The organism is uncultured Castellaniella sp. (genome assembly GCF_937988725.1).
In the GTDB taxonomy this organism is placed as follows: Bacteria; Pseudomonadota; Gammaproteobacteria; order Burkholderiales; family Burkholderiaceae_B; genus Castellaniella.
The window spans coordinates 56584-171926 of the sequence record NZ_CALKHS010000001.1; the positions used below are offsets into that span (position 1 = coordinate 56584).

Genomic DNA, 115343 nt, shown 5'->3' on the forward strand with positions numbered 1-115343 from the left:
CCATGGCGCAGCAGCCCGCCCTTGGTGGCGATCAGCAGGCCCTTGTAGGGATGCAGGGCTTCCCGGATCAGGTCCTCGCTGACGAACGGCCCGTAGCTGTCGGCCGTATCGATGAAATTCACCCCCAGTTCGGGCAGCCGCCGCAGGGTGGCCAGGGCGGCCGCCGGGTCCTTCGGCGCCCCCCAGATGCCGGGGCCGGTGATGCGCATCGCCCCATAGCCCAGGCGGTGGACGGGAATGTCGCCGCCAATCAGGAACGTGCCGGATGCTGCCGCATTGGGTGTCGTGGACATGGGAACCGCCTGATCATGAATCGTTTGCCGAAAAGATCATGATAGGACGGCGTCCGCGGAGATGCCAGGCCCGCTGGCGCGAGAATCCGCCCGAAACGGCGGGCGGCGCGAAGCCGCCATCCCGGTTCACTGTTCCAGGATCATTTTCACCGATACGACGACGGCCATCGTCACCATCAGGATGCGGATCAGCTGGTGCCCGCGCGTGACCGCCAGCCGGGCGCCGATCGTGCCGCCCACCCATTGCCCGGCCAGGATCGGCAGCCCGAAGGACCAGACGACGCTGCCGTGCAGGGAGAAGAAGACCAAGGCCGCCGAGTTGCTGCACAGGTTCAGCAGTTTGGCGTGGGCCGTGGCCTTGACCAGGTTCATGCCCAGCAGCGTGACCAGGGAAATCGCCAGGAATGTCCCGGTGCCCGGCCCGAAGAAGCCGTCGTAGAGCCCGATCAGCGGCGATAGCGTGGCGGCGTACAGCCCCATGCTGATGCGTTCGCTGCGGTCCTGGGCCCCGACCTTGGGGGACAGCAGGAAGTACAGGGCGAAACCGATCAGCAGGATGGGGATGATCTGCCTGAGCACGCTGCTGTCGATGCCGGTCAGGGCGATGCCGCCCACCAGGGATCCCAGGAACGCCCCCAGCATCATCCAGCGGCTGCGTTTCAGGTCGATCTGCCGCATGCGCAGGAAATGCAGCGTTGCGGCGGCCGCCGCGGCGATCCCGCCGACTTTGTTGGTGGCGATCGCCGCGCCCGGCGGCAGTCCCACGGCCAGCAGCGCCGGAATCGTGATCAGCCCGCCGCCGCCGGCGATGGCGTCGATGGTGCCGGCCAGCATGGCGATGAAGAACAGCAGGACAGCAACGTCGAAGGTGATTTCCATGATGGCCGGAAGAAGAACCCATGATCGGGCGGACACATCATACGCGTCTCTTCCGCCATCGTCCGCGTCGGCCCCGGCAAAATCTCAAGCCGCCGGGGCCGGCTCGGCGCGCATCAGCGCTTCGCGATGTCCGACTGCGCTTGCTTCACCATGTCCGGGCCGATCTGCTTGGCCCACTTGTCGAACACCGGCTGCGTCGCCTTCGCGAACACGCCGATCTGTTCCGGCGACAGCACCGTCACCTTCACCCCGTGGCTCTCGATGTCCTTCAGCAGGGAATCGTCCGTGTTGGTCACGCCTTTGCGGGCGATCACGATTTCCTTCTTGCCGGCTTCGATGGCGGCTTCGCGCACGATCTTCTGGTCTTCCGGCGACCAGGACGCCCAGACGTCCTTGTTCACCACGAACACCAGCGGATCGGCCACGTAGTTCCACAGGCTCAGGTACTTCTGGCCCACGTCGTACAGCTTGGCCCCCGCATAGATCGACAGCGGGTTCTCCTGGCCGTCCACCGCGCCGCTGGCCAGCGCCGGCTGGGCGTCGGCCCAGCTCATCTGCGTCGGGTTCGCGCCCAGCGCCGTGAACGTGTCGATGTACAGCGGGGAACCCACCACGCGCAACTTCATGCCCTTGATGTCGGCCGGCGTCTTGACCTCGCGCACCGAATTGGACAGCTGGCGGTAGCCGTTCTCGCCCCAGGCCAGCGGCACCACGCCCTTCTTCGACAGAATGTCGAACAGCTGCTCGCCGACCTTGCCCTGCGTCAGCGCGTCGATCGCCGGGTAGTCCGGCATCAGGAAGGGCAGGGAGAAGATGTTCAGTTCCTTCACCTGCGGGGACCAGTTGATCGTGGATCCGATGGCCATGTCGATCACGCCCTGGCGGATGGCGGTGAATTCGCGCGTCTGGTCGCCCTGCACCAGCGAAGTGCCCGGATAGACCTTGATGTTGATGCGCCCCTTGGTGCGCTCGCGCACCAGGTCGGACCAGATCACCGCTCCCTGGCCCCAGGGGAAATTCGTGCCCACCACGATGGACAGCTTGTATTCCGATTTGTAGTCGGCCGCCTGGGCCGGCAGCGTCGTGGCCAGGGCCGTGACGGCCAGGGCGGCGGCGCCGATCAGTCGTGTGAAATGCATGGTGTAGTCTCCTCTCCTGAAAAAAACCTGCGGTCCTTTCAGACCCCTCAAAATACAAAATATTCGTTTTTGCCGCGAGGCGGCATCACCCTCTCGCGCATCCCGGCGAGTTCCCGGCAGGCAAGAACAAAAATCAATACCCCAGAGAATGCGGCAACCACAACGCAATCTGCGGGAACAGCACGACCAGCACCAGCGAGCACAGCATGCCCCCCACCAGCCACAGCACCCACGGCACCGTGCTTTCCATCGGAATCCGGGCGATCTTGCTGGACACCATCAGATTGACCGCCACCGGCGGCGTGAACTGTCCCACCGCCACCATCAGCGTCAGCACCACTCCCAGCCAGACCAGATCCCACTGGAAGGCCATGGCCACCGGCTGGATCAGCGGCACGAAAATCAGGAAGATCGAAATGCCGTCCAGGAACATGCCCGCCACGATCAGCAGCAGGATCAGCAGCGTCAGCACCCCGTACTGCCCCAGGCCCGAATGCACGATGGCGTTGGTGATCGGATCGATGATCGACAGCGTCGACAGCGACCAGGCGAAGATCCCGGCCAGCGTCACGATCATCATGATGACGGCCGACAGTTCGCCGGCCTCGCGGAAGATCGGGAACAGATCGCGCCAGCTCATGGCGCGGTGGATGAATATGCCGATGAACAGCCCGTAGAACACGGCGACCACGGCCGCTTCCGTGGGCGTGAAATAGCCCATGCGCATGCCGCCCAGGATGATCACCGGGGCCGCCAGGCCGGGGATGGCCTCGAACAGGCTGCGCCAGAAGGGCGGACGGGGTTCCAGGCGGGCCGCCGCACCCATGTTGTGGCGCCGGGCCAGCCAGACGGAAGGGATGATCAGCCCGATGCCGGCCAGGATCCCGGGCAGCATGCCGGCGGCGAACAGCGCCGGGACCGACGCCTGCGGCACCAGCACCGAATACACGATCATGGCGATGGACGGCGGAATCAGGATGTCCGTCGCGGCGCCGGCCGCGACCACGCTGGCCGAATAGGCGGGCGGATAGCCGGCGCGGTTCATGGCGCCGATCATGATGGCGCCCACGGCGGCGGCGCAGGCCGGGCCGGACCCGGAGATCCCGCCCAGGAACATGGCCACGGTGATGGCCACGATGGCCAGCATGCCGGGGCCGTTGCCGGTGATCGATTGCGCCAGGCGCACCAGGCGAGCGGCCACGCCCGAGCGGTCGAAGATCGAGCCCACCAGCACGAACATGGGGATGGCCAGCAGCGGGTATTTGGCCAGCCCCGCGTAAAAGCTCTGCGAGACGGCCATCAGGCCGAACCAGTGGGTGTCCGGATTGGCCAGCGCGATGGCCAGCGTGCCGGCGCCGCCCAGGGCGATGCCCACCGGCACGCCCACCGCCATCAGCACGACGAACAGCGCGAACAGCAGTGAGGCGATCATCGGACGGCCCCCCAGGCGCGGCGCACCATGCCGGCCAGCCGCAGGGTGATGACGGCCGACAGGATCGGCAGCCACATGGAATACCACCAGGTCGGCACGCCGATGGCCGGCGACGTGTCGCCCCAGTTGAATTCATCCAGGGCCATGCGCCCCAGCAGGACGGTCAGGCCGATGAAGAACAGCAGGCAGATGCTGTCCGTGAGCAGCGCGAAGCGCCGCTGCCGGGCGGGCGAGCCGCCGTCGGCCAGCAGTTCGATGCGGATGTGCAGGCGGCGCACGAAGGCGGAAGACCCCGCGCTCATGGTCAGGACCACCAGCAGGAAGATGGAGATTTCCTCGGTCCAGGCGAAGGATTCGGAGGTCAGGTACCGCACGATCACGTTGGCCATCGTGATGCAGGCCAGGGCGGCCAGGCTGAGCACCGTCAGCCAGTCTTCGAAGCGCAGGGAAATCCGGGTGGTCGGGTCGGCCTGCGGGTTGCCGATCGGAACGGGGGACGGGTCGGGTACGTGATCGTCTGGCATGAAATCAGAGGGTGTGATGAAAGTCGAACAAGCCGCGGCGCTCGGCGGTGCGCCGCCTGGTTGTCTGGATCACAGAAACCTCTGCATCCTACAGCGGAATGGCGGGTTTGCCAGTCCGGGACATCCCGTGGTGCCGGAGTGTCGGAGACGGGGCGGGGCGGAATCGGCCCTGCCGTGCAGGGCCTAGAGTGTACAGAACCTGGGCGGGCGGCGGGAAATCGCATGAAAAGGGATACACTCGAAGATTGTTCCGGATTCTTCGTTCAGGCCCTCTCGTGAATGCCCCAAGCCCTGCGCCCTTGCGCGCCACCGCTCCCGTCCCCCGATCCACTGGCCGCAATGGCGCGGAAGTCCTGCTGGACACGCTGATCGCCCTGGGGGTGGACACGGTATTCGGCTACCCGGGCGGCGCGGTGCTGCCGCTCTACGACGCGTTGTATGCCGAGCCTCGCATCCGCCACGTGCTGGTGCGCCACGAACAGGCGGCCATGCATGCCGCCGAAGGCTATGCGCGGTCCACCGGGCGTCCGGGCGTGGTCTTCGTCACGTCGGGGCCGGGCATGTCCAACACCACCACCGGCCTGCTGGACGCCTTGTGCGATTCCATCCCCGTGTTGTGCATCAGCGGCCAGGTCGCCACCGGCGCCATCGGCACCGACGCCTTCCAGGAATGCGATGCGGTGGGCATTTCGCGCCCGGTCACCAAATGGAACGCCCAGGTGCGACGCATCGAGGACGTGGCCGATCTGGCGGCCAAGGCCTTGCGCCTGACGAAATCGGGGCGGCCGGGGCCGGTGCTGCTGGATTTCCCCAAGGACTTGCAGATGGCCCTGGTGCCGCCGGACAACATGGCGCCGGCGGTGGAACCCGAAGTCGGCGTGGAAACCCTGTCGCCCGCCGCGGAGGCCTCCATCAAGCGCGCCGCCGCTCTGATCGCCAAGGCCCGCCGGCCGGTGTTCTACGGCGGGGGCGGCCTGATCAATTCCGGCGTGGACGCCTGCCATGCTTTCCGGTCCCTGGTGCAGGAAACCGGGGCCCCCTGCACGCTGACCCTGATGGGGCTGGGCGCCTATCCGGCCGGCGATGCGCAGTTCCTGGGCATGCTGGGCATGCACGGCACGCTGCAGGCCAACCTGGCCATGCACCATGCCGACCTCATCATCTGCGTGGGGGCGCGGTTCGATGACCGCATCACCGGCCGCCTGTCCGACTTCTGCCCGCATGCCGACAAGATCCATCTGGACATCGATCCGGCTTCGATCAACAAGGTCGTGCGCGCCGACGTGGCGCTGGTGGGCGACTGCTATCCTTTGCTGCGCGCCCTGCACAAGGAACTGGGCCAGTATCCGCAGGAATCCGGCCGCCTGGACGAATGGTGGAAGCGCATCGGGGTGTGGCAGGCCCGCGACTGCCTGCGCGTCGAGCCGTCCGACGAGGTGATCCTGCCCCAGGACCTGATGCAGCGGGTCAACCGCCTGCTGGCGGGGCGCGACGCGGTCGTGTCCACCGACGTGGGCCAGCACCAGATGTGGGCGGCGCAGTACATCCAGCTGGACCACCCGAACCGCTGGCTGACTTCGGGCGGCGCGGGCACCATGGGCTACGGCCTGCCGGCCGCCATCGGGGCGCAGATCGCCCATCCCGACAAGCCCGTGGTCTGCATCAGCGGGGATGCCTCCGTGCTGATGAACATCCAGGAACTGGCCACCGCCATGCAGCACCATGCGCCGGTGAAGCTGGTCCTGTGCAACAACGGCCACATGGGCATGGTGCGCCAATGGCAGGAACTCATCCACGAGGGGCGCTACAGCCATAGCTACAACGCCTCGATTCCCGACTTCGTCGCCCTGGCCAAAGCCTTCGGCTGGGGCGCCGCGCGGGTGGACCATCCCCGCGACCTGGATGCCGCGCTGGCGGCCTGCATGGCCCACGACGGGCCGTATTTCCTGGATGTCGCCGTCGTGCCGCTGCAGAACTGCTTCCCCATGATGCCGGCCGGCTACGGGCATCAGCAGGTCATGCTGTCCGAAGACACCTGGTACGTCGAAGAATGAAGGCCGCGCCGCCGGCCCTCCGGCCGGCGGCGCCCCGATTCAGTCCGTGACGCCGTGGCGGATGGCGACGGTCTTCAGGGTGGTGAAACCCAGCAGGGCCTCGAAGCCCTTTTCCCGGCCGTAGCCGCTGGACTTGACCCCGCCGAAGGGCAGTTCCACCCCGCCGCCGGCGCCGTAATTGTTGATGAACACCTGGCCGCAGCGCAGTTGCCGCGCCAGCCGCAACTGGCGGGCGCCGTCGCGCGTCCAGACCCCCGCGACCAGGCCGTAGGACGTGCCGTTGGCCAGCGCCAGGGCCTCGGATTCCGTGCGGAAGGATTGCGCGATCAGGATCGGTCCGAAGATTTCTTCCTGCGCCAATGCGCTGTCCCGGGGCACGTCCCGGAACAGCACGGGGGCCTGGTAATAGCCCTGGGCCGGCGCGCCCGGCGCGACCTGGCCCCGGGCGGCCTCGGTCAGGCCCTCCGCCTGGGCGGCGGCCAGGATCTGGCGCACGCGCTCGAACTGCTTCTGGTTCACCAGCGGCCCCAGGTCGGGATCCATGGATGCCGGCCCCGCCCGCAGGCCGCGAAAGCGTTCCGCCAGGCGGGACAGCAGGGTCTCGTAGCAGCCTTCCTGCACCAGCAGGCGGCTGCCGGCGGAACAGGTCTGGCCGCTGTTCTGGATGATGGCGTTGACGATCACGGGCAGCGCGGCGTCCAGGTCCGCGTCGTCGAAGACGATCTGCGGCGATTTGCCGCCCAGTTCCAGAACGGCGGGGCAGTGGTGGCGGGCGGCGGCTTCCGCCACCCGCTGCCCGGTCACGGTGGATCCGGTGAACGAGATGTGGTGGATGCCGGGGTGGGCGCTGAGCGCGGCGCCCGCTTCGTGCCCGTAGCCGGTGACCACGTTCAGCGCCCCGGCCGGGAAGCCGACGCGGGCGGCCAGTTCCGCCAGGTACAGCGTGGACAGGCTGGCGTCTTCGGCGGGCTTCACCACGCAGGCGTTGCCGGCCGCCAGGGACGCCCCGACGCTGCGCCCGAAGATCTGCACGGGGTAGTTCCAGGGGATGATGTGGCCCGTCACGCCGTGGGGTTCGCGCACGGTCATGACCGTGTAGCCGGTCTCATAGGGCAGGGTGTCGCCGTGCAGCTTGTCGCAGGCTCCGGCGTAGAACTCGAAATAGCGGGCCAGGGCCAGCACGTCGTTGCGGGCCGTGTGCAGGGTCTTGCCCGTGTCCCGGGCCTCGATGCCGGCCAGTTCGTCGGCGTGTTCCAGGACGGCGCGGCCCCAGTCGGCCAGCAGCCGCCCCCGGTCGCGGGCGCAGGTGCGCGCCCAGGGGCCGTCCAGGCTGTCGCCCATGGCGGCGTGGGCTGCCTGCACCGCCTGGTCGATGTCGGCGGCCGTGCCGCGCGCAATCTGCTCGTAGGCCAGTCCGTCCGATGGATCGATGACCGGGATGGTTTGCCCGTCGGTGGCGGGAACTTGGCGATTGGCGATGAAGTGGTGGGCGGGCATGCGGTGTTCCGTGAAAGGAGGTTCGGATGCGCCAGCGGCGGCCCGGCGCAGGCCGGCCGACGCTGGCGCGGGGTGTTCAGGCCCCGTCGATGTGATCGGCAATCGCCTGGCCGACGTCGACGGTCTTGGCGTTGCCGCCCATGTCGGGGGTGCGCGGGCCTTCGGCCAGCACGGTTTCGATGGCCCGCATGATGGCCTGCGAGGCATCGCGGCAGGCGGGCTGCCCCTGGGCGAGATGGTCCAGCATCAGGGCGGCCGACCAGATCTGGCCGACGGGGTTGGCGATGCCGCGCCCGGCGATGTCCGGAGCCGAGCCGTGGACGGGTTCGAACAGCGACGGCCAGACGCGGTCGGGGTTCAGGTTGGCCGACGGCGCGATGCCGATGGTGCCGGTGCAGGCGGGGCCCAGATCCGACAGGATGTCGCCGAACAGGTTCGAGGCCACGATCACGTCGAAGCGGTCAGGGTGCTGCACCATGTGGGCGCAGAGGATGTCGATGTGGAATTTGTCCCAGCGGACCTGCGGGTATTCCTGGCCGATGGCGGCGACGCGTTCGTCCCAGAAGGGCATGGTGATGGAAATGCCGTTGGACTTGGTGGCCGCCGTCAGGTGGCGTTCCGGACGCGACGCCGCGAGTTCGAAGGCATAGCGCAGCACCCGGTCGGCGCCGAAGCGGCTGAAGACCGATTCCTGGATGGCGATCTCGCGGTCGGTGCCGGCGTACATGCGCCCGCCGGCATTGGAATATTCGCCTTCGGTGTTTTCGCGCACCACCAGGAAATCGATGTCGCCGGGGGCGCGGTTGGCCAGCGGGCTGGGCACGCCGCGCATCAGCCGGGCCGGCCGCAGATTGACGTACTGGTCGAACTCGCGGCGGATGGTGATGATGGATTCCCAGATGGCGACGTGGTCCGGCACCCGGTCTGGGGCGCCGACCGCGCCGAACAGGATCGCGTCGTGCTTGCCGATCCGGTCCTTCCAGTCGGCGGGCATCATCCGCCCGGTGCGTTCGTAGTGATCGCAGCCCCAGTCGAATGTGTCGAAGTTCAGGTCAAGCCGGAATCGCCGGGCCGCCGCTCGCAGGACTCGCAGGCCCTCGGCCATGACTTCCACCCCGATGCCGTCGCCGGGGATGACCGCGATTGTCTGAGTCATTTTCTGGATCACGAAAATCAACCAGCTTATGACTCTAGCGGATTTTCGGACCGCGCGGTAGTGCGGGGGCGGAGGCCCGGATGCGGCGCGCGCCGCACGGGCCTCCGATGCGAATCCCGCCGCGTTTACAGCTGCACTTGCGCCGAACCGATCCCTTCGAAGGTGACGAGCACGCGCTCGCCCGCCCGGGCTTCCAGGATCCCCACCCAGGTGCCGGTGGTGACGACGGTTCCCGCGGGCACGACCTGGCCGTGACGGGTGGCGTGGCGCAGCCAGGCGGGCAGGCACCAGGCGGGCGCTCCCATCGGGTGGGTGCCGCGCCGTTCGACCGCGGGCCGGTCGCCGATTTCCACGCGGCAGGTCTGTTGCGCCCAGTCGCGCGCCTGCCAGGGGCGCCATTCGCCCAGCACCAGGGCGCCGTGGCACTGCAGATCGGCCAGGCGCATGAGCGCGGGCGCCTGCATGCACTCCTGCCAGCGCGAATCCACGACCTCGATGGAGACGGTCATGGCGTCGATCAGGGCGCTCGCGCTGGTTTCGTCCAGCGTTTCGGCGGCGGCCTGGTCGACGTCCCGGCCCAGGCGCAGCGCCACTTCCGCCTCGATGCCCCGCTGATGGAAGGGGAACGCGCCCGCCGTGGCGGGACTGTTCCAGACGCCGGCCGGCGGCAGCGGCGCGTGCGTGAGAACGGCTTCGCGATTGGGGCCGCCCGATTTCCAGCAGGACGGGGTGTCGGCGCCGAACCAGTCGAGTTCCCGGGCGACGGCGGCCTGCACGGCATAGGCCTCGTCCGCCGTGGAAAGCGCGCCGTCGTATCCGCCGGCGGCGATGGTCCGGCCCTGGCGCCGCGCCAGGACCAGCGCGTCGATGACCGGTTGCAGGGATGCCTGGGAGGGCGTGGAAAGCAGTGTGGAGGACATGGGTGGGAATTCCGGGGTAGAGAAAAAAGGTGGGTTGAGTGACGCGATTCGCGTCTCCGTCAAAGGTCCGGCCAGCGATGCGCCCAGGGGGCGGCCGCTTCGTAGGCTTCGCCTAGATCCAGCAACTGGTCGTCGGCGCCGAAGCGCCCGATCATCTGGATGCCGATGGGCAGGCCGCCGGCCGAGGGCGCCACCGGGACGGCCAGCGCCGGCAGCCCGGCCGCGTTGACCCAGCCCGTGAAGACCGCATGTCCGCGCGGGCCGACCTCCCGGCCGTCGATGACGGGAGGGTAGGCTTCGCGGGCGGGCCAGGGCAGGGCGGCGGCGGCCGGTGTGACCAGTACATCGTACTGCTCGAATGCCCGTACGCAATCGCGCCGCAGCGTTTCGATGTCTTCCAGCACCGACCACAGGCGCGCCGCGCTTTGCCGCGCGCCCTGTTCGGCCAGATCGTGGTATTTCTTCGACGCCTGCGCGCGCCATTGCGGAAAGCGTTCGAACATGCGCGCCACGCCCACCTGTCCGATGATCGGCCAGGCCTGGCTCATGAACGTCAGATCCAGCGGCATGGCGCCTTCCGCGACATCGTGCCCCAGGCCGCCGAGCACGTCCATCGCGCGGCGGCAGTGATCGGCGATTTCCGGATCCACCGGCGCCCCGTCCAGGGTCGGCACGTACAGGACGCGCAGGGTCTTGCGGCGCGCCATCTGGCGGCTTGCCTCGGCGGCGCTCAGGGAGCTTCGGTCCGAGGCTCGCGGTCCGCGCAGCGCCTCGAACAGGGCGCGCGCGTCGGCCACCGTCCGGGCCAGCGGGCCCACGACTTCCAGGTCGAGCAGCAGCGAGGGCAGTCCCCCGCCGCGCGCGATGGAACCAATGGACGGCTTCAGCCCCACCAGTCCGCAGTGGGAGGCGGGCCGGCGGATGGACCCGCCGCCGTCGGTGCCCAGCGCGATCGGCGTCACGCCCGCCGCGACGCTCGCGACCGCGCCGCCGCTGGATCCGCCGGGCGTGAGCGCCGTGTTCCAGGGGTTGACCGTCGCGCCGAACAGCGGATTGTCGGTATAGCCTTCCAGCGCGAATTCCGGCAGGTTGGTCTTGCCGATGATCAGGGCGCCGGCTTCCCGCAGGCGCGCCACGGGCATTTCGTCGGCATCCGACCGGTGGTCCTTCAGCGCGGGAGAACCCCAGGTCGTCGGCTGATCGCCGGTCTGGATGTTGTCCTTGATGCTGACGGGAATGCCGTCCAGCGCCGACAGCGGCCGGCCCGCCGCGTGGCGTTCGGCGGACGCCTGCGCGTCGCGCAGCACGGCCTCGTCGCGGCGGGCGATGACGGCGTTGAGGCGGGGATTCACCGCGTCCAGGCGCTGCAGGCAGGCCCGGGCCGTTTCGGCCGGGGTCAGCGTGCCCTGGCGATATCGCCGGCTGAGCTCCGCCGCCGACAGATGCCAGATTTCGGACGGTTCGGTCATGTTTTCCTCCTGGTTTCTACATGTGCGCCGGCAGCCAGGTGGCCAGCCCCGGGACGGCCATCAGCAGCAGCGTGAACAGAATCATGATGACGGCGTACGGCACCGCGCCCCAGATCGCGTCCTGGATCCCGCCGTTGTCCGGGCGGATGCCATGGACGACGAACAGGTTCATGCCGACCGGCGGCGTGATCATGCCCAGTTCGCAGACCAGCACGATGAAGATGCCGTACCAGATGGGATCGATGCCCAGCGCCATCGCGATCGGATAGGTGATGGGAATCGTGGCCACCTGCATGGACAGCACGTCCATGAACATGCCCAGGATCAGATAGAACACCAGCAGCGCCAGGATCAGGCCGGTGGCGGAAAAGCCCAGGCCGACCACCCACTTGGTCATCGTCTCGGCCACGCCCGTCAGGCTGATGGTCAGGTTCAGGATGAAGGCGGCGACCATGATCAGCAGGATCATGCCGCTGATGCGCGCGCTGGAAATGAAGCAGTTGCGCAGCAGCTCCCAGCTCATCTTGCCCGATTGCCACACGAAGAACAGCGCGGCCATGACGCCGAGCGCGGCGCTTTCGGTGGTCGTGGCGATCCCGAGGTACAGGCTGCCCATGACCACGCCGAACACGATGGCGGGCGGAATGAAGTGTCGCAGCAGGCGGATGCGTTCGCCCAGGGGCACCTTTTCCTCGCGCATGGTTTCCTTGTTCCACAGCGCCGATCCGGCGATGTAGAGCATGAAGCACAAGGTCAGCAGGATGCCGGGGATGATGCCGGCGATGAACAGCTTGCCGATGGAATTGCTGGTGAGCGATCCGTAGACGATCATGTTCAGGCTGGGCGGAATGAGAATGCCCAGCGTGCCGCCGGCGGCCAGCGAGCCCAGCGAGGACCGCATGGAGTAGCCCCGCGCCTGGAGCGAGGGCAGCGCGACTGTGCCCACCGTGGCGGCCGTGGCCACCGAAGACCCCGACGTCGCGGCGAACAGGGCGCTGCTGCCGATGTTGGTGTGCAGCAGGCCGCCGGGCAGGCGGCCCAGCCAGGCCGCCAGCGTGGTGTACATGCGGTCCGCGATCCCGGAGCGCAGCAGCAGTTCGCCCAGCAGCACGAACAGCGGGATGCAGGTGAGCAGGTTGTCGTTCTGGACGCCCCACACCACGGGCGCGATGGAATCCAGGAACGGCGCGCCGTAGGCGGCGATGCCCCCCACGATGCCCACCGCGGCCATGGACGTGACAATGGGCAGGCCCAGCAGCATCATGGCCAGCATGGCGCCGAATCCTAGTGCAATCATGGCAATACTCATGATCAGGCCTCCTGCTGGCGCTTGGCCAGATCGTCCAGTTCTTCTTTCACTTCTTCCTTCACGCTCTTGGGCGAGAACTCGCGCAGCAGATTCGCCTCGTCGCCCGACAGCAGCATCCGGAGCGCGCGCAGGCCGTATGCCGTGGCGATGGCGGCGAACGCCCCCAGCGAGATGAGCCAGACCGTCTGCGGATAGACCAGCGGGGTGGCCCAGGGCGTGGGCGCGGTGCTGCCGTAGGATGTGGTGTCGATCAGCACCTGGATCGCGTTCCAGCCGATGAAAAGGCCGAAGGCGGCCAGGCTGATGATGGAGAAGGCGTTGAGCCAGGCCTGCATGCGCTTGGGAAAGCAGTCCTGGAAGACGTCGACGCGGATGTGGGCGCGGCCGATCAGGGCAAGACTGAAGGCCAGCGTGGAACCGACGGCCAGCGCGTAGCCCCCCAGCTCGTCCGCTCCCTGGAGCGAGAAGTTGAAGACCTTTCTGGAGATGGTCTCGACGGTCACGATCACGGACAGCGCCAGGAAGATGACCCCGAACAGCGTGCCGAGCACGGTCTCGACGCGCTCCATGCGCAGGGCGTGCCGCTGGGGGGCGGCCTGGCCGGCCGGCCGCCCCTCCGCGGGACCGCTGCGGTCCGTGGCCACGAATCGCGGCAGGTTCTTGGAGGGGGCGGCGCTCATCATTTGATCCCCACAACCGGGCCGACGGCCGTTTTCCAGCGTTCGACGCAACCCTTGTTGACCTTGTCGCAGACTTCGGTCCAGGCGGGCAGCGACACCTTGGTGACCGCGTCCTTCAGCAGCGCCCGGTCGGCGTCGGAGATCGGCACGTCAACCAGCTTGTATTTCTTGCCGGTTTCGCAGGCCCGGCCGGCGTTGCAGTTGACCGCGTCCTTGAACAGCGTTTCGGAATAGACCCAGATGTTGTTCGTCAACTCGGTCACCGCCTTTTGCAGCGTCGCCTGCTGGTCCGGAGACAGCTTCTTCCAGGCCTTCAGGGTGATGGCGTAGCCGTTGACGGCCATCTGGAAACCGATCGCCAGCTGGTGCGTGGAGACTTCGGGCCAGCCGGACGAATTGGCGGAACTGGGGCCCGTGATGGCGCAGTCGACGACACCCAGCGACAGGGACTGGTGCGTGTCGGCGAATGAGATCGGCACGGGCGTGCCGCCGATGGTGTCGATGAACTTGGCCAGGTTCTGGTCGTACACGCGGACCTTCAGCCCCTTGATGTCCGCCAGCCCCTTGATGGGCTTGTTGCAGAACAGGATCTGCGGCCCGAAGGGGAAGGCGCCCAGCAGTTTGACGCCGAACTGCTTCTGCAGCCGTTCGTCGGCCTGAGGGAAGAAGGCGTCCACGACCTTGCGCGCAGTGGCGTAGTCGGGGTTCAGGCCCACCAGATCGAATCCCAGCAGCGTCGGCTCGTCGCGCGCGTTCTGGGGAAAGCGCAGCGAGGCGAGCTCGAACAGGCCGGATTTCAGCACCCGCAGCTCTTCGGTGTCTTTGACGCCCAGCGTGTCGATGGGCTTGTAGTCCATCTCGACGGGCAATCCGGTGGTTTTCCCGAAATTCTCAAAGAATGGCTGCTCTTGCTTCGACTGGATCAGGCCGGTGGCCAGCGGCTGGCCGATGACCCGGAACTTCAGGGCTTCCGCGGCGGAGGCCCCCGCGCAAAGCCCGGCCACCAGCGCGGCCGTCACCATGATGCGTGCATGTGCTTTCATTGTTTTGTCTCCTCGAGGGAATGGATTGTGGCGTTTATCGCTGTTTCTGTATATAGGAGGGGTTCAGCGGTGTTACGACGTGCTTTCCAGCGCTTCCTCATGGCGCGGCGCAGCGGCGGGTGTCGGTTCCTGCGGATGTCGAGCCTGGGGCTTGGCGGTCGTTCGCAGGTGCTTGAGCGCGGCGCCCACGCCGTCGCCCTTGAGTTTGACGCCGGCCATTTCCAGGCCCATTTGGCAGCCGCCCAGCGTGGCGACCAGCGACAGGTCGTTGGCTTCGCCCAGGTGGCCGATGCGGAACATCAGGCCCTTGAGCTTGCCCAGGCCGGCGCCCAGCGACATGTTGAAGTGTTCGTAGATCAGGCGGCGGACCTGGTCGGCGTCCACGCCCTGGGGCATCATCACGCCGGTCAGCACGGGGGAATGGCAGGCTTCTTCCACGCACTGGGTTTCCAGGCCCCAGGCGTTGACGGCGGCGCGGCATGCGGCGGCCAGGCGCTGGTGGCGCGCGAACACGTTGTCCAGCCCTTCTTCCTGGATCATGTCCAGCGCTTCGGACAGGCCGTACAGCAGGTTGGTGTTGGGCGTGTAGGGCCAGTAGCCGGTCTTGTTCATTTCCACGATTTCGTCCCAGGCCCAGAACGAGCGGCCGAGGGTGGCCTGTTTGCTGGCGGCCAGGGCTTTGGGCGAGATCGCATTGAAGCTGATGCCGGGCGGCAGCATCAGGCCTTTCTGGGAGCCGCTGACGGTCACGTCCACGCCCCATTCGTCGTGGCGGTAGTCGGCCGATGCCAGCCCCGAGATGGTGTCGACCATGAGCAGCGCCGGGTGGCCGGCCGCGTCGATGGCGCGGCGCACGGAGGCGATGTCCGAAGTCACGCCGGTGGACGTCTCGTTGTGCACGACGCAGACCGCCTTGATGACGTGCTCCGTGTCCTGCTTCAGGCGGGCCTCGATCATGTCGGCCTGCACGCCGCGGCGCCAGCCCTCGATGCCGGGAAGACCCAGGAATTCAGGCTTGAGCCCCAGGCGCTCGGCCATTTTCTTCCACAGGGTGGCGAAGTGGCCGGTTTCGTACATGAGCACGGTGTCGCCCTTGCTCATGGTGTTGCTGAGGGCGGCTTCCCAGGCGCCGGTGCCGGATGCCGGGTAGATGACGACCGGGTGGCGGGTCTTGAAGATTTTCCCGATGTTGCCCAGGACCTTGCGGCCCAGCGCGCCGAACTCCGGACCGCGGTGGTCGATGGTGGGGTAGCTGATGGCCCGCAGGATGCGGTCGGGGACCGGGCTGGGGCCGGGGATCTGGAGGTAGTGGCGACCGGCGGGGTGGAAGTTCAGATTAGGCATTGCGAGCATCTCCTGGCAAGGAATTAGGGGTAAGATTTATGTGTCGTTATACGTTATACAAAATACAATACCAGAAAGATCAGTCGGACAGTTAGTAAGTGATTACCCTATAAATGTATATTCTGAATATATAATTCAAAAAATGAACACACTTTCCATCAGCGACCTGAGCGTGACGCGTGACACGCTCCACCAACGCGTCGCCGCCCGTCTGCGTGAACTGCTGATCCAGGGCACGCTTCAGCCGGGCGCCAAGCTCAATGAACGCGAACTTTGCGAAATCCTCGGGGTGTCGCGCACGCCGCTGCGCGAAGCCATCCGGCTGCTGGCCGCCGAAGGGATGGTCGTGCTGGAAGCGGGGCGGGGGGCGTTCGTGCCCGTCCTGACCCGGGAAGCCATCGTGGGCGCCTTCGACGTCCTGGCCTCGCTCGAAGGCCTGGCGGGCGAACAGGCCGCGCAGCGCATCACGGACGAGGAACTGGCCGAACTGCGCGCGCTCCAGCACGAAATGCAGGCGGCGTTCGAACGCCGCGATCTGCCGACCTATTACGGGCTCAATGCGCGCGCGCACGACCTGTTCAGCCAGGCGGCCCGCAATCCCGTCCTGCGCGAGATCTGGGGCCAGCTGAACAGCCGCATGCATGCGCTGCGGTTTCGCTCCAACCAGGACGAAAAGAAGTGGATGCATGCGCTCAACGAGCACGCGCAGATCCTGGCGGCGTTGCAGAAGCACGACGCCGTGGCCGCGCGGCAATTGCTGGAGCAGCATCTGCACCGCAAGCGCGATGCGGTGCTCGAGCACCTCGCCACGGTCTATCCCAAGACGGCGGCGCAATAGCGCGGCGTCCGACTCGGGATCGAAGCGGCGCCCGGCGCGCCGTGTCGCAGCCTGGCGCCGGGGCTCTGTGATAACCCTGATTCCCGAGAGTTTTCGTTGCGACGCGTCAGGACTTCGTGTTAGAACACCAAGGGCCTGCGCGCTGTCGCGCGCGGCGCGGCTCCGCTTGGTCGCGAGGGCTGGATAACACCGATATCGGATTTGGGAGACGATGCATGGTTCACGGTAAAAAATTCGCTCGGTGGTTCGCGGCCGCCGCCCTGGTCGGCATGACCGCAGCCACCCCCGTCCTGGCTCAGACCACCCTGAAAATGGCTTACGCCCTGTCGGAGAACTCGCACTACGGCGCGGGCGCCGCGGCTTTTGCCAAGACGCTGGAAGCCAGCATGCCGGATTTCAAGATCCAGCAGTTCCCCAACAGCCAGCTGGGCGGCGAACGGGAAGTGATCGAAGGCCTGCAACTGGGCACCATCGACCTGGCCATCGTGTCCACGGGCGCGACGCTGAATTTCGTGCCGCAGACCGGGGTGTTCGACATCCCCTTCCTGTTCCGTGACCTGGCCCACGCCCGCAAGGTGCTGGACGGCAAGATCGGCCAGGACATGCTGGCCGAATTCCCCAAGCGCGGCCTGGTCGCCCTGGCCTGGGGCGAGCAGGGCTTCCGCCACCTGACCAACAACGTCCGTCCGGTCAAAGAGCCCGCCGACATCAAGGGCCTGAAGATCCGCACGACGGAAAACCCCATCCACATCGCCGCTTTCCGCCAGCTGGGCGTGCTGGCCACCCCCATGGCCTGGCCGGAAGTCGCCACGGCCCTGCAGCAGGGCACCATCGACGGCCAGGAAAATCCGCTGTCGGTGATCGTGTCCGTGAAGATGTGGCAGCTGCAGAAATACCTGTCGCTGACCGCTCACGTGTACGGCCCGGCGCTGGTGCTGATGGCGCCTTCGGTCTATGACGGCCTGTCGGATGCGGACAAGGCGAAATTCAAGGCCGCCGGCGTGGCCAGCGCCCAGGCCATGCGTCAGTTCGTCGACAAGGTCGAAACGGACGGCCTGGAAACCCTGAAGGCCAACGGCATGCAGATCAATACCGTGGACCATGCCGCCTTCGTCAAGGCCGTCGAGCCGGTCTATCCGCAGTATTACAAGCAGTTCGGCAAGGATCTTGTCGAATCCATCCGCAATACTCAGTAAGCGATGCGCGGGCTGGGTCTGATTGACCGGGGTCTGTCCCGGCTGGTGTCCTGGGTGGCCCAGGGTTTGTTGTGGTCGGCCGTGGCGGCCGGCTTCTATCAGGTCCTGGCGCGTTTCGTGCTGGAATCCCCATCCGCCTGGTCCGAGGCCTGGACTCGGGCTTCGATCATCTGGGCGGTCATGCTGGGCATGGCCCTGGCCTTTCGCCAGGGCGCCATGCTGGGCGTCGAGCTGCTGCACAACCTGCTGGCCCCGCGCAAGGCGCGGCTGCTGGAACACCTGGTGCTGCTGATCGTGATCTGCTTCCTGGGCTTCCTGGTCTGGATCGGCGCCGACATGACCTGGCGGGTGCGTTTCCAGAGCACGCCCAGCCTGGGGGTGTCGATCTCGTGGATCTACCTGTCCATTCCGGTCGGGGCCACGCTGGCGCTGTTCGGCGCCCTGGCCTATTGGGCCGAGGACGCCCGCGTGCCCTACGTTGAAACCGTCTAGGGGACTGCCATGTCGCAATTGATGGTCGTCTCCATGCTGCTGTTCTTCGGCCTGACGGTGCCGGTCGCGGTGTCCATCGGCCTGGCCACCATGGTCGGCGTGGGCTTCGACGGGCACATGACCTGGCTGGTGATCGCCCAGCAGCTGTACGCCGCTCTGGACAAATACCCGCTGGTCGCCGTGCCGTTCTTCATCCTGGCCGGCAATCTGATGGAAGAAGGCGGCATTTCCGAGCGCATGGTGGAATTCGCCAAGAGCGTGGTCGGCGGGGTGCAGGGCGGCCTGGCCTGCAGCTGCGTGCTCACCTGCATGATCTTCGCTGCGGTGGCGGGCTCCAGTGTGGCCACGACCTTTGCCGTGGGGGCCATCCTGATTCCCGCCATGGTGAAGCACGGCTATCCGGCCCCCTTCGCGGCGTCCCTGCAGGCTTCCGCGGCGGAACTCGGGGTCATCATCCCGCCATCGATTCCCATGATCCTGTACGCCGTGTCCACGGACACGTCCGTGGGCGAGGTCTTCATTTCCGGGATCGGGCCGGGCCTGCTGATCGTGGTGGGCCTGATGTTCTACGTCTGGCTGTACGCGCGGCGCAACGGCCTGGGCAAGCGCGACGGCGAGAATCGCCTGCCGGTCTGGACCTCGTTCAAGAAGGCCTGGTGGGCGCTGCTGATGCCCGTCATCATCCTGGGCGGCATCTACGGCGGCGTCTTCACGCCCACGGAAGCCTCGGCGGTGGCGGTGGTCTATGCCCTGTTCGTGGGCATCTTCATCTATCGCCGCCTGTCCTTCGCCACGTTGGGACGCACCTTCCACCGCTCCGTGGTGTCCACGGCCATCATCATGTTCATCATCGCCAACGCGGGGGTGTTCGGCTTCCTGCTGAACCGGGCGGGGGTGCCGATGGCTCTGGGCGAATGGCTCGGCCATCTGTTCGGCAGCGAGATCACCTTCCTGCTGGGCGTGAACGTGGCCTTGTTCTTCATCGGCATGTTCATCGAGACCTCGGCGTCCATCGTGGTGCTGGCCCCGCTGCTGCTGCCGGTGGCCACCCAGTTCGGGGTGGATCCAGCGCACTTCGGGGTCATCATGGTGGTGAACCTGGCGCTGGGCATGGTGACGCCGCCCTTCGGCGTGAACCTGTTCGCCGCCTGCACGGTGGCCAAGGTCCCCATCGAACGCCTGATCCGGCCGCTGCTGCCTTTCGTGGGCGTGGTGCTGGCCTGCCTGATGGTCATCACTTACTGGCCGGACCTGTCGCTGTATTTCCGCGACCTGGTGTACCGCTGACCGGCTGTTTGCCGGACGGGAACGAAAAACCCCGACGGATTCGATCCGCCGGGGTTTTTGCTGGTGGCGCGTTCCGCGCAGCGCAGGGATTTCTCAGCTTTTTGCGCGGATTTCCTTCAGCTGATCCTGGACGGCCTGCCACAGTTCGGGGCCGACGGCCTGCTTGATCTGCTCGTTGACCGGGGCGATGGTGCCGCGCATCTGCTGGACCTGGTCCGCGCTGACGGTATTGACCTGCATGCCGTCGGCCTTCAGCTGGGCCAGGGCCTTGTCGGCTTCCGCGCGCGTGTCCTTGCGCTCGAAATCGCGGCTGACCTTGGCCGCCTGCATCAGGATGCCGCGTTCGTCGGCGCTCAGGCCGTCCCACCACTTCTTGCTGGCGGTGACGATCCAGGGGCTGTAGACGTGATTGGTGACGCTCAGGTATTTCTGCACTTCATAGAACTTGCTGGACAGGATGGTGTTGTAGGGGTTTTCCTGCCCATCGACGGTTTTGGTTTCCAGGGCGGTGAACAGTTCCGAGAAGGGCAGCGGCACGGCGTTGGCGCCCAGGCGCTGGAACGTGTCCAGGAACACGTTGTTCTGCATGACCCGCAGCTTCAGGCCCTTGAAGTCCTCGGCGCTTTGCACCGGCTTCTTGCTGTTGGTCAGGTTGCGGAAGCCATTTTCCCAATAGACCAGGCCGACCAGGCCCTTGTCGCCCAGCTTGTCCATGATCTGCTGGCCGGTCTTGCCGTCCAGCACCTGGTCGGCCTCGGCCCCGGAGTTGAACAGGAACGGCGTGTCCCACAAGGCCATTTCAGGGGTGATGCCGACCAGCGTGGCGGTGGACCCGACCATCATCTCCTGGGCGCCGCCGATCAGGGCCTGCTGCATCTGGATGTCCGACCCCAGGGCCGCGGCGCCGATGGCGCGGACTTTCATCTTGCCGCCCGACAGCTTGGCGACTTCGTCGGCGAACACCTGGACGGCGCGCCCCTGGTTGGAATCCTGGTTCAGCCCGTAGCCGAAGCGGATCAGACGGGTGTCGGCGGCGTGGGCCGGCAGGCTCAGGGCGCCGGCCGCCAGGGTGGCGGCGAGGAACAGAGCTTTCAGTTTCATGGGGAGTCTCCTTGGTGGGGATGGATTGCCGTTTGGGGGCGGTTTCTATCGTCTCAGCCCAGCCAGCGGACCGGGGCGATGACGATCTGGGGGAATGCGATGAGCAGGACGAGCAGCAGCAGGTAGACCAGCAGGAAGGGAAGAATGCCTTTGACGACGGCTTCCATGCGCACGCCGCCCACGCCGGCGACCACGTTCAGCACGGTGCCCACCGGCGGCGTGATCAGGCCCAGGCAGCCGGTGAAGACGAACATGAAACCGAAATAGATCGGATCGATGTGCGCCTTCATGGCCAGGGGCAGGCAGACCGGTGCGAAGATCAGGATGATCGGCGTCAGATCCATGGAGGTGCCGACCAGCAGCAGGAACACCACCATGCAGGCCATGAACAGCGTGGGATGGGCCAGGATCGGCTGGAACAACTCGGCGAGCTGGTTGGGCAGGTCGGCCAGCGTGATCATGTAGGCGGCGACGGTCGCGGCGCCGCACAGGAACATCACCACGGCCGTCGTGATGCTGGACGCCACCAGGACGTCGTAGGTGGTCTTCCAGGACAGGGCCTTGTAGATGAAGCGGGACACCAGGAAGGCGTAGACCGCGGCGACCACGGCGGCCTCGGTCGGGGTGAAGACCCCGAAGCGGATGCCGCCCAGGATGATCACCGGCATGAAGATGGCCCAGGTGCTGTCGACGATGACCCGGCGGCGCTCGACGGCGGTGGCGCGCGGAGCGGCAGGCAGTTCGCAGCGGCGGGCCACCATCCGCCAGGCGATCAGCAGGGCGCCGCCCATGAGGATGCCCGGCACGACGCCGCTGACGAACAGCTTGCTGATGGAGGTATTGGTGGTGACGCCGTAGATGATGAAGGGCAGCGAGGGCGGAATGATGGGGCCGATGATGCCGCCCGAGGCCAGCAGGCCCGTGCTGTAGCCCATCGGATAGTTCTGCTGGCGCATCATGGGCACCAGGATCGTGGCCAGGGCGGCCGTGTCGGCGATGGCCGATCCGCTCATCGACGCCAGCAGCACGGCGGCGAAGATGGTCACGTAGCCCAGCCCGCCGGGGATGTGGCCGACGAAGGCGCGCGCCATGTCGATGATGCGCTGGCTCAGGCCGCCCGCGTTCATCAGTTCGCCCGCCAGCACGAAGAACGGCACCGCCAGCAGGGGGAAGCTGTCGAATCCGGCCTGCAGGTTCTGCGCCAGCAGTTGCGTGTTGAAGAAGTCCAGTTGCCACATCAGGGCCACGCCGGACACCAGCAGGGCGACCGCGATCGGGATCCCGATCGCCATGGAGGCGAACAGGACGGCAAGGAACAGCAGCGTGGTTTCCATGGGGATCCTCGTTCAGCCGCGCAGGCGGTCCAGCACGGCTTGTTTGAAGAGCAGGACTTCCATGGCGGCAGCCATGAACAGCGTGGCGGCGGCCGCGATCGACAGGGGGTAGCCGATGACCGGGCTGTGGCTGTGCAGGCCGGCGATCACCTGGTCCCAGGCGCCCTTGACGACCATGCCCAGGACGATGGCGCCGATCACGCTGGCCAGCGCGTCCAGGCCGGCGCGCGTGCGCGGGCCGACGCGGTCGACGATCAGGTCGAAGCTCAGGTGCCGTTTGTCGTAGGCGGTGACGACGGTGCCCATGCAGACCAGCCAGACGAACAGCAGGCGGGACAATTCTTCGTAGACCACCAGGCCGGTGCCGAAGGCGTAGCGCAGCACGACGTTGCTGAAGACGGCGAGAACCATCAGGGCCAGCGTGACGGCCATGAAGGCTTCCGCGGCCCTGCGGATGAGGGGTTTGCGGTCAGGAGCGGGCACGAGGCCTCCTTTGCAGCCAGTCGGCGGCGGTATGCAGGATGTCGTCCAGGGGACGTTCGCTGTCCAGGTGCAGCAGGCCGGCCTCGTCGTGCGGAGGTTCCAGCGCGGCGAACTGGCTGTCGATCAGCGTGGCGGGGAAGAAGTGGCTGGCGCCCCGGCCGGCGACCCGCTGCGCCGCCGCTTCCCGCCCGACTTCCAGCCAGATGAAGGTCAGGTCCGGCACGTAGGCGCGCAGCAATTGCCGGTAGGCGCGCTTCAGCGCGGAACAGCTCAGGACCACGCCCCCGGCGGCGTGGCGCGCAAGCTCCCGTCCCAGGGCTTCCAGCCAGGACCGCCGGTCCTCATCGGTCAGGGGAATCCCCGAACGCATCTTGGCGTGGTTCTGATCGCTGTGGAATGCGTCCCCTTCGATGAACGTCCAGCCGTGCCGCCGCGCCAGCAGTTCGCCGACCGTGGACTTGCCGCTGCCCGAGACGCCCATGACGACGACCGCCTGCCCGGGCGAAGCCGAAGCATGCGGCGAGGGGTGAGATAGCGCTATCTTTTCCATTGAAAAAAAAGGGCTCTTCCGTAAAATTGTGTCCGACGATCGGCGCTGAAGGTGATGAAGCGCAAAGATAGCGCTATCTTTATAGCCTCGACATTAGGGAATTCCTGTATGAACGATGATGTGCCTGCCAAGCCTCGCCCAGCGGCGGCGCCTCGCGGCCGCACCCGGGCGACGGGCCGGGTGACGCTGGCCGACGTTGCCGCGCTGGCCGGGGTCAGTCCCATCACCGCCTCGCGGGTCGTGGCGGGCAAGACCTCGGTGCGGGCGGAACTGGCCGAACGTGTGCGGGCGGCGGTGGCGCAGCTGGGCTACCGGCCGGATCCGTCCGCCCGGGCGCTGGCATCGGCCAAGAGCGGCCACGTCGTGGTGCTGATCCCGCTGCTGTCCAACACCCTGTTCACCGAGTTGCTGGAATCCGTCCAGAACGTCATGTGGGACGCGGGATACCCGATCTTCGTCGGCATCACCCAGTACCAGCCGCAGCGGGAAGCCGCGTTGCTGGAAAGCTACCTGTCCCATCGGCCCGCGGGCCTGATCCTGACGGGCTTCGACCGCAGCGAGGCCCAGCGGCGGCTGATCGCGGACAGCCGCACGCCCTGCGTGCACGTGATGGAGCTGAGCGCGGATCCGACCCTGTATTGCGTCGGCATGTCCCAGAAAGAAGCGGCGCGGACCGTCGCCCGGCATCTGCTGGACCGGGGGCGGCGCCGTATCGCCTTCGTGGGCGCCCAGCTGGACCCGCGCACCCTGGAACGCGCCGAGGGCTTTCGCGGCGCCCTGTCGGCGGCGGGCTGTCACGATCCCCGCCTGGAGTTCCTGTATCCCAGGCCGTCGTCGGCGGCGCTGGGGGCCGAGGCGTTCCGGCGCCTGGTGACGGAACACCCCGACCTGGACGGCGTGTTTTTCTGCAATGACGACCTGGCGCACGGCGCCTTGCTGGAAGCCCTGCGGATGGGCATTCCGGTGCCGGAGCGCGTCAGTGTCGTGGGGTTCAACGACCTGCCCGGCAACGAGCAGATGCTGCCCGCGCTGACCAGCTTGCGCACGCCGCGCCGGGAAGTCGGCGAGGCCGCCGCCCGGATGCTGCTGCAGCTGATCCGGGGAGAGCCGGTGGCCGACCCCGTGCTCGATCTGGGGTTCGAACTGAAGGTCCGGGCCAGCAGCTGACGGGGGCGGGCCGGGACGGGATGCCCCGCCCGCGCCCGGCGGCGCTGTCGTCCGCCGGGCGCGGCTCAGAATGCCGGGCCGTCGTCGTCCGGCGCCGTGGCCGCGGTCTTGCGGGCGGGCGTCTTGCCGGCCTTGGCGGTCGATTTCGCCGGAGCCTTTGCCGCCTTGCTTGTCTTTGCGGCTGTTTTTGCGCTCGTCTTGGCAGGCGCCTTCGCGGCGGCCTTGGTCTTGGCCGGGCCGGCCTTGCCGGCCGCCTTTCCCGCCGTGGCGGCTTTTGCGCCCGCCTTGGCCGGGCGCGGCTCGAATTCGAAGCCGATCTTGCCGTCGTCCTGGCGCACCAGATAGGCCTTGAACTTGCGGTTGGTGCGGCTGGACACGAAGCCGTCGAACAGTCTGGTCTTGCCGGTGGACAGCAGCTGCGTCATCTGGTCGGCGGGGATTTCCTGTTGCAGGATCACCTTGCCGCTGCGGAAGGTGCAGGTCTTGTTCGGCCCCACCGAATGTTCGCAGACGTAGTTCATGCCGTGTTCGTAGACGTGGCCGCCGCATTTCGGGCAGGCGCCCAGCGGCGTCTGGCCGGAGAAATCCACGGCCTCGGTGTCTTCGTCTTCCTTCTGGCCGAAATCGAATTCCAGCTTGAATTCGTCGGTGATGCGCAGCACGGCGGCAAAGGGGCGGCCCATCTTGCTGATGAAGCCGGTCAGCGGCCCCAGCGTGCGTTTTTCCAGCAGTTCCTCGACTTCGGAGACCTCGAAGGTGCGCCCGCCGGGGTGCTTGCCGATGGAGAAGTCGCAGGCCGTGCAGGCGTAGCGGCGGTAGTTCTCCTTGACCACGCCGCCGCACTTCGGGCAGGGGGTCTGCAGGGTCGCGTAGTCGCCCGGGACGGTGTCGCGCTCGTATTCCTTGGCGCGCTTGACGATCACCTGCGTCATCTGCGCGATTTCGCGCATGAAGGATTCGCGGTCCAGCTGGCGCTGTTCGATCAGCTTCAACTGGTGCTCCCATTCGCCGGTCAGTTCGGGCGAGGTCAGTTCGTTGACCCCCAGGCCCGAGAGCAGCGTCATCAGCTGGCGTGCCTTGGCGCTGGGAATCAGGTCGCGGCCCTCGCGGCGCAGATAGGTTTCGTTGATCAGGCCTTCGATGATGGATGCCCGGGTGGCCGGAGTGCCCAGGCCGCGTTCGGACATGGCCTCGCGCAGGGCCTCGTCGTCCACCAGCTTGCCGGCGCCTTCCATGGCCGACAGCAGCGTGGCTTCGTTGAAGCGCGCGGGCGGCTTGGTGACCAGGGCGCGGGCCTCGATGTCCTCGGTGCGCACGCGTTCGCCGTCGGCGACGGCCACCAGGGAACCGTCTTCGCCCTGGGATTCGCGGCCGTAGATGGCCAGCCAGCCCGGCGACACCAGGACCTTGCCTTCGGTCTTGAAGCGATGCCCAGAGACCTGGGTGATGCGGGTCGTGACGCGGAATTCGGCGGCAGGGAAGAACACGGCCAGGAAGCGCCGCGTCACCAGCTCGTAGATCTTGAATTCGGCGTCGCTCAGTTCGCGCGGCACCTGCAGCGTCGGGATGATGGCGAAGTGGTCGGAGATCTTCTTGTCGTCGAAGATGCGCCGATTGGGCTTGACCATCTGCTGCGCCACGGCCTGGGCGGCGAAGGGCCGCACGGAACGCGCCACGCCCGATTCGCTGTCGGCCAGCACCTGCATGGTCTGGCGCACGGTGTTGACGTAGTCCTGGGGCAGGTAGCGGGAATCCGTCCGGGGATAGGTCAGGGCCTTGTGGCGTTCGTACAGGGTCTGGGCCAGGGCCAGGGTGGTCTTGGCGGAAAAGCCGAAGCGGGAGTTGGCCTCGCGCTGCAGGCTGGTCAGATCGAACAGGGCCGGCGACAGCTGGGTGCTGGGCTTGGATTCCTCGGTCACGGTGCCGGGTTGTTCGCGGCAGGCGCTGACCACGCTCTGGGCGGCGCTGGCCGACCACAGGCGGGAGTCGCGGGCGTCCGGGTCCTGTTCGTTCTTCTTGAAATCGGGGTCGAACCAGCGGCCTTCGTACAGGCCGGCGGCGGCGACGAAGGTGGCGTGGACTTCCCAGTAGTCGCGGCTGACGAAGCTGCGGATGCGGTCCTCGCGTTCCATGACGATCGCCAGGGTCGGCGTCTGCACGCGGCCCACAGGGGTCTTGAAGAAGCCGCCGTCCTTGCTGTTGAAGGCCGTCATGGCGCGGGTGCCGTTGATGCCCACCAGCCAGTCGGCCTCGGCGCGCGACCGGGCCGCCGCTTCCAGCGGTTTCATGGTCTCGTCGTCGCGCAGGTTGGCGAAGGCGTCGCGGATGGACGCCTGGGTCATGGACCGCAGCCACAGCCGCTGGATGGGCTTCTTCACGCCGGCGTACTGGACGATGTAGCGGAAGATCAGTTCGCCTTCGCGGCCCGCGTCGCAGGCGTTGATCACGGCGCCCACGTCCTTGCGCTTGAGCAGCTTGACCAGCAGCTTCAGGCGCTCGGCGGAACGCTTGTCGGTCGGGCCGAGCTCGAATTGCGGCGGAATCACCGGTAGGTGCGTAAAACTCCATTTGCCGCGGACCGGGTCGTTGGGCGCCACCAGGCTGAGCAGGTGTCCGACGCTGGACGACAGCACGTATTGCTCGCTTTCGAAGTAGTCGCCTTCGCGGGTGAACCCACCCAGCGCCCGGGAGATATCCAGAGCGACCGAAGGTTTTTCAGCAATAATCAGAGTTTTAGTCATGTGGTTCCATTGGCGGCCGTTTTGCGACCACGATAGCGCGGATCATACGAGGGGGCACCGCACCATGCAAGTCACCACACCCTGGCAGGCAGTCGGCAAGCCGCTCTGGTGGCGCCGGAATCTGGCCCTGGGCATCGGCTTGCTGGCCGCCGTGCTGGCCGGATCCGCCCTGGTGTCCTGGGTGGCCGCCAACTGGGTGCGGATGGGGCCGCAGGCGCGGCTGGCGCTGGTCCAGGGGGGGCTGGCGCTGACCGTCGTCCTGGGGGCGGCGCTGGCCTGGCTGGGCAGCCGCTGGGCCGGTGTGCTGACGGGCGTGGCGGCCCTGGCGACCGGGGCCTTGCTGGCTCTCGTCGGTCAAATATATCAAACCGGCGCTGATCGCTGGCAATTGTTCCTGCTGTGGGCGGCCTTGATCACGCCCTGGCTGTTGCTGGTGCGTTCCGTCTTCCTGACGCTGTTGTGGGCGGCCTTGCTGAACCTGGCGGCCTGGCTGTGGGTTGGCGGCGAAGGCCTCTGGTCCTGGCTGGATGGCGGCCCGGCGGCGGGCGTGTGGCTGGTGGGGCTCAACGCCGGCTTGCTGCTGGCCGTCGAGTGCGGGCGGCGGTTTCTGCGGGATCCCTGGCATCTGGCGCGCCGGGTATTGGCGGCGGCCATGCTGGCGTGGGCCTTCAATGTCGTGGCGCTCGGCTCCGTGGGGCAGGGCGATTATCCGCGGTTGACGCAGGACATGCTGCTGGGCCTGCTTCCGGTGGCGGTCCTGTATGCGGTGTACGGTCATTGGCGCCGGGATCTGGCGGTGGTGGCGCTGGCCTTGCTGGTGGGCATCGGGCAGGTCGGCGCCCTGTGGGTCCGGATGCTGGATTCCCTGGATGGCGTCCTGGGTCTGGCGGTGCTGCTGCTCGCGCTGGTCTGGCTGGCGGCTCATCACCTGCTGCACCTGCGGCGAGCCGGCATGGCGGCCGGACCGCTGCCGGCGGATGCGGCGGATGCCTTGGCGACCGGATCCGGGCCCTCCCTCGGCGAGGTCCTGGACGGCCCGGAAACGGCGGCGCCTGACCAGGATGCGTCGCCCCCCTGGTATCTCACGGTGTTGCGGGTGGGGGTGCTGATTCCGGTCCTGCTGTTGCTGGGATTCTGGGTGGCGGCCAGTTTCGAGCTGGATTCCGCCGCCGACGCCCTGGCGGCCGGGGTCATGCTCATGTGCCCGGGCCTGCTCATGGCCCGGCTGGCCCGTCGCGGCGTCTGGCCGGAGGTCGGCGGGGTGCTGGGCGTGCTGGGGCTGTTGCTGTGCGCGAGCGGAGTGCTGTTCCTGATGGGCGACGATGGGGATCGGCTGACCCGCCTGTCGATTCTGGCGGCCGCCGGCGGGGCGGTCTATGTCTTCTCTCCGCAGTTCTCGATCCGACTGGTGGCGGCGGGTCTGGTGCTGGGCATCGGGTTCTGGCTGAGCGCCCCGGAGGCGACGTACTTCGACTGGCAGGCGGGTGCCCGGGGCGCGGGCGCCGGCGCGTCGCAACTGGCCTGGCGTCTGTGGGTATTCCTGGCCGCCGGAACGGCGCTGTGGGTCTGGTCCGTCCAGGCGGCGCATCGCAGCGGCTGGCGGCCCCTGGCCTGGGCCTCGCTGGCCATGGCGGCGGGCGTGGCCCTGCTGCTTGCGTGGTCGATGCGGCTCCCGGCGCGGGAATGGCCCTGGTTCGGCCAACTGGCCATGTTCCTGTGCGCCTTGTTGCCGGGCTTGCTGCTGGCTGCCTGGATGGCGGCGGTCCGTCCTGCCTTGCCGGCCGTGTTGCGCGCCGGCGTGCCGCTGGCCGCCTGCGTCGCGGGCGTGGGCTGGGTGGATATTCCCGCTTTGTCCGTGGCGCTGGTCTGGCTGGCGCTGGGACGGCTGACCGGCGGGCGGGTGCTGCAGGCGCTGGCCGTGCCGCTGGGCCTGCTGGGGCTGCTGGCTTACTACCTGAATGCCGGAAACGGGGCCAGTCTGCTGGACAAGGCCATGATCCTGGGGCTGACGGCAGCCTGGCTGACAGGCGTGACGGCGGTCCTGGCGGCGCCTCTGCGGCGCGGCGGCAGCGGGCCGGCCAGGCGTCCCCGCTGGCTGCCGGCCGGGATTCTGGCCGGGGGCGCGCTGGTGCTGGGACTCGCCCAGGCGCAGGTCCATCAATATGAAACTCTTCTGGCCCAGGGCCGGTCCGTGGTGCTGGCTTTGGCGCCGGTGGATCCCAGGTCCCTGCTGCAGGGGGACTATATGGCGCTGGACTATGTCGTGCGCCGCGCGGCCGATGACTTGTTGCGTGCGAATCCCGAGACTGAAGGCCAGGTGCGTCGCGCAGGGCGCGGTTGGCTGCTGCTGCGACAGGACGGCCAGGGCGTCTGGCAGTTGCAGGGCATCGTGATCGATCAGCCGCCGGCCGCCACGCCCGACACGGTCGCGCTGGCCTTCCACTGGCGGGATGGTTCCCTGGATTTCGGGGCGGACAACTGGTTCTTCCCGGAAGGGCAGGGCGAACGGTTCGCCAACGCCCGGTATGGCGTGCTGCGGGTCGCGCCCGATGGCGACGGCCTGCTGGCAGGTTTGCTGGATGCCCAGCGGCAGCCGCTGTAATTTCCGGGCGCGGTCGCCCGCAAGGCGGCCAGGCCGCGTAGCGGGGCATTCCCGCGGACGGTCGGGTCGTCAGGGAAAGCGCCGCGCCCACTGAGCAGTCGCCAGCGGCCAGAAATCGTCCGTGGCGGCTGCGGGCAGGCGGGTGAAGCCCAGGGCGCCCCAGGCCCGCTGCAGGGCCTCCAGGGGCTGGTTCAGGTCCAGGGCGGGGGCATGATTCTGCTTGGACAGCTTGCGCCCCTGCGCGTCGAGCACCAGCGGCACGTGCAGCGTGCGCGGGCAGGGCAGGTCCAGCGCCCGCGCCAGCTGGCGCTGGCGCGCCGTGGAATCCAGCAAGTCGGCGCCGCGCACCACGTCGGTCACGCCTTGCAGGCCGTCGTCCACGACGACGGCCAGTTGATAGGCCCACAGGCCGTCGGCCCGGCGGATGATGAAGTCGCCCGCTTCCCGGGCGACGTCCTGGCTTTGCTCCCCCAGCCAGCGGTCCTGGAAGACCTCGGTCCCGGGTTCGACCAGGAATCGCCAGGCCGGCAGCGCCCGTCGGGAGGAAGCCGGACGCCGGGCGTCTGCCCGGGAGGGCTGCGAAACGTGCGCTTCATCCCGCGCCGCGCGGGCGGGGGGGGCATTCCGCGGCGCGCCGGGCCCGGGCCGGCAAGTGCCCGGATACGGCCCCGGCGGCAGTTCGCGCCGGGTGCAGCGGCAGGCGTAGACACGCCCCGCCGCCTGCAATCGCCCGAAGGCCTGTTCATACAGGGCGTGGCGCCGGGTCTGCCAGACGGGCTCTTCGTCCCATCGCATGCCCAGGGCCTGCAGCTGGCGCATGATCACCCGGTCGGCGCCGGGCACGGTGCGGGGCTCGTCGATGTCCTCGATGCGCAGCAGCCAGAGCCCTTCATGGGCGCGGGCATCCAGGTAGCTGGCCAGCGCGGCCGCCAGGGACCCCGCATGCAGCGGGCCGCTGGGGCTGGGGGCGAAGCGGCCGACGTAGCCCCGGTGTCCGGCTACGCGCGGGCCGGCCTGGATCGGGCTGGACATCAGCGGCGATGCGGCGTCGCGCCGTCGAGCCTAGTGGGACAGCCGGCCGTCATCGTCGGTCAGCAGTTCCTCGAACACCAGATGGTCCACTTCGGCCTCCTGGCTCCAGAGCACCATCAGCGCCAGGACCTTGATTTCCGCCAGGGACAGCGGAGAGTGATCCGCCGCCTGGGCCGCTTCGATCAGGATTTCCCGCAGGGCGGGCGGCAGGCTGCCGGAGTGTTCCAGGAAGCTGATGAAGCCGACGGCCTCGGTGCCCAGGGTGGCATATTCTTCGTCGGTGTAGATGCGGGCGGCGCTGCGCTGCGCATCGCGCATGATCGCCAGCGGCAGGCAGCGTTCGGTCGTGCTGGCCAGGTCGCGCAGCCAGTTCAGCGCGTCGTCGATGTCTTCGTGTTCGAAACCGACGGCCGCCAGCTTGTTGGCCAGGATCTCGGCGCGCGGGCAGGCCTGGGGCGTGTAGTAGTTCTCAAACAGATAGACTAGGATATCGTACATGGTGATGGGCGAGGCGGTGTTCCCTGATAGTGTACTTGGCTTGGCAGGGAGAACTCCATGGCCTGCGTTGCTTGTCCACCTCACCGCTTGCACGCGGTTCGGATTCGTCAGGCATTGAATAGCCCGCCGGGGCTATTCAATGTCCGGACTCATCCAGCGCGATCAGCGTTACGCCCTCTGTGACCTGGTCCCCCACGGCGTAGAACACTTCCTGCACGGTGCCGTCGTGGGGCGCCTCGATGGTGTGCTCCATCTTCATGGCTTCCATCACCACCAGCGGCTGGCCTTGCTTGACGGTATCGCCGGTCGCCACCGCCACGGACAGGATCTTGCCGGGCATGGGCGCGGTCAGGCCGCCGCCCGCGTCGTCGGCCTGGCCGCTCGCCAGGGCGATCGGGTCCTGCCAGTCCAGAGTGTGGCGCCGGCCGTCGGCGAAGATGTCCAGCCGGGCACCCTGCAGATAGGCTTCGGCGCGGGTTTCCGTGTCGCCCAGGCGGATGCGCAGGCGGCAGGGATGGCGGCCGTCGGCCTGCCAGTGAAAGGGCTGGAAGGCGCCTTCCTTGCCGATGGCCAGTTGCCAGTCGGCGCCCTGGCGTCGCAGCCGCACCGCGCGGCTGCCCAGGGCGTCCTGCAGCGGCAGGGCGCGTTCGTAGGCGTCGCCCACCCGCCAGCCGTCGGCCAGCTGCCAGGGGCTGGACGGCCGAACGGCCGCGCGGGCGTCCGCCGCCCGGCCCGGGACCGGGGCGGGCAGGGGGTCGGAGCCGGACAGCCCGTCCTGGTGCAGCACGACGGCGACCGCCAGGGCCAGGACGGCGTCCGGCGTCGCTGCCGCCGCCGGGAACAGCCGGTGGTGTTCGCGGGGAATCAGCCCCGTATCCAGGTCCGCCGCCACGAAGGCAGGGTCGTCCATCAGCCGGCCCAGGAAGGCGATGTTGGTGTGCAGGCCCGTGGCCCGCACGGCCGCCAGGGCGTGCAGCATGCGACGGCGGGCCTGTTCCCGGTCCTTGCCGTGCACGATCAGCTTGGCGATCATGGGGTCGTAGTAGGGCGTGATGGCGTCGCCCTCGCGCACCCCGCCGTCCACCCGCACGGGTCCCGTCTGGAAGCCGACGTGGGCGGGCCATTGCAGCGCGTCCAGGCGGCCGATGCTGGGCAGGAAGTCCTTGTCCGGATTTTCCGCGTAGACGCGGGCCTCGATGGCGTGGCCCTGTATCCGCAACTGGTCCTGGGACAGGGGCAGGGGCTCGCCCGCCGCCACGCGCAGCTGCCATTCGACCAGATCCTGGCCGGTGATGGCTTCCGTGACGGGGTGCTCCACCTGCAGCCGCGTGTTCATTTCCATGAAGTAGAAACGCCCGTCGGGCTCGGCGATGAATTCCACCGTGCCGGCGCCGACGTAGCCCACGGCCTGGGCGGCGGCCACGGCGGCCTGGCCCATGGCGGCGCGCCGTTCGGGCGTCATGCCGGGTGCGGGGGCTTCCTCGATGACCTTCTGGAAGCGCCGTTGCACCGAGCAGTCGCGCTCGAACAGGTAGACGCATTGCCCGTGCGTGTCGGCGAAGACCTGGATCTCGATGTGGCGCGGCTTTTGCAGGTAACGCTCGACCAGCACCTGCGGGTTGCCGAAGCTGCTGGCGGCCTCGCGCTGGCAGGACGCCAGCGCGGCGGCGAATTCGCCGTCGGATTCGACGATGCGCATGCCCTTGCCGCCGCCGCCGGCGCTGGCCTTGATCAGGACCGGGTAGCCGATGGCGCGGGCCTGTTCCTGCAGGAAATCGGGTTCCTGTCGGTCCCCGTAGTATCCCGGGACCAGGGGCACGTCGGCGCCCGCCATCAGGGTCTTGGCGGCCGATTTGCTGCCCATGGCGGCGATGGACCGGGCCGGCGGCCCGATGAACGCCAGCCCCGCGTCGGCGCAGGCCTGGGCGAATTCGGCGTTTTCCGACAGGAAGCCGTAGCCCGGATGAATGGCCTGGGCGCCCGTGCGCAGGGCCGCGTCCAGGATGGCGTCGGCCCGCAGGTAGCTGGCCTTGGGTTCCGGGCCGCCGATCGGCACGGCGACGTCGCAGGCCTGCACGTGGCGGGCGCGGGCGTCGGCTTCGGAATAGACCGCGACGGTGCGGATGCCCATGCGGCGTGCGGTGGCGGCGATGCGGCAGGCGATCTCGCCCCGGTTGGCAATCAGGATGGTATCGAACATGGCGGCTTCCTTACATTCTGAACACGCCAAAGCGCGTGGCTTCGGCCGGGGCGTGGCGGGCGGCGGCCAGGCCCAGGCCCAGCACCCGCCGCGTGTCGGACGGGGCGATGATGCCGTCGTCCCACAGCCGCGCCGTGGAATAGTAGGGGTGGCCTTCGTGTTCGTACTGCTCGCGGATGGGTGCCTTGAAGGCGGCTTCCTCTTCGGCGGACCAGTGTCCGCCCTTGCGTTCGATGTTGTCGCGGCGCACGGTGGCCAGCACGCTGGCGGCCTGTTCGCCGCCCATGACCGAGATGCGGGCGTTGGGCCACAGGAACAGCAGTCGGGGGCCGAAGGCCCGGCCGCACATGCCGTAGTTGCCGGCGCCGAAGGAGCCGCCGATCAGCACCGTGAACTTCGGCACGGCGGCGGTGGAGACGGCCGTGACCATCTTGGCGCCGTGGCGGGCGATGCCTTCGTTCTCGTATTTGCGCCCCACCATGAAGCCGCTGATGTTCTGCAGGAACACCAGGGGGATGTTGCGCTGGCAGCACAGTTCGATGAAGTGCGTGCCTTTCTGGGCCGCTTCGGAAAACAGGATGCCGTTGTTGGCGATGATGCCCACCGGCATGCCGTAGATCCGGGCGAAGCCCGTGACCAGCGTGGTGCCGAACCGGGCCTTGAATTCCTCGAAATCGGACGCGTCCACGATGCGGGCGATGACTTCGCGCACGTCGTAGGGCTTGCGGGTGTCCTGCGGAATGATGCCGTCCAGTTCCGCCGGGTCGTGCAGCGGTTCGGCCCAGGGACCGCTGTCGGGCAGGGGGGGGCGGTTCAGCCGGGCGACCGCGTCGCGGGCCAGGCGCAGGGCGTGGGTGTCGTCTTCCGCCAGGTGGTCGGCCACGCCCGACAGGCGGGTGTGCACGTCGCCGCCGCCCAGGTCCTCGGCCGAGACCTCTTCCCCGGTGGCGGCCTTGACCAGGGGCGGGCCGCCCAGGAAGATCGTGCCCTGGTTGCGCACGATGATGGATTCGTCGCTCATGGCCGGCACGTAGGCGCCGCCCGCCGTGCAGGACCCCATCACCACGGCCAGCTGGGCGATGCCCATGGACGACATGACGGCCTGGTTGTAGAAGATGCGCCCGAAATGGTCGCGGTCCGGGAAGACTTCGTCCTGATTGGGCAGATTGGCGCCGCCCGAGTCCACCAGGTAGATGCAGGGCAGGTGGTTCTGCTGGGCGATTTCCTGCGCGCGCAGGTGTTTCTTGACGGTCAGGGGGTAGTAGGTGCCGCCCTTGACCGTGGCGTCGTTGCAGACGATGACGCATTCGGTGCCGCCCACGCGGCCGATGCCGGTGATCAGGCCGGCCCCCGGGGAGGCGTTGTCGTAGACGTCATGGGCGGCCAGGGGGGACAGTTCCAGGAAAGGCGTGCCGGGGTCCAGCAGGCGCTCGACCCGTTCGCGCGGCAGCAGCTTGCCGCGCGCCAGATGCCGGGCGCGGGCCGATTCGCTGCCGCCTTGCCCGGTGCGGGCGATCTGCTGGCGCAGGTCGTCGACCAGGGCGCGCATGGCGCGGGCGTTGTCCTGGAATTCCTGTGATCGCGGGTTGATGCGGGATTCGATGACCGGCATGACGTTTCCTGGGGATAGAAATCGGGTCGCGGGCGCCGCGGCGGGATGGCCGGCGCGGCGCCGCGGGCGGACCGGCGGCGGATGGCGGCCGGCCCGCGAGGGGGAATGCTTACAGCATCTCGATGGCCAGGGCCACGGCTTCGCCGCCGCCGATGCACAGGGACGCGACGCCGCGCTTGCCGCCGGTCTTGCGCAGGGCGCCGATCAGCGTGGTCAGCAGGCGGGCGCCGGATGCGCCGATGGGGTGGCCCAGGGCCGTGGCGCCGCCGTGGACGTTGACCCGGTCATGCGGCAGGTTCAGTTCCTTCATGGCGGCCATGGTGACGACGGCGAAGGCCTCGTTGATCTCGTACAGATCGACGTCCTCGGCCTTCCAGCCGGCCTTGGCCAGCACTTTCTGGATGGCGCCGACCGGAGCGGTGGTGAACCACTGGGGCTCTTGCGAGTGCTGGGCGTGGGCCACGATGCGGGCCAGCGGCTTGGCGCCCAGTTCCTGGGCCTTGGAGCCGCGCATCACCACCAGCGCCGAGGCGCCGTCGGAAATGGACGAGGAATTGGCCGCCGTGACCGTGCCGTCCTTCTTGAAGGCGGGCTTCAGGGTCGGGATCTTTTCCGGCATGGCCTTGAACGGAGCCTCGTCGGTGTCCACGACGGTGTCGCCCTTGCGGCCGGCGATCGTGACGGGCGCGATCTCCCATTTGAAGCTGCCGTCTTCGGAAGCCTGGCGGGCGCGTTTCAGGGATTCCAGGGAGAAGGCGTCCTGCTCTTCGCGGGTGAAGTGGTATTTCGAGACGCAATCTTCCGCGAACACGCCCATGGCCGTGCCGCGCTGGTAGGCGTCTTCCAGGCCGTCCAGGGCCATGTGGTCATAGACCGTGGAATGGCCGTAGCGGTAGCCCTGGCGGCCCTTGAGCAGCAGGTAGGGGGCGTTGCTCATGCTTTCCTGGCCGCCGGCCACCACCACGTCGGCCGATTCGGCCTTGATGATGTCGTGCGCCAGCATGACGGCCTTCAGGCCCGAGCCGCAGACCTTGTGCAGCGTGCTGCAGGCCACGCTCTTGGGCAGGCCGGCGCCCAGGGCCGCCTGGCGGGCCGGAGCCTGGCCCTGGCCCGCCTGCAGGACGTTGCCCATGATGACTTCCTGGACGGCTTCGCCCGCGATGCCGGCGCGTTCGACGGCGGCGCGGATGGCGATGGAGCCCAGTTCATGGGCGGACAGGCCGGACAGGCTGCCCATCATGCCCCCCATGGGGGTGCGGGCTGCAGAGACGATGACGATGGAATCGGACATGGTGAACTCCTAGGGCTGCTGGGCCGGATCCGGGTTGGATGCGGCGGGTTTCAGAGACTGCAGGCGCCGGGCAGGGTCGTAGGGAAAGATGTCTTCGATGCGTCCCTGGGAGGCGCGCGTACGGCAATCTTGCCACCATTCTGCCCGCAATAGTTCGGCGTGGTGTTTTAGAAAGGCGGCGCGCACCCGGGGGTCGCCCAGCAAAAATCGTTCGAATTCTTCCGGGAAAACATCGTTGGAGCCCACGGGATACCAGGGTTCTCCGGACATTTCGGCTTCTTCGTTGGGGGCGGGCGGGATGCGGCGAAAGTGCATTTCCGTCATACGCTGTATTTCGTCATAGTCATAGAAGACCACGCGCCCCAGCCGGGTGACGCCGAAGTTCTTGTACAGCATGTCGCCCGGGAAGATGTTGGCGGCCGCCAGTTCGCGAATCGCCTGCCCGTACTGGCGCACGGCCGATTCCAGCGCGGCGTCGGAGGCCCCGGCCAGGAAGATGTTCAGCGGCGTCATGCGCCGTTCGATGTAGACGTGCTTGAGCACCACCAGATCGTCGGTCTCCTCGATCAGGCTGGGCACCTCGGCCCGCAGGCCTTCCAGCAGGCGGGGTGAGAACCGGCTGCGCGGCAGGGCCACCAGGGAATATTCCCAGGTGTCGGCCATGCGGCCCACGCGGTCGTGCTTCTTGACCATCTGGTATTTGCGCCGCACCGTGGCCTCGTCCATGCCGTCCTTGGCGATGCGGTCGCGGATCAGCTTGAAGACGTAGGGGTAGGACGGCTGGTTGAACACCGTCATGACCATGCCCTGGATCCCCGGGGCGTAGTCGAAATCGTCCCGCGAATGCGCCAGGTGATGCAGGAAGTCGCGGTAGAACAGGGTCTTGCCCTGTTTCTGCAGGCCGATGGTGGTGTAGATCTCGGCCTTGGGCTTGCGCGGAAACAAGGTCGACAGGAATTCCACGTAGGCCGCCGGCGCTTCCATGTCCACCAGGAAGTACGCCCGGGTGAAGCTGAAGAGCGTGCTTAGGTCGTCGCTGGTGTGCAGCAGGGCGTCCAGCTGGATGTGGCCCGAGGGCGTGTGCAGCAGGGCGATGGCGAAGGGATGGATGGCCGTCTGGTTGATCAGGCGCCCGACGATGTAGGCCCCCTTGTTGCGGAAGAACAGGGTGTTGAGCACCTGGATCTGGCAGTCGGGCGCCAGGCGCTTGCCCAGGCCGCGCGGCACCGTGCGGCGCAGGTGGCGCAGGCCCATGCGGGCCAGCTTGCGGGCATCGGTCGGCAGGTCCTGATAGGGCGCGGCCAGGCCGAAATCGGCCGCCATCCGCACCAGGCACGGCAGCAGGCCTTCGGTCAGCGGGTAGTAGGACCGGTAGGTGGACAGGGCGCCGTCGATGTATTCGGTCGCCACGGCCGGGCGCACGAACAGGAAGTCGTTGTTGAAGTAATTGCGGTGCAGGATGCGGCAGGACACCGAATTGAAGAACGTTTCCGCGCATTCGGGCTGCAGGTGGCTGGACAGCAGTCCGATGTAGCAGGCCTTGGCGGCCTGCCAGAATTCCAGCTGCTCGGGCGTCAGGGCGGTGTCGGGGGCGGTCTGCGCCGGCGTGGTGCCGCGCAGCGCCTGGCCCAGCGTGGTGGCGCATTCGCGCACCCGCGTGTCGTAGTATTCGATGCGTTCGCGCGACAGCTGCTGGATGCCGTGCCAGTCGCCGGATTCGAACAGCGATTTGGCCCGCTGGGCGCTGTAGCGGAACAGCGAATAGTGCCGATCGAACCCCGCCAGGATGATGCGGGCCACGGCGTCCGGGGATTGGCCCCGGGGCGTGACCGGCTCGATGTGCTGGTGATCGCCGTCGCTGCGCATGATGTCAGGCGGTTTCGTTGAACAGTTCGCGGCCGATCAGCATGCGGCGGATCTCGCTGGTGCCGGCGCCGATTTCGTACAGCTTGGCGTCGCGCCACAGGCGTCCGGTGGGGTTGTCGTTGATGTAGCCGTTGCCCCCCAGGATCTGGATGCCTTCGCCGGCCATCCAGGTGGCTTTCTCGGCGCAGTACAGGATGACGCCGGCGCAGTCCTTGCGCACCTGGCGCGCGTGCTGGGCGCCCAGCCGGTCCAGGTTCTTTCCCACCGTGTAGCAGAACGCGCGGCAGGCCTGCAGCGTGGTGTACAGGTCGGCCAGCTTCCCCTGGATCAGCTGGAATTCGCCGATGGCCTGGCCGAACTGCTGGCGCTCGTGCACGTAGGGCACGACCACGTCCATCACCGCCTGCATGATGCCCAGCGGGCCGCCGGCCAGCACCGCGCGTTCGTAGTCCAGCCCGCTCATCAGCACGCGCACCCCGCCGTTGACCTCGCCCAGCACGTTCTCCGCCGGGACTTCGCAATCCTGGAAGACCAGTTCGCCGGTGTGCGAGCCGCGCATGCCCAGCTTGTCGAGCTTCTGCGCCACGGAGAAGCCGGGGAAGGATTTTTCGACGATGAAGGCGGTGATGCCGCGCTGATGGGCCTGGGGATCGGTCTTGGCGTAGACCACCAGCGTGTCGGCGTCCGGCCCGTTGGTGATCCACATCTTCGTGCCGTTCAGCACATAGCGGTCGCCGCGCTTTTCCGCCCGCAGCCGCATGCTGACCACGTCCGATCCGGCGCCGGGTTCGCTCATGGCCAGGGCGCCGATCTGTTCCCCCGACAGCAGGCCGGGCAGGTACTTGCGTTTCTGGGCTTCGGTCCCGTTGCGATGGATCTGGTTCACGCACAGGTTCGAATGCGCCCCGTAGGACAGGGCGATCGAGGCGCTGGCCCGGGAGATTTCCTCCATCGCGATCATGTGCGCCAGGTAGCCCAGGTTGGCCCCGCCGTAGGTTTCGGACACCGTCACGCCCAGCAGGCCCAGGTCGCCGAATTTGCGCCACAGGTCCATCGGGAACTGGTCGTCGCGGTCGGCGGCGGCGGCGCGCGGGGCGATCTCGGACTGGGCGAAATCGCGCACGGCGTCGCGCAGCATGTCCAGATCGGATCCGAGTTCGAAATTCAGGCCGGGTAGATCCATGGGAAGTCTCCTTGGGGTGGCGGGCTCGCCTTATTTGTTGGCAATCGAGTGAAGGTCGGCGTCGGCCGTGGCGTGCGCCGCGTCCAGGCGGCTGCGCAGCAGGGCGGCGCAGTCGGCCTGCTGGCGGCGCAGTTCCTTCAGGGTTTCATCCAGGTCTCGCCGCTGCTGTTCCAGTTTCTTGCGGTGGGCGTCCAGCACGTCGGCGTAGTGCCGCAATTGCGCCGTGCTGCTGGCGTGGCTGCGGTCGTACAGATTGATGAGGCTGACGATCTCCGCCAACTGCAGCCCCAGGCGGCGTCCGCGCAGCGCCAGTTTCAGGCGGGTGCGGTCGCGCGGCGCGTAGACGCGGTTGCGCCCCGATCGGGCCGGGCTGACGATGCCCTGGTCCTCGTAGAAGCGGATCGTGCGCGGCGTGACGCCGAATTCTCGGGCAAGCTCGGAGATGGTCCAGGTGGCTTGGCTCATGGGTCCATGCGGTGGTCGGGACGAGGCCTCATTATGCTAGCAGTTTACGTTAACGTAAAGTAGAGACTCTGCCATAATACGGGGAACGATCAAGGAGACGCGCATGAACCCGCAGGAACAGGAACTGCAATACCCCTGGGACCAGACGCTGCCCGAGGCCGGCCATGCTCTGGCGGTGGCCGATGGCGTGCGCTGGATCCGCATGCCGCTGCCCTTCGCGCTGGACCACATCAATCTGTGGCTGCTGCGCGATCGCATCGACGGCCGCGATGGCTGGACCGTCGTGGATTGCGGCATCGACCGCGGCGAAGTCCGCGACACCTGGGAGGCCGTCTTCGCCCAGTCTCTGGACGGCCTGCCCGTGCTGCGCGTGATCGTCACCCACATGCACCCCGATCACGTCGGGCTGGCGCACTGGCTGTGCCAGCGCTGGCAGGCGCCGCTGTGGATGTCCATGACCGATTATGCGGTGGCGCGGCAGTGGGCCGGTTCTTCGGTGGTCGATTCCACCCAGGAAGGCAGCGGCCCGGGCGGTGAAGGCGCGGCGCGCCATTTCGCCCGCCACGGCCTGGTGGATCCCGAAGCCCAGGACATGATCCGCCAGCGCCATGACTATTACACCCGACTGGTGCCCGACGTGCCCCGGCGCTTCCATCGCCTGATGCATGGGCAGGACGTGCAGATCGGCGGACGCCCCTGGCGGGTGATCGTCGGCTACGGCCACGCGCCGGAACACGTGTCGCTCTGGTGCCCGACCCTGGGCGTGCTGATTTCCGGCGACATGGTGCTGCCGCGCATTTCCACCAACGTCAGCGTGTTCGACCTGGAACCCGAGGCCAATCCCCTGCCGCTCTATCTGGACTCCCTGAAGGCCTACGACGGCCTGCCGGCCGATGCCCTGGTGCTGCCTTCGCACGGACGCCCCTTCCGGGGCCTGCACCGGCGGATCGCCCAGCAGCAGGCCCACCATGCGGAACGCCTGGCGGAAGTCCTGGCCGCCTGCGTCCGTCCCCAGAGCGCCTATGACCTGCTGCCCGTGCTGTTCCATCGCAAGCTGGACCTGCACCAGCTCAGCTTCGCCATGGGCGAATCCATCGCCCACCTGCACGCCCTATACTTCCAGGGCGCCCTGACGCGCACGGCGGATGCCGACGGCATCTACCGCTTCCGGCAGGCGTGACCGGGTCCGCCCCGCTTGCGGGGCGCGCCCATGCCGACTGACGAATACAGGATCCTGATCACCATGACTCGCGACGCGACTGGCCGTGCCGACGACCGCATCGACACTTTGCTGCAGCATATCGGCCAGGCGCCGCTGGACCCCGTGACGGGTTCCGGACCGGTCGCCCTGCCGTCGATGCGCACCAGCACCGTGCGCTTCGCGTCCATGGACGTGCTGGACCGCGCCCAGGCCGCGAAACAGCGCGGCGAACGCGTCCCCACCTACGGCCGCGTCGGCCTGCAGACCCACGAGGCCCTGGAAACCCTGTTGTGCCGCCTGGAAGACGGCCAGCGGGCCTTCCTGGCGCCGTCGGGCATGGCGGCCATCAGCATGGCCCTGATGGCCTGCCTCAGCCAGGGCGACCATGCCCTGGTCGTGGATTGCGTCTACGGCCCGGTGCGCTACCTGCACAAGACCATCCTGTCGCGCATGGGCATCGCCATGGACTTCGTGCGCGCCGACCTGGACAGCCTGCAGGCCGCGCTGCGGCCCGAAACCCGGGTGCTGTATCTGGAATCCCCGGGATCCCTGCTGATGGAAATGCTGGACCTGCCCGCCCTGTCGCGCTGGGCGCACGATCTCGGCCTGACGGTCGTGGCCGACAACACCTGGGGGTCGGGCTACATCTATCGCCCGCTGGCCCTGGGCGCCGACGTCTCCGTGATCGCGGCCACCAAATACATCGGCGGCCATTCCGACCTGATGCTGGGCGCGGCCGTGGCCCGCGATCCCGCGCGGATCGCCCGGCTGCATGAAACCCACTATGCCCTGGGCAATACCGTCAGCGCCGACGACGCCTGGCTGGCCCTGCGCGGCGCCCGCACCCTGGGCCTGCGCATGCGCGGTTGCGGCGAAAACGCCCTGGCCGTCTGCCAGTGGCTGGCCGACCAGCCGCAGGTGTCCCGCATCTTCTTTCCGGCATGGCCGCAAGACCCCGGCCACGCGCTGTGGCGGCGCGACGCCACCGGTTCCAACGGCCTGCTGGCCGTGGCGGTCGATTTCACCGAACCGCAGGCGCGCCGCGTGATCGACGCTTTGCGCCTGTTCGGCATCGGTTATTCCTGGGGCGGCTACGAAAGCCTGGTGACGCAGGTGGAACCGTCGGCCCTGGCGTCCCACGGCTATTGGGCGTCGACCGCCGACGACCGCATGAAGGCCGGCACGGTCCTGCGCCTGCACATCGGGCTGGAAGACCCGGCCGACCTGATCGAAGACCTGGCGCAGGCGTTTGCTGCGGCGGGGTAATTGTTTTTGGCGGGGGGTGTTCTCTTGCACGGGCGTGGCGTGTCGGCTGCCCGCGCAAGAAAGACGCTGCTTACTTCCCAGCCAGCACCTGCTTCACCAGCTTATCGGTCTCATCGATCGCGCCCTGGTAGCTGCCCGTGTGCGACGGCGAGGTCACGTACTTGCCGCCGATCGCGAACGACGGCGTGCCGTCGATCTTGTAGGCCTTCGCCAGCTCGTCCGCCCGCGTGACCTTCGTCTGCACCCCGAACGAATTGAACGCGTCCGTGAAGGCCTTGCGGTCCACCCCCTGGGCGGCCACCCAGTCGATGATCTCGTCCGCCTTGAACAGCTGCTTGTTGTCCTCGTGGATCGCCTTGAACACCGCGTCGTGCAGATCCAGCCGGCCGACCGCTTCCAGCGCGTAGTACAGCTTCTGCAGATCCTTCATGCTGGCGTTGAACGCCACCGGCACGCCCTTGAACACCACCGTGTCCGGCAGCGTCTTGCGCCATTTCACCACCATCGGCTCGATTTTCGCGCAGTGCGGGCACGTGTAGGCGAAGAATTCCAGGACTTCGACCTTGCCCGGCGTGTCCGAAGGCTGGACCGGATCCAGCGTGTCGAACTGGGCGGCGTGCGCCGGAGACAGGGCCAGTGCGGCCAAACCCAGCAGTACGCCGGAAGCGAAGCGGGAAAACAGGGCTGTCATGATCGTGAAACTCCAAAAAATCCACAGGGACGGTGATCTGTTGGATCACTATAACCAGATCCGGTTCCCTGCTGTGTGAATATGGTCTCTGGCCGGCCGGGGTTCAGGGGCGGACGACGGAAGATTCGATTTTCTCGTCGCCCAGCTTGCTGCGCGCCTTGTTCATCTCGTCGATCCCCTTGAAGGGGCCTACCCGGACCCGGTTGATCGCCGAGCCGTTCGATTCCCCGGCCTCGATGCGCACCGGCAGCCCCAGCAGCACCACGCGGGCCAGCATCGCCTGGGCTTCCGATTTGGAGCGGAAAGCGCCGGTCTGCAGGAAGTACGTCGTTTGCGTATTGGCGGCCGGTTTGTTGGACGGCGGCGCCGGCGGCGGGAACGGCAGACTGGCGGTCGGGCCCGAGGGCTTGGCGACGGCGGCCGCATCGGGCGCCTTGGGCGCGGGTGCCGGTGATTTAGCGCCCGGCTGATCCAGGCCGGCGATGATCTGGCCGATCGCGTCGGACAGCGGGTTTTCCGGCTGACCGGGTTCGGGCGCGGCGCCCGGCGGATTGATGGAACCGCCGCCCTGCGCCGGCGTGCGGGTGCCCGCCGGGCCGTCCTTGCCGTACAGGGCGATGTTCGGATCCGGCGCGTTCTGGACGTCGGGCAGCAGCGTGGTCGGGGCGTCGCGGCTGGCCTTGTCCTTGAAGGGCATCGGCGCCTTGGTGACGAACAGCGCCACCGCCACGGCGGCGGCCACGCCCAGCACCATGCCCAGGACCAGGCCGAACCAGGCGCCGCCCGAGGCTTTTTTCTTGCGAGTGGCCATGCTTTACATCCGTTCGGGGGCGGACACCCCCAGCAAACCCAGGCCGTTGGCGATGACCTGGGCCGTGGCCCGCGCCAGGCGCAGGCGGGCGGCTCCCAATGCGGGATCATCCACCAGAATGCGTTCGGCGTTGTACCAGGCGTGGAAATCGGCGGCGCAGTCCCGCAGCCAGAATGCCAGCTGGTGAGGGGCCAGTTCGTGGGCGGCCTGCGTCAGCACGTTGGGGTATTCCGCCAGGCGCTGCAGCAGGGTGATTTCGGTGGGCGCCGTCAGCAGGGACGGATCGGCGGACTGGGCCTGCTGCGCCGTGTCGTGCTGGCGCAGCAGCGAATGGATGCGGGCGTGCGCGTACTGGATGTAGTAGACGGGGTTTTCTTCGCTGTGCGACAGGGCCAGGTCGATGTCGAAGACGAATTCCGAATCCGCCCGGCGCTGCGCCAGGAAAAAGCGCACCGCGTCGCGCCCCACCCAGTCGATCAGATCGCGCAGGGTGACGTAGCTGCCGGCGCGCTTGGAAATCTTGACTTCGGCGCCGTCGCGCATGACGCGCACCATCTTGTGCAGCACGTAGGCCGGATAATCGGCCGGAATGCCCAGGCCCAGCCCCTGCAGGCCGGCGCGCACCCGCGCGATCGTGCCGTGGTGGTCGGTGCCCTGGATGTTGATGGCGTGGTGGAAGCCGCGTTCCCACTTGGCGACGTGATAGGCGACGTCGGGCACGAAATAGGTGTAGCCGCCTTCGGACTTGCGCATCACGCGGTCCTTGTCGTCGCCCGTGCCCAGTTCGGTGGTGCGCAGCCACAGGGCGCCGTCCTGTTCGTAGGTGTGGCCGGCGTCGATCAGGGCCTGTACGGCGCGGTCCACCCGGCCGCTGGTGTACAGCGAGCTTTCCAGGTAATAGTTGTCGAAGCGCAGATCGAACGCCTGCAGATCCAGATCCTGTTCGCGGCGCAGATAGGCCACCGCGAAGCGGCGGATCGCGTCCAGGTCGTCCAGATCGCCGCTGGCCTGAATGGGGTCGCCGTCGCTGGCCTGCACGGTGGCGCGGGCCCGGTAGTCGCGGGCGATGTCCAGGATGTATTCGCCCTTGTAGCCGTCCGCGGGGAAGTCCGGGCTGTCGGGTTCGATGCCGCGGGCGCGAGCCTGCACGCTGATGGCCAGGTTGTGGATCTGGTTGCCCGCGTCGTTGTAGTAGAACTCGCGCGTGACCTGCGCGCCCTGGGTGGCGAACAGGCGGCAGATCGAATCCCCCAGGGCCGCCTGGCGGGCATGGCCCACGTGCAGCGGCCCGGTCGGGTTGGCGGACACGAATTCCACCAGAATGCGTTCGTCATGCGCGGGGCGGTGACCGTAGAGGGTTCCCTGTTCCTGGATGACGCCCAGCACGGCCTGGTGGGCGGCCGCCGACAGGCGGAAATTGATGAAGCCGGGGCCGGCGACCTCGGCCTGCGCGATGAGTTCGGCGGCGGCCGGTCGGGCCAGGACGGCGTCGACGATGGCCTGAGCCAGTTCGCGCGGATTGCGGCGGGCGCTGCGGGCGGCCTGCATGGCGATGTTGCAGGCCACGTCGCCGTGTGCGGCGACCTTGGGGCGTTCCAGGGTGATGTCCAGCGCGTGGCCGGGGATCAGGGCGTCCAGGGCGTCGCGCAGGAGGGAAATGAGCTGGGTGGTGTGCTGTGGCAGCATGACGGAATGATGAGCGGTGATGGCGGCATTCGGCATGATGAGCGTGCCCTGCCGCCAGAGATATCCCGAAATGATAGCCCGATTTATCAGCGCATGCCCGGCAGGCCCAGCTGCGACTCCAGCCAGGCCCCGTAGCCTTGCATGTCCACCTGGCCCACGACGTTGCCGGCGTTCAGTTCCCAATGGCTGATGCGCTGGATGAAGGTTTCGAAGATCCGGCGCTGGGCGGCGCCCAGCCGGGCGTCGTCCCCTTGCGGGCCCAGCGACCGGGTGCCGGTGTCCTGCAGTTCGCGGTCTCCGGCCAGCAGGCGCTGGGCGGGATTGCGTTCGTCGTGCAGCCGGGCGCGCGATACCTGTTGATCCTCGGCGGCCAGTGCCTTCAGGGGGACCAGGGCCGCCAGCGCCTGCCAGCGCATCCAGTTCAGCGCCACGTCCGACAGGTCGCCGTCCGCCCGCGGCCGGCCCTGCTCGTCCAGCAGCAGCCCGCCGCCGATGTCGGCATGGGCGCCGATGAAGGGGGCTTCCACGGTGTTGGCGGGCGCGCCCGCGCTGGCCGACACCAGGGGGAAGAGGCTGCGCAGTTCGTGCAGCGCCACCGCGTGCGCCACCCAGTTCCAGGCCCCGGCGATGGACAGATCGAAGCCCGCGTTGGCCGCCCCCAGCAGGCCGAACTGGGCCACAGTATCGAACAGGCCCAGGAAGCGCAGGTCCACGCACAGGCCGATCGCGCCGCGCAGGGGGTCGTCGTAGGAGAACCAGCCGTTGCGCGTCTGGCGGGCGATGCGGTTGGCGAAGTCGCGGGCCAGGGCCGCGCCGCGCGAATACCCCAGGATGTCGATGGGCACCGGGGCGGCGGCCCCTTGCGCCCGCTGCAGGGCGTTCATCAGCGACTGCCATTGATTGCGCAGGATCTGGCCGCTGCCGGCGGCGGTCACGGCGTCCCAGTCCGCGTACAGGTTGTTGCCGGGGCCGGCGTGGTAGTAGGCTGGCCCGTCGTCGTAGACCTGGGCCAGCTTCCAGACGTTGCTCTGATTGGCGCGGCCATAGCGGGTGCCGTCGAATGCCAGCAGGATCAGGCCCAGCGGGTCGGCATGGCGCATCGGCTGCTGGGCGGCGTAGCCCAGGGCCTGCTGGCCAGGGACCGGGCCCAGGGGATCGGGTTCCAGATAGTGGCCGCGTTCCGGGAGATAGGTGCGAAAGACGTTGTCGTGCCAGCCGGTGACGGGATCTTCATCCTGTCCGGGGCGGCGCAGCGGCAGGTCCAGGTCCCCTGCCAGCCGGGCAGTCCTGCCCAGCGTGTCGTAGCCGGCCAGCCACCGGACGGCGCGCGTCTCGTCGGTCATCATGACGGGGGCGCCCAGCAGGTCGGCGTGGATGAAGAACAGGCGCGTGTCGTCCCGTTCGTCGGTGCGCAGCAGTCCCACGGGGACGTCCTGCGCGTACAGATAGCGTTCGCTGACGCCGAAGCGCGGCGCCGCGGCCCCGTCCGGCGCGGCGGGCCGGACCCAGCGGGCCGCCAGCCGGTTGTCCAGGTAGTAGCGCTCGATGGTCCGGTGGTCCGACTGCTGGCGGATCTGCTGGCCCCGGGCATTGTAGGTATAGCGGGCCAGCGTCCGGCCGCCCTGGCGCACCTCGGCCAGGCGCTGCTGCGCCTGATAGCGCAGGGCGCGGTCGCCGACCCGCTGCGGCAGGCCTGCGGCATCGCGGCGGATCGGCGGGATCGAGGGCCGCGATGACGTCGGCTCGTGGAATGCCTGGGAGGCCGGGCGCCTCGGGCTGCGTCCGGCCAGCGTGCCATCCGGGGTCCAGGCCAGCCAGCGCCGGTGTCCGGCGTCTTCGGTGTCGCTGATACCGCTGCCGCTTGCCTGGATGCCGATTATGCGCTGCTGTTCATCATAGGCATAGCGGCGCTGCGTCAGGCGGTCCGAGGCTAGCACGGTGTGCCGCAGAACCAGGCCGTCGGGATCGTGTCGGCGGTGTTCCGCCCATAGGATGCGCGGACCGTCGGTGACCGTCAGGCGATCCGCGCGTCCTTGCTCGTCCGTGCCGCTTTGCAGCTGCAGGCCGTTGCCATAGCGGTAGCCGGCCAGACCGGCGACGGTGGCGATCACGGGATGCCGGGATCCGTCGGCCGCTTCCCAGATCAGGCTGTCCAGGCGGCCGTCTGGGGTCCAGGCGGTGTGCAGGGCGCCGCCTTCGGGCAGGCCGTGGCGCAGCAGGCGGCCCGCGCCGTCGTAGGCGAAGGTTTCCCGGTACGTCAGCGGGCCGGACGGATGCGGGCGGCGGATGGATCGGGCGCGCAGCCGGCCGTCCGGGCCGGTCTCCAGGGTCTCGGTTTCCGCCGGGTGGTCCAGGCGCCGCAGATGCCGGCCGTGCCAGTCCAGCGCGACCGCCACCCCGTTCTTGCCGTCCCCCGTGTATAGCAGGCGGCGGGGCCGGCCGGTCGCGTCCCGCTGCAGCTCCAGGCGGTCGCCGTTGGCGTGTGCCAGCGCCAGCAGCCGGCCCCGGGCGTCGTAGCGCAGCCGCGTCCGCCCCGTCAGGGTGCTGGTCCAGGCGCTGCGGCGCCCCTGGGCGTCGTAGTCCATGACCAGGCCGGGCCAGCCGCCTTGCGGCTGCTTCAGGCGGCGCAGGCGGCCGTCCGCAGCGCGCTCGATCCGCAGTCCGCCGATGGCCGTCAGACGCCCTCGGGCATCCCGTCCCACGGCGCCGGGCGCCTCCACGGGATAGCGCAGGTCCAGCCGGCCGTCGGTTTGTTCCGGCGGGCCGGGGATGGCCTGGATGACCCTTCCGTCGGCGTCGTAGGCCCAGCTGCGCATCCGCTGCGCGCGCCCGGCGCGGTCTTGCAGCGTGACGCCGGTGATGGCGGTCGGGCGGCCCGCCTGGCGGTGTGTTTCATAGTGGTAGCGGCGCTGCATGCCGTCCGGGCGCCGGACGCGGATCAGGCGCGGCGCGGCGGGGTGGCCGGGAGCGGATGCCGGGAGGTCGTATTCATAGGTGAAGGCGCCCAGCGGGGTTTCCAGGGACTGCAGCAGCGGATGGTTCCCTTGGAGGCCGTAGCGCGGCGTCAGCTGCTGCGCGCCTGTCCGGATGCGGGCGATGAGGCCCTGGAACGGGCCATCGGCATGGTAATCGATCCGGGTGGCCGGCTGCCCGGGCCTGAGAATGGCCAGCAGGCGACCCTGGGAGTCGAAATCCAGCCGCTGCCCGCTGGAATCCGTCCAGAGCCACGCCGCCCGGCGGCCGGGGGCCGGCTGGCCTTCGGTGGGCAGCCAGACGGCCGGCGCTTCGTCGGAAAGCGCAGGGCGGGGCGAGGGATCCGCGGCGGGGGCCGCCAGGATGCGTCCATTGCCGGGATGCAGGGCGCGGCCTTGGGCGTCGTAGCGCGTGACCCGGCCGTCGGCCAGCCGCAGTTGCCAGCCCTGCGGCGCGCGTGTCAGGGCGACTTCGTAATCGCTGGTCCAGCCCGCGCCCAGGGCGCCGGCCTGGCGAAAGCCGGATCGGTACAGGCGGGCGAAGCCCGGGCGGCTGCCGTCCGGCGGAGCGGGCAGGTCGATGTCCCGCAGGAATTTTTCGCCGGTGATCCGATGGATGGGGTTGCTGATGCCGGTATCCAGGTCCGCGTCGCGAGCGGGCCCCAGGGACGACCCGGCGCCGCAGGGCGGCAGCTTGCCGGGATCCGGCGGCGCCGGACAGGTCAGGGCGGGGGCGGCGTGCGCCGGGCCGGGGCCTGGCAAGGCCAGGGCCGCCAACAGATGGAATCCCAAGGCCGCCAGCGGCGGCCTGATGCGGGGAAAGCGGCGTCGGCCGGGGGTTTCGGGCATGGCTCGGCTCCTGTCAATGTCGGATATTTTCCGACTTGGCAGGGTGCTGAACTTGGGTTAGTGTACGTTTATGTCCATTGCGGAAAACCCACCATGCTCATACTGTTCCAGTCCAAATCGGCGGCCGAAGTCCTGATGTTCGCCCAGCACGCCAAACCGATTCTGCTGGCAGCGGGCAAGAAATTCGATACGCCGGATCTGCCTGAGCGGGGGGTCATCACCCGCGACCAGCTGGATGCGGCCATCGCGGGCATCGAATCGCTGGTGGCCACCGACAGCAGCCACGACGATCATTCCGGCGATCACGATGATTCCACTGAACACCCCATCGCCCAGCACGTGGGCATGCGCCGTCGGGCGTGGCCGCTGCTGGCCATGCTGCGACTGTCCCGCGAAAAGGGCGAAGACGTCACCTGGGGACCCGCCCCCATCTGGTAAGGAAGCCGCGCCATGCAGGGTCACGTGATCATTGTTTTCGATGCGCATCGTTCGCTGGAAGTCGCAGTCGATGCGCCGATCGATGCCTCGCTGGGTCATGCGGCCCGCGACTGGTTCGAACAGCGCTGGGAAGCCCTGGGATGCGAACCTTTGCGGGTCAGCGGCAAAGTACTGCTGCTGGACAAGATCCTGGGGGTGGCGGACGCCCTGGGCTACCGCGCGCTGTCGTCCCAGGCCGACCTGGCCGGGGATTTCGCCCGGCATGCCGTGCAGGCATTGGAAAAGCCCCGGGTCACGGTGGATCTTCCGGGGCTTGCCATCGTGTATTGATGGGCGCCGATCGCGGCGCTCCCGGCCGGATGGACCGGGGCGCCCGCCGGATCGGGCGGCGGGGGGATGTCCCCTGGTGTTTCGACAGGATCAGGCGGCGGCCGACACGCGGGCAGGCAGATCCTTTCCGGAGGCCGCGTAGCGATTGACCGCGCTCAGGATGGCCAGGAAGGACGACGTGACGATGTCCTCGTGGATGCCGACTCCATAGCCGTTGGCTTCGTCGCCGATGCGGATTTCCACATAGGATGCGGCCTTGGTGTCCGTGCCGGTGCCGATGGCGTGTTCCTGGTAATCCATGATGCGGGCCTCGATGCCCAGGGCGTCCACGAAGGCGGAAATCGCGCCGTCGCCCTGGCCCGACAGATGCCGGGTCTGCTTGTCCGCCTGGATCTCGACTTCGATCATGAACTGCTTCTGGCCGGTGGTCTTGGGGCTGCCGGTGATGCGATGGCGCACCAGCTTCCAGGGCGTTTCGCGGTCCAGGTATTCGCTGGAAAAGATGTCGTAGACGTCCTTGGGCGTGACTTCGCGGCCGGTTTCGTCGGTGACGCGCTGAATGGCGCGGCTGAATTCGATCTGCAGGCGGCGCGGCAGGACCAGGCCGTGTTCGTGTTCCAGCAGATAGGCCACGCCGCCCTTGCCGGACTGGCTGTTGACGCGGATGACCGCGTCGTAGCTGCGGCCCAGGTCGGCCGGGTCGATTGGCAGGTACGGGACTTCCCAGACGGCGTCGGCCTTCTGGACGGCGAAGCCCTTTTTGATGGCGTCTTGGTGCGAACCGGAGAAGGCCGTGAACACCAGGTCGCCCACGTAGGGGTGGCGCGGGTGGACGGGCAGCTGGTTGCAGTCTTCCACGCAGCGGCGCACTTCGTCGATGTCGGAAAAATCCAGGCCGGGGTGCACGCCCTGGGTGTACAGGTTCAGGGCCAGCGTGACCAGGTCGACGTTGCCGGTGCGTTCCCCGTTGCCGAACAGGCAGCCTTCGATGCGGTCGGCGCCGGCCATGACGGCGAATTCGGCGGCGGCCACGGCCGTGCCCCGGTCATTGTGCGGGTGCACGCTGAGCACGATCTTGTCGCGCTGGGCCAGATTGCGGTGCATCCATTCGATCTGGTCTGCGTACAGGTTGGGGGTGGTGGCCTCGATGGTGGCGGGCAGGTTCAGGATGATCTTGTCCTGGACGGTGGGCTGCCAGGTATCGACCACGGCATTGCAGACTTCCAGCGCGAATTCCGGTTCGGTGGTGCTGTAGACCTCCGGGGAGTATTCGTAGCGCCAGTGGGTTTCCGGATGCTTGGCGACTTCGGCCTTGACGATCCGGGTGCCTTCGACGGCCACGGCGCGGACTTCGTCGCGGCTCATGTTGAAGACGATCTTGCGGAAGGCCGGCGCGCAGGCGTTGTACATGTGCACGATGGCGTGCTTCGCCCCGGCCAGCGCCTGCACCGTGCGCGGGATCAGATCGCCGCGCGCCTGGGTCAGGCCGATGATGGTGACGTCGTCGGGGATGCGCTTTTCATCGACCAGCTTGCGCACGAAATCGTAGTCGGTCTGCGATGCCGAGGGGAAGCCGACCTCGATTTCCTTGAAGCCGATTTTCACCAGCTGATCGAAGAACCGCAGCTTGCGGTCCACGCTCATGGGTTCGATCAGGGCCTGGTTGCCGTCGCGCAGATCGGTGCTCATCCAGATCGGCGGGGTGGTGGTGCGGCGGCTGGGCCAGGTGCGTTCGGCGTAGTCGCGCGTGAACGGGGCGAACGGAATGTATTTGGAGGCGGGATTCTGGATCATGGCGATACCTGTCTGGGAATGGGGTCCGGATCACGGACGAACAACAATCGCGGGGTCGCGAAGATGTGGCTTGGGGATAGGCTGCCGAACTGCCACGCGGCGCTAGGCCCGGCAACCGATCGCTAGCAGTAGACCCAGTAGGACAGGAGAGAACCGCATCGGAGCGGATGCGGAAGCGCGCGCGACCGCGTCGGCAGGAGCCTGCCGGAGGACGTCGAAAGGTGCGCGCGAGATATTCATAAGCTTAAGTCGAACATATTTCCCGGGCTTTTGCAAGCGCCCGAGGCGCCGGGCCAGGCCATGGGGCGTGGTCCGCCGGCCGGCGCGGGCCGGTTTGCTCGCGTTCGGTCAGCGGGATCAGCCCCGCTGGCGGGCGTTTTCCAGCACGGCCAGTTGCCGGGCCGCGCGCTGCAGGCGCCCGGACCGGCCGGCCGCCAGTTCCTGGTGGGCCAGTTGCAGATCGCCCACACGCAGCGGTTCGTCGCGCGGCTGCCAGGCCCAGAGCAGCACGTCCAGCGCCGGCGCGGAGAGCTGCTCGGACAACTGCTGGAAGGAATGTTCGTCCACCAGCTTCAGGCGGGACCGGGCGAGGATCGCCCGCACTGCCTGGTAGACCAGCCAGGCCACGATGATGGTGCACAGAATGACCAGCGCTCCCCAGAAATACGGGTTGTAGCGCTGCAGCAGGGCGGTGGCTTCCGCCCCCATGATGTGGTTTCCGGCATAATCAATGCCGTTGCCAAACGCCAGCAGGCGGTTCAGCAGGTCGTACCAGACCAGCGCCACCAGCACGACCAGCGTGGCCGATACGATTTTGGCCGTGGCCGTCAGTTTCAGCAGAATCCTGCGCAACAGGGCGGAATCCTGCCGGCTGGGAGTTTGGAATGATTCCTGAGTCATGGCCTTCAATGAGTTGAGTATGCGTTCGCAACCGTCCCTGGAACTGGGTCAGCACCAGCAATTGGCGTTGACCCCGCAACTGCGCCAGGCCCTGAGGCTGCTGCAATGCTCGGCTCTGGAACTGGAGCAGGAAATCGCCCAGGCCGTGGCGGACAATCCCGTGCTGGAACTGGATGAGCCCGCGGCGGACGCGGCTTCGGCTCAGGCCGAAATGCTGGAACGCCACTGGACGCAGCCCGCCAGGCAGGCTGTCACGGATGATATCCCGGAATCACCGGCCTCGCAGAGCCTGGCCGACCATTTATTGCAACAATTGCGCACGACTCGGGCCAGCCTCCGGGACCAGGCCCTGGGCGCCGTGCTGATCGGCGAGCTGGACGAGCGCGGCTACCTGGACTTCGATCCCGCCTCGCATGCCGGCGCGCTGCCGGAGGATTGGGACGTGCAGGACGATGAGTGGCAGGCCGCGCTGTGCTTGCTGCAATCCTTCGATCCGGCCGGCGTGGGGGCCCGCGACCTGCCCGAATGCCTGCGCCTGCAACTGCGGGCGCGGTCGGCGCAATGGCCGCCGGACGTGCTGGACTGCGCGCTGCGCCTGACCGGATGCCTGGAAGACCTGGGCGCCGGACGCTGGGGGCGCCTGTGCGAAACCCTGGGCTGCGGCCGCGCGCTGCTGGATGCCGCCCATCAGGCCCTGCTGCGGCTGGATCCCCGTCCCGCCGGCGCCTGGCGGGAGGAAGCCACCTGCTATGTCGTGCCCGACGTCCTGTTCCATCGGGCCGGCGCCCGCTGGGCGGTGAGCTTGAATCCCGCCCTGGAGCCGCGCCTGCGCGTGGATGCCGGCCTGGCGGCCCGGCTGGAAGAAGGGGATGTTCCCGCCTTGCGCGAACAGGTCCGGGTCGCGCGCCAGCTGATCCAGGGCCTGGGCCAGCGTAGCCAGACCATCCTGCGGGTGGCCGAGTTCCTGGCCGTCCATCAGCGTCCCTTTCTGGAGCAGGGGGAAACCGCCTTGCGTCCTCTGGTGCTGCGCGACGTGGCCCAGGCGCTGGAGCTGCATGAGTCCACCATTTCCCGCGCCACCCGGCTGAAGTATGCCCAGACGCCCTGGGGCGTCTATGAGCTGAAGCATTTCTTCGGCACCGGCGTGCAGACGGAGTCCGGCGAGGACGCCTCCGCGCGGGCCATCCAGGCCGTCATGCGCTCGCTGCTGGACGCCGAACCCCCCGGCAAGCCGCTGTCCGATATGCAGCTGGCCCGCCTGCTGGCGGACCAGGGCCTGGTGATCGCCCGCCGCACCGTGGCCAAATATCGAGAGGCCATGGGCGTGCCGACGGCCAGCCTGAGAAAGGCGCTGGGCTGAAACGCAGAAAGTGCTTGCCATGGCGGAAAAGAAGGATGATAATGATTCGCATGTATATTTGTGTATGCAACGCGATCAGCGAACGCCAGGTCCAGGAAGCCATCGCCCAAGGGGCGGCGGATTTGAGCGACCTGCAGGCCACGCTGGGCATCGCCACCTGCTGCGGCCAGTGCGCCGACACCGCGACCGACTATCTGCCGGGGGGGCGCTATGCCACCGAACTGGCGGCGGTTCCTGCGGTGGCGCCCGATCGCGTGGTGCAGGCCCCTCTGCTGACCAGCACCGAAATCCGGCGCGTCGCCTGATTTTTGCCGCCGGGCCGCCCCAAGGCAAAAAGCGCCCCCTTGGGGGATGAGCCCGGACTTAGGGCAGTCCTGAGGACTGCCCTATGCCTGGCGAATCCGAGCGGCATGCAGGCCGCGAGGTGGACAGCAAGCCGAAGGCGCAGCGTGGGGGCTTTGGATAGCGGCCGCCCCGCGCCCCACAGGGCTCCCCCTGCGGGGCTCTGCGTGTTAGCCTAGTGGCTTGCAGCCCGCACACGCGGGTCGTCTCTCAGGAGAACAGGCCATGAAGGGCGACAAGACCGTCATCAAGTATCTGAATCAGCAGCTGAAAAACGAACTTTCAGCCATCAACCAGTATTTTCTGCATGCCCGCATGCTGCGTCACTGGGGCTACGAAAAACTGGGCCAGCACGAATACGACGAATCGATCGGTGAAATGAAGCACGCGGACATGCTCATCCAGCGCATCTTCATGCTGGACGGCCTGCCCAATCTGCAGGATCTGCACAAGCTGCTGATCGGCGAAACCGTCCCGGAAATCCTGGCCTGTGACCTGAAGCTGGAATCCGCCGCCCAGGTCACCGTGAAAGACGCCATGCAGTATTGCGAATCCGTGCAGGACTACACCTCCCGCGATCTGTTCCAGACCATCCTGAACGATACGGAAGAGCACATCGACTGGCTGGAAACCCAGCTGGGCCTGGTGGAGCAGGTCGGTTTGCAGAATTACCTGCAGTCGCAGGTCTGATCCGTCCGCTGCAGTCTGCGGCATTCATGCAAAAGGCCGCCGCCCATTGAACGGGGCGGCGGCCTTTTGCATGCTGGAGCGGCGTCAGTGCTGGGCGGGGCAGTCCTTGGCCTTGCCCCAGGCCTGGTGGGCTTCGCAGTATTTGTTGCGGGCGGCCCAGGCGCAGGAGGGCCGCGAGAAGAAGCCCATGGATTCGCAGACCTTGAGTTCGGCCTGGAAAGGCACCTGCCAGTTGTTGCCGCCGGCCGCCATGGCGTCCGATGTGTTGGGCGGCGGCGGGGGCGGCGGGACGTCGATGGGCTGCACCGGCTGGTTGGTGACCAGGGTGCCGACGTTGGCGATGCCCTGAAGGCCGCTGTCGTCCTGCTGGCTCTGGGTCGCCAGGGCGATGGCCTCGTCCATGCTGATGGTGGTCGTGGCCAGCGCGATCGGGCGATGTTCGTCCATCAGCGGCGCGGGCTGGACTTTCCAGTCGACCGGAGGCGGCAGGCTGGGCACGCCCTGGCGCCCGTCGGCCAGGGGCTGGGGCGCGGAAGCGATGAATGGCTTGCCGTTGGCGTCCAGCACCGGAGTGTTGGTCAGTTCGACCGGCGGTTCGGTGGTCTTCACCTGCGCCGGACTATGGATGATCAGCCAGTCGCCCAGCCGCAGGCCGCCCCAGGCCGAAACCCCGGCGGCAAGCAGCAAGATGGCAAAAATCAGACGCCAGGACATGGGCGGATTCCTTCGTCGGTAGTGCGGTCAACCGTGCCATTGTATCGAATGCGGCCTGTCCGCCGCATTGGATGCGTCAGCGCTTGTGACAGAATGCGAGACAGTATCAGACCCCCGCGCCGAAGACCCGCCCCGCGTGTTCGCGCATGGCGTGGAACTCGACGTCGGGGTAGCGCTCCTGGGCGACCCGCAACTGCGCGGGCGACGTCGCCAGGAAGGCCACGGCATCGACCACGTCGTGGGCGATGTTGGCGGAATTGGCGTCCATGAACTTCTTCAGCGCCTTGGGGTCCCGGCTGGTGATCCAGCGGGCCATGCTGTAGCGCGAAGGCATCAGGCGGGCATCGACGCCGTATTCGGTCTTCAGGCGGTGGGCGACGACTTCGAATTGCAACTGGCCCACGGCGCCCAGCAGCAGGGCGCCGCCGGCGGCTTCGGGGCGGAACACCTGGATGGCGCCTTCCTCCCCCAGCTGGGTCAGGCCGGTGCGCAGCTGCTTGGTGCGCAGGGGGTCCTTGACCTCGACGGCCTGGAAGAGTTCCGGCGCGAAGAAGGGCAGGCCGGTGAAGGTCAGGGATTCGCCTTCGGTGAGCACGTCGCCCAGTTGCAGGATGCCGTGATTGGGAATCCCGATGATGTCGCCGGCGAAGGCTTCTTCCACGATCTCGCGGCGCTGCGACAGGAAGGACACCACGTTGTTGGGGCGGATTTCCTTGTTGTTGCGGGCGACCTTCAGCCGCATGCCGCGCTGGAAATGGCCAGAACTGACGCGCACGAAGGCGACGCGGTCGCGGTGCGCGGGATCCATGTTGGCCTGCACCTTGAAGACCACGCCGGTGAACTTGGGCTCGTCGGGTTCGACGGGCCGTTCCAGCGCCGCGCGGGAGCCGGGGGCCGGGGCCAGTTCGACCAGGGCGTCCAGCACTTCGCGCACACCGAAATTGTTGATGGCCGAGCCGAAGAACACCGGCGTCTGGCGGCCGGCCAGGAATTCGGCGGCGTCGAATTCGGGCACGGCGCCGGAAATCAGTTCGATTTCTTCGCGCGCCTTGTCGTAGGCGTCGTCGAAGCGCTGCTTCAGGACCGGGTTGTCCAGGCCCTCGATGGTCTCATCGTCGTGCTGGTCGCGTTCGGCGCCCGGGCGGAACACGCGCATGTGGTCGTGGCGGATGTCGAAGACGCCGCCGAAGTGGCGCCCCATGCCCACGGGCCAGGAAAAGGGGATGGCGTCCATGCCCAGGTGGCCTTCGATTTCCGACAGCAGGTCCAGCGGCTCGCGCACTTCGCGGTCCAGCTTGTTGATGAAGGTGATGATGGGCGTGTTGCGGGCGCGGCAGACCTGGAGCAGGCGGATGGTCTGGGGTTCGACCCCGTTGGCCGCGTCGATCACCATCAGGGCGGCGTCCACGGCGGTCAGCACCCGGTAGGTGTCTTCGGAGAAGTCCTGGTGTCCGGGGGTGTCCAGCAGATTGATGACGCAATCGCGGTATTCCATCTGCATGACCGAGGAAGCCACCGAGATGCCGCGCTGCTTTTCGATTTCCATCCAGTCGGACGCCGCATGGCGGCTGGCCTTGCGGGCCTTGACGCTGCCGGCGATCTGGATGGCGCCTGCGAACAGCAGCAGTTTCTCCGTCAGGGTGGTCTTGCCGGCGTCGGGGTGGGAAATGATGGCGAACGTGCGGCGGCGGGCGACTTCAGCGGTCAGGCTCATGGGCAATGATCGGGTGGATTCGGCTCTTGTGGTCAGGATGGACCCGGCTGGAAGCCGGGCCGGGGCGAACGGGGATCAGTCCGCCTTGTGCAGCAGCGCGGCGGGCCGGCCGCCTTGCGGGCGGGCGTCGCGACGCGCCGTGGGGGCGGCGCTGCCGCTGCGGGCGGGGCGGTTGCCCGGTGCGCGGGCATCGCTGCGGCGGCCGTCGCCGCGGCGGTTGTCCTGGCTCTGGCGGGGTTCCGAGGATGGGCGGCGGCGCCCGTCGCGGCTGCCGGACCGGCCGGCGCCCGCGTCCTGGCGGCCGCCGCGCAGGTCGCCTTCCAGGCGGGCCAGCGCGCGCTTTTCACGGGCGTCCGGCGCGGAGTCCGCCGTCACCATGGCGCCCGGGTTCCAGCCTTCGACGGTGATCGGCGCGATGGTCTGCTTGGTCAGGCGCTCGATGGCGCGCAGCAGCTTGATTTCGGACGAATCCACCAGCGACAGGGCCGAGCCGGTGCTGCCCGCGCGGCCGGTGCGGCCGATGCGGTGGACGTAGTCCTCGGGCACGTTGGGCAGTTCGAAATTCACGACCTGGGGCAACTGGTCGATGTCCAGGCCTCGGGCGGCGATGTCGGTGGCGACCAGCACCGCGACCTTGCCGTCCTTGAAGCCCGACAGCGCCTTGGTGCGGGCGGCCTGGCTCTTGTTGCCGTGGATGGCGGCGGCGGTCAGGCCGTCCTTGACCAGCTTTTCGGCCAGGCGGTTGGCGCCGTGCTTGGTGCGGGTGAAGACCAGCACCTGATGCCAGCCGCTTTCGCGGATGATGTGGCTGAGCAGGTCGCGCTTGTGGGATTGTTCGGTCATGACCACCTGCTGGCTGACCAGTTCGGACGTGGTGTTGCGCCGCGCGACCGACACTTCGCCGGGATTGCGCAGGATGCCCTGCGCCAGGCTGCGGATTTCGTCCGAGAAGGTGGCGGAGAACAACAGGTTCTGGCGCTTGGCCGGCAGCAGCCGCAGCACGCGGCGGATGTCGTGGATGAAGCCCATGTCCAGCATGCGGTCGGCTTCGTCCAGCACCAGGATTTCCACGCCCGACAGGTCCAGCGTCTTCTGCTGAGCATGGTCCAGCAGGCGGCCCGGCGTGGCGACCAGGATGTCCAGCGGCTTCTTCAGGGCGGCGATCTGCGGGTTGATGTTGACCCCGCCGAACATCACCATGGACCGGATCTGCGTGTGCTGGCTGTACAGGCGCACCGATTCTTCCACCTGGGCGGTCAGTTCGCGAGTGGGGGTCAGCACCAGCACGCGCGGGCGGCCCGCCTGGCGGCTGGCGGCGGGGTTCTTGATCAGGTAGTGCAGGATGGGCAGCGTGAAGCCGGCCGTCTTGCCGGTGCCGGTCTGCGCCGCCGCCAGCAGGTCGCCGCCTTCCATGACGCGCGGAATGGCCTGCGCCTGGATGGGTGTGGGATGGGTGTAGCCCGCGTCATGAACGGCGCGCAGCAGGGGTTCTGCCAGGCCCAGCGAGGCAAAAGTGATTGAAGTGTCCAACAGTGTGACTCCAGCGACCGCCTATCGCTCGAGTCGAGAGATACCAATCGAGGCCGACGTATGAATAATCTGGAAAGGTGCCGCCGGCCGCGCCTGGGGACCTGTTGAACGGATGCCCTGGATGGGCGGGTTCGGGTCCTGGGAACGAAGGCCGGGGAAGGCCGCGCAGCGACTGGTAGGCTGCGCGAAAGGCTGAATTATAGCGTGCCGGGCGGCGCGTGCGCGCGGATGTGTCGCAATCAGGGGGCGTTGACCGTTATTGACGGGCCGAAGTGTTGCGCGCGGGGTGGAATTTCTACAATATGGCTTTCCATTCTCTGTTCCACGAGGTCCGCATGATCCGACGTTACCTGAATCTGGCTGCCGCGGCGGCCCTGGCGCTGCTGCTGTCGGGCTGCGGCTACAACGAGATCCAGCGCCAGGACGAACAGGTCAAGGCCGCCTGGTCCCAGGTCCTGAACCAGTATGAACGCCGCGCCGATCTGGTGCCCAAGCTGGTGTCCTCGGTCAATGCCTACATGGTCAACGAGCGCACCGTGCTGCAGCAGGTCACGGATGCCCGCGCGCGGGTCGGGCAGATCCGCATCAGCGCCGACGACCTGAGCGATCCGGCGCTGGTCGCGCGCTTCGAACAGGCGCAGGGCGCGCTCAGTTCCAGCCTGTCGCGCCTGCTGGCCGTCTCCGAGAACTATCCCCAGCTGAAAAGCGATGGCCTGTTCCGCGATCTGATGACGCAGCTGGAGGGCACGGAGAACCGCATCACCGTGGCGCGGGAGCGCTACGTGGGGGCCGTGCAGACCTACAACCTGACGATCCGCGAGTTCCCGACCCTGATCACGGCCCGCGTGTTCGGCTATCAACCCAAGGCGCAGTATGGGCTGGACAAGGCCGATGCCGTGATGCGGGATCCCGAGGTGAAGTTCGATCTGCCGGCGCCGGCCGGAGCGAAATGAGCGCGGTCTTCGCTTCCCGGACGTTCCCGCTTGGGGGCGCCGCGTCCTTGCGGTCCGCGATCCTCGCGCTGATCCTGGGCCTGCTGCTGGCCTTGTGCGCTCGACCGGTCCTGGCGCAGAAAGCGGCGCCGGCTTCCGCAGCGCCCGCAGCTGCTGCGGCGCCAAGCGCCGCGGCCGTGCCGGTCTGGAAGGCTCCCGTCATGGATCTCAGCGGCACGCTGGACGCGTCCCAGATCCAGGCCCTGACCGGGCAGGTGAGGGGGGTGGAAACCAGCCAGGGCTCGCAGCTGTTCGTGCTGCTGGTGCCCACGACCGGGACGGACACCATCGAACAATACGCCCGCCGGGTCTTCGACCAGTGGGCCGTCGGGCGCAAGGGCGTGGATGACGGCGTGCTGCTGCTGGTGGCGGTGCGGGACCGCCATGTGCGCATCGAAGTGGGCTACGGGCTGGAAGGCGCCGTCACGGACGTGGCGGCCGGGCGCATCATCCGGGAACAGATCACGCCGCGTTTTGCCCAGGGCGATGTCTTCGGCGGCTTGCAGGCGGGGGTGGGCGCCTTGCGGACGCTGATGCGCGGCGAGGCCCTGCCGCCGCCCGAGGCATCGGACGATGAGGACATCGGACCGTCCGTCATGGCGCTGCCGGTGGCCTTCATGGCGATGGTGACGCCGGTCTGGCTCAGCGTGGCGCTGGTGGGCGGATTCGTCTACCTGGCGACCAACAGCCTGGGCTGGGCGGCGCTGGGGGCGCTGGGCGGCCTGTTGCTGGCGGTGCTGGGCCGCGCCCTGGGAGTGGAAAAGCGCCTGGGCCGCGGCCGTTCGGGACGGCGCGGTGGCGGTGGCGGTTTCGGCGGTGGAGGCGGTTTTGGCGGAGGCGGAGGCTTCGGCGGGGGCGGCTTTGGCGGCGGAGGCGGGGGTGGATCGGGCGGTGGCGGCGGCCGGGGCGGCGGCGGAGGCGCGTCGGGCAGCTGGTGAATCCGGCGGCTGCGTTCAGGCGCCGGACCCATCGGGCGGACGTCCGCGCAAGCCGGCGGATCAGGCTCGCCGTCGCAGGGGCGCCTCAGAGCGCCAGGAACAGGGCGTGGGCCAACTGGCCGATCAGTAGCTCGCGGCGCGGATCCGGGCCGGGCTCCTCGCCGATGGAGGACCAGGACGGATGCGTGCGGGCCTCGTCCAGAATGGCCTGCGCATCCGGCGGCAGCCGATGCAGGGCGGCGCCGGTTTCCGCGGCGGCTTCCGTGTCCGGCGCGTCGTCCGCGGGGGGCGGCGGGTCCTGGTCCGCCGGCGGCGCGGCCAGCGCCATCAGGTCGCTCTCGATGGGGCGCATGGCGGCATGCCCCCGGCATTCCAGGGCGCGCACCAGGGCCAGCTGGCGCAGCCCCAGCAGATGCAGCACCGGGTCGTCCACCGTCATTTCCATATTGCCCGCCAGGCGGCCCATCAGGCGCTTGCCCCATTGATTGGCGCCCTGCCAGACCCCGCCGATGGCGGCGCCCAGCAGCGTGGCGGCGCCCAGGCTCAGCCCGCCGGTCAGCATGTCCAGCGTGGCCCCTGCCATCGCGCCGGTCGCCAGGCCCTTGCTGACCTGGACGCCGAAGCTGCGCAGGGCCTGGGGGCTGAACAGGTCCATCCCCCAGCGTTCGCCTTCCAGAGGCAGGGCGTGATGAGGAAAGGCGGCCTTGCTGAAGCGGTAGCGTTTCAGCAGGGCGTGCACGCAGTCCTGTTCGCGGTCGCGGGTGCGCTTGCGCAACACCAGCGTGATCGTCGCCATGTCGGTGGGGTCCTGGGCGCAGGGCAGGCGCAGCGCGGCGGCGTCCATCAGCAGTTCGGCGATCAGCCGGGTGGCGTCCTGCAGGCGCTTGAGCCTTTGTTCGCCCAGGTCCGTGCGCAGCGCCATCAGGGCGGGGGCGTGCTGGTCCAGCATCAGGGCCAGGCGGTCCAGCATCTGGCTCTCGCCATCCAGCGCCGGCGCGACCGTGTCGAAATCGACGGTGGCATGCAGCCCCAGCCGCGCCAGCGCATCGCGCCAGGCGCCGATGTTGGCCAGGGGGTTGCGGGTGAAGTTCAGGACCGGCAGGATGGGTCGGCCGCAGGCGGCCAGCAGCGTCAGTTCGTCGCGGTGCTTGGGCAGCACCGGGTCGCGGGCGTCGATCACGTACAGGGCGGCGTCGGCCGTCAGCACCGTGGTCAGGACCCGGCATTCCTGCTCGAACCGGCCGGCGGCTTCCGGGCTGTCCAGCAGACGCTGGATGCGGTCCGGGCCGTCCGGCCGTTCCTGGGGGGCGATCAGCTGGTCCAGATAGTCCAGCACGCCCATGGCGTCTTCCAGGCCCGGGGTGTCGCGCAGGATCAGCATGGGCTTGCCGTCGGCGGACAGCAGCTGGGCGCTTTCGACGTGCCGGGTGGTGCCCGGCTGGTCTGCGACTTCTCCGAACAGCTCGTCGCGCAGCAGCGTGCGCAGCAGGGACGTCTTGCCGGTATTGGTATGGCCGACAACGGCCAGGTCGAGGGGAGGGATGACGTCAGTCATGGGAGGCGAGTCCGATGTGTTCGAGCCAGGCGGCCAGGTCGGAGACCTGGCGCAGGTGTTGGCGGGACAGGACCTGCCGCCAGGCCTGCCGGCGCTCCGCCGTGCCGCCCAGGCACAGGATGCGCAGGTCGGGACAGGCGTGGTTCAGTTCATCGAACCAGGCGGCGGTTCCCCGGTCCGGCGTCAGGCGGGCGTCGCAGACCAGCAGCAGATGGGTGGCGTCCAGCTGCGCCCGGATGCGCTGCCGGTCTTCGCGGCTATCGCACCGCCCCAGATCGTGCAGGGTATCGGGCAGGCCGTCGGGCGGCCAGGGCAGGTCCGGCCCCAGTTCGTAGGCCAGCACGGCGGCATGCCGCGTGGCGGCCCGGGCGGATGCGGCGCCCGCCCGGACGGGCCCGTCGGCGGGCGCCGGGCGGTCGATGCCCAGGGTCTGGTGCGTGGGCAGCAGGCGTTCGCGTAATTCCAGCCATCCCGGCAGGTCCGGGTCGATGCTCAGGCGGCGCAGCCGTCGGCGCAGCCAGGCGCCGCAGACCGCCAGGGCCAGCAGCCTGGGCAGCAGGCCCCAGCTGAGCAGGCAGCCGATCAGCCACAGGGACCAGTCGGCCTGGATGGCCGCCGATGCGGCGCCGGCGCCCCCCATGCTCAGCGTCACGGCCAGCCGGTCGGGTGTGGGAAAGCCCAGCAGGCGGGGAAGGCTGCCCAGCCATTCGCTGAAGACGACGAAGGCCTGGGGCGACAGCAGCGTCGTTTCCCAGTGGAAGGAGTAGCTGCGGGTGCTGAGCAGCACGATCAGCGTGGGGATGGCGCCCAGGTAGGCGATGGTCCAGGCCCCATGGCTGAGCAGGCCCACGGCGGGCTTCCAGGCGCGGGCGCGGGCCAGCAGCGACAGGAAGGCCTGGGCCGCCAGGGCGGCGTCGGGGCCGCGCGCGATCTTGCGGGTCAGCCACAGCCACAGCCTCGACAGCGTGGTGGCGGGCTGCAGCACAGGCAGGCAGCCGATCAGCCAGATCAGCAGGGTCAGGGCATGCAGCCCCAGCAGCCCCAGCAGCGCCGTGGCCAGATTGACAGATCCCTGGCTCAGGGCGGCGCCGGCCGCGCCGATGCCTGCCAGGCCGGCGGCCAGCCACAAGGCGGCCAGCGCCCAGCGGGCGCCGTGGGCCCAGCGGTCCAGGCGGTCCTGCAGCGGGCTGTGGCCGGCCAGCCAGGCCGCCCGCGCCAGGATGCGCGGACCCAGCCGGGCCGGCTCGCGCAGCGCCGCCTGGCAGGCGGCCTGGTCCTCGAGCGGCCCCCAGTGGGCTTCGCGCAGGCGCACGGCCTCCGCCCGCCAGTGCTGCAGCAGCGGCGATTCGGAGCGGGCGGCGGGAGGCGCATTCCTCATGGGGTGGAAAGCTCGGTGAAAAGACGATGATACCGAGTTTTACAAAGTCGGGCAGTCCTGGGAACCGAAAGCCCGGGCCGGGGGATTTTCAGGGTTGGCGGCAGGGCTTCAGCAGCGTGACGTCGCCATCGGTGGGCATGACGGCCCGCAGGGGTTCGCAGCGCCCGGCCACGCACCAGTCGTAATCGGCGGTGTAGGGGGACCGGGTCAGCCGCAGGACGTGCAGCGGCGCGGTGTGCGGCTGGTATTCGTACCAGCCGTCGGCGTGGTGCACCGCATCGGGCGGCGGGTCCATGCCGGCCCCCGACCCCAGGATGCGGGCATGGCCGGCGACCAGCACGGGCGCGCCCGCCGTATCGGTCTGCACCCGGTAGTCTTCTTCCCAGCGGATCTTTTCGATGGAGTGCGTCCAGGCCAGGGTGAAGGCCCGGACGGGCACGAAGCGCGGCGGCACCTGCGGCGCCGCCGCCAGGGTCAGGCAGACACCGAGGGCTCCCAGCATCACGTCGCTTGAGCCTGCGTCTGGCGGCGGCTGCGGGCCAGGTGCCAGACCAGGAACGCTGCGGTCGCCGCGAAGCCGATTTCATCGGTCATCGGGATGGCGGCCACCAGCAGGGCCGCTGCCAGCACGATGTAGACGCGTTCGAAGGCGTTCAGGCGCGACTTCAGGAATCCGGCGATGCCGGCCGCCCACAGGGTGATCGCCAGCAGCGCCTTGAACACCACGTAGAGGGTGTCCCAGGCCGTGCCGCCTTGCAGCATCAGGGCGGGCGCATAGACGGCCATGTAGGGCACCACGAAGCCGGCCGCGGCCACCCGCAGGGCCTGGATGCTGATCTTCAGGCCGTTTTCCCGGGCGATCGGGGCGGCGGCGAACGCCGCCAGCGCGACCGGCGGGGTCAGGTCGGCCATGATGCCGAAATAGAACACGAACATGTGCGAGATGATCAGCGGCACGCCGAGCTTCAGCAGGATGGGAGCCGCCAGCGAACTGGTGATGATGTAGTTCGGGATGGTCGGGATGCCCATGCCCAGCACCAGGCAGGTGATCATGGTCAGGAACAGCGCCAGGAACAGGTTGTTTTCGCCGATGGCGATGACCTGCCCGCCGAACTCGGCCGCCACACCGGTCAGGTTGATGATGCCGATGATGACGCCGACCAGGGCGCAGGCCGTGGCGACTGACAGGGCGTTGCGGGCGCCTTCCGCCAGGGAATTGACGGCCAGCTTCAGCGCGTCGCGGCCATGCCGGCGAAACAGCAGGATGACGGCCAGCACCGCGATGATGACGAAGAAGTCGGTGACGCCGAACTTGACGAAACCGGCGCAGGCGATGCCCAGCAGCAGCCAGAACAGGTAGCGCAGCGCCATGGGGCGGGCGCCCTGGATGACGGCGGCGCCGAAGATCAGGATGACGGTCAGGCCCAGGCCGATGGTGCCCGAGAACAGCGGCGTATAGCCCGAGAACAGCAGCGCCACCAGGCCGATGAGCGGAATCAGCAGGTACCAGCTCTTGCGCACGGCGGCCCAGGGATTGGGGCAGTCTTCCTTGGGCAGGCCGTGCAGGCCGCGCCGGCCGGCCTCGAAGTGCACGGTCAGGAAGGCCGTCGTGAAATACAGGATGGCCGGGATGATGGCGGCCTTGACGACTTCGATGTAGGGGATGTTCAGGGTTTCCGCCATGATGAAGGCCACCGCCCCCATCACGGGCGGCATGATCTGCCCGCCCATGCTGGACGTGGCTTCGACCCCGCCGGCGAAGGCGGGGGAATAGCCGAAGCGCTTCATCAGCGGGATGGTGAACTGGCCGGTGGTGACGACGTTGGCGACCCCCGAGCCGTTGATCGTGCCCATCAGGCCGGAACTGACGACCGAGACCTTCGCCGGACCGCCGCGCGTGTGCCCGACCATGCCCATGGAAAAGTCGCTGAACAGCTGGATCATGCCGGCCTGTTCCAGGAATGCGCCGAACAGGATGAACAGGTAGATGTAGGTGGACGACACGTAGGTGGGCGTGCCGTAGATGCCTTCGACCCCGAAGCTCATGGTGCTGACGATCTGGTCCAGCCCGTAGCCCCGGTGCATGAACGGCCCCGGGATGTACTGGCCGAACAGGCCGTAGGCCAGGAAGAGCCCGCAGATGATGGGCAGCGCCCATCCCATCATGCGGCGCGTGGCCTCGAAGACCAGGATGATGGTGATGATGCCGATCACCATGTCGGCGTCGGTCATCTGGCCGGCGCGCGCGGTCAGGTCGGCTTCATAGACCCAGTGGTACAGGCTGATGACGAAGCCCACGATGCCCAGCGTCCAGCCGATGGCCGAGCCCAGCCGCCCGCTGCGGGAATACAGGGCGAACACCATCAGCAGGACGAAGCCCACGTGGATGGCGCGGATGACCTGGCTGGACAGCGGACTGTAGGCGGCCGTCCAGACCTGGAAGCAGGAAAAGATCACGGCGATCCAGAAGACGCCTCGCGACATGGGTTTGTCGATGTGGTCGTGAGCAGAACTCATGTTTTGGGTTCCAGGGAATTGAATGAAGGCCGGAGGGGGAGCCTCGGTTGGAGGATTCCGGGCCGGAATCGTCTGGGGTGGTGTTCCGGGCTTGGGCTTTGATCTGAACAAGCCCCCTCGGGAGAGACGCCGGAGGGGGCTTGGGGAAATGCGGAGCGGGTACCGGCCGATCTTATTTGATCAGGCCGACTTCCTTGTAGTAGCGCTCGGCGCCCGGGTGCACCGGCACGGGCATGCCCTTCAGGGCGTTGGCCAGTTCGATGGTCTTGGCCGCATTGTGCGTCGACTTCAGGGTGTCGAGCTGTTCGTAGAAGACCTTCGTCATCTGATAGACCAGGTCGTCGGGCACGGCTTCGGACGTGATCAGGAAGTTCGGCACCGCCACGGTGGGCGTGTCGCCCGCCATGCCTTCGTAGGTGCTGCCCGGGATGGTGGCCGGCTGATAGGCGGGATTGTTGATCTTCGCCACGACGTCGGCGGGGATGGGCACCACGACGATCTTGACCGAGGTGGCCAGATCGCGGATCGAGGACACGCCCAGGCCGGCGGACTGCAGGGTGACGTCCAGCTGGCGGTTCTTCATCAGTTCGACGGATTCGCCGAAGGGCAGGTATTCGACCTTGGCGAAATCGGCGTAGGTCAGCCCGGCGGCCTTCAGCACGGCGCGGGCGTTCAGTTCGGTGCCCGAGCGGGCGGCGCCCACGGAAATGCGCTTGCCTTTCAGGTCGGCCAGGGTCTTGATGCCGGAATCGGCGTTGGCCACGATCTGGATGTAGTTGTTGTAGGTGGCGGTCATGCCGCGCAGTTTTTTCAGCGGGGCCTTGAAGCCGGCTTCGGTGTTGCCGTTATAGGCATCGGACACCGTGTCGGCCAGGGCGAAGGCCAGTTCGCCGCGGCCGGCCTGGATCAGGTTCATGTTTTCCGCCGAGGCCTTCGTCACCTGGGCGGTGGATTTGGCGTCGGGGATGTTCTTGTTATAGATCTGCGACAGCGCGACGCCCATGGGGTAGTACACGCCGCTCTGGCCGCCCGTCAGGATATTGATGAACTTGGTGTCGGCGTGGGCCGGGACCGAGGCGACGGCTGCGACAGCCATGGCCGCCGTGGCCAGCCATTTTGTCATTTTCATGGTGTGCTTTCCTCTTGTGTTGCAGACAAAGACAGACCGTGAATGGTAGCAGGATCACCCGGGCCTGAAACTGGGGAATCACCCTAGGAAAATAGGGTTATTAAGGGCGTCGGACGGGATCCCGCGATGGATCGGGCGGGGGCGGAGCGGTAAAAGCCTACGCTATACTGCCCAGGATCAGGCCTGCGCCGGCCGGATCAGGGTTGCCCCCGATCCTTTCCTCCCCATGAAACTGCCCTCCACGCCCCGTATCGATCTGCTAGAGCCGGCCATCATGCTGGCGACCGTGCTGCAGTGGCTGGTCCTGGCATCCCTGGTGGGCCTGATCGTCGGCACCGGGGTCAGCCTCTTTCTGCATGCGCTGTTCTTCTCCACGGACCGGACCCTGGACGCGCCGCACTGGGCCTATTGGCTGATGCTGCCGGCCGCCGGGCTGGCCAATGGCCTGATCATGGGGCACGGCTACCGCGTGCTGGGCACGCCGGGCTTGAAGGATTCGATCTTCGCCGCCGTCCACGAACAGGGCGGGCGCCTGCCGTGGCGCACCCTGATGCTCAAGCCCGTCGCCGCCATCATCACCCTGGCCAGCGGCGGCTCCGCCGGCAAGGAAGGTCCCTGCTCCCATCTGGGGGCATCCCTGGCGGCCGTGGTCGGCCAGGCCTTCCGCCTGAACCGGGAATTGCGCCAGCGCATCGTGGCCTGCGGCGTCAGCGCCGGTTTCGCCAGCGTGTTCGGCACGCCGATCGCGGGCGCCATCTACGGCGTGGAAATGCTGATCATCGGCCGCATCCGCCACGATTTCCTGTTCCCCGCCCTGATCGCCGGCATGACGTCCTTCCAGGTCAGCAAGGCCTGGGGCATTCCCTATCAGTCCTACCTGATCCCGGCGCTGCCTGCGTTTTCCGAGTCCCTGTTCCTGCGCACGGTGCTGATCGGCATGCTGTGCGGCGTCGTGGCCCGCATTTTCGTGGACCTGATCTATGCCGTGCGCAATGCCTGCCAGCGCCTGCAGACCCGCTATGCGCTGTGGCCGCCGCTGATGCCCCTGATGGGCGGCCTGCTGCTGGCCGCGCTGGTGACGGTGATTCCCACGGACTACCTGGGGCTGAGCCTGCCGCTGATGGACCATGCCTTGCAGGGCGAGCCCATGCCTTATCTGGGATTCCTGTGGAAATCCCTGCTGGTGGCCGTGACCCTGGGCTCGGGCTTCTATGGCGGCATCGTCACGCCGCAGTTCGTCATCGGCGCGGTGGCCGGCAATGCCTTCGCCCATCTGTTCGGCATCAGCCCTTCGCTGGGGGCGGCCGTGGGGCTGGTGTCCGTGGTGGCGGCGGCGTCCAACACGCCGCTGGCGGCCATCCTGATGGGAGTGGAGCTGTTCGGCGGGGTGGTGGGGACCGTCTACGTGTCCGGCGCCGCCATCGCCGCCTACCTGATCATCGGCCATCGCAGCGTCTATCCCGACCAGCGGCTGGGGCATGCCAAATCGTCCTGGATGCGGGTGAGCGCGGACGTCCCCGTCGGCCAGGAAAAAACCCATTTATCCTATGGCTTGCTGAAAGCCTGGCGGCAGATGCGGGCGCAGGGAGCCCGGGCGTGGCTGCGGACCTGGTGGCATGCCGTGCGTCAAAGAAGGAACGAACGTGACGATCAGCCCTGAATTGTTGCTGGCCAGCATCGGTGTGATCGCCATGGCGGCCCAGTGGCTGGCCTGGAAACTGCGGGTGCCGGCCATCCTGCTGCTGCTCTTGTCCGGCATCGCCGTCGGGCCGGTGGCCGGCTGGCTCAAGCCCGACGAGCTGTTCGGGCCCCTGCTGTTTCCCGTGGTGTCCCTGGCCGTGGCCGTCATCCTGTTCGAGGGCAGCCTGACGCTGGAATTCCACCAGACCCGGGGCCTGAAGCGCGTCGTGCGCCGCCTGGTGTCGGGCGGACTGCTGATCACCTGGGCCGTGGCGGCCTATGCCGTGCACGCTTTCCTGCAGTTTCCCTGGGACCTGGCGGTCCTGTTCGGAGCGATCACCTGCGTGACCGGCCCCACCGTCATCGCGCCGCTCCTGAGAACCGTGAAGCCCGTGGCGCCGGTCGCCCATGCCCTACGCTGGGAAGGCATCCTGATCGATCCGATCGGCGCGATCCTGGCGGTGCTGTCCTACGACCTGATGGTGGCCTTGCGGGCCACGCAGGCCTGGACGCACGCCCTGTGGTCGCTGGGCGCAACCGCCGCGACCGGCCTGTGCTTCGGGGTGGCGGGCGGCTGGCTGCTGGGCGCCTTGCTGCGGCGCGGCTGGGTTCCCGATTCCCTGTTGAACCTGTCGGTGCTGGCCTCGGTCTTCGCCGCGTTCTCACTGTCGAACACGGTGCAGCACGAATCCGGCCTGCTGGCGGTGACCGTCATGGGGATCTGGCTGGCGAACCGCCCCGGCGTTCCGGTGCACGACATTCTGGAATTCAAGGAAACCCTCAGCCAGATCCTGCTGTCCGCCCTGTTCATCCTGCTGGCGGCCCGGGTGGCGCCGGAACAGATCTTCAGTCTGGGATGGCCGGCATTGGCCGTGCTGGTCTGCATGTTGTGGGTGGGCAGGCCGCTGAAAGTCCTGTTCGCCACCTGGGGGTCGCCGCTGAAGTGGCGGGAACGGGCGCTCCTCGCCTGGATCGCGCCGCGCGGCATCGTGGCGGCGGCGGTGTCCGCCCTGTTCGCCCTGCGGCTGGAGTCCCTGGACGTGCCGCAGGCCGACCGCCTGCTGCCCATGACGTTCCTGGTCATCATCGGCACCGTGATCTGGCAGAGCCTGACGGCCAGGCCCATGGCGCGGCTGCTGAAATCCGCCGAACCCGACCGGGTGGGCTTCCTGATTTCCGGCGCCAACCCGGTGGCGCGGGCGATCGGCCTGGCGCTGCATGAGCAGGGCATCCCGGTGCGCCTGTGCGACAGCGACTGGTACAGCCTGTCCAAGGCCCGCATGCTGGGCCTGCCCACCTATCACGGCAGCCTGGTGTCGGAGCACGCCCAGCGCAATCTGGATACCAACGGCCTGGGCCGCCTGCTGGCTCTGAGCACGCGGGATCACGTCAATCAGCTGATCATGGTGCGCGGCCGCGATGAGTTCGGCAAGCAGAAGGTCTTCAGCCTGCCCTTGTCGTCCGACGGCGATCCGGCCGAAAAGCATGCCCTGGACCCGGAATACCGGGGCCGCACGCTGTTCGCGCCCGGAGTCGGGTACTGGAAGCTGTCCGGCCTGCTGGGGGCCGGCGCGCAGATCAAGGCCACCCGCCTGTCGGAGTCTTTCGATTTTGCGCAGTATCGGGCACAGGATCGGGACAAGTCCGTCATCCCGCTGTTTGCGATCAATCCCAAGGGCTATGCCATTCCCTTCACGCTGGATCAGGAACTGGAGCCCGAGGCGGGCTGGACGGTGATCGGCCTGCATGCGGGGACCGACGCGGCCGAGCAGGCCGGCGCCGGGGATCGGGCTTCCGGACAGAGCCCGGGGCCGACGGCCAGCGCGGCCTGATTGCCCGGCGCGGCCGGCGGCCGGCGGGGATGCGGCTGCCGGTCAGCGGCGGCCCGGGCCATGGCCGGCCGCCTGCCGCCCGGGCGTCATTGCTTCGCCGCGCCCGATCGCCACGAGAACACCAGATGCTTCGATTCCTTGCCGGCGATCGTCACGTCGCGGGTCTCGGTCTGCTGCTGATAGGTGGCCTTGACCTGATATCGACCGTCCGGCAGCCTGGCCAGCAGATAGGGACCTTGCGCCGTGGTGTCCAGCACCGGTTTGCCATGGGCGTCGGCGATGGCGACCTTCACGTCGGCCACGTAGTCGCCCTTGCCGCCCTGTTCCGCCTGGTCGAACGTCATGGACAGCGGGAATTTCGCCATCGCCTCTTTGAACGACGTGGATTCGTCGATTCCGATCCCGCCGCTGACGTATTCGACGCTGCCCTGGTGCTGCAGCGCCGGCAGGGCGGCCCAGGCCGGCGTCAGGAAGCCGACGCTCGCCAGCGCCAGTCCGGCCAGCGCCGCCGCGCGGGTCAGGTGAAGATCAGGATGTGTGACAGCATTGAGTTGCATGATGCGCTCCTTGAGTAAGCCCCCGATGGGCGGCCTCAACGGTCGTCCCGGCCTTGGCGAGAATGGCCTTCGCCCCGGCGCTCCGGGCGCTCGGCGCCTTGTCGTTCGTGGCGTGCCGGGGCTTCGGCACGCGGCGGCCTGAATTCCTGCGGCCTGGCGTCCATGCGGGGGCGTTCGGGAGCCGACGGGCGCGCTTCCATGCGCGGGCGCTCGGGCGCTCCCCTGAACGGCTGCGCCGCGCGCGGCGCTTCGGACGGGCGGCCTTGCTGAGGCCGGCCGCCCCGCTCTTCGTTCATCGAGGGGCCGGGATTCGCGGGACGCGGGGCAACCGCTCTATCGGGGGCCGCCTGCGGCCTGCCGGCCGGGCGAGGCGCGGCTTCCTGGCGCGAGGGCGACTCCGTGCGCGACCGCTGTGTGTCCGGCCGTCGCTGTGTGTCCGGCCGCTGGTTCGCAAGCGGCGCATTCGGACGCTGCGCTCCGTGCGAGGGAGCCGCATCGCGCCGTTCGGCCGTCATCGGCGGCAGGGACTGGTGGCGCCGCTCCGCGTAGGCGCGCTGTTCGGTGCTCGGAGCCGCCTGCCGGCCGCCCTTGCCGCCGTTGTAGCTGATGCGGTCGTTTCGCGTGTTGCGGATGACGGTCTTGTCCACGTAGACGTTGCGCACGTTCGTGATGTTCACGTTGGTCACGGCCCGGTTGTAGTAGAAGTGATCGCCGCGCCAGTTGCCGCCGACGTATCCGTCGCCGAAATAGCCGAAACCGTAGTCGATACCGCCATAGAACCCCACCTGAGGCCCCCAGTAGCCGGGGTGCCAGCGGTAGTAGCCGCCCGACCAGCCCCACCAGCCGGGCGTCCACAGCATGCCCACGGCCGGCGGCAGCAGCCAGGCGCCGTCCACCCAATAATAGCCGTCGGGCCCCCAGGCCCAGTAGCCGGGCGTCCAGATGTAGCCGGGCGCGGGCGCGACGGGCTGCGTGTAGACCGGCAGGGCCGGCGGAGCGATGGTGATGCCGATGCCGACGCTGACTTCCGCCAGGGCGGCGGCGGGCACGACCAGAACGGGCGCGCCCAGCAGCGCGGCCAGCATCGCCAGCCGGGCCGCATGTCCCCCGGCGCGGGCATGACGGCGTGTGACGGGGGCGACAAGATTCTTGCTGTTGTCCATGATGTCTCCCGCTGAAAGCGGATATGGGTATGACAAGGATCGTATGGCTTAGTTCGGCACTCAGGATGGAGATAGTCTTTCAATGTGTATGAGTGCCTGCTTTTTGTGTCCGGACCGGCCGAAAACGGCGCATGGAGAACCTGCTGTTGCATCCGTAAGTTCCGCCTGCGGGGCGGCGAGGCGCCTGCGCCGTCCTGGCGGGATGGTCTATGCTGGAATGCGGGATCCTGTGTCGGGGATCAGCGCTCGTGGGGAAATGGATGTCTGAACCGAGGATGGCTGTCCGTCGCCTGTTTTTCGCCCTCTGGCCCGATGCGGGCACGGTGGAGGAACTGGTCGGCTGGACCCGCCTGGCTCATGATGTCTGCGGCGGGCGCAGGATGCGGGCCGACACGCTGCATCTGACGCTGGCGTTCCTGGGCGCGGTCGAGGTCGACCGCGTCCCGGATCTGCTGGAGTTGCTGCGGGCGCCGCGCGGGCCGGGCGGCGCCCTGGCCCTGGACCGCTTCGGGCGGTTCCGGGGGCCGCGCATCGTCTGGGCGGGACCCTCGGCGGCGCCGTCGTGGCTGGCCGCCCTGCATCGATCCCTGTGGCGGGACCTGGCCGGCCTCGGCTTTCGCCGCCCCGAGGAATCGTTCCGCCCCCATGTGTCGCTGCTGCGCAAGGCCGGCGACGGCGAGCTGTCGGCCATCCCGCCGGCGCGGCCGATCATCTGGGATGCTCGCCGCCTGGTGCTGGTGGCTTCCGCCCCGCGCGAGACAGGGTCGTATTACCAGGCGCTGGGGGAATGCCGGCTGGCGGACTGATGCCGCCGGACTTCGCCGGCGGCCGTCCCCGGCCTCGCTGTCACATGCTCGTCACCTGCGTTGGCTAGACTGCGGGCGCCGCTTCGCGAGCCGAGTCGTCCGGATGGCGATAGGCTTGCGCCGCCGAGCGTCGAACAACTGCTGAACAGCCGGTGATGACTATGAAAGCATGCGATCTGGACGATATCCCCGTCAATCCTTCCCGCCAGGAATCCCTGGCCCATCTGCAGGCGCGTCTCGGCCGCCGCCGTTTTCTGGCGGGCGGACTGGGCGCGGGGGCCGTGGGCTTCCTGGGCGGCATGCTGCCGGTCGCCCGGGCGCTGGCCGCCGCAGGCGATGAGCCCGCGGCGCCGATGCTGGGTTTCAAGCCCGTGCCCATGAGCGCGGCCGACACGGTCGTCGTGCCCGAGGGGTATGCCCATGCCGTGATCAATCGCTGGGGGGATCCGCTGCGCGTCGGCGCGCCGGCCTTCAAAGGAGATGCCGGCGAGGGCGCCGCCGCCCAGGAGCAGCAGATCGGCTACAACCACGATGGCATGCATTTTTTCCCCATCGACGGCAAGGACGGGGTCTCGGGCAGCAGCACGGAAGGCCTGCTGGTCACCAACCACGAATATGTCACGCCTCACTACTTCTTCCCGGCTGGTGTGCAGCCCGGCGGCCAGGCCTGGACGCTGGACTGGGTCCGCAAGGCCCAGTATGCGCAGGGCGTGTCCGTCACCCACATCCGCCTGGATGCGCAGGGCCGGTGGCGGCTGGTGGAAGATTCCCCCTACAACCGCAACATCCACGCCGACACGCCCATCGACCTGATCGGCCCTGCGGCGGGGCACGCGCTGCTGCGCACGCGGGCGGATCCCGGCGGCCGGCGGGCGCGGGGCACGTTCGGCAATTGCGGCAATGGCTGGACGCCCTGGAACACCTACCTGACCTGTGAAGAGAACTTCACCGACTACTTCGGCATCGGCGGCCGCGATGCGAAGGCGACGGACTATCCGGACGCGGCTTATCGCGAGCACATGCAGCGCTACAAAGGCGGCGACAAGACCTCCGATCCGGACTACGCCTGGGACCTGCACGACGAGCGCTTCGACTGGACGCGGGAACCCAACGAATACAACCGCCACGGCTGGATCGTCGAGATCGACCCTTTCGACCCTCAGGCCGCGCCGCGCAAGCTGACCGCTCTGGGCCGCTTCAAGCATGAAAATGCCGCCCTGTCGCTGGCTCCCGACGGTCATGTGGTCGTCTACATGGGGGACGACCAGCAGAGCGAATACCTCTATAAGTTTGTGTCGGAGCAGGCCTTTCGTCCAGGCGATTCGTCCCATAACCGGCAGTTGCTGGAACGAGGCGTGCTGTACGTCGCGCGCTTCGATGTCGGCGCCGACGGCCGGGGTGTCGGCCGCTGGATTCCGCTGACGCTGGACACGGCCACGTCCGGCGGCGGCCGCCTGGGCGCCCTGTTCAACGAGGACATGGGTGAATTGCTGATCAGGACCCGCCAGGCGGCGGATGCCGTGGGCGCGACGCCCATGGACCGGCCCGAGTGGGTTGCCGTGCATCCCGACCGGCGCGAGGCCTATGTCACGCTGACCAACAACAGCGCGCGCGGCAGCGGCAAGCCGCGCTGGCCGGGCGGCCCGGCGCACCCCGGCGCCGATGCCGCCAATCCGCGCGACAAGAACATCTATGGGCAGATCGTGCGCTGGCGCGAAACCGGCGAAAAAGCGTCCAACCGGGAATTCACGTGGGACATCTTTCTGCTGGCGGGCAATCCGGGCGTGTACGGCCAGGGCGACCCGCGCCGCGGTTCGCGGCACATCACGCCGGACAACACGTTCAACAGTCCCGACGGCCTGGGCTTCGACCCGCAGGGCCGCCTGTGGATCCAGACGGACGGAAAATACAGCAACAGCGGGGACTATGCCGGGCAGGGCAACAACCAGATGCTGGTGGCGGATCCGGCGTCCGGCGAATTGCGCCGCTTCCTGACCGGCCCCAGGGGCTGCGAAGTGACCGGCATCACCTGGACGCCGGATCAGCGCTTCGTCTTCATCAACATCCAGCATCCCGGGGAAGGGCCGACGCTGGCTGAAGCTCAGGCCAGGCCGCTGTCCGCCTCGCGCTGGCCGGATGGCGACCAGGCGACGCGCCCGCGTCCGGCCACGGTCGTGATCTGGAAGCGGGATGGCGGGGTGGTGGGGTCCTGAGTCTGTGGTGCCGGCTAAAGGAATCGAACCCTCGACCTTCTCATTACAAGTGAGCTGCTCTACCAACTGAGCTAAGCCGGCGAAAGTCCGCCATTTTACAGGAGTGGCGGGCTTATTTGACGATCTTCAGGTGGGAAGGCTTGGAGCCGCCGGGCGGCGTGTCGTCCGGTGTCGGAGTGGATGCCGCCGGCGTCATGTCGGGCGTCGCATCGGCGCCGCCGGGGTAGGGCTGGGACGCCACGACCTCGAAGCCCATGCCGGCGCCGGTTTCCCGCGCGTAGACGGCCGAGACCGCCGCCACGGGGATGAACAGGTGCTCGACCGCGCCGTTGAAGCGGGATTCGAATTCGATGTATTCGTTGCCCAGCGTCAGCCGGTTGGTGGCCAGATGGCTGATGTTCAGCGTGATCTGGCCGTCGTGCACGTGCGCGACCGGCACCACCGTGTTGGCGTCCACCGTGACCACCAGGTAGGGCGTGTAGCCGTTGTCCGTGCACCATTCGTGCAGGGCGCGGATCAGGTACGGTTTGGTCGAGGTTTCCTGCATATCAGCGGCGCATGACCTTTTCGGACGGGGTCAGGGCCTCGATGTAGGCGGGGCGGGAGAACAGGCGTTCGGCGTACTTCTGGATCGGGGCCGCGCTTTTCGGCAGCTCGATGCCGTAGTGGGCCAGGCGCCAGAGCAAGGGGGCCACGGCCACGTCCAGCATGGAGAACTCGTCGCCCAGCATGAACTTGTTCTTCACCAGCAGCGGAGCCAGCTGAGCCAGGCGGTCGCGGATGTTGGCGCGGGCCGCGTCACGCGTCTTCTCGTCCGTGATGCTGCGGTTTTCCAGCGTGGACACGTGGACGAACAGTTCTTTTTCGAAGTTGTACAGGAACAGGCGTGTGCGGGCCCGCATGATGGGGTCGGCCGGCATCAGCTGGGGATGCGGGAAGCGCTCGTCGATGTATTCGTTGATGATGTTCGATTCGTACAGCACCAGGTCGCGTTCGACCAGAATCGGCACCTGACCGTAGGGGTTCATGACCGCGATGTCTTCCGGCTTGTTGTACAGGTCGATATCGCGGATTTCGAAGTCCATGCCTTTTTCGAACAGCACGAAGCGGCAGCGTTGCGAAAAGGGGCAGGTCGTCCCGGAATAGAGCACCATCATGTCGAGGATTCCAATACAGAAAAAGCGGGGGATGCGCCCCGAAGGGCGCACGAATTACCGGACATGCTTCCAGTAGGCGTGGTTCATGCGGATGGCCACGAACATGAACAGGAACAGGAACAGCATCACCCAGACGCCGATCTGCTTGCGCGCCAGCTGGCCCGGCTCGGCCATCCAGCCCAGGAAGTTGCTGAGGTCGGCCACATTGCTTTCGAAGCGGCTGAAGGACTTGGCATCCGCCGAATCGAAGCGGCCGGTTTCGCTGGCTTCGCCAGTGTAGTCGGCCAGTTTCTCGTTCTTGACGGTGGCGAAACCGGCATCGTCATAGACCGTGGTGGTGCGTTCCCAGTGTTCGGCGCCCTTGTCGTCGGCCACTTCGTGCACCTGGACGCGGGTGTAGCTGCGGGGGCCTTCCATTTCCCAGAGCACGTTGGGCATGGCGACGCTGGGGAACACGGTGTTGTCCCAGCCGGTCTTCTTCGTCGTGTCGCGGTAGAAGCTGCGCAGGTACGTGTAGATGTAGTCCACGCCCGAGGGGCCGAAGTTGCTGTTTTTCGCGCGGGCGATCACGGACAGGTCCGGGGGTGCGGCGCCAAACCACTTCTTCGCGTCTTCGTGGGTCATGGAGATCGTCATCAGATCGCCGACCTTGTCGCGCGAGAACAGCAGATTCTTCTTGATGTCGTCTTCCGTCAGGCCCAGGTCCATCAGCTTGTTGTAGCGCATGGAACTGGCGCTGTGGCAGTTCAGGCAGTAGTTGACGAACAGCTTCGCCCCGTTTTGCAGGGCGGACAAGTCCGTGATGCGGTCCGGGGCGCGGTCCAGATGCGCGCCGCCTTCCGCGAAGGCCAGCGTGCAGGTCAGGGACAGGGCCAGGGCACCGAGCAGTTTTTTGATCATGATCTTTCCGTAGCAGTCAGTGTTGGGCCATTAGTGAGCGCGAAAGGTGACGCGGTCGGGGACTGGCTTGAACGTGCCAAGGCGGCTCCAGACGGGCATCAGCAGGAAGAACGCCAGGTAGATCACCGTGCCGATCTGGCCCATCAAGGTGAAGGTCGCGTTCACGGGTTGCGTGCCCAGCCAGCCCAGGATCAGGAAGTTGACGATGAAGATGCCATACAGGACCTTGTGCCACGACGGACGGTAGCGGATCGACTTCACGGGGGAATGATCCAGCCACGGCAGGAAGAACAGGATGACCACGGCGCCGCCCATGGACACCACGCCCCAGAACTTCGCGTCCAGGGTCTTCATCAGGATGGCCACGATGATCAGGATGGCCGGGACGGCCAGGCGCCAGATGCCCGAGAGCTTGCCCTTGGCGAACAGCGCCAGGGCGGCCACGGCGGCGGCGGCCGACAGGACCCAGGTGAAGTCGCTGGTGGTGGCCCGCAGCATGGTGTAGAACGGCGTGAAGTACCAGACCGGCGCGATGTGCGGCGGGGTCTTCAGCGGATCGGCCGGGATGAAGTTGTTGTATTCCAGGAAGTAGCCGCCCATTTCGGGGCCGAAGAAGATGATGGCCGCGAAGACGATCAGGAAGCCCGCCACGCCCACGATGTCGTGCACCGAATAGAAGGGGTGGAAGGGGATGCCGTCGACGGGACGGCCGTACTTGTCCTTCGGGCCTTGCTTGATTTCCACGCCGTCGGGGTTGTTGGAGCCCACTTCGTGCAGGGCGATGATGTGCGCCACGACCAGGCCGATCAGCACCAGCGGAATCGCGATCACGTGGAACGAGAAGAAGCGGTTCAGCGTGGCGTCGGACACCACGTAGTCGCCGCGGATCCACAGCGACAGGTCGGGGCCGATGAAGGGGATGGCGGAGAACAGGTTCACGATCACCTGGGCGCCCCAGTAGGACATCTGGCCCCAGGGCAGCAGGTAGCCGAAGAAGGCCTCGCCCATCAGGCACAGGAAGATTCCCACGCCGAAGATCCAGACCAGTTCTCGCGGCTTGCGGTAGGACCCGTAGAACAGGCCGCGCAGCATGTGCAGGTAGACCACCACGAAGAACATCGACGCGCCGGTGGAGTGCATGTAGCGGATGAACCAGCCGCCCGGGACTTCGCGCATGATGTATTCGACGGATTCGAAGGCGAAGCGCGCGTCGGGCTTGTAGTTCATCACCAGGAAGATCCCGGTGACGACCTGGATCACCAGCACCAGCAGCGCCAGCGACCCGAAGAAATACCAGAAGTTGAAGTTCTTCGGAGCATAGTATTCGGACATATGCTCTTTGAACATTTTCGTCAGGGGGAAGCGGCGGTCTACCCAGCCCATCAACCCGGTCGTCTCGACATTATTTTCGGCCATGAACGGCTCCTATCAGTATCACGAAAAGATGAACAGCGCGTTCATCAGGCCTTGTTGGGGTATTCGTCTACCCCGATCATGACGTGTGACCCGTCGGGAGAAAACGCGTAGGGCGGGACTTCGAGGTTGTCCGGCGCGGGCTTGTTCTTGAACACGCGGCCGGCCAGGTCGAAGGTGGAACCGTGGCAGGGGCACAGCCAGCCGCCCGGCCAGTCGTTGGGCAGGCCCGGCTGGGCGCCCGTCTGGAAGTGCGCCGTGGGCGAGCAGCCCAGGTGAGTGCAGATGCCGATGCAGATGAAGTATTCGGGCTTGCGCGAGCGCCATTCGTTTTCGGCGAACTGGGGCGTGAAGCCCGGGCGCTGGGACTTGGGATCCGCCAGTTCCGCGTCGTGCTTGGGCAGATCTGCCAGTTCGGCCTTCGTGCGGTGCACGATCCAGATCGGCTTGCCGCGCCATTCGACGACCATCATCTGGCCTTCGGGCAGATTGGAGATGTCGGCTTCGACCGGGGCGCCGGCCGCCTTGGCCTTTTCCGACGGGGCAAATGACCCGACGAACGGGACCGCCGTCGCGACGCCAGCCACCCCGCCCAGGGTACAGGCCGAAGCCACCCAGAAGCGTCTCGAAGGATCGGGGGGCAGGTTCGGGTCGACTGCGCCCTGCTCGTCGGACTGTGTCGGATTCTGACTCATTTGTTATCCCTGGTAGCCGCCCTGCGGGCGGAGCGGTTTGACAATAATTTGCATACGCATGGGCGGCGGAGGCTGGAAAAGCCCTGCTGGCGCATCCCACGGGGGTCCTCAACCGCGTATTATAGCGTTACGACCAATGGGGTAAATGCTTAGGAGATACGCAACATGGCCGGAGCACGTGGTTTCATCAAGGAATTCCAAGAATTCGCCGTCAAGGGCAACATGATGGACCTGGCGATCGGGGTCATCATCGGGGGCGCCTTCGGCAAGATCATCGATTCCATCGTCAATGACCTGGTCATGCCGGTCATCAACTTCATCCTGGGCGGACAGGTCAATTTCGACAACCTGTTCTGGGTCCTGCGCCTGCCCGAAGGCTACGCCGGCGCCATGACCGCCGCCGAACTCACCAAGGCCGGCGCCGTCGTCTTCGCCTGGGGGCACTTCCTGACCATCCTGGTGAACTTCATCCTGCTGGCCCTGGTGGTGTTCATCCTGGTGAAGATGGTGAACAACGCCCGCCGCCGCCTCGAAGCCCCGCCGCCGCCCGCTGCGGCCCCCGCCACGCCCGAAGACGTCCTGCTGCTGCGCGAAATCCGCGACTCTCTAAAGAAGTAGGCCCTTCGTCCCAGGGCGCGCTGTCCCTACCGCAACGCCCCATGCCTCCCATCAAGGCGGCGTGGGGCGTTCGCATAACGGCCGCCGTAGCGCCCATCACTGCGGCACCCCCGGGCAAAGCCACACAGGTCAGCGTTACCCAAAAAGCCCCCCACCATCACCGCCACGACCCACGTCAATCGTCGCGTCCCAGGGCTGGGCGGCCCTGTTGGAGCTTACTCGTCCACATCCGGCGAAGCCGCCAAGACGCGACCGGGGCCGCCCAGCCCTGGGACGCGACGATGAGGTCCAGCCCCAGCAGTCTTGCGCCGATGAGACCCACCGTCAGCATCCTAAATCCCCATAACCTCTCACCCCGCAAGGCCAGCCCCTCAAACCGGATTGTCGATATCCACGAACGTGCAGCTCACCCCGAACTGCGCCTCGATCGCCGCCCCCAGCGCCTGCACCCCGTAGCGTTCCGTCGCATGATGCCCCGCGCTGATATACGCGCTGCCCGTCTCCCGCGCCAGATGCACCGTCGGTTCGGAGATCTCTCCGCTGACATAGCAATCCGCTCCCGCAGCCAGCGCCGCGTCCATCATCCCCTGGGCCGCCCCCGTGCACCACGCCAGCCGGCGCACCGCCTGATCGAATTCCCCGATCACCACCGGCTTGCGGCCCAGCCGCTGCGCGATATCGGTGGCCAGCTCGCCCACCGTGCAGTCCCAGGCAGGCGTCCCCAGCCAGATCAGGCCGTCGGGTCCGCAGCGGTGCGGCGTCCCGTCGGGCTGGATGTCCGGCGTCCAGTCCATCACCCGGGCCAGTTGCGCGTTGTTGCCCCATTCGGGGTGGGCGTCCAGCGGCAGGTGGTAGGCGAACAGATTGATTTCCTGGGCCAGCAGGGCCGACAGGCGCCGGTGCTTCGGCCCGCGGATGCAGGGATTTTCATTCTTCCAGAACCAGCCGTGATGCACCAGAATGGCATCCGCGTCGCGGGCGATGGCGGCCTCGATCAGGGCCTGCGACGCCGTCACGCCGGTGACGATGTGGCGGATCTCGGCGCGGCCCTCGACCTGCAGGCCGTTGGGGCAATAATCCTTGAATCGCTCGGGTTGCAGCGTGCCGCTCAGCCAGTTTTCCAGGTCCTGGCGGGAAATATGTGGTTTCATTGGAACTTGTCCTTTTTCGGGGCGCTACCGCCCGGAGTCCGTGTCTATGAGACGATTGTGGCTGATTTTCGCCCAGACCGTAACCGTGTGCCTGGGTGTGCTGTTCCTGGTGTCCACGCTGCGGCCCGACTGGCTGCCCGGCCAGGATGAACCCTCCGGCGGCACGGCGGTCCTGCCCGCGCCGGGCGCGGCGGGGGCGGCTCTCAGCTACGCCCCGGCCGTGGCCCGGGCGGCGCCTTCCGTGGTCAACGTCTATACCCGCAAGCACGTCGACGTGCCGCTGATTCCCCTGCCGCCGGATCCCGGCCTGCAGCAACTGCTGCGCAGCGTGCCGGGCTTCACCCAGCGGCGGGACTCCACCAGCCTGGGGTCGGGCGTGATCGTGCGCGCAGATGGCTACATCCTGACCAACAACCACGTCATCGAATCCGCCGATTCCATCGAAGTCGGCCTGAAGGACGGCCGCCAGGCCGCGGCCAAGCTGGTGGGCGCGGACCCCGAGAGCGACCTGGCGGTGCTGAAGATCGATCTGGACAAGCTGCCCGCCATCGTGTTCGACCCCGAGCAGGCCGTGCGGGTGGGCGACGTGGTGCTGGCGATCGGCAACCCCTTCGGCGTGGGGCAGACCACCACCCAGGGCATCGTGTCCGCCCTGGGGCGCAATCGCCTGGGCATCAACACCTACGAGGACTTCATCCAGACCGATGCGGCCATCAATCCGGGCAATTCCGGCGGGGCGCTGATCGACACCCAGGGACGGCTGGTGGGGATCAACACGGCCATCTATTCGGAAACCGGCGGGTCGCTGGGCATCGGCTTCGCGATTCCCTCCGGGCCGGCGCACCAGATCCTGAATCAGATCATCGAGCACGGCCGGGTGCAGCGCGGCTGGCTGGGTCTGGAGCCGCAGGACATCACGCCCGATCTGGCGCGGGCCTTTCACCTGAAGGATGACCGGGGGGCGATCGTGGCGCGGGTGTTTCCGCGCGGGCCGGCCGCCAGAGCGGGCATCCAGGTGGGCGACATCCTGCAGTCGCTGGACGACCAGCCCGTGCGCGACTCTTTCGATCTGCTGAACCGCCTGGCCCCCATGAAGGCGGGCAGCACGGCGCATCTGCAGGTGTTGCGCAGGGGCAAGACCCTGGCGCTGGACGTCACGGTCGGGCTGCGTCCCGCCGCGCGCCGTCCAGCGCAATAGGCGCGAGGCGTCTGGGATGCCGCGCGGGGCTCCCCGGATGCCGGGCTGGTTCGACTATAGGGCGCGGATGTCTTCCGCCCGACCGATGAGCGTGTCCCTGACCGTGAGCAGATGCTGACGCATCGCCCGCGCGGCGCTTTCGGGGTTGCGGTCCGCGATGGCTGCCAGGATGGCTTCGTGCTGGCGGGTGTAGGTCGCCTGCAGGTCGCTGTTGAGGGACGCCCTCCGTAAATGCCCCCAGGCGGTTTGCGCGCGCGCGGCTTCCAGCATGGCCGAAAACCGGATCAGCATGGCGTTGTAAGTGGATCGGCCGATGGTTTTGTGCAGGGCGCCATCCCAGCGTTCCCAGTCGGCGGCCTGGGTTGCCGCGCGGCTTTTGTCGATGTAGGCCTGAAGGTCTTCCAGATCCTGGGACGAGGCGTTCGTCGCGGCCAGGGCGGCGACGGCCGGTTCCAGCACCAAGCGGGTTTCCATCAGTTCGGCCGGGCTGGTGTACTGCTTCAGGTCGAGTTCTTCCATGGCGGCGGCGTGCGCGGTGGATGTCAGCAGGGTGCCGCGTCCCTGCACGCGCTGGATGCGGCCTTCTGTTTCCAGCGCCGCCAGCGCCTGGCGGATGATGCGCCGGCTGACGCCCAACCGCACGGCCAGCGCGCGTTCGGCCGGGATCATGTCGGCCCCCTGGGTCTCCAGGGTCTTGAGCAACTGCCGCAATTGTTTGAGGGTCGCCTCAGCCAGGCGCCCAGGCGAATTGACGGGAGTCATGGACGCGGATCCTGCCGGAAATATTGAAGGTACCAATAAGATACCATATTTGAACCAATTGACAATGTGGTTCATGGTGGTACGATTTCCCGGGGAGGAGGGAAATCATGGCGCTGGAACTGATTGCGATCCTGGTGATACTGGGTCTGTGCACGGGTTTTGCCGCAGGGCTCCTGGGCATCGGCGGCGGCATGATCATGGTGCCTTTGCTGACGGCCATCTTTTCATCGCAGGGGTTTGTGTCCGACCACGTGGTGCACATGGCGATCGCTACATCGCTGTCCGTCATCTTCTTCACCTCCATGTCCAGCGTCTACGCGCACCACAAGCGAGGCGCCATTCTGTGGCCGGTTGCGCTACTGCTGATACCTGGCGTCATCATCGGGTCCTGGATCGGGCCGGTGATCGCCGCCAGCCTCAATACGCGGTACCTCGCGGCCCTGTTCGGTGTTTTCGTCATTTTTTCCGCCATCAAGATGCTGAAGAAAAAAGCTCCCCGGGCGGATGAAGCGGACAACACACTGCCCAAGGCGCCCGGCATGACGGCGGCCGGCCTGGTCATCGGCGTGCTCTCCGGGCTGGTCGGCGCAGGAGGCGGCTTCATCACCGTGCCGTTCCTGGGGTGGCGCGGCGTGTCCATCCACAACGCGGTGGCCACCTCGGCCGTGATGGGATTTCCCATCGCTCTGTTCGGCACCGTCAGCTACATCCATCAGGGGTGGGACGTTCAGGGCCTGCCGGCGGGCAGCCTGGGATTCATCTATGTGCCGGCCTTGTTGAGCCTGGCGGTCGCCAGCGTGCTCAGCGCCCCGTTCGGCGCGCGGACGGCCCACACCATGAATGTGAAGCAATTGCGCTCCACGTTCGCCTATCTGTTGCTGTTGTTGGCGCTGTACATGTTCTGGAAGGCGGCGTCCGCTTGATCCGCGCCTGAACCACTACACCAATACCAAGGAGACAAGACCATGATGGGGAAATTTGTATGGACGGCCGGAGGGGCGCTGTTGTGCGCGGCCACGGTCTGCAGCGCTGCGCAGAGCTTGCGCATCGGCCTGCAGGAGGATCCGGACACGCTGGATCCGGTGCGGGCGCGCACCTACGTGTCGCGCATCGTGTTCACTTCGTTGTGCGACAAGCTGGTCGATATCGATCAGAAGCTGCAGTTCGTGCCGCAGTTGGCGCAGTCCTGGGCCTGGGGGCCGGATCACAAGACCCTGACCTTCAAGCTGCGCACCGATGTGGTCTTTCACGATGGCACGCCGTTCAACGCCGAGGCGGCCAAGGCCAATCTGGAACGCGCCCTGACGCTGAAGGGCAGCCAGCGGCGCAACGAGATCAAGTCCATCGAGTCGATCGAGACGCCCGACGCCGGTACGCTGGTGCTGCATCTGGCGCAGCCGGACGCGACGCTGCTGGCGCAGTTGTCGGATCGGGCGGGGATGATGCTCTCGCCCAAGAGCTTTGCCGATGGCGATCCATCGACGGTAAGCCGGCATCCGGTATGTTCGGGGCCGTACGAGTTCGTCAAGCGGGTACAGAACGACCGGATCGAGCTGAAGAAGTTCGATCGCTACTACGATGCGAAGGATTTCCATTTCGACCGGGTGGTGTTCCTGCCGATTCCGGACACCACGGTGCGCCTGCAGAACCTGCGCTCGGGGGGCATCGACATTCTGGAACGCCTGAACCCGTCGGACATCAAAGAGGTCAAGGGAGATGCCAGCCTGAAGTTCAATCCGGTCACCGGCCTGGGCTTCCAGGAGGTCATCTTCAACATCGGCAACGGGCCTGCGGCCAAGGACAACCCTTTCGCCAACAAGCTGGTGCGTCAGGCGTTCCAGTTGACGATCGACCGGGATGCGATCAATCAGGTGGTGGGCAATGGCATCTACGAACCGGCGCAGCAGCCGTTCCCGCCGGCCAGTCCTTATCACAATGACAAATACCCGCCCATGAAGCCGGACATCGCCAAGGCCAAGGCGCTGCTCAAGCAGGCGGGATTCACCACGGTCGAGGCGAATTTCTCGTTCGGCAACACCACGATCAGCGCGTCCATCGCCGAAATGCTGCAGGCGATGGCGGCGCAGGCCGGCATTCGGCTGAATCTGAGGCCCACGGAATATGCGGCCATGTTGTCGGAAGAGGCAGCCGGCAATTTCCAGGTCGACATGCGGGGTTGGTCCGGCCGCGTGGACCCGGATGGCAATATTTTTGTCTTCGTCACCTGCGATGGTTCGCTGAACGATGGGAAATATTGCAACCCCAAGGTCGACGAGTTGCTCAAACAAGCCCGGACCGTCCTGGATGTCGAGGGCCGCAAAGCCGTCTACGGGCAGGCGCAGGACATCCTGCAGCAGGATCTGCCCAAGTTCTACATCTATTACCAGCCGTGGCCCTTCGCCACTCGCAAGCAGGTCCAGGGGTTCAAGCCCTATCCCGACGGCATGATCCGCCTGCGCGGCGTGTCGCTGTCCTAGCCGCCGCTCCCGGGGCGCTAGGACTCCGGTCCGGGCGCTCCGGAACGGCCTTTCGGGGATGCACTGAATGTTCAGACTGATCCTGCGCCGCATCGTCGTGGCGATTCCCACGCTCATCCTGGTCTCGATGATGATCTTCAGCCTGCAGAAGATCCTGCCGGGCGATCCTGTGCTTGCGATGGCCGGTGAAGAGCGCGACCCAGCCGTCCTGGAATTCCTGCGCGAGAAATATCGTCTCAACGATCCCCTGCCGCAGCAGTACCTGGCCTGGGTGCGGGAAGTGGCGCAGGGCAACCTGGGGATATCGCTACGGACGGAAATCCCGGTGACCATCCTGATCGCCCAGAAGTTGCCTGTCACCATTCAGCTGGCGAGTATGGCCATCGTCTTTTCGGTCCTGATCGGGATTCCGCTGGGCATTCTGGCCGCCGTCAGGAAGGGCACGCGGTCGGAGTTCGGCATCAATCTGTTTGCGTTATCGGGAATGTCGATACCGAACTTCTGGCTGGGCATCCTGCTCATCATGCTGGTGTCGGTGCATTGGCGCCTTTTGCCGGCCTCCGGCTTTGTCCCGCCCACGCAGGATTTCTGGCTGTCCATGAAGACGTCCCTGCTGCCGGCCATTGTGCTGGCCACGGCCATCAGCGCCTATCTGCTGCGCCATACGCGTTCGGCCATGCTGGAGGCGCTGCGCGCAGATTACATCCGCACGGCGCGGGCCAAGGGGGCCCCCGAATGGTCGGTCATCCTGCGCCACGCCCTGCGCAATGCCCTGATGCCCATCGTGACGCTGGTCACCATCCTGTTCGGCGAACTGCTGGCGGGCGCGGTGCTGACCGAACAGATCTTCGGCATCCCGGGGTTCGGGAAACTGCTGGTGGATGCGGTTTTCAATCGCGATTATGCGGTGGTGCAGGGGGTGGTGCTGTGCATCGCGGTGGGCTTCATCGCGCTGACCCTGCTGGCCGACGTGCTGTACATCCTCGTCAATCCCCGCTTGAGAAACGCATGACTTCCTCGTTCTCCGTCATCCCGGTCCCGGCTCCGAGGCGCCGCAATCGGTCCTGGGCCAAATTTCGCCACAACCGCTCGGCCATGCTGGGGGCCGTGATCATCCTGTTCTTCGTCGCGGTGGCCATATGCGCCCCCTGGATCGCCGGGCAGGACCCGCTGAAGGTCGGCTTCACAGCCATCCGCAAAGCTCCGTCCGCGCTGCACTGGTTCGGCACGGACGAGTTGGGCCGCGATCTGTTCAGCCGCATGGTCTATGGAGCCCGGGCGTCCCTGCTGGCGGGCACGGTCTCGGTGTTGATCGCCTTGGCGGTAGGCGTGCCGCTGGGGCTGATCTCGGGCTACTTCGGCGGTCTGCTGGACGGCTGCATCTCGCGCGTGACCGAAGCGCTGTTTTCCATCCCCTTCCTGATCCTGGCGATCGCCCTGGCGGCTTTTCTGGGACCCAGCCTGACCAATGCCATGATCGCGATCGGGGTGTCGGCCTCGCCGCTGTTCATCCGGCTGGCCCGGGGCCAGGTGCTGGCCGTGCGCCGCGAAGATTACGTGCAGAGCACGCGATCCTTGGGGGCGTCGGACCTGCGCATCATCCTGCGCCACGTCCTGCCCAACATCATGCCGGCCCTGATCGTGCAGGCCACCATCCAGATCGCCGTCGCGATCATCGCCGAGGCCAGCCTCTCGTTTCTAGGGCTGGGATTGCAGCCGCCGGAGCCCTCCTGGGGTTCGATGCTGAATACCGGCAAGAACTTCATGACCCAAGCGCCCTGGATGTCGATTCTGCCGGGCTGCGCCATCTTCCTGGTGGTGTTCGGATTCAATTTGCTGGGCGATGGGCTGCGGGACGCCCTGGACCCGCGTCAGGAGGATTGAGCATGGCCGAGATGGCTGCCAACCGGGTGATCCAGGTCCGGGATCTGTCGGTGTCGTTCAAGACGCTGGACAGCGAAGTCCATGCGGTCCGCAACATGTCCTTCCACCTGGATCGGGGCGAGACGCTGGCCATCGTGGGGGAATCGGGGTCCGGCAAGTCCGTGACGTCGCTGTCCCTGATGCGGCTGGTGGAATTCGGGCGCGGGCGTATCGCCAGCGGCGAAATGCTCTTGCGCCGGCGCGGAGGCGATGTGATCGATCTGGCACGGGCGTCCAAACCGGTCATGCATACAGTGCGCGGCGCCGACATCGCCATGATCTTCCAGGAACCCATGACTTCGCTGAATCCCGGCTTTACGGTGGGGTGGCAGATGGCCGAAGCGCTGAAGCTGCACCAGAACATGGACGACCAGGCCGCGCACGCGGAAATCCTGCGCCTGCTGGACGTGGTGCGCATCCCGGACGCCGCCGGGCTGTGCGGCCGGTATCCCTACCAGTTGTCGGGCGGGATGCGGCAGCGCGTCATGATCGCCATGGCGCTCTCGTGCCGCCCCCAGGTGCTGATCGCCGATGAGCCGACGACGGCGCTGGACGTGACCGTGCAGGCGCAGATACTGGAATTGATCCGCGAACTTCAGCATGAAATGGACATGGGGGTGATCTTCATCACCCACGACATGGGCGTGGTGGCCGAAGTCGCGGATCGCGTGATGGTGATGTATCACGGCGAAAAGGTCGAGGAAAACGTGTCCGAGGAGATCTTCTGCCGCCCCGGCCACTGGTATACCCAGGCATTGCTGGCGGCGGTTCCCCGGCTGGGGTCGATGCAGGGGCTGGATCAGCCCGCGCCCTTCGAACTGTTGCGGCGCGAGGAACACGAAGCCGCGTCGTCCGCTCCGGCATCCGCCGAGCCCACCGTTCGCTACGAGCAGGCGCCAGTCCTGCAGGTGCGCGATCTGACTACGCGCTTCAACATCACGGGCGGCCTGCTGGGGCGGGTCCAGCGGCGCGTGCATGCTGTTGAGAAAGTGTCCTTCGACCTGTTCGCGGGCGAGACGCTCGGTCTGGTGGGGGAGTCGGGCTGCGGCAAGACGACCACCGGGCGTTCCCTGGCGCTGCTGGAGGTGCCGATGGGCGGACAGGTGCTCTACGAGGGGCAGGATATCAGCAAGCTGAACGCCGGCCGCCTGCGGACATTGCGCCGGAACATCCAGTTCATTTTCCAGGACCCGTTCGCCTCGCTGGATCCGCGCACCACCGTGGGCTATTCCATCATGGAACCCATGCTGGTGCATCGCACCGCGCGCGGCGCCCAGGCGCGCGCACGGGTGCTGGAACTCATGGAGCAGTGCGGTCTGTCGCCCGACATGGCCGGCCGCTATCCGCATGAATTTTCCGGGGGCCAGCGCCAGCGCGTGTGCATCGCACGTGCGCTGGCGCTGAACCCGAGGATCATCATCGCGGACGAGTCCGTCTCGGCGCTGGATGTCTCGATCCAGGCGCAGATCGTCAATCTGCTGCTGCAGTTGCAACGCGATCTGGGTCTGTCCATTTTGTTCATTTCCCACGATATGGCCGTGGTGGAGCGCATCAGCCATCGGGTGGTGGTCATGTATCTGGGGCAGGTCGTGGAAATCGGCCCCCGGCGGGCTGTCTTCGAGGACCCGCAGCATCCTTACACCCGCAAACTGATGTCGGCCGTTCCGATCGCGGATCCGTCCCGTCGGCACAGCGAACGTTCCTTGCTGGTCGACGAGATTCCCAGCCCCGTGCGCCGGGTGGGCGACGAACCGCTGGTCGAGCCCCTGGTTCAGGTGGGGCCGGAGCATTTCGTGGCGAAGCACGCCATTGGCACCTATGCGTAGCGCGCCGCAGGGCGCCTCGATCCAGGGGGATAGGTATCGACATGTTTACGACGCGTCCTGAGATCACCGGGACTTTCGGGGTGGTGGCCAGCACGCACTGGCTGGCTACAGGGGTGGGGATGTCCATCCTGGAGCGAGGTGGCAATGCCTTCGATGCCTGCGTCGCGTCGGCGTTTACGCTGCAGGTGGTGGAACCCAACCTGGTCGGCCCCGGCGGCGAGACGCCTGCGATCTTCCATTCGGTCCGCACGGGCCGGACCGAGGTGCTGTGCGGGCAAGGCGTCACTCCCGAGGGCGCGACGCTGGAGCGCTATCGCTCGGAGGGGCTCTCCATGATTCCGGGCAATGGCTGGCTGGCCACGGTGGTCCCGGGGGCTTTCGATGCCTGGATGATCCTGCTGCGGGATCATGGCGCCCTCAGCCTGCGCGAAGTGCTGGAGCCGGCCATCCACTATGCCGAACAGGGGCACCCTCTGTTGCAGCGGGTCTCCGACACCATCGCGGTTCTGAAGGATTTCTTCGAGACCTGCTGGCCCAGTTCGGCCACTGTGTACATTCCCCAGGGCTCCGTGCCGCAGCCGGGGCGCCTGTTCCGCAATCCGGCGCTGGCGCACACCTGGAAGCGCCTGCTGGCTGAGGCCGAATCGGTGGGGGCGGATCGTGAGCGCCAGATCGAAAAGGCGCGTGACGTGTTCTATCGGGGCTTCGTGGCCGAGGCCATGGACGCGTACCTGCGCACCGAGGTCATGGACGAAAGCGGGTCGGCTCACCGGGGCGTGCTGACCGGGCAGGATCTCGCCGCCTGGTCGGCGTCCTATGAAACGCCCCTGCAGTACGGCTATGGCGATTTCACCGTGTCCAAGGCTGGGCCTTGGAGCCAGGGGCCCGCCTTCCTACAGGCGCTCGCCCTGCTGCGTCACACCGGTATCGCTTCGTGCCGGCCGGGTGATCCCCTGTTTGCGCATCTGCTGGTGGAAGTCGTCAAGCTGGTGTTTGCGGATCGCGAGGTCTATTACGGGGATCCGAAGTTCAACCGGGTCCCGCTGAAGGAACTGTTGTCCGAGCGCTATAACCGCGAGAGGGCAGGGCTGATCAGGGATGAGGCTTCCATGGACCTGCGCCCCGGCGTGGTGCCGGGATTCGAGGCGGGTGTGCGGCGCGCCATGGCGGCGCTGGATCGGCTCTCTGCCGACCGCGGGTCTGGCGGCCCGGCATCTGCCATCGAGCGGATCAACCAGCAGGTTTCCGCGCGCAAGGGCGACACGACTCATGTGGATGTGATCGATCGATGGGGCAACATGATTTCGGCCACGCCATCGGGCGGGTGGCTGCAGTCCTCGCCCGTCATCCCGGAATTGGGTTTCGGGCTGAATACGCGCGCCCAGATGTTCTGGCTGGAGGAAGGACTGCCCTGCACGCTGGAGCCCTTCAAGCGCCCCCGCACTACGCTCAGCCCGACCTTCGTGCATCGCCGGGGCCTGCCCTGGATGGCCTTCGGCACGCCGGGAGGGGATCAGCAGGAACAATGCCAGCTGCAGCTTTTCCTGCGCCATGTGCATCAGGGGCTGGATCTGCAGGCCGCGATCGACAGCCCCATGTTCTTCTCGCAGCATTTCCCGGGCTCCTTCTATCCAAGAGACCGGCGTCCGGGCCATCTGGCCATCGAGTCCAGCATCGGGACCGCGGTGCTGGATGATCTGCGGCGTCGGGGGCATCGGGTCGAAGAGTCGCCGCCCTGGAGCATCGGGCGCCTGACCGCGACGTCCCGCGATGCGGACGGGCTTCTGCACGCGGCCGCTTCCGCGCGGCTGATGCAGGCGTACGCGGCGGGGCGATGATTTTTGATTTCTAGAATGGAAAAGCCATGACACATTTCAACTGGTCCAATCCCTATCCCTCGATTCGCACGCCGCTGTTCGCGCGCAATGTGGTGTCCACCTCGCATCCACTGGCGGCGCAAGCGGGTCTGCGCATGCTGCTCAAGGGCGGTAATGCCGTCGATGCCACCATCGCGGCGGCCGCCGCCATCATCCTGGTCGAGCCGGTGTCCTGCGGTCTGGGCGGCGATTGCTTCGCCATCGTCTGGGATGGTCGGCAACTGCGCGGCCTCAATGCATCGGGCAGCGCGCCGTCGGCCTGGAATCCGGATTATTTCAAGCGCAAGTACGGAGAGGATGGCCAGGGGCTGGCGGTTCAGCCGAAGCGGGGTTGGGATTCGGTTACGGTGCCGGGTGTCGTGGCCGGCTGGGCGGCGTTGCACGAAAAATTCGGCAAGCTGCCGTTCGAGGATCTCTTCGAGCCGGCCATCGAGGTCGCGGAACGCGGCTACATCCTGCCGCCCTTCGTCGTTGCCAAGTGGACCAAGGCGGTGGACGAACTGCAATCCCAGCCAGGCTTCGCGCAGGCGTTCATGCCCCGTGGGCGCGCCCCGCTCGTGGGCGAGCACTTCATGTTGTCGGGCCTGGCCGATACGTTCCGGAAGATCGCGCGGACCCGGGGTCGCACCCTGTACGAGGGCGAGCTGGCCGACAGGATGCTCGCGCATAGCCGGGAATGGGGCGGTGCCATGACGGCCGGCGATCTGCGCGATTACCGGCCCGAGTGGGTGGACCCCATCGGCAAGGATTACCACGGGTACACCCTGCACGAATTGCCGCCCAACGGGCAGGGCATCGCCGCGCTGATGGCCCTGAAAATCGCCGAGCATTTCGATTTGCGGGATCGGCCGGTGGACTCCACGGCCTCGCAACATATCCAGATCGAGGCGATGAAGCTGGCGTTCGCCGACCTGTACCGGTATGCAGCGGATCCCCGGTCGATGGACGTGACGCCGGCACAGATGCTGGACGACGATTACCTGGCCAGCCGGGCGAAGCTGCTGCGTCTCGATCGAGCGAGCCATCCGCAGGCCGGGCGGCCGGACGCGGGTGGCACCATCTATCTGTCGGCTGCGGATGAGAGCGGCATGATGGTGTCCTTCATCCAGTCCAACTACATGGGCTTCGGCTCCGGGATCGTGGTGCCGGACACCGGCATCAGCATGCAGAATCGCGGGGTAGGGTTCTCGATGGACCCGCGTTCCCCCAACGTGGTCATGGGTGGCCGCCGTCCTTTCCATACCATCATTCCCGCCTTCCTGACCCGCGATGGCAAGCCGGTGATGAGCTTTGGCGTCATGGGCGGGGACATCCAGCCCCAGGGGCATTTGCAGACGATGGTGCGCATGGTCGACTACGGGCAGCAGCCCCAGGCGGCCTGCGACGCCCCGCGCTGGAAGCTGAATCGGGATTTCACGCTGGATACCGAAGAAGGCATGAATCCCGACACGGTGCAGGGCCTGAAGGACCTGGGCCATGTGCTGCATTCCACCGATGACACCTATATGGATTTCGGCGCCGGGCAGTTCATCTGGAAGCTCTCGGACGACCAGAACGACGGGTACGTTGCCGCCAGCGACCCCCGTCGGGACGGGCAGGCGGTGGGTTTCTGATTCCGATATTGATTACCCAAGGAGACAGGATCATGGATAGGAAGTTGGCATGGGCGGCCGGAGGGGCGCTGTTGTGCGCGGCCACGGTCTGCAGCGCTGCGCAGAGCTTGCGCATCGGCCTGCAGGAGGATCCGGACACGCTGGATCCGGTGCGGGCGCGCACCTACGTGTCGCGCATCGTGTTCACTTCGTTGTGCGACAAGCTGGTCGATATCGATCAGAAGCTGCAGTTCGTGCCGCAGTTGGCGCAGTCCTGGGCCTGGGGGCCGGATCACAAGACCCTGACCTTCAAGCTGCGCACCGATGTGGTCTTTCACGATGGCACGCCGTTCAACGCCGAGGCGGCCAAGGCCAATCTGGAACGCGCCCTGACGCTGAAGGGCAGCCAGCGGCGCAACGAGATCAAGTCCATCGAGTCGATCGAGACGCCCGACGCCGGTACGCTGGTGCTGCATCTGGCGCAGCCGGACGCGACGCTGCTGGCGCAGTTGTCGGATCGGGCGGGGATGATGCTCTCGCCCAAGAGCTTTGCCGATGGCGATCCATCGACGGTAAGCCGGCATCCGGTATGTTCGGGGCCGTACGAGTTCGTCAAGCGGGTACAGAACGACCGGATCGAGCTGAAGAAGTTCGATCGCTACTACGATGCGAAGGATTTCCATTTCGACCGGGTGGTGTTCCTGCCGATTCCGGACACCACGGTGCGCCTGCAGAACCTGCGCTCGGGGGGCATCGACATTCTGGAACGCCTGAACCCGTCGGACATCAAAGAGGTCAAGGGAGATGCCAGCCTGAAGTTCAATCCGGTCACCGGCCTGGGCTTCCAGGAGGTCATCTTCAACATCGGCAACGGGCCTGCGGCCAAGGACAACCCTTTCGCCAACAAGCTGGTGCGTCAGGCGTTCCAGTTGACGATCGACCGGGATGCGATCAATCAGGTGGTGGGCAATGGCATCTACGAACCGGCGCAGCAGCCATTCCCGCCGGCCAGCCCCTACTTCAACCAGAAATACCCGCTGGTGAAGCCGGATATCGCCAAGGCAAAGGCCTTGCTCAAGCAGGCGGGGTTCCCGACGGTGCAGGCGGAACTGAATTTTGCCAACAACACGATCGCTTCGTCGGTGGCCGAGATGATCCAGGCCATGGCGGCGCAGGCCGGTTTCCAATTGTCGCTGCGCCCGACGGAATACGCCGCGATGCTGGCCAACGATGCCCAGGGCAAGTTTCAGCTGGATATGCGGGGCTGGTCGGGGCGCGTGGACCCGGATGGCAATATCTTCAATTTCGTGACCTGCAAGGGCCATGAGAATGATGGCCGGTACTGCAACGAGGAAATCGACCGACTGCTGAACAAGGCGCGCACCGAACCGGATGTGGCCAGCCGCCAGGCGATCTACGCCCAGGCGCAGGACATCCTGCAGGAAGACCTGCCCGACGTGTATCTGTACTATCAGCCCTGGCCGTTCGCCACCCGCGCGCAGCTGCGGGGGTTCAAGCCCCTTCCCGACGGCATGATCCGCCTGCGCGGGGTGTCCTTGTCTTGATTTCCCAGCTGTGGCCCCGTTCCAGTGCGGGGCCGCAGCCGGCGGGGGTCAGGCGCGCGCGTTCAGCAGCGTGGCGGCCGCGATGGCGAAATACGTCAGGATGCCGTCGCCGCCCGCGCGCTTGAAGGCCAGCAGCGATTCCATCATGACCTTGTCGTGGTCCAGCCAGCCGTTGGCGGCGGCGGCCTTGATCATGGCGTATTCGCCGCTGACCTGATAGGCGTAGGTCGGCATGCCGAAGGCGTCCTTCACTTCCCGCAGCACGTCCAGGTAGGGCAGGCCGGGCTTCACCATCACCATGTCGGCGCCTTCGCGGATGTCGGCGGCGACTTCGCGCAGGGCTTCCAGGCGGTTGGCCGGGTCCATCTGGTAGGTGGCCTTGTTGGACGCGCCCAGGTTCGCGGCGGACCCCACCGCATCGCGGAAGGGGCCGTAGAAGGCGCTGGCGTATTTCGCGGAATACGCCATGATGCGGGTGTGGATGCGGTCGTGGGCGTCCAGGGCCTGGCGCACGGCGCCGATGCGCCCGTCCATCATGTCGCTGGGGGCGACGATGTCCACGCCGGCGTCGGCATGGGTCAGGGCCTGGCGCACCAGCATTTCCACCGTCGGTTCGTTCAGCAGCTGGCCGTCGGCGTCGATCAGGCCGTCCTGGCCGTGGCTGGTGTAGGGGTCCAGGGCCACGTCGGTCAGCACGCCCAGTTCCGGGAAGTGCTGTTTCAGCAGCGCCACCGTGCGGGGGATCAGGCCGTTGGGATTGGCGGCCTCGATGCCGTCCGGCGTCTTCAGCGCCGGGTCGATGTGGGGGAACAGGGCCAGCACCGGGATGCCCAGGGACAGGCACTCCTCGGCCGTGCGCAGCAGCGTGTCGGGGGAATGGCGGACCACGTCGGGCATGGACGCCACCGGTTCGCGCACGTCGCGGCCTTCCTGCACGAAGACGGGATAGATCAGGTCGTCGGCGGACAGGCGGTTTTCGCGCACCAGGCGGCGCGAGAAACCGTCGCGCCGGTTGCGGCGCAGGCGGGCGGTGGGGAAATCGACGGGGGGCAGAAAATGGGTCATGTCAGGATCCTGGGAATGGTCGGCGAAGCAGACGCGCGGGTTCTCCGGCGCGTCCGCTCAGGGCACGACCTGGGGTGAAATCCAGTTTTCGATGTGGACGGCGGCCTCTTCCAGGCCGATGCGATGGGTGGCCGAAAAGGGCAACGCGGTCAGCGTGCCGATCTCCGCCAGGTCCTTGCGGGCCTGGGCGGCGGCGCGGATCCGCTGCCCGTACGGCAGCTTGTCGGCCTTGGTCAGCAGGGCCAGCGTGGGCAGGCCCCGCAGGCCGATCCAGTGGGCCAGGCGGCGATCCAGGTCGGTGACGCCGCGGCGGATGTCGATCAGCAGCACCACCCCCGCCAGGCTGCTGCGCTCGTGCAGGTAGCCGCCCAGGACTTCCGCCCATTCGTCGCGGGCGGCGCGGTCCACCGCCGCGTAGCCGTAGCCCGGCAGGTCGACCAGGAAGCCCAGCCAGGCGTCGGCGGTGATCGGGTCGGGGATGCCGAACAGATTGATCAGGCGCGTGCGCCCGGGGGTCTTGCTGGAGAAGGCCAGGCGGCGCTGATTGGTCAGCACGTTGATGGCGGACGACTTGCCGGAATTGGACCGGCCCGCGAAACAGACCTCGGCGGTGGTCGGGGCGGGCAACTGATCCAGGCGGGCGGCGGAGATCGTAAAACGGGCGCGATGGAGAAGGGACACGGCGGATCGGTGAAGGCCCGGTGGGCGCGGAGGACAAGGGGCAGGCGCATCGGGTGCCGGCCTGCGGCGAGGGCGTCGGCTTTCACGGACAGCGGAAGACGCCTGGTGCCTATTGTATAATCTTCGCTTGTATTTGTTACGCCGGCTGCTGCGGGCCTTTTTTCGTGGGCAGCCTGGCCTCATGACCTGATGGCGCCCTGGGCGCCCGTACCCAAATCCGAGGACCTCATGAAGCGTGCGCTTTCCAGTATGTTCATGGTCGGCAGCCTGGCGCTTGCCGGCGCCCTGCCTGGTTTGACCCACGCTCAAGACGCCGTCAAGCCCGATGCCAAAGCCGGCGAACAACTGTTCGTCAAGGGCGACATGTCGCGCGGCGTCCTGGCCTGTGTGACCTGTCACGGCGACGCCGGCAACAGCACCATTCCGGCCAACCCGAACCTGGCCGCCATGCCGCATGAATACCTCGCCAAGCAACTGCGCGATTTCGCGCCCCAGGGCGACAAGCACGCCGCGCGCACCGGCCCCGACGGCGCGCCGTCCATCATGTCCACGATTGCGCCTTCGCTGACTCCTCAGGACGTCCAGAACGTCGCCCTGTACCTGTCGCAGCAGAAACTCGACTGGGACAAGGCCGGCACCGCCACCCATGAAGCCACCATGGATCGCGGCCAGCACATCTGGCGCGCCGGCATCGCCGACCGCCAGGTGCCGGCCTGTGCGGCCTGCCACTCGGCCAACGGCGCCGGGCTGCCGGGCGAATTTCCGCGTCTGGCCGGCCAGCATCCGGAATACCTCCTGGAACAGCTCAAGCTCTTCCGCTCGGGTGATCGGGCCAACACCATCATGCATGACATCACCAGCCGCATGACCGACCCCGACCTGGCCGCCGTGGCGGACTTCGCCGCCGGGCTGCGTTGATCTGCGGCCGGCGGGCCGGGCGCGCGGGCTGATCGATCGCCGCGCGGCCGTTCGCCAGCCGGGCATTTCCTGGTTGTGTCTGGGGTTTTGGGAAGGATCCCGACGCAGCCGGTGTAAGGTTGAACTTTAAAAAATATATGGGGGGGACGCGCAAGCGCGCCTCCCTTCTTTCTTGAATCGGGCAGCCGTGACGTCTTCTTCCAGTTCCCGCGCGCGGGGTGCGGATATCATCGAACTCCTGGGTTCGATGCGCTTTGCCATCAGCCTGCTGGTGTTCATCTGCGTGGCCAGCCTGATCGGCACCGTGTTGCCGCAGAACCAGGCCTCCAATACCTACATCGATCAGTTCGGGCCGTTCTGGTTCGCGGTCTTCGACCAGTTTTCCATCTGGCACATCTACAACAGCCCCTGGTTCCTGCTGATCATGGCGTTCCTGGTCGTGTCCACGACCCTGTGCGTCATGCGCAATACGCCCAAGATGCTGCGCGACATGCGCACTTTCCGGGAATACGTGCGCGGATCCAGCCTGAAGGCCTTCCACCACAAGGTGGACGTGGACAGCGCCCTGAGTCCGGACCAGGCTGTGGAACAAGTGGGGGCGCTGCTGCGCCGCCAGGGGTTCCGCTACCGGGTGCGGGCCGATGGCGACAGCCGCATGGTGGCGGCCAAGAAAGGCGCGGCCAACCGATTGGGATACATTTTCGCGCACGTGGCCATCGTGGTGATCTGCCTGGGCGGCCTGCTGGACAGCGAACTGCCCGTGCGGCTGCAGGTCTGGCTCTTCGACAAGCAGCCGGTGGTGGGCAACATGCTGATCTCCGACGTGCCCGAATCCGGGCGGCTGTCGGCCCGCAATCCCAGCTTCCGCGCCAACATGCTGATCCCCGACGGCAAGCAGAGCAGCATGGGCATCGTATCGTCCGGCCAGGGCGTGCTGCTGCAGCCGCTGCCGTTCGCGATCCGGCTGAAGAAGTTCTATGTCGAATACTACGACACCGGCATGCCCAGCGATTTCCGCAGCGACGTGACCGTGACGGACCTGGCCACCGGGAAATCCTTCGACCAGACCATCAAGGTCAACGAACCCCTGCGCTACAAGGGCGTGACCGTCTATCAGTCCAGCTTCGACGATGGCGGCAGCACCTTGCAGCTGAAGGCCTGGCCGCTGTCGGGCACGGAATCGCAGCCCCTGGACCTGTCCGGCGCGGTCGGCGGCAATGCGCGGCTGCCCGCCGCCCTGGGCGCCCAGACGGTGGACTACACCGGCCTGCGCGTCATCAACGTCGAGAACATGGGCGGGAATGGCGATCCGCAGCCGGTCGACCTGATCCGCGACGTGGCGGCCGTGACCGGCAGCGCGGTGCGTCCGCGCAGCGACGATCTGCGCAACGTCGGCCCCAGCGTCCAGTACCGCCTGGTGGGGGCCGACGGGCAGGCCCATGAATTCACCCAGTACATGCTGCCCGTCCGGATCGACGATTTCCCGATGTTCCTGCTGGGAACGCGCAACACCGCGGCCGAACCCTACCGCTACCTGCGCATTCCGGCCGACGACCAGGGCACCATGCGGGAATTCATGCAGTTGCGCGCCGCGCTGGCCGACCCGGAACTGCGCGACCAGGCCGCCCGCCGGTTCGCCGAACGCAATGCGCCCGCAGGCGAGCAGCGCGACCTGATGTTCCAGGCGGCCCAGGGGGCGCTGCGCACGTTCTCGCAACGCGGCTTCAACGGCATCATCGATTCCGCTCCGCAGGACCAGCGGGAAAAGATCCTGAATTTCGCCGTGCCCATGATCCAGCTCAGCCTGCAGGAACTGCGCTTGCTGATGCGGGAACGGCAGCACCTGCCGGCGCTGCCCGACAGCGGGCCTCAGGCCGAACACGAAGCCCAGTGGCTGCGCCTGTCGGTGCTGGCGCTGGCGTCGCTGCCGGATTATCCGGCCCCGGCGGCCCTGCAGCTGTCCAGCTTCCATCAGATACAGGCCAGCGTATTCCAGGTGGCCCGCAGCCCGGGCAAGAACACGGTATACCTCGGTTGCCTTTTGCTGGTGTTGGGCGTGTTCTCGATGTTCTATATTCGGGAAAGACGGGTATGGGTCTGGATCCGCCCGTCGGATGCCGGCAGCAGCTGGCTGGCGGCCATGACCACACAGCGCCGCAACCTGGATTTCAATCACGAATTTGAGCGCCTGCGCGATGCGCTGCGCCGCCTCGGAGGATCCCATGACAACTGACATCCTGACGCCTGATGCGGCGGCCCTCTGGGCCCGGGACATGAACACCAGCGGCGACCGGCGCGGCCGGCGCGGCCGGCCCGACTGGACGGATTTCGCCTTCTTCCTGCTGCTGGCCGTCGGGGCCGGCCATGTCCTGACCAGCTATGGCCAGTTCATGGACTACTACGAAAAACTGATCCTGATCTGCGCCGTGGGCCTGTTCAGCTGGCTGGGCTGGCTGTGGCGGCCGATGCGGGTGCTGATGATCACGGCGGGCGCCAGCGCGCTGCTGGCCATCTGGCTCTACAGTCCCACGGGCGCCCTGCTGCAGGGCGATCTGTCGCGCGCCGAATCCAACTTCCTGCTGAAGTACCTGCTGTCCTCGCAATCGGCCATCCTGTGGATGTGCGCCCTGTTCGTGCTGGCCACCGTCTGTTACTGGATCGGCTTCGCCAGCAAGACCGCCGCCTGGCTGGGCACGGTCCTGACCTGGGGCGCGGTCTACGCCGGCCTGACGGGCCTGCTGGTGCGGTGGCGCGAGGGCCACCTGATGGGACCGGACATCGGCCACATCCCCGTCAGCAACCTGTACGAAGTCTTCGTCCTGATGTCGCTGATCACGGCCCTGTTCTATCTGTACTACGAACGCCGCTATGCCACCCGGGCGCTGGGCGGCTTCGTGCTGCTGGTCATCAGCTCGCTGGTGGTATTCCTGCTGTGGTATTCCTTCGCCCGCGACGCCTACCAGATCCAGCCTCTGGTGCCGGCCCTGAAGAGCTGGTGGATGAAACTGCACGTGCCGGCGAACTTCATCGGTTACGGCACCTTCAGCCTGGCGGCCATGGTGGGTTTCGCCTACCTGGTCAAGTCGCACGGCGAAACCCGCACCTGGAAGCCGCTGATTCCGGTCTTCCTGCTGGGCGCCGTGCTGTGCGCCGAACCCCTGGTGTTCGGCTCGCGGGAACTGTCCGCCACCTGGATGCTGTATTTCGGCATCGGGGCGCTGATCGTCGGGACCATCCTGGCGTTCCGGGCGCCGATCGCCCAGCGCCTGCCGTCCCTGGAACTGCTCGACGACATCATGTATCGGGCGATCGCGGTGGGCTTCGCCTTCTTCACGGTGGCCACCATCCTGGGGGCCCTGTGGGCGGCGGACGCCTGGGGCACGTACTGGCAGTGGGACCCGAAAGAAACCTGGGCCCTGATCGTCTGGCTGAATTACGCGGCCTGGCTGCACATGCGCCTGATGAAGGGCCTGCGCGGGTCCATGGCGGCCTACTGGGCGCTCAGCGGCCTGCTGGTCACCAGCTTCGCCTTCCTGGGGGTCAACATGTTCCTGTCCGGCCTGCATTCCTACGGCGCCTTGTAGCCCTGCAATGCCCGGGCCTGCGGACCCGGCGGCCCGCGGGCCGCACCGTCTCGGCGCGACCCCGGGGCGCCAGCGCAGGCGGGATCTCAGATCCGCCGGCCGCTGAGTTCTTCGATGTAGGCCTGGGCGGCCGGGTTGCTGATCAGCGGCAGGATGTTGTCGTGGGCCAGGATGTCGGACGGCGTCCGGGCCGCTGAAATCGCATAGCCCTGCACGTAGTCCACGCCCATCTCGGCCAAGGTGCGCAGCGTGGCCACGTCCTCCACCCATTCTGCGATGCACTCCATGCCCAGGTTGTGGGCCAGGTCCACGATGCTGTTGACGATGGCGATGTTGGCCTCGCTGCTCAGCATGTCGCGAATCAGGGTGCCGTCGATCTTGATCGTGTCGGCGGGCAATTCCTTCAGGTACGAAAACGACGTGTATCCCGCGCCGAAATCGTCCAGCGCCACGCGGGCGCCCATGCGCTGCAGGCGGCGCATGAATTGCCGGGTGCGTTCCAGGTCCTGCAGCGCCACGCCCTCGGTGATTTCCACGCACAGGCGTCGCGTGAGCTGCGGCTGCTGGTTCAGGATGCCGAAGAGCATGTCGATGAAGCGGTCGTCGTTCAGCGACACGCCGCTGAGATTGATGTTCACCTGCTGGGTCTGGCCCAGTTTCAGCTGGTGCTTGGCCATCCATTGCAGGGCGGTCGAAAACACCCATTTGTCGATCATGGTGATCATGCCGCTGTCTTCGGCGGCCTGGATGATCTTCTGTGTCTGCAGGGGGTGTTCGCCGTCGCTGCGCACCCGCAGCAGCACTTCGAAGTTCAGGGTCTGCAAGGGATGGCGCAGCGACATGATGGGCTGCATGGCCAGGTAGATGTCGTCGGGCGGCGCCCCTTGTTCCAGCTGCTCGAACACCCGCAGTTCGTTGATGTGGTCGAACAGTTCGTGCGCGTTTTCCTCGTACAGCACGATGTCCTGGTGCTGCTTGCGGGCGTCGCGGCAGGCGCGGGTGGCGGCGGCGATGGCGTCCTTGGGGCGCATGCGGACGTCCAGGTCGATCAGGCCCATGGCGCTCTTGATCTGGAACGCCCGGTCGCCCACGTAGAAGGGCGAACTGTTCAGGCTGTCGAGCATGTCCTGGGCGATGCGTCGCGCTTCCCGGGCGCGGATCCGCGGGAACAGGATGATGAACTCGTCGCTGCCGATGCGGCCCAGCTTCTGCTGCTCGTTCAGGGCGTATTTCAGCCGGTCGCAGGCCAGCTGCAGCAACTGATCGCCGGCCGAATGGCCGAACAGGTCGTTGACCCGCTTCAGATGGTCCAGGCTCAGGAAGGACAGGGAGCAGGGCGTGCCGGACGCCTGCAGGTCCTCGATCGCCGTCTGCATGGCGTCTTCGATGCCGCGCCGGTTCAGGGTGTTGGTCAGGGCGTCGTGATCCGTCATCAGCCGCAGATTGCGCAGGGTTTCGGTGCGGGCGGTGACGTCCTGCAGGGAGCCCTCGATGCGGCTGCCCGCCAGGGTGGCGCGCAGCAGGAAGCTGCGGGTGGGGGCCTTGGGGTCGGCGCCGTGCTGGTGGATCTCGGTGTCCCGGCCCTGTTCCGTGGCCAGCGATACGGCCACCCAGTCGACGTCCGGAAAGAAGGCGCTCCAGCTGAGCGCCGGGATTTCGAGATCGGACTGGATCTGCAGCATGGTGCGCGCGTTGGGATTCAGGTGCTCGAAATGGCGGGTGGCGCCCAGCGTGAACAAGCCCAGCGGCGACAGCGAATCGTGCGCGATCAGTTCGTTGCGCTGGCGCAGCCGCATCTGCCGGTCTTCGCGGGTGCGGTTGGCGGCGGCCAGCGCCACCAGCAGATTGCAGGCCAGGAACAGCCCCACGGCCAGCCAGGTGCCGAATAGGGCGCTCCGGCCCAGGGCGATCAGGATCAGCCCCGTCACCAGGATGCCGGCGGCGAGACAGACGCCCAGCGTGTGCCAGAACAGGGACCGGGTCGTGAAACTGAACAGGGCATGGATCAGGATGGTGGCCACCAGCGCCGTGCCCGCCCACGCCGCCAGGAAGCTGGCCGCCTGGAAGATCTCATAGGAAGGGGTGGCCAGGGGCAGCAACAGCAGGGCGGAAAACGCCAGGCCGATCCGCTGCAGGCGGCGGAACATGGCGGCCCCCAGGCTTTGCTGGAACAGGCGGGTGAACAGCAGCCAGGTCGTGGTGAAGGACAGCAGCAAGGTCAGCTGGCGCGACCAGATCAATTCACGTGGCGACAGCAGGTGGCCCAGCCACAGGTGGTCCCAGCCCAGCGCCCAGGCGCCCAGGCGCAGATTGCAGAGGACCCAGCAGGTCAGCAGCACGTACATGTGGTCGCGGGTCGTCAGGGCGATGGCGGCGATGAAGGCCGCCAGCACCAGCAGCCCGCCTTCCAGCAGGCCCAGGGCGTGGGCGTGATGGGCCGTGGCCGCGGCCACGGCCGGCGACTGCCACTGTTCGATGGACAGGAGGCCGGGGATCACCTGGTCCAGCTGGCACATGACCTGATCGGCGGCGGCCGTCCCGGACGGGATGGCGGCGGTGTAGCCCAGGATGCCCGCCCGGAAGTCCAGGGCCGTCAGCGGACCGGCTTTCCGGCTGTCCAGCAGCCAGCAGACGGGGGGCGCCACCAGGGGGCTGCGCAACAGCAGGATCTGGGGCGCTTCGCCGCCGGATCCCGCCGCGTGCGCCAGGTCGGCCAGCAGCCAGGCGGGGCCGACCGGCGTCTGCTGGGTCAGGCGCGTCGGGCTGGCGCGCAGGGCGGACGCGGCATGGTAGGGATCATCGAAGGAGCCCGACAGGAAATGCGTGGACAGCCCCTGGCCGGACTGGTCGGCGTAGTGCGCGGGGAATATCCAGGCGCTGGCCAGCAGGCCCAGGCCCAGCAGCAGGGGAACCAGGAAAAACGCCAGGAAAACGCGCGGGTTGCCGGGCCGGGAGGGCGGCGGCGGGAGGGGCGCAGTGGCGGAATCCTTCGGTGATGACATGCAGCGGGTCGGTAAGGACAGAAAACTGCAATCTTGTCAGGCTTTCGGACAGGTTACAGCGGATACACGGTTTACGACAAAGCGCGCGCGGATTTTAGCCTGTCCCGCAGTCCGCCGCTTCAGGTGCGCGGCGGGATGCGCTCGTGCGCGTAGAGTTCCTGAACCGTCTCGCGCGGGCGGATCAGCCAGTGCTGCGACCCGTCGACCAGCACTTCGGCCGCCCGCGGGCGGGTGTTGTATTGGCTCGACATGGAAAACCCGTAGGCGCCGGCCGACAGGATGGCGAGCAGGTCGCCTTGCTCCAGCGGCAGTTCGCGGTCCTTGGCCAGCCAGTCGCCGCTTTCGCAGATCGGTCCGACGATGTCGTAGGTGTCGGTGCGGGTGCCGGTGCGCGGCTGCACGGGGACCACGTCGTGCCAGGCCTGGTACAGCGCGGGGCGCATCAGGTCGTTCATGGCGGCGTCCACGATGGCGAAATTGCGGACGTCGCTGTATTTCAGGTATTCCACGCGCGTCAGCAGCACGCCGGCATTACCCACCAGCGACCGGCCGGGTTCCAGGATGATCTGCAGGTGATCCAGGCCGCGGGCCTGCAAGGCGGCGAATACGGGGTTGAGCAGTTCGGCCGGGTGCGGCGGAGTTTCGTCGGTGTAGCGGATGCCCAGGCCGCCGCCCAGGTCCAGATGGCGCAGCTGGATGCCGTCGGCGGCCAGGGCGTCGATCAGGGCCAGCAGCTTGTCCAGGGCGTCCAGGTACGGGCTGATCTCCGTGATCTGCGACCCGATGTGGCAGTCCACGCCGACGATTTCCAGTCCCGACATCTGCTGCGCCTGGCGGTACAGGGCGGGCGCCTGCTGGATGTCGATGCCGAACTTGTTTTCCTTCAGGCCGGTGGAAATGTAAGGGTGGGTCCTGGCGTCCACATCGGGGTTCACGCGCAGCGAGACGGGCGCGCGCACGCCCATTTCCTGGGCCATGTCGGCCAGGCGTTCGAGTTCGGCCGCCGATTCGACGTTGAAGCACTTGATGCCCGCGGCCAGCGCCTTGCGGATTTCCCAGCCCTGCTTGCCCACGCCGGAGAACACGATGCGGCCGGGGGCGGCGCCCGCCGCCAGCACGCGGGCCAGTTCTCCGCCCGAGACGATGTCGAATCCGGCCCCCAGTTGCTGGAATTCGTGCAGCACCGCCAGGTTGGAATTGGCCTTGACCCCGTAGCAGATCAGCGCGTTGCGCCCGGCGACGGCCGAGTCGTAGCGTCGCCAGGCTTCCTGCAGCGCGGCGCGGGAATAGACGTAGAGCGGGCTGCCGTATTGGTCAGCCAGATCGGTCAGGGGCAGATTCTCTGCGTGCAGGATACCGTCCCGGATCGGGAAATGAGGGGCAGCGGTCATGGATGCAATCAGGGGTTGGAGGTGGCGGGCGCGACGGTGGGAGGCGCGACCAGGGCCGCATCAGCGGGCGGGGGCGGGGTGGCGGGCTTGAGCGGGCCTTTCATGCCGCAGCCGGCCAGCAGCAGCGCCAGACAGGCGCCCGCCAGGGCCGAGAGGAAACGGGATCGAGTTCGGATCGTCATCAGAATGGGACACGGACAGGTTGGGGAACGGCGGCCTCGTTGTCGTCCTGCCCGTGCAGCTGATTCAGCAAGGCGCCGATCCCGTCCTGGCCGGACGCCGGGGCGCCCGAGGCGGGGTCGCCCGGGGCGGGCAGGCCGACGCGCGCGATGGCGATGCCGGGCGGAAATTCGGAGAAATAGAAGTCGCCATCGATGCGGGTCAGGCCGCTGGGCAGGGGGCCAGGCGGGATTTCAGGCTGGCCGGCCAGGGCGGTGCGCATGTAGCCCGCCCAGATCGGCAGCGCGGCGCCGCCCCCCGTTTCGCTCTGGCCCATGGATTTGGGTTGGTCATAGCCCATCCAGGCCACCGCCACGAGTTTGGGGTTGAAGCCCGCGAACCAGGCGTCCTGCGAATCGTTCGTGGTGCCGGTCTTGCCGCCGATGTCGTTGCGTTTCAGTTCGCGGTGCGCCCGCGCGCCCGTGCCCACGGTGGCCACGCCGCGCAGCATGTCGTCCATGACGTAGGCGGTGCGCGGGTCGATCACCCGGGCCAGCGTGTCGCCGGCGATGGTCGGACGGGCGCGCATGATGACCTTGCCGCTGCTGTCGGTCACGTGGTCGATCAGGTAGGGCGGAACGCGATAGCCGCCGTTGGCGAACACGGCATAGCCGCCGGCCAGCTGCAGGGGCGTGACGCTGCCCGCGCCCAGGGCCAGCGGCAGCACGGCCGGCTGGCGGGAACGGTCGAAGCCGAATCGCGTGATGTAGTCCTGCACGTACTGCGGGCCGACCGCCTGCATGATGCGGATGGACACCATATTCTTGGATTTGTACAAACCCTGACGCATGGTCAGCATCGGTTCGTAGGTCCGGCCGTAGTTTTTCGGGCTCCAGGCCTTGGAGCCGGTCTGTTCGGCCGTCAGGAAGAAGGGCTCGTCGGAAATCTGCGTGGCCGGCGTCAGGCCGCGTTCCAGGGCGGAGGCGTAGATGAAGGGCTTGAACGAAGAGCCGGGCTGGCGCCAGGCCTGCGTCACCCGGTTGAACTTGCCTTCCTCGAAGTCGAAACCGCCCACCATGGCGACCACGCCGCCGTCCTGGGCGCGCAGCGACACCAGGGCGGCCTGGATGCTGGGCTTGTTCAGCAGTTCCCAGTAGTCGTCCTGCTTGTGGATGTACACCACGGAGCCGCGCTGGATGCGCACGGCCCCCTTCGCGTTGGCCACCAGGCCGCGGGCGACGACCCTCAGGGCGCGCTTGTCGGTGATGGCGACGATGTCGGTGGGGCTGCGGGCGACCTTGACCTCGGTCGGGCTGGCCGACAGCACGATGCCGGTCAGCAGGTCGCCGTTGTCGGGATACTTTTCCTGGACGGTGTCCAGGATGTCGTTGAAGGCTTCGGGCTGGTTCTCGATGCCGTCGGGCAGCTCGATGGTTTCCTCGGGGCCGGGGTAGGGCGCCCGGCGGGTGTAGTCCAGCACGCCCGCGCGCAGGGATTCGTAGGCGGCTTCCTGGTCCTTGGAGTCGATCGTGGTGTAGATGTTGAAGCCGCGCGAATAGATGTCGTCCTGGTAGACGCCGTACAGCAGCTGGCGGGCCAGCTCGGCCGGATATTCGCCATGCACGGCGTAGCGGCCGGCCGGCGTGCCCGCCGCCGACTTGATGACGATGGGCTGGTCCTTGGCCTGCTGGTATTCGGCGTCGTTCAGATAGCCCAGGCTGCGCATGCGGCCCAGCACGTAGGCCTGGCGGGCCTTGGCGCGTTCGAAGTTCGAAATCGGATTGAAGCGCGACGGGGCCTTGGGAATGCCGGCCAGCATGGCGGCCTCGGCGGGCGTGATGTCGGCCAGCTGCTTGCCGAAATACGTGCGGCTGGCCGCGGCGAAGCCGTAGGCGCGGTGCCCCAGGAAGATCTGGTTCATGTACAGATCCAGGATCTGGTCCTTGGTCAGGGTCGCCTCGATCTTGAAGGTCAGCAGCAGCTCGTAGAATTTCCGCGTGTAGGTCTTTTCGGACGACAGGTAGAAATTGCGGGCGACTTGCATGGTGATGGTGCTGGCGCCCTGGGTCTTGGACATGTGCACCGTATTGGCGATGGCCGCGCGCAGCACGCCGGCCCAGTCGATGCCGCCGTGCTGGTAGAAACGGTCGTCCTCGGCCGCCAGGATGGCGGATTTCATGATGTCCGGGATTTCGTCGAAACGCAGCACATTGCGGCGTTCTTCGCCAAACTCGCCGATCAGCACCTTGTCGGCGGTGTAGATGCGCAGCGGCACGCGGGGCCGGTAATCGGTCATGGCGTGCAGATCGGGCAGATTGGGCCAGGCCAGCGCCAGCGCCAGTGAAAGCAGCAGGGCTGCGCAGACACCCAGGCCGGCACAGAGGACAAGCGCCTTCACGACCAGGCGCGTGAGCCAGGAACGGGCAGGCGCCTTGGACTTGGTGGGAGTTTTGGTGGTTCTCATCAGAGGCGATTGTAAGGCCTGGCGGATGCAGACCAGAGATCGGAGGCGGAGTCTATGTAACCGGATGCTGCGAATACGGAGGCGAGGCGGCTGCCGGAGCGCCGGATGCGGGACATCGGGGCCGGCAAGGCAGCCAATGCGATAATACACGCAAACCAACCTCGCACCGCACCCCCATGTCGATGGAATCCGTTCCCACCGCCACCGCAATCGCACCAGGATCCGCACCAGACGCGGCCGCGCCGATCTTCCTGGTGGGCATGATGGGCGTGGGCAAGACGACCATCGGCCGGCAGCTGGCCGCCGCCCTGGGGCGGGAGTTCATCGATCTGGATCATGCCATCGAAGCCCGCTGCGGGGTGCGCGTGGCCACCATTTTCGACATCGAGGGCGAGGCCGGTTTCCGCCGGCGAGAGACCGCACTGCTGGATGAGTACACCCGGGTGCCGGGGCTGGTGCTGGCCACCGGCGGCGGCGCCGTGCTGGCCGAGGAAAACCGCCGCATGCTGCGCGAGCGCGGCTGCGTGGTCTACCTGTGCGCCAGCGTGGACGAACTGTATCGGCGCGTGGCGCGGGATCGCAACCGGCCGCTGTTGCGCACCGACAACCCCCGCCAGCGCATCGCCGACCTGCTGGCCCAGCGCGAACCTCTGTACGACAGCGTGGCCGCCATCCGCCAGGATACGGCGGACCAGCCCGTCGCCCAGGTCGTGCGCAGCCTGCTGTCCCTGCTGCCGGCCTCTTCACCCCATTAGGATCCCATGCATACCGTTCAAGTCGCGGCCCCCGGCGGGCACTATCCCATCCATATCGGCCCCGGACGGCTGGACGCCCTTGTTGCCAGCCTGCCGGCCGATGCCACGGCGCTGGCGGTCGTCACCAACACCACGGTGGCCGGCCTGTATGGCGATCGGGTGCGCGCCGTCCTGGCGGCCGCCGGGGCGCCCGTGTGCTGGGTCGAACTGCCGGACGGCGAGCAGTTCAAGACCTGGGAATCGCTGAACAGCATTTTCGATGCCCTGCTGGGCGCGGGGCTGGACCGCAAGGCCGTGCTGATCGCGCTGGGGGGCGGCGTGGTGGGCGACATGTGCGGCTTCGCCGCCGCCTGCTACATGCGCGGCGTGCGCTTCATCCAGGTGCCGACCACGCTGCTGGCGCAGGTCGATTCTTCCGTCGGGGGCAAGACCGCCATCAACCACCCGCTGGGCAAGAACATGATCGGCGCCTTCTATCAGCCCCTGGCCGTGGAAATCGACACCCGGGTGCTGGCCACGCTGCCCGCCCGGGAAATTTCCGCCGGACTGGCCGAATTGATCAAGTACGGCATGATCGCCGATGCGGAATTCTTCGCCTGGTGCGAGACCCACGTGCAGGCGCTGCGGAACCTGGACGACGACGCCATCGAGTATGCCGTGCGCCGCGCCTGCGAACTGAAGGCCTGGGTCGTGTCCCAGGACGAACGCGAATCCGGCCTGCGGGCCATCCTGAATTTCGGCCATACCTTCGGGCACGCCATCGAATCGGGGCTGGGCTATGGCCGCTGGCTGCACGGCGAAGCCGTGGGCTGCGGCATGGTGATGGCGGCGGAACTTTCCGCCCGGGTCTGCGGCCTGGACCGCGCGGCCGTCGATCGCATCCGCGCGCTGGTCCTGGCCATCGGCTGCCCCGTGCAGGCGCCCGATCTGGGGCCGGACCGCTGGCTGGATCTGATGCGGGTGGACAAGAAGACCGAAGGGCGGCACATCCGCTACGTGCTGCTGCCCGAGCTGGGGCGCGCCAGCGTGCAGGCCGTGGACGACGATCGGGTGCGCCCCGTGCTGCCCGCCGGGGCGGAGGCCTGATCATGGCGGCGCTGGCCCCGTATGCCTGCCATCCGGAAGCCACGCGCGGGCGCCTGCACCCCGAATCATCCCCCCAGGGGCGCAGCGACTTCCAGCGCGACCGGGACCGCATCGTGCATTGTTCCGCCTTCCGGCGGCTGGAATACAAGACCCAGGTCTTTCTGAACCATGAAGGCGACCTGTTCCGTACCCGCCTGACCCACAGCATCGAGGTCGCCCAGATCGCCCGCACCCTGGCCCGCAACCTGGATGTGCACGAAGACCTGATCGAGGCCATCGCCCTGGCGCACGACCTGGGGCACACGCCGTTCGGCCATGCCGGCCAGGACGAGCTGAACGCCTGCCTGCGCGAACTGGCGCCGGAGGCGGGCGGCTTCGAGCACAATCTGCAGAGCCTGCGGGTGGTGGACGAACTGGAGGAACGCTATGCGGCCTTCAATGGCCTGAACCTGTGCTTCGAGACTCGCGAAGGCATCCTGAAGCACTGTTCGCGCCGCCATGCCCGCCAGCTGGGGCCGGTGGCGGCCCGCTTTCTGGACGGCACCCAGCCATCCCTGGAGGCCCAGCTGACCAACCTGGCTGACGAGATCGCCTACAACAACCACGATATCGACGACGGCCTGCGTTCCGGCCTGATCACCGTGCCGCAGCTGCTGGACCTGGAGATCTTCGCCGTGCACCACCAGCAGGTGCGCCGCCGCTATCCCGACGTGGATGCCAAGCGCCTGGTGTCCGAGATCATCCGCGCCATGATCAATACGCTGGTGCTGGACCTGACCCGGACCACGGCGGAGAACATCGCCCGGCTGCGGCCCGACAGCGTCGACGCCGTGCGGGCGGGGCCGCCGCTGGCCGCGTTCTCCGATGCGCTGCGGGCCCAGGCCGATGCCTTGAAGCAGTTCCTGCTGAACAATCTGTATCGTCATGCCCAGGTCATGCGCATGACCTACAAGGCGCGGCGCATCGTGCGGGACCTGTTCAGCGCCTTTCTCGAAGATCCCCGCCTGCTGGCCGACGAATACCGGCGAGAGGACCCCGTTGCCCAGGCCCGCGCCATCGCCGACTACGTCGCGGGCATGACCGACCGCTACGCCATCCGCGAACACCACGCGCTCTTCCGCATGGATTAGTCCGGACACGGAGCAGTCCCTGCGGACTGCTCCGCGCCTGACTAATCCGAGTGGCCTGCAGGCCACGAGGTGGAGGGATCTAGGCACAACGCAGTCCCTGCAATGGGCAGCAACACAGGAGGTGTGTCATGACACCTGATGATTCCGTTTCAAACTCCTTTCTGCGCGCGTTTCTTGCCGCGCTGGACGAACCGTGGGCGGACGAGGCCATCCGGATCGAAGGCCGGGGGACCTGGCCGTCGCGCTATCCGGTCGCCGATCTGGCCTGCGCCAGCATCGGGGCGGCTTCGCTCATGCTGGCCCGCTGGATCGATCCCGTCCGGCCCCCGCTCGTGCGGCTGGACCGGCCCCTGGCATCCCGGTGGTTTGGCGCCAGCCTGCAGCCGCAGGGCTGGACAGTCCCCAAAGTGCGCGACGCCGTCACCGGCGACTACGCCGCCCGGGACGGCTGGATCCGCATCCATGCCAATGCCGTCCACCATCGGCAGCGGGCCTTGCGGGTGCTGGATCTGCCTCTCGATGCCGCCCGCGATGCCGTCGAGGCGCGGGTGCGGGCATGGTCGGCCGAGACCCTGGAAGAGGCGCTGGTGGATCAGGCGGCGTGCGCCGCCGCCCTGCGCCCGCCGGCGCAATGGCGGCGGCATCCCCAGGGCATGGCGGTGGCGGCGGAGCCGCTGCTGCACCGGCGCGATGGCGCATCCTGCGAGGGCGTTCCCGATGCGGCCGGACCGGCGCCGGGGCGCGGCGGCGATGGGGCGCTGTCGGGCGGCGATTCTCCAAGCCGGGCAAATGATGCCTGGGGCTCTCCCGTCGATCCCGCCCGTCCCCTGTCCGGCCTGCGGGTGCTGGATCTGACCCGGGTGCTGGCCGGCCCGGCGGCCACCCGGTTCCTGGCGGCCTACGGCGCCCAGGTGCTGCGCCTGGATCCGTCCGACTGGCAGGAGCCCGGCATGGTGCCCGAGGTCACGGTCGGCAAGCGGTGCGCCTTGCTGGATCTGCGCGATCCGGCCGGCCGCGCGCAATTCGAACGGCTGCTGCAGCGGGCCGACGTGCTGGTGCATGGCTATCGGCCCGATGCCCTGGACCGCCTGGGGTTGGGGGCCGATGTCCGTCAGCGGATGCGCCCCGGGCTGGTGGACGTATGCCTAGATGCCTGGGGCTGGACGGGACCCTGGCGGCTGCGCCGGGGCTTCGACAGCCTGGTGCAGATGAGTTCGGGAATCGCCTGGCCCGGCGGTTCGGATCGGGCGCCCGATCCGCTGCCCGTGCAGGCGCTGGACCAGGCCACCGGCTACTGGCTGGCGGCGTGCGCGCTGAAGGGCCTGGCCCAGCGGCGCGAGCAGCGGCGCGGCAGCATCTGGCGGGTGTCCCTGGCCCGCACGGCTGCGTTGCTGGAGGCGGGCGCCGAGGCGGCGGGCCGGGATGCCCGGGTGGCGGGCGCCTCCGCCTCCGAACCGCCCGAACCCGTTCTGGGACAGGCCCCGCAAGACGCCTACGCGGCCGCCATCGAGGCTACGGCCTGGGGGCCGGCGCGCCGCTTGCGGGCGCCGTGCCGGGTCGGGGCGGCGGACTGGTTCTGGGACCGGCCGGCGTGTGACCTGCGCAGCGGCCCGCCCGCCTGGGAATAGGGCCGGGAATAGAGACGTCGCTCAAAAGAAACGCCGCCCGGAAGAGGGCGGCGTGCGGTCGATGCGGTCCGGAAAACGCGCCGCCCCGGCCAGGGCGGCGCCGGGCGGGGGGTTATTCCTCGCCTTCCAGGGCCGCGAGCGCCGTGGCCGACAGCTTGTTCTTCGAACGGCGGCGCAGGATCGGCGGGATGATCACGATGGCCAGAGATACGATCCACAGGCCCATGGCGATCGGGCTGTCCCACAGGATGTGCAGTTCGCCGTTGGTGATGGACAGCGCCCGGCGCAGGTTCTGTTCCATCATGTCGCCCAGCACCACGCCCAGCACCATGGGCGCCATGGGCACGCCGCCCTTGCGCAGCAGGTAGCCGATCAGGCCCAGGAACGCCGCCATCGTCAGGTCGAACGTGCCGGCGTTGATGGCGTAGACGCCGATGTAGCTGATGCACAGGATGCCGGGGACCAGCAGCCAGTTGGGCAGGGACAGCACTTTCGAGAACACCCGCACCATGGGGATGTTCATCAGGAACAGCAGCACGTTGGCGATGAGCAGCGACGCGACCAGGCCCCAGACCAGTTCCGGCTTGGTGTCGAACAGCACCGGGCCCGGAGTGATGTTGTACAGGGTCAGCGCCCCCATCATCACCGCCGTGGTGCCCGATCCGGGCACGCCCAGTGTCAGCATCGGCACGAAGGACCCCACTGCGGACGCCGTGGAGGCGGCTTCCGGGGCGGTCACGCCGCGCAGGTCGCCTTCACCGAAGCAGGAATTGGGGTCGCGGCCTTCCTGGTAGCGCTTTTCATTCGAGTAGGCCACGGCCGAGGCCACGCTGGCGCCCGCGCCCGGCAGCACGCCGATGAAGAAACCCAGGATGGAGCTGCGCAGCACGGTCCACTTGGTGTAGAGCAGTTCCTGCAGGTTGAACAGCTTGCGCTCGTTGGGCGGGACTTCGGGGGATTCGCCGCGGATGGTGGATTCCAGCAGTTCCAGCAGTTCGGCGATGGCGAACAGCGCGATCACGACGACCACGAAATCGATGCCGTCGAACAGGTGCACGGAATCGAAGGTGTAGCGGTAGACTCCCGAATTGGCGTCCACGCCCACCGTGGCGATCGCCAGGCCCAGCATGGCCGACAGCGTGCCCTTGACGGGCTGGTTGCCCAGCAGGCTGGTCAGGCAGCAGAAGGCGAAGACGATCAGCACGAAATATTCGGCCGGGCCGAAGGCCAGGGCCCAGCGGGCCAGCAGGGGGGCCAGCACGATCACGCCGATGGTGGCCACCAGCGAGCCGCAGAACGCCGACCAGCCCGACAGCGACAGGGCGACGTTGGACAGGCCCTTGCGCGCCAGCGGGTAGCCGTCGAGCGTCGTCATGATGGCGCTGGCTTCGCCCGGCACGTTGATCAGGATGGCGCTGATGCGCCCGCCGTATTCGGCGCCCACGTACACGGCCGCCAGCAGGATCAGCGCGGTTTCGGGAGGCAGGTTCAGGGCGTAGGCGATGGGGATGAGCATGGCCACGCCGTTGATGGGCCCCAGCCCCGGCAGCACGCCCACCAGGGTGCCCAGGAAGGCGCCCAGGGCGGCGACCAGCAGGTTCATCCAGGAAAAGGCGACATCGAAGCCGATGCTCAGATGGTCGAAAATCTGGCTCATGACAGGAACTCCAGGGGACCCAGGGGCAGCACGACGTCCAGCGCCCGGTCGAACAGCAGGAAGAACAGCACGCCCATCACGACCCCGCCGATGATCATCTTGCCCCAGCCGCCGCCGAACAGGCGGCCGATCAGCACGGTGACGATGGCGGTGGCGATGATGAAGCCCAGGGTCTCGAACAGCAGGGCGTAGCCGAAGATGTAGACCACCATCAGCAGCAGGCGCGGCCAGTCGATGGGTTCGCCTTTGCGGCGATCATGCCAGTGCTTGGCCATCAGCCAGATCCCGCACAGGGCGATGATCAGGGCGATCAGCATGGGAAACGCCCGCGGGCCCACCGGTTCGTAGGAAAAGGGGGCCTGCAGGTCGTGGCCGAACCACGCCATCAGGCCGGCAAAGATCAGGGCGCAAAAGCCCAAAGTACGATCACTCATGGCGAGGTCCGGTGCTTGCTTATTGACGAATCAGGCCGAATTCATTGGCCAGCTTGGTGTACTCGGCGACGCGTTCCTTGATGTACTTGTCCAGGTCGGCGCCCGACTTGTTGAAGGGAAACAGGCCCTGCTTGTCGCGGATGGCGGCAAACGACGGGTCGGCCTGGGTCTTGTTGAAGGCATCCACCCACCACTGGTAGTCGGCGTCGGAGACCTTCGGGCCGACGTAGAAGCCGCGGATGATGGGCCACTGGATGTCGAAGCCTTCTTCCTGGGCCGTGGGCACGGAGGCCAGCTTGCCCGGCAGGCGCTGGTCGTTGAAGACGGCCAGCACGCGGATCGGGGCGCCGCCTTCCAGCATGGTGAAGGCCTCGGCCGCGTCGCCCATATAGGCCTGGATGTGGCCGCCGCGCAGGGCCGTCAGGGCGTCGCCGCCCCCTTCGAAGGCCACGAAGCGCATCTTGCGGTAGTCCACGCCGGCCGCGCGGGCGGTCAGGGCCGCTTTCATCC

General features: G+C 67.4%; 95 protein-coding genes and 1 tRNA gene (2 of these 96 only partly in view). 37 read left to right on the forward strand and 59 right to left on the reverse strand.

Translation table 11 applies throughout. The features are described from left to right. From Q0263_RS00270 to Q0263_RS00290, 5 genes are all read right to left on the reverse strand, one after another. A protein-coding gene (locus tag Q0263_RS00270; protein ID WP_298012147.1) for an aldo/keto reductase crosses the window boundary here: on the reverse strand, positions 1-293 show its beginning. It extends 571 nt beyond the left edge of the window; 293 of the gene's 864 nt are visible here — the first part of the coding sequence; it begins with the start codon at positions 291-293; its stop codon lies off the left edge, out of view. 126 nt (positions 294-419) lie between these two features. After that, positions 420-1172, reverse strand: a complete 753-nt coding sequence (locus tag Q0263_RS00275) for a TSUP family transporter (protein WP_298012150.1) — start codon at positions 1170-1172, stop codon at positions 420-422. 113 nt (positions 1173-1285) lie between these two features. Further along, entirely contained in the window at positions 1286-2311 is a 1026-nt protein-coding gene (locus tag Q0263_RS00280; RefSeq protein WP_298012152.1) for a DctP family TRAP transporter solute-binding subunit, read from the reverse strand. A gap of 133 nt (positions 2312-2444) precedes the next feature. Then, positions 2445-3743 carry a TRAP transporter large permease gene (locus Q0263_RS00285; protein WP_298012155.1) on the reverse strand — a complete coding sequence of 433 codons (1299 nt, stop codon included), beginning with the start codon at positions 3741-3743 and terminating at the stop codon, positions 2445-2447. After that, positions 3740-4267, reverse strand: a complete 528-nt coding sequence (locus Q0263_RS00290) for a TRAP transporter small permease (protein WP_298012158.1) — start codon at positions 4265-4267, stop codon at positions 3740-3742. The genes Q0263_RS00285 and Q0263_RS00290 overlap by 4 nt, the downstream gene beginning before the upstream one ends. A gap of 299 nt (positions 4268-4566) precedes the next feature. Between Q0263_RS00290 and ilvB the strand changes: the two genes are divergently transcribed. After that, a complete protein-coding gene (gene ilvB / locus Q0263_RS00295; RefSeq protein WP_298012522.1) occupies positions 4567-6321 on the forward strand; it encodes a biosynthetic-type acetolactate synthase large subunit in 1755 nt (584 codons plus the stop codon). Positions 6322-6360: 39 nt separating this feature from the next. Here the strand turns inward: ilvB and Q0263_RS00300 are convergent, their stop codons facing one another. The 8 genes from Q0263_RS00300 to Q0263_RS00335 all read right to left on the reverse strand — a co-directional run bounded on the left by Q0263_RS00300 (position 6361) and on the right by Q0263_RS00335 (position 15739). After that, entirely contained in the window at positions 6361-7818 is a 1458-nt protein-coding gene (locus tag Q0263_RS00300; protein ID WP_298012160.1) for an aldehyde dehydrogenase family protein, read from the reverse strand. Between the two features lie 76 nt (positions 7819-7894). Beyond that, positions 7895-8974, reverse strand: a complete 1080-nt coding sequence (locus Q0263_RS00305; RefSeq protein WP_298012162.1) for a tartrate dehydrogenase — start codon at positions 8972-8974, stop codon at positions 7895-7897. Between the two features lie 125 nt (positions 8975-9099). After that, complete coding sequence (locus tag Q0263_RS00310) at positions 9100-9894, reverse strand: fumarylacetoacetate hydrolase family protein (protein WP_298012164.1); 795 nt, start codon at positions 9892-9894, stop codon at positions 9100-9102. 59 nt (positions 9895-9953) lie between these two features. After that, positions 9954-11363, reverse strand: coding sequence for an amidase (locus Q0263_RS00315; protein WP_298012167.1), 1410 nt, complete (start codon positions 11361-11363; stop codon positions 9954-9956). Positions 11364-11379: 16 nt separating this feature from the next. Beyond that, a complete protein-coding gene (locus Q0263_RS00320; RefSeq protein ID WP_298012170.1) occupies positions 11380-12660 on the reverse strand; it encodes a TRAP transporter large permease in 1281 nt (426 codons plus the stop codon). Between the two features lie 14 nt (positions 12661-12674). Continuing rightward, entirely contained in the window at positions 12675-13352 is a 678-nt protein-coding gene (locus Q0263_RS00325) for a TRAP transporter small permease (protein WP_298012173.1), read from the reverse strand. Beyond that, positions 13352-14395, reverse strand: coding sequence for a TRAP transporter substrate-binding protein (locus tag Q0263_RS00330; protein ID WP_298012176.1), 1044 nt, complete (start codon positions 14393-14395; stop codon positions 13352-13354). Before Q0263_RS00330 ends, Q0263_RS00325 begins: the two co-directional genes overlap by 1 nt. Positions 14396-14467: 72 nt before the next feature. Then, positions 14468-15739, reverse strand: coding sequence for an aminotransferase class V-fold PLP-dependent enzyme (locus Q0263_RS00335; protein WP_298012178.1), 1272 nt, complete (start codon positions 15737-15739; stop codon positions 14468-14470). A gap of 142 nt (positions 15740-15881) precedes the next feature. On the opposite strand from Q0263_RS00335, the gene Q0263_RS00340 reads away from it, so the two are divergent. The 4 genes from Q0263_RS00340 (at position 15882) to Q0263_RS00355 (ending at position 19552) form a co-directional block, all read left to right on the forward strand. After that, positions 15882-16577: a GntR family transcriptional regulator gene (locus Q0263_RS00340; protein WP_298012180.1), complete on the forward strand. Its 696-nt coding sequence runs from the start codon at positions 15882-15884 to the stop codon at positions 16575-16577. Positions 16578-16846: 269 nt separating this feature from the next. Further along, the gene (locus tag Q0263_RS00345) at positions 16847-17773 is read left to right on the forward strand and encodes a TRAP transporter substrate-binding protein (RefSeq protein WP_298012524.1); all 927 of its coding nucleotides are present in this window, start codon (positions 16847-16849) and stop codon (positions 17771-17773) included. 3 nt (positions 17774-17776) lie between these two features. Beyond that, positions 17777-18265, forward strand: a complete 489-nt coding sequence (locus Q0263_RS00350; RefSeq protein ID WP_298012183.1) for a TRAP transporter small permease — start codon at positions 17777-17779, stop codon at positions 18263-18265. A 9-nt stretch (positions 18266-18274) separates the two neighbouring features. After that, on the forward strand, positions 18275-19552 hold the full coding sequence (locus Q0263_RS00355; protein ID WP_298012186.1) for a TRAP transporter large permease: 1278 nt from the start codon (positions 18275-18277) through the stop codon (positions 19550-19552). A gap of 93 nt (positions 19553-19645) precedes the next feature. Here the strand turns inward: Q0263_RS00355 and Q0263_RS00360 are convergent, their stop codons facing one another. The 4 genes from Q0263_RS00360 to Q0263_RS00375 are packed head-to-tail and all read right to left on the reverse strand — an operon-like array spanning position 19646 to position 23020. Continuing rightward, a complete protein-coding gene (locus tag Q0263_RS00360; protein WP_298012189.1) occupies positions 19646-20653 on the reverse strand; it encodes a TRAP transporter substrate-binding protein in 1008 nt (335 codons plus the stop codon). A gap of 53 nt (positions 20654-20706) precedes the next feature. Next, entirely contained in the window at positions 20707-21987 is a 1281-nt protein-coding gene (locus tag Q0263_RS00365; protein WP_298012191.1) for a TRAP transporter large permease subunit, read from the reverse strand. A gap of 12 nt (positions 21988-21999) precedes the next feature. Next, a complete protein-coding gene (locus tag Q0263_RS00370) occupies positions 22000-22470 on the reverse strand; it encodes a TRAP transporter small permease (protein ID WP_298012194.1) in 471 nt (156 codons plus the stop codon). Further along, positions 22457-23020 carry a gluconokinase gene (locus Q0263_RS00375; protein ID WP_298012197.1) on the reverse strand — a complete coding sequence of 188 codons (564 nt, stop codon included), beginning with the start codon at positions 23018-23020 and terminating at the stop codon, positions 22457-22459. The genes Q0263_RS00370 and Q0263_RS00375 overlap by 14 nt, the downstream gene beginning before the upstream one ends. A 108-nt stretch (positions 23021-23128) precedes the next feature. Between Q0263_RS00375 and Q0263_RS00380 the strand changes: the two genes are divergently transcribed. Continuing rightward, positions 23129-24187: a LacI family DNA-binding transcriptional regulator gene (locus tag Q0263_RS00380; RefSeq protein ID WP_298012200.1), complete on the forward strand. Its 1059-nt coding sequence runs from the start codon at positions 23129-23131 to the stop codon at positions 24185-24187. 65 nt (positions 24188-24252) lie between these two features. Here the strand turns inward: Q0263_RS00380 and Q0263_RS00385 are convergent, their stop codons facing one another. Continuing rightward, the gene (locus tag Q0263_RS00385) at positions 24253-26928 is read right to left on the reverse strand and encodes a DNA topoisomerase III (protein WP_298012202.1); all 2676 of its coding nucleotides are present in this window, start codon (positions 26926-26928) and stop codon (positions 24253-24255) included. A 64-nt stretch (positions 26929-26992) separates the two neighbouring features. Between Q0263_RS00385 and Q0263_RS00390 the strand changes: the two genes are divergently transcribed. Beyond that, positions 26993-29530, forward strand: coding sequence for a GDYXXLXY domain-containing protein (locus Q0263_RS00390; protein ID WP_298012206.1), 2538 nt, complete (start codon positions 26993-26995; stop codon positions 29528-29530). Positions 29531-29599: 69 nt separating this feature from the next. Here the strand turns inward: Q0263_RS00390 and gluQRS are convergent, their stop codons facing one another. The 8 genes from gluQRS to Q0263_RS00430 form a co-directional block, all read right to left on the reverse strand. Further along, entirely contained in the window at positions 29600-30562 is a 963-nt protein-coding gene (gene gluQRS / locus Q0263_RS00395) for a tRNA glutamyl-Q(34) synthetase GluQRS (protein ID WP_298012208.1), read from the reverse strand. Positions 30563-30592: 30 nt separating this feature from the next. Then, positions 30593-31060 carry a DUF494 domain-containing protein gene (locus Q0263_RS00400; RefSeq protein ID WP_298012210.1) on the reverse strand — a complete coding sequence of 156 codons (468 nt, stop codon included), beginning with the start codon at positions 31058-31060 and terminating at the stop codon, positions 30593-30595. A 136-nt stretch (positions 31061-31196) separates the two neighbouring features. Continuing rightward, positions 31197-33260 carry an acetyl/propionyl/methylcrotonyl-CoA carboxylase subunit alpha gene (locus Q0263_RS00405; RefSeq protein WP_298012211.1) on the reverse strand — a complete coding sequence of 688 codons (2064 nt, stop codon included), beginning with the start codon at positions 33258-33260 and terminating at the stop codon, positions 31197-31199. A 10-nt stretch (positions 33261-33270) separates the two neighbouring features. Beyond that, entirely contained in the window at positions 33271-34872 is a 1602-nt protein-coding gene (locus Q0263_RS00410) for a carboxyl transferase domain-containing protein (protein ID WP_298012213.1), read from the reverse strand. 109 nt (positions 34873-34981) lie between these two features. Further along, a complete protein-coding gene (locus Q0263_RS00415; RefSeq protein WP_298012215.1) occupies positions 34982-36163 on the reverse strand; it encodes an acetyl-CoA C-acyltransferase in 1182 nt (393 codons plus the stop codon). A gap of 9 nt (positions 36164-36172) precedes the next feature. Then, entirely contained in the window at positions 36173-38029 is a 1857-nt protein-coding gene (gene aceK, locus Q0263_RS00420; protein ID WP_298012216.1) for a bifunctional isocitrate dehydrogenase kinase/phosphatase, read from the reverse strand. A gap of 4 nt (positions 38030-38033) precedes the next feature. After that, the gene (locus Q0263_RS00425) at positions 38034-39212 is read right to left on the reverse strand and encodes an isovaleryl-CoA dehydrogenase (protein WP_298012218.1); all 1179 of its coding nucleotides are present in this window, start codon (positions 39210-39212) and stop codon (positions 38034-38036) included. 30 nt (positions 39213-39242) lie between these two features. Continuing rightward, positions 39243-39677 carry a MerR family DNA-binding transcriptional regulator gene (locus Q0263_RS00430; RefSeq protein WP_298012219.1) on the reverse strand — a complete coding sequence of 145 codons (435 nt, stop codon included), beginning with the start codon at positions 39675-39677 and terminating at the stop codon, positions 39243-39245. A gap of 103 nt (positions 39678-39780) precedes the next feature. Between Q0263_RS00430 and Q0263_RS00435 the strand changes: the two genes are divergently transcribed. Further along, positions 39781-40857, forward strand: coding sequence for an MBL fold metallo-hydrolase (locus tag Q0263_RS00435; protein ID WP_298012221.1), 1077 nt, complete (start codon positions 39781-39783; stop codon positions 40855-40857). A 63-nt stretch (positions 40858-40920) separates the two neighbouring features. Further along, positions 40921-42144, forward strand: a complete 1224-nt coding sequence (locus Q0263_RS00440) for a PLP-dependent aspartate aminotransferase family protein (RefSeq protein WP_298012526.1) — start codon at positions 40921-40923, stop codon at positions 42142-42144. A gap of 70 nt (positions 42145-42214) precedes the next feature. Here Q0263_RS00440 and Q0263_RS00445 read toward each other — a convergent pair whose 3' ends face one another. From Q0263_RS00445 to Q0263_RS00460, 4 genes are all read right to left on the reverse strand, one after another. Continuing rightward, positions 42215-42835 (reverse strand): thiol:disulfide interchange protein DsbA/DsbL, encoded by a 621-nt coding sequence (locus Q0263_RS00445; protein WP_298012224.1) that lies wholly within the window; start codon positions 42833-42835, stop codon positions 42215-42217. A gap of 103 nt (positions 42836-42938) precedes the next feature. Then, a complete protein-coding gene (locus Q0263_RS00450; protein ID WP_298012225.1) occupies positions 42939-43646 on the reverse strand; it encodes an SPOR domain-containing protein in 708 nt (235 codons plus the stop codon). A gap of 3 nt (positions 43647-43649) precedes the next feature. Beyond that, positions 43650-45332, reverse strand: a complete 1683-nt coding sequence (gene argS, locus Q0263_RS00455) for an arginine--tRNA ligase (RefSeq protein WP_298012227.1) — start codon at positions 45330-45332, stop codon at positions 43650-43652. An 86-nt stretch (positions 45333-45418) separates the two neighbouring features. Then, a complete protein-coding gene (locus tag Q0263_RS00460) occupies positions 45419-49153 on the reverse strand; it encodes a DUF2235 domain-containing protein (protein WP_298012229.1) in 3735 nt (1244 codons plus the stop codon). A 93-nt stretch (positions 49154-49246) separates the two neighbouring features. On the opposite strand from Q0263_RS00460, the gene Q0263_RS00465 reads away from it, so the two are divergent. Both Q0263_RS00465 and Q0263_RS00470 read left to right on the forward strand, forming a co-directional pair. Beyond that, the gene (locus Q0263_RS00465) at positions 49247-49591 is read left to right on the forward strand and encodes a DUF1840 domain-containing protein (protein ID WP_298012231.1); all 345 of its coding nucleotides are present in this window, start codon (positions 49247-49249) and stop codon (positions 49589-49591) included. 12 nt (positions 49592-49603) lie between these two features. Next, on the forward strand, positions 49604-49921 hold the full coding sequence (locus Q0263_RS00470; RefSeq protein WP_298012233.1) for a hypothetical protein: 318 nt from the start codon (positions 49604-49606) through the stop codon (positions 49919-49921). A gap of 90 nt (positions 49922-50011) precedes the next feature. Here Q0263_RS00470 and leuA read toward each other — a convergent pair whose 3' ends face one another. Continuing rightward, positions 50012-51715, reverse strand: a complete 1704-nt coding sequence (gene leuA, locus Q0263_RS00475) for a 2-isopropylmalate synthase (protein WP_298012235.1) — start codon at positions 51713-51715, stop codon at positions 50012-50014. Positions 51716-52072: 357 nt separating this feature from the next. Beyond that, entirely contained in the window at positions 52073-52615 is a 543-nt protein-coding gene (locus tag Q0263_RS00480; protein ID WP_298012236.1) for a hypothetical protein, read from the reverse strand. A gap of 19 nt (positions 52616-52634) precedes the next feature. Between Q0263_RS00480 and rpoN the strand changes: the two genes are divergently transcribed. From rpoN to bfr, 3 genes are all read left to right on the forward strand, one after another. Beyond that, positions 52635-53975: an RNA polymerase factor sigma-54 gene (rpoN, locus tag Q0263_RS00485; RefSeq protein WP_298012238.1), complete on the forward strand. Its 1341-nt coding sequence runs from the start codon at positions 52635-52637 to the stop codon at positions 53973-53975. A 50-nt stretch (positions 53976-54025) separates the two neighbouring features. Next, the gene (locus Q0263_RS00490) at positions 54026-54280 is read left to right on the forward strand and encodes a (2Fe-2S)-binding protein (RefSeq protein WP_298012240.1); all 255 of its coding nucleotides are present in this window, start codon (positions 54026-54028) and stop codon (positions 54278-54280) included. Between the two features lie 262 nt (positions 54281-54542). Further along, the gene (gene bfr / locus Q0263_RS00495; RefSeq protein WP_298012242.1) at positions 54543-55007 is read left to right on the forward strand and encodes a bacterioferritin; all 465 of its coding nucleotides are present in this window, start codon (positions 54543-54545) and stop codon (positions 55005-55007) included. 84 nt (positions 55008-55091) lie between these two features. Here the strand turns inward: bfr and Q0263_RS00500 are convergent, their stop codons facing one another. From Q0263_RS00500 to Q0263_RS00510, 3 genes are all read right to left on the reverse strand, one after another. Then, positions 55092-55721, reverse strand: a complete 630-nt coding sequence (locus Q0263_RS00500; RefSeq protein ID WP_298012244.1) for a hypothetical protein — start codon at positions 55719-55721, stop codon at positions 55092-55094. 106 nt (positions 55722-55827) lie between these two features. Continuing rightward, positions 55828-57435: a peptide chain release factor 3 gene (locus Q0263_RS00505; RefSeq protein WP_298012246.1), complete on the reverse strand. Its 1608-nt coding sequence runs from the start codon at positions 57433-57435 to the stop codon at positions 55828-55830. A 75-nt stretch (positions 57436-57510) separates the two neighbouring features. Next, entirely contained in the window at positions 57511-58965 is a 1455-nt protein-coding gene (locus Q0263_RS00510) for a DEAD/DEAH box helicase (protein WP_298012248.1), read from the reverse strand. A gap of 335 nt (positions 58966-59300) precedes the next feature. Between Q0263_RS00510 and Q0263_RS00515 the strand changes: the two genes are divergently transcribed. Beyond that, positions 59301-59918 carry a LemA family protein gene (locus tag Q0263_RS00515; RefSeq protein ID WP_298012528.1) on the forward strand — a complete coding sequence of 206 codons (618 nt, stop codon included), beginning with the start codon at positions 59301-59303 and terminating at the stop codon, positions 59916-59918. Beyond that, a complete protein-coding gene (locus Q0263_RS00520) occupies positions 59915-60895 on the forward strand; it encodes a TPM domain-containing protein (protein ID WP_298012250.1) in 981 nt (326 codons plus the stop codon). Before Q0263_RS00515 ends, Q0263_RS00520 begins: the two co-directional genes overlap by 4 nt. 85 nt (positions 60896-60980) lie before the next feature. On the opposite strand, the gene Q0263_RS00525 is transcribed toward Q0263_RS00520, so the two are convergent. The 5 genes from Q0263_RS00525 to Q0263_RS00545 all read right to left on the reverse strand — a co-directional run bounded on the left by Q0263_RS00525 (position 60981) and on the right by Q0263_RS00545 (position 67474). Next, entirely contained in the window at positions 60981-62450 is a 1470-nt protein-coding gene (locus Q0263_RS00525) for a GTPase/DUF3482 domain-containing protein (RefSeq protein ID WP_298012252.1), read from the reverse strand. Next, positions 62443-63828 carry a DUF2868 domain-containing protein gene (locus Q0263_RS00530; RefSeq protein ID WP_298012254.1) on the reverse strand — a complete coding sequence of 462 codons (1386 nt, stop codon included), beginning with the start codon at positions 63826-63828 and terminating at the stop codon, positions 62443-62445. Before Q0263_RS00530 ends, Q0263_RS00525 begins: the two co-directional genes overlap by 8 nt. Before the next feature lie 88 nt (positions 63829-63916). Then, positions 63917-64330 carry a DUF1850 domain-containing protein gene (locus Q0263_RS00535; RefSeq protein WP_298012530.1) on the reverse strand — a complete coding sequence of 138 codons (414 nt, stop codon included), beginning with the start codon at positions 64328-64330 and terminating at the stop codon, positions 63917-63919. Next, entirely contained in the window at positions 64330-66345 is a 2016-nt protein-coding gene (locus tag Q0263_RS00540) for a TRAP transporter permease (RefSeq protein ID WP_298012255.1), read from the reverse strand. The genes Q0263_RS00535 and Q0263_RS00540 overlap by 1 nt, the downstream gene beginning before the upstream one ends. A gap of 172 nt (positions 66346-66517) precedes the next feature. Beyond that, complete coding sequence (locus Q0263_RS00545; protein WP_298012257.1) at positions 66518-67474, reverse strand: TAXI family TRAP transporter solute-binding subunit; 957 nt, start codon at positions 67472-67474, stop codon at positions 66518-66520. Positions 67475-67700: 226 nt separating this feature from the next. On the opposite strand from Q0263_RS00545, the gene Q0263_RS00550 reads away from it, so the two are divergent. After that, positions 67701-69134 (forward strand): chloride channel protein, encoded by a 1434-nt coding sequence (locus tag Q0263_RS00550; protein WP_298012260.1) that lies wholly within the window; start codon positions 67701-67703, stop codon positions 69132-69134. Continuing rightward, complete coding sequence (locus tag Q0263_RS00555) at positions 69118-70986, forward strand: sodium:proton antiporter (RefSeq protein ID WP_298012262.1); 1869 nt, start codon at positions 69118-69120, stop codon at positions 70984-70986. The genes Q0263_RS00550 and Q0263_RS00555 overlap by 17 nt, the downstream gene beginning before the upstream one ends. An 86-nt stretch (positions 70987-71072) precedes the next feature. Here Q0263_RS00555 and Q0263_RS00560 read toward each other — a convergent pair whose 3' ends face one another. Further along, on the reverse strand, positions 71073-71543 hold the full coding sequence (locus tag Q0263_RS00560; protein ID WP_298012264.1) for a carboxypeptidase regulatory-like domain-containing protein: 471 nt from the start codon (positions 71541-71543) through the stop codon (positions 71073-71075). A 35-nt stretch (positions 71544-71578) separates the two neighbouring features. After that, the gene (locus tag Q0263_RS00565; RefSeq protein WP_298012266.1) at positions 71579-72706 is read right to left on the reverse strand and encodes a hypothetical protein; all 1128 of its coding nucleotides are present in this window, start codon (positions 72704-72706) and stop codon (positions 71579-71581) included. 275 nt (positions 72707-72981) lie between these two features. Here Q0263_RS00565 and thpR point away from each other — a divergent pair, with 275 nt between their 5' ends. Continuing rightward, positions 72982-73512: an RNA 2',3'-cyclic phosphodiesterase gene (gene thpR / locus Q0263_RS00570; RefSeq protein WP_298012268.1), complete on the forward strand. Its 531-nt coding sequence runs from the start codon at positions 72982-72984 to the stop codon at positions 73510-73512. Positions 73513-73673: 161 nt separating this feature from the next. Next, entirely contained in the window at positions 73674-75725 is a 2052-nt protein-coding gene (locus tag Q0263_RS00575; RefSeq protein ID WP_298012270.1) for a PhoX family phosphatase, read from the forward strand. Positions 75726-75730: 5 nt separating this feature from the next. Here Q0263_RS00575 and Q0263_RS00580 read toward each other — a convergent pair. From Q0263_RS00580 to petA, 6 genes are all read right to left on the reverse strand, one after another. After that, positions 75731-75806 (reverse strand) — tRNA-Thr (locus Q0263_RS00580). Positions 75807-75837: 31 nt separating this feature from the next. Beyond that, positions 75838-76272 carry a ClpXP protease specificity-enhancing factor gene (locus Q0263_RS00585; RefSeq protein WP_298012272.1) on the reverse strand — a complete coding sequence of 145 codons (435 nt, stop codon included), beginning with the start codon at positions 76270-76272 and terminating at the stop codon, positions 75838-75840. Between the two features lies 1 nt (position 76273). Further along, entirely contained in the window at positions 76274-76882 is a 609-nt protein-coding gene (locus tag Q0263_RS00590) for a glutathione S-transferase N-terminal domain-containing protein (protein WP_298012274.1), read from the reverse strand. 54 nt (positions 76883-76936) lie between these two features. Then, positions 76937-77782 (reverse strand): cytochrome c1, encoded by an 846-nt coding sequence (locus Q0263_RS00595; RefSeq protein WP_298012276.1) that lies wholly within the window; start codon positions 77780-77782, stop codon positions 76937-76939. Between the two features lie 30 nt (positions 77783-77812). Beyond that, complete coding sequence (locus tag Q0263_RS00600) at positions 77813-79198, reverse strand: cytochrome bc complex cytochrome b subunit (protein ID WP_298012278.1); 1386 nt, start codon at positions 79196-79198, stop codon at positions 77813-77815. 44 nt (positions 79199-79242) lie between these two features. Then, on the reverse strand, positions 79243-79890 hold the full coding sequence (petA, locus tag Q0263_RS00605; RefSeq protein ID WP_298012280.1) for a ubiquinol-cytochrome c reductase iron-sulfur subunit: 648 nt from the start codon (positions 79888-79890) through the stop codon (positions 79243-79245). 165 nt (positions 79891-80055) lie between these two features. On the opposite strand from petA, the gene mscL reads away from it, so the two are divergent. Then, the gene (gene mscL, locus Q0263_RS00610; protein WP_298012282.1) at positions 80056-80508 is read left to right on the forward strand and encodes a large conductance mechanosensitive channel protein MscL; all 453 of its coding nucleotides are present in this window, start codon (positions 80056-80058) and stop codon (positions 80506-80508) included. Between the two features lie 371 nt (positions 80509-80879). Here the strand turns inward: mscL and Q0263_RS00615 are convergent, their stop codons facing one another. Next, entirely contained in the window at positions 80880-81659 is a 780-nt protein-coding gene (locus Q0263_RS00615) for a Nif3-like dinuclear metal center hexameric protein (protein ID WP_298012285.1), read from the reverse strand. A 46-nt stretch (positions 81660-81705) separates the two neighbouring features. Between Q0263_RS00615 and Q0263_RS00620 the strand changes: the two genes are divergently transcribed. Next, positions 81706-82857 carry a trypsin-like peptidase domain-containing protein gene (locus Q0263_RS00620; protein ID WP_298012287.1) on the forward strand — a complete coding sequence of 384 codons (1152 nt, stop codon included), beginning with the start codon at positions 81706-81708 and terminating at the stop codon, positions 82855-82857. Between the two features lie 54 nt (positions 82858-82911). On the opposite strand, the gene Q0263_RS00625 is transcribed toward Q0263_RS00620, so the two are convergent. Beyond that, positions 82912-83619 carry an FCD domain-containing protein gene (locus tag Q0263_RS00625; protein WP_298012289.1) on the reverse strand — a complete coding sequence of 236 codons (708 nt, stop codon included), beginning with the start codon at positions 83617-83619 and terminating at the stop codon, positions 82912-82914. A gap of 107 nt (positions 83620-83726) precedes the next feature. Between Q0263_RS00625 and Q0263_RS00630 the strand changes: the two genes are divergently transcribed. The 8 genes from Q0263_RS00630 to Q0263_RS00665 all read left to right on the forward strand — a co-directional run bounded on the left by Q0263_RS00630 (position 83727) and on the right by Q0263_RS00665 (position 94879). Continuing rightward, positions 83727-84542, forward strand: coding sequence for a sulfite exporter TauE/SafE family protein (locus Q0263_RS00630; RefSeq protein WP_298012291.1), 816 nt, complete (start codon positions 83727-83729; stop codon positions 84540-84542). Between the two features lie 45 nt (positions 84543-84587). Continuing rightward, a complete protein-coding gene (locus Q0263_RS00635; RefSeq protein WP_298012532.1) occupies positions 84588-86096 on the forward strand; it encodes an ABC transporter substrate-binding protein in 1509 nt (502 codons plus the stop codon). 67 nt (positions 86097-86163) lie between these two features. Next, positions 86164-87108, forward strand: coding sequence for an ABC transporter permease (locus Q0263_RS00640; RefSeq protein WP_298012293.1), 945 nt, complete (start codon positions 86164-86166; stop codon positions 87106-87108). Beyond that, complete coding sequence (locus Q0263_RS00645; protein ID WP_298012296.1) at positions 87105-87980, forward strand: ABC transporter permease; 876 nt, start codon at positions 87105-87107, stop codon at positions 87978-87980. The genes Q0263_RS00640 and Q0263_RS00645 overlap by 4 nt, the downstream gene beginning before the upstream one ends. An 11-nt stretch (positions 87981-87991) precedes the next feature. Further along, the gene (locus Q0263_RS00650; RefSeq protein WP_298012535.1) at positions 87992-89845 is read left to right on the forward strand and encodes a dipeptide ABC transporter ATP-binding protein; all 1854 of its coding nucleotides are present in this window, start codon (positions 87992-87994) and stop codon (positions 89843-89845) included. A gap of 41 nt (positions 89846-89886) precedes the next feature. Next, on the forward strand, positions 89887-91683 hold the full coding sequence (locus tag Q0263_RS00655) for a gamma-glutamyltransferase family protein (protein ID WP_298012297.1): 1797 nt from the start codon (positions 89887-89889) through the stop codon (positions 91681-91683). A 26-nt stretch (positions 91684-91709) separates the two neighbouring features. Continuing rightward, on the forward strand, positions 91710-93335 hold the full coding sequence (locus tag Q0263_RS00660; protein ID WP_298012299.1) for a gamma-glutamyltransferase family protein: 1626 nt from the start codon (positions 91710-91712) through the stop codon (positions 93333-93335). A 32-nt stretch (positions 93336-93367) separates the two neighbouring features. Next, positions 93368-94879: an ABC transporter substrate-binding protein gene (locus Q0263_RS00665; RefSeq protein ID WP_298012301.1), complete on the forward strand. Its 1512-nt coding sequence runs from the start codon at positions 93368-93370 to the stop codon at positions 94877-94879. A 48-nt stretch (positions 94880-94927) separates the two neighbouring features. Here the strand turns inward: Q0263_RS00665 and hemB are convergent, their stop codons facing one another. Together hemB and yihA are read right to left on the reverse strand one after the other, a co-directional pair. After that, positions 94928-95944: a porphobilinogen synthase gene (hemB, locus tag Q0263_RS00670; RefSeq protein ID WP_298012304.1), complete on the reverse strand. Its 1017-nt coding sequence runs from the start codon at positions 95942-95944 to the stop codon at positions 94928-94930. Positions 95945-96001: 57 nt separating this feature from the next. Beyond that, the gene (gene yihA / locus Q0263_RS00675; RefSeq protein WP_298012307.1) at positions 96002-96625 is read right to left on the reverse strand and encodes a ribosome biogenesis GTP-binding protein YihA/YsxC; all 624 of its coding nucleotides are present in this window, start codon (positions 96623-96625) and stop codon (positions 96002-96004) included. 228 nt (positions 96626-96853) lie between these two features. On the opposite strand from yihA, the gene Q0263_RS00680 reads away from it, so the two are divergent. From Q0263_RS00680 to ccsB, 3 genes are all read left to right on the forward strand, one after another. Further along, a complete protein-coding gene (locus Q0263_RS00680) occupies positions 96854-97543 on the forward strand; it encodes a c-type cytochrome (RefSeq protein ID WP_298012310.1) in 690 nt (229 codons plus the stop codon). Between the two features lie 247 nt (positions 97544-97790). Continuing rightward, entirely contained in the window at positions 97791-99776 is a 1986-nt protein-coding gene (locus tag Q0263_RS00685) for a cytochrome c biogenesis protein ResB (protein WP_298012537.1), read from the forward strand. Further along, entirely contained in the window at positions 99766-101127 is a 1362-nt protein-coding gene (ccsB, locus tag Q0263_RS00690) for a c-type cytochrome biogenesis protein CcsB (RefSeq protein ID WP_298012313.1), read from the forward strand. The genes Q0263_RS00685 and ccsB overlap by 11 nt, the downstream gene beginning before the upstream one ends. An 86-nt stretch (positions 101128-101213) precedes the next feature. Here ccsB and Q0263_RS00695 read toward each other — a convergent pair whose 3' ends face one another. The 4 genes from Q0263_RS00695 to Q0263_RS00710 form a co-directional block, all read right to left on the reverse strand. Beyond that, positions 101214-104129: a bifunctional diguanylate cyclase/phosphodiesterase gene (locus Q0263_RS00695; RefSeq protein ID WP_298012316.1), complete on the reverse strand. Its 2916-nt coding sequence runs from the start codon at positions 104127-104129 to the stop codon at positions 101214-101216. A 119-nt stretch (positions 104130-104248) separates the two neighbouring features. Further along, positions 104249-105520: a diaminopimelate decarboxylase gene (lysA, locus tag Q0263_RS00700; protein WP_298012318.1), complete on the reverse strand. Its 1272-nt coding sequence runs from the start codon at positions 105518-105520 to the stop codon at positions 104249-104251. A gap of 8 nt (positions 105521-105528) precedes the next feature. Beyond that, complete coding sequence (locus tag Q0263_RS00705) at positions 105529-105702, reverse strand: lipoprotein (protein WP_298012320.1); 174 nt, start codon at positions 105700-105702, stop codon at positions 105529-105531. Next, the gene (locus Q0263_RS00710) at positions 105702-108143 is read right to left on the reverse strand and encodes a PBP1A family penicillin-binding protein (protein WP_298012322.1); all 2442 of its coding nucleotides are present in this window, start codon (positions 108141-108143) and stop codon (positions 105702-105704) included. The genes Q0263_RS00705 and Q0263_RS00710 overlap by 1 nt, the downstream gene beginning before the upstream one ends. Positions 108144-108325: 182 nt before the next feature. On the opposite strand from Q0263_RS00710, the gene Q0263_RS00715 reads away from it, so the two are divergent. The 4 genes from Q0263_RS00715 (at position 108326) to Q0263_RS00730 (ending at position 112742) form a co-directional block, all read left to right on the forward strand. Then, positions 108326-108898, forward strand: coding sequence for a shikimate kinase (locus Q0263_RS00715; protein WP_298012539.1), 573 nt, complete (start codon positions 108326-108328; stop codon positions 108896-108898). Between the two features lie 6 nt (positions 108899-108904). After that, entirely contained in the window at positions 108905-109984 is a 1080-nt protein-coding gene (aroB, locus tag Q0263_RS00720) for a 3-dehydroquinate synthase (protein ID WP_298012324.1), read from the forward strand. Between the two features lie 2 nt (positions 109985-109986). After that, a complete protein-coding gene (locus Q0263_RS00725) occupies positions 109987-111114 on the forward strand; it encodes a deoxyguanosinetriphosphate triphosphohydrolase (protein ID WP_298012326.1) in 1128 nt (375 codons plus the stop codon). 128 nt (positions 111115-111242) lie between these two features. Beyond that, positions 111243-112742: a CoA transferase gene (locus Q0263_RS00730; protein ID WP_298012328.1), complete on the forward strand. Its 1500-nt coding sequence runs from the start codon at positions 111243-111245 to the stop codon at positions 112740-112742. Positions 112743-112854: 112 nt separating this feature from the next. Here the strand turns inward: Q0263_RS00730 and Q0263_RS00735 are convergent, their stop codons facing one another. The 3 genes in view from Q0263_RS00735 to Q0263_RS00745 are tightly spaced (at most 19 nt apart) and all read right to left on the reverse strand, a layout consistent with a single transcriptional unit that may run on beyond the window. Beyond that, positions 112855-114399, reverse strand: coding sequence for a tripartite tricarboxylate transporter permease (locus Q0263_RS00735; RefSeq protein ID WP_298012331.1), 1545 nt, complete (start codon positions 114397-114399; stop codon positions 112855-112857). Continuing rightward, a complete protein-coding gene (locus tag Q0263_RS00740) occupies positions 114396-114833 on the reverse strand; it encodes a tripartite tricarboxylate transporter TctB family protein (protein ID WP_298012332.1) in 438 nt (145 codons plus the stop codon). The genes Q0263_RS00735 and Q0263_RS00740 overlap by 4 nt, the downstream gene beginning before the upstream one ends. A gap of 19 nt (positions 114834-114852) precedes the next feature. Beyond that, positions 114853-115343 carry the 3' portion of a tripartite tricarboxylate transporter substrate binding protein gene (locus Q0263_RS00745; protein ID WP_298012335.1) on the reverse strand. It continues 490 nt past the right edge of the window, so 491 of the gene's 981 nt are visible here — the last part of the coding sequence; its start codon lies beyond the right edge, outside the window; its stop codon occupies positions 114853-114855.

Bases quoted from the DNA above. Each gene is read 5' to 3' on its own strand.
- Q0263_RS00275 (WP_298012150.1), bottom strand. From the start codon at position 1,172: ATGGAAATCACCTTCGACGTTGCTGTCCTGCTGTTCTTCATCGCCATG.
- Q0263_RS00280 (WP_298012152.1), bottom strand. From the start codon at position 2,311: ATGCATTTCACACGACTGATCGGCGCCGCCGCCCTGGCCGTCACGGCC.
- Q0263_RS00285 (WP_298012155.1), bottom strand. From the start codon at position 3,743: ATGATCGCCTCACTGCTGTTCGCGCTGTTCGTCGTGCTGATGGCGGTG.
- Q0263_RS00290 (WP_298012158.1), bottom strand. From the start codon at position 4,267: ATGCCAGACGATCACGTACCCGACCCGTCCCCCGTTCCGATCGGCAAC.
- Q0263_RS00300 (WP_298012160.1), bottom strand. From the start codon at position 7,818: ATGCCCGCCCACCACTTCATCGCCAATCGCCAAGTTCCCGCCACCGAC.
- Q0263_RS00305 (WP_298012162.1), bottom strand. From the start codon at position 8,974: ATGACTCAGACAATCGCGGTCATCCCCGGCGACGGCATCGGGGTGGAA.
- Q0263_RS00310 (WP_298012164.1), bottom strand. From the start codon at position 9,894: ATGTCCTCCACACTGCTTTCCACGCCCTCCCAGGCATCCCTGCAACCG.
- Q0263_RS00315 (WP_298012167.1), bottom strand. From the start codon at position 11,363: ATGACCGAACCGTCCGAAATCTGGCATCTGTCGGCGGCGGAGCTCAGC.
- Q0263_RS00320 (WP_298012170.1), bottom strand. From the start codon at position 12,660: ATGATTGCACTAGGATTCGGCGCCATGCTGGCCATGATGCTGCTGGGC.
- Q0263_RS00325 (WP_298012173.1), bottom strand. From the start codon at position 13,352: ATGAGCGCCGCCCCCTCCAAGAACCTGCCGCGATTCGTGGCCACGGAC.
- Q0263_RS00330 (WP_298012176.1), bottom strand. From the start codon at position 14,395: ATGAAAGCACATGCACGCATCATGGTGACGGCCGCGCTGGTGGCCGGG.
- Q0263_RS00335 (WP_298012178.1), bottom strand. From the start codon at position 15,739: ATGCCTAATCTGAACTTCCACCCCGCCGGTCGCCACTACCTCCAGATC.
- Q0263_RS00340 (WP_298012180.1), top strand. From the start codon at position 15,882: ATGAACACACTTTCCATCAGCGACCTGAGCGTGACGCGTGACACGCTC.
- Q0263_RS00345 (WP_298012524.1), top strand. From the start codon at position 16,847: ATGACCGCAGCCACCCCCGTCCTGGCTCAGACCACCCTGAAAATGGCT.
- Q0263_RS00350 (WP_298012183.1), top strand. From the start codon at position 17,777: ATGCGCGGGCTGGGTCTGATTGACCGGGGTCTGTCCCGGCTGGTGTCC.
- Q0263_RS00355 (WP_298012186.1), top strand. From the start codon at position 18,275: ATGTCGCAATTGATGGTCGTCTCCATGCTGCTGTTCTTCGGCCTGACG.
- Q0263_RS00360 (WP_298012189.1), bottom strand. From the start codon at position 20,653: ATGAAACTGAAAGCTCTGTTCCTCGCCGCCACCCTGGCGGCCGGCGCC.
- Q0263_RS00365 (WP_298012191.1), bottom strand. From the start codon at position 21,987: ATGGAAACCACGCTGCTGTTCCTTGCCGTCCTGTTCGCCTCCATGGCG.
- Q0263_RS00375 (WP_298012197.1), bottom strand. From the start codon at position 23,020: ATGGAAAAGATAGCGCTATCTCACCCCTCGCCGCATGCTTCGGCTTCG.
- Q0263_RS00380 (WP_298012200.1), top strand. From the start codon at position 23,129: ATGAACGATGATGTGCCTGCCAAGCCTCGCCCAGCGGCGGCGCCTCGC.
- Q0263_RS00385 (WP_298012202.1), bottom strand. From the start codon at position 26,928: ATGACTAAAACTCTGATTATTGCTGAAAAACCTTCGGTCGCTCTGGAT.
- Q0263_RS00390 (WP_298012206.1), top strand. From the start codon at position 26,993: ATGCAAGTCACCACACCCTGGCAGGCAGTCGGCAAGCCGCTCTGGTGG.
- gluQRS (WP_298012208.1), bottom strand. From the start codon at position 30,562: ATGTCCAGCCCGATCCAGGCCGGCCCGCGCGTAGCCGGACACCGGGGC.
- Q0263_RS00400 (WP_298012210.1), bottom strand. From the start codon at position 31,060: ATGTACGATATCCTAGTCTATCTGTTTGAGAACTACTACACGCCCCAG.
- Q0263_RS00405 (WP_298012211.1), bottom strand. From the start codon at position 33,260: ATGTTCGATACCATCCTGATTGCCAACCGGGGCGAGATCGCCTGCCGC.
- Q0263_RS00410 (WP_298012213.1), bottom strand. From the start codon at position 34,872: ATGCCGGTCATCGAATCCCGCATCAACCCGCGATCACAGGAATTCCAG.
- Q0263_RS00415 (WP_298012215.1), bottom strand. From the start codon at position 36,163: ATGTCCGATTCCATCGTCATCGTCTCTGCAGCCCGCACCCCCATGGGG.
- aceK (WP_298012216.1), bottom strand. From the start codon at position 38,029: ATGCGCAGCGACGGCGATCACCAGCACATCGAGCCGGTCACGCCCCGG.
- Q0263_RS00425 (WP_298012218.1), bottom strand. From the start codon at position 39,212: ATGGATCTACCCGGCCTGAATTTCGAACTCGGATCCGATCTGGACATG.
- Q0263_RS00430 (WP_298012219.1), bottom strand. From the start codon at position 39,677: ATGAGCCAAGCCACCTGGACCATCTCCGAGCTTGCCCGAGAATTCGGC.
- Q0263_RS00435 (WP_298012221.1), top strand. From the start codon at position 39,781: ATGAACCCGCAGGAACAGGAACTGCAATACCCCTGGGACCAGACGCTG.
- Q0263_RS00440 (WP_298012526.1), top strand. From the start codon at position 40,921: ATGACTCGCGACGCGACTGGCCGTGCCGACGACCGCATCGACACTTTG.
- Q0263_RS00445 (WP_298012224.1), bottom strand. From the start codon at position 42,835: ATGACAGCCCTGTTTTCCCGCTTCGCTTCCGGCGTACTGCTGGGTTTG.
- Q0263_RS00450 (WP_298012225.1), bottom strand. From the start codon at position 43,646: ATGGCCACTCGCAAGAAAAAAGCCTCGGGCGGCGCCTGGTTCGGCCTG.
- argS (WP_298012227.1), bottom strand. From the start codon at position 45,332: ATGCTGCCACAGCACACCACCCAGCTCATTTCCCTCCTGCGCGACGCC.
- Q0263_RS00460 (WP_298012229.1), bottom strand. From the start codon at position 49,153: ATGCCCGAAACCCCCGGCCGACGCCGCTTTCCCCGCATCAGGCCGCCG.
- Q0263_RS00465 (WP_298012231.1), top strand. From the start codon at position 49,247: ATGCTCATACTGTTCCAGTCCAAATCGGCGGCCGAAGTCCTGATGTTC.
- Q0263_RS00470 (WP_298012233.1), top strand. From the start codon at position 49,604: ATGCAGGGTCACGTGATCATTGTTTTCGATGCGCATCGTTCGCTGGAA.
- leuA (WP_298012235.1), bottom strand. From the start codon at position 51,715: ATGATCCAGAATCCCGCCTCCAAATACATTCCGTTCGCCCCGTTCACG.
- Q0263_RS00480 (WP_298012236.1), bottom strand. From the start codon at position 52,615: ATGACTCAGGAATCATTCCAAACTCCCAGCCGGCAGGATTCCGCCCTG.
- rpoN (WP_298012238.1), top strand. From the start codon at position 52,635: ATGCGTTCGCAACCGTCCCTGGAACTGGGTCAGCACCAGCAATTGGCG.
- Q0263_RS00490 (WP_298012240.1), top strand. From the start codon at position 54,026: ATGTATATTTGTGTATGCAACGCGATCAGCGAACGCCAGGTCCAGGAA.
- bfr (WP_298012242.1), top strand. From the start codon at position 54,543: ATGAAGGGCGACAAGACCGTCATCAAGTATCTGAATCAGCAGCTGAAA.
- Q0263_RS00500 (WP_298012244.1), bottom strand. From the start codon at position 55,721: ATGTCCTGGCGTCTGATTTTTGCCATCTTGCTGCTTGCCGCCGGGGTT.
- Q0263_RS00505 (WP_298012246.1), bottom strand. From the start codon at position 57,435: ATGAGCCTGACCGCTGAAGTCGCCCGCCGCCGCACGTTCGCCATCATT.
- Q0263_RS00515 (WP_298012528.1), top strand. From the start codon at position 59,301: ATGATCCGACGTTACCTGAATCTGGCTGCCGCGGCGGCCCTGGCGCTG.
- Q0263_RS00520 (WP_298012250.1), top strand. From the start codon at position 59,915: ATGAGCGCGGTCTTCGCTTCCCGGACGTTCCCGCTTGGGGGCGCCGCG.
- Q0263_RS00525 (WP_298012252.1), bottom strand. From the start codon at position 62,450: ATGACTGACGTCATCCCTCCCCTCGACCTGGCCGTTGTCGGCCATACC.
- Q0263_RS00530 (WP_298012254.1), bottom strand. From the start codon at position 63,828: ATGAGGAATGCGCCTCCCGCCGCCCGCTCCGAATCGCCGCTGCTGCAG.
- Q0263_RS00535 (WP_298012530.1), bottom strand. From the start codon at position 64,330: ATGCTGGGAGCCCTCGGTGTCTGCCTGACCCTGGCGGCGGCGCCGCAG.
- Q0263_RS00540 (WP_298012255.1), bottom strand. From the start codon at position 66,345: ATGAGTTCTGCTCACGACCACATCGACAAACCCATGTCGCGAGGCGTC.
- Q0263_RS00545 (WP_298012257.1), bottom strand. From the start codon at position 67,474: ATGAAAATGACAAAATGGCTGGCCACGGCGGCCATGGCTGTCGCAGCC.
- Q0263_RS00550 (WP_298012260.1), top strand. From the start codon at position 67,701: ATGAAACTGCCCTCCACGCCCCGTATCGATCTGCTAGAGCCGGCCATC.
- Q0263_RS00560 (WP_298012264.1), bottom strand. From the start codon at position 71,543: ATGCAACTCAATGCTGTCACACATCCTGATCTTCACCTGACCCGCGCG.
- Q0263_RS00565 (WP_298012266.1), bottom strand. From the start codon at position 72,706: ATGGACAACAGCAAGAATCTTGTCGCCCCCGTCACACGCCGTCATGCC.
- thpR (WP_298012268.1), top strand. From the start codon at position 72,982: ATGGCTGTCCGTCGCCTGTTTTTCGCCCTCTGGCCCGATGCGGGCACG.
- Q0263_RS00575 (WP_298012270.1), top strand. From the start codon at position 73,674: ATGAAAGCATGCGATCTGGACGATATCCCCGTCAATCCTTCCCGCCAG.
- Q0263_RS00585 (WP_298012272.1), bottom strand. From the start codon at position 76,272: ATGCAGGAAACCTCGACCAAACCGTACCTGATCCGCGCCCTGCACGAA.
- Q0263_RS00590 (WP_298012274.1), bottom strand. From the start codon at position 76,882: ATGATGGTGCTCTATTCCGGGACGACCTGCCCCTTTTCGCAACGCTGC.
- Q0263_RS00595 (WP_298012276.1), bottom strand. From the start codon at position 77,782: ATGATCAAAAAACTGCTCGGTGCCCTGGCCCTGTCCCTGACCTGCACG.
- Q0263_RS00600 (WP_298012278.1), bottom strand. From the start codon at position 79,198: ATGGCCGAAAATAATGTCGAGACGACCGGGTTGATGGGCTGGGTAGAC.
- petA (WP_298012280.1), bottom strand. From the start codon at position 79,890: ATGAGTCAGAATCCGACACAGTCCGACGAGCAGGGCGCAGTCGACCCG.
- mscL (WP_298012282.1), top strand. From the start codon at position 80,056: ATGGCCGGAGCACGTGGTTTCATCAAGGAATTCCAAGAATTCGCCGTC.
- Q0263_RS00615 (WP_298012285.1), bottom strand. From the start codon at position 81,659: ATGAAACCACATATTTCCCGCCAGGACCTGGAAAACTGGCTGAGCGGC.
- Q0263_RS00620 (WP_298012287.1), top strand. From the start codon at position 81,706: ATGAGACGATTGTGGCTGATTTTCGCCCAGACCGTAACCGTGTGCCTG.
- Q0263_RS00625 (WP_298012289.1), bottom strand. From the start codon at position 83,619: ATGACTCCCGTCAATTCGCCTGGGCGCCTGGCTGAGGCGACCCTCAAA.
- Q0263_RS00630 (WP_298012291.1), top strand. From the start codon at position 83,727: ATGGCGCTGGAACTGATTGCGATCCTGGTGATACTGGGTCTGTGCACG.
- Q0263_RS00635 (WP_298012532.1), top strand. From the start codon at position 84,588: ATGGGGAAATTTGTATGGACGGCCGGAGGGGCGCTGTTGTGCGCGGCC.
- Q0263_RS00640 (WP_298012293.1), top strand. From the start codon at position 86,164: ATGTTCAGACTGATCCTGCGCCGCATCGTCGTGGCGATTCCCACGCTC.
- Q0263_RS00645 (WP_298012296.1), top strand. From the start codon at position 87,105: ATGACTTCCTCGTTCTCCGTCATCCCGGTCCCGGCTCCGAGGCGCCGC.
- Q0263_RS00650 (WP_298012535.1), top strand. From the start codon at position 87,992: ATGGCTGCCAACCGGGTGATCCAGGTCCGGGATCTGTCGGTGTCGTTC.
- Q0263_RS00655 (WP_298012297.1), top strand. From the start codon at position 89,887: ATGTTTACGACGCGTCCTGAGATCACCGGGACTTTCGGGGTGGTGGCC.
- Q0263_RS00660 (WP_298012299.1), top strand. From the start codon at position 91,710: ATGACACATTTCAACTGGTCCAATCCCTATCCCTCGATTCGCACGCCG.
- Q0263_RS00665 (WP_298012301.1), top strand. From the start codon at position 93,368: ATGGATAGGAAGTTGGCATGGGCGGCCGGAGGGGCGCTGTTGTGCGCG.
- hemB (WP_298012304.1), bottom strand. From the start codon at position 95,944: ATGACCCATTTTCTGCCCCCCGTCGATTTCCCCACCGCCCGCCTGCGC.
- Q0263_RS00680 (WP_298012310.1), top strand. From the start codon at position 96,854: ATGAAGCGTGCGCTTTCCAGTATGTTCATGGTCGGCAGCCTGGCGCTT.
- Q0263_RS00685 (WP_298012537.1), top strand. From the start codon at position 97,791: ATGCGCTTTGCCATCAGCCTGCTGGTGTTCATCTGCGTGGCCAGCCTG.
- ccsB (WP_298012313.1), top strand. From the start codon at position 99,766: ATGACAACTGACATCCTGACGCCTGATGCGGCGGCCCTCTGGGCCCGG.
- Q0263_RS00695 (WP_298012316.1), bottom strand. From the start codon at position 104,129: ATGTCATCACCGAAGGATTCCGCCACTGCGCCCCTCCCGCCGCCGCCC.
- lysA (WP_298012318.1), bottom strand. From the start codon at position 105,520: ATGACCGCTGCCCCTCATTTCCCGATCCGGGACGGTATCCTGCACGCA.
- Q0263_RS00705 (WP_298012320.1), bottom strand. From the start codon at position 105,702: ATGACGATCCGAACTCGATCCCGTTTCCTCTCGGCCCTGGCGGGCGCC.
- Q0263_RS00710 (WP_298012322.1), bottom strand. From the start codon at position 108,143: ATGAGAACCACCAAAACTCCCACCAAGTCCAAGGCGCCTGCCCGTTCC.
- Q0263_RS00715 (WP_298012539.1), top strand. From the start codon at position 108,326: ATGGAATCCGTTCCCACCGCCACCGCAATCGCACCAGGATCCGCACCA.
- aroB (WP_298012324.1), top strand. From the start codon at position 108,905: ATGCATACCGTTCAAGTCGCGGCCCCCGGCGGGCACTATCCCATCCAT.
- Q0263_RS00725 (WP_298012326.1), top strand. From the start codon at position 109,987: ATGGCGGCGCTGGCCCCGTATGCCTGCCATCCGGAAGCCACGCGCGGG.
- Q0263_RS00730 (WP_298012328.1), top strand. From the start codon at position 111,243: ATGACACCTGATGATTCCGTTTCAAACTCCTTTCTGCGCGCGTTTCTT.
- Q0263_RS00735 (WP_298012331.1), bottom strand. From the start codon at position 114,399: ATGAGCCAGATTTTCGACCATCTGAGCATCGGCTTCGATGTCGCCTTT.
- Q0263_RS00740 (WP_298012332.1), bottom strand. From the start codon at position 114,833: ATGAGTGATCGTACTTTGGGCTTTTGCGCCCTGATCTTTGCCGGCCTG.